At 58.6% G+C, this 113,289-nt stretch carries 109 protein-coding genes, 1 other RNA gene and 2 pseudogenes (1 of these 112 cut by a window edge); 61 read left to right on the forward strand and 51 right to left on the reverse strand.

Annotation, left to right across the window (positions count from 1 at the left end):
• Positions 1-23: 23 nt before the first annotated feature.
• On the reverse strand, positions 24-680 hold the full coding sequence (locus tag AAEO81_RS05665) for an alpha/beta fold hydrolase (protein WP_341962190.1): 657 nt from the start codon (positions 678-680) through the stop codon (positions 24-26).
• A 485-nt stretch (positions 681-1,165) separates the two neighbouring features.
• Here AAEO81_RS05665 and AAEO81_RS05670 point away from each other — a divergent pair, with 485 nt between their 5' ends.
• From AAEO81_RS05670 to AAEO81_RS05685, 4 genes are all read left to right on the forward strand, one after another.
• Positions 1,166-2,197 carry an amino acid ABC transporter substrate-binding protein gene (locus AAEO81_RS05670; protein WP_341962191.1) on the forward strand — a complete coding sequence of 344 codons (1,032 nt, stop codon included), beginning with the start codon at positions 1,166-1,168 and terminating at the stop codon, positions 2,195-2,197.
• Between the two features lie 66 nt (positions 2,198-2,263).
• On the forward strand, positions 2,264-3,445 hold the full coding sequence (locus tag AAEO81_RS05675) for an amino acid ABC transporter permease (protein WP_341962192.1): 1,182 nt from the start codon (positions 2,264-2,266) through the stop codon (positions 3,443-3,445).
• A 10-nt stretch (positions 3,446-3,455) separates the two neighbouring features.
• Positions 3,456-4,553, forward strand: a complete 1,098-nt coding sequence (locus tag AAEO81_RS05680) for an amino acid ABC transporter permease (RefSeq protein ID WP_341962193.1) — start codon at positions 3,456-3,458, stop codon at positions 4,551-4,553.
• Positions 4,554-4,563: 10 nt separating this feature from the next.
• Positions 4,564-5,328 (forward strand): amino acid ABC transporter ATP-binding protein, encoded by a 765-nt coding sequence (locus tag AAEO81_RS05685; protein ID WP_296179560.1) that lies wholly within the window; start codon positions 4,564-4,566, stop codon positions 5,326-5,328.
• A gap of 103 nt (positions 5,329-5,431) precedes the next feature.
• On the opposite strand, the gene dinB is transcribed toward AAEO81_RS05685, so the two are convergent.
• From dinB to speD, 5 genes are read right to left on the reverse strand one after another with little or no spacing between them, the layout of a single operon-like run.
• Positions 5,432-6,514: a DNA polymerase IV gene (dinB, locus tag AAEO81_RS05690; RefSeq protein WP_341962194.1), complete on the reverse strand. Its 1,083-nt coding sequence runs from the start codon at positions 6,512-6,514 to the stop codon at positions 5,432-5,434.
• A gap of 19 nt (positions 6,515-6,533) precedes the next feature.
• The gene (locus tag AAEO81_RS05695) at positions 6,534-8,678 is read right to left on the reverse strand and encodes an ornithine decarboxylase (RefSeq protein ID WP_341962195.1); all 2,145 of its coding nucleotides are present in this window, start codon (positions 8,676-8,678) and stop codon (positions 6,534-6,536) included.
• Positions 8,656-9,864: an MFS transporter gene (locus AAEO81_RS05700; RefSeq protein ID WP_341962196.1), complete on the reverse strand. Its 1,209-nt coding sequence runs from the start codon at positions 9,862-9,864 to the stop codon at positions 8,656-8,658. The genes AAEO81_RS05695 and AAEO81_RS05700 overlap by 23 nt, the downstream gene beginning before the upstream one ends.
• Before the next feature lie 18 nt (positions 9,865-9,882).
• Entirely contained in the window at positions 9,883-11,289 is a 1,407-nt protein-coding gene (locus AAEO81_RS05705; protein WP_341962198.1) for a radical SAM protein, read from the reverse strand.
• Positions 11,276-11,659, reverse strand: a complete 384-nt coding sequence (gene speD, locus AAEO81_RS05710) for an adenosylmethionine decarboxylase (protein ID WP_341962199.1) — start codon at positions 11,657-11,659, stop codon at positions 11,276-11,278. The genes AAEO81_RS05705 and speD overlap by 14 nt, the downstream gene beginning before the upstream one ends.
• A gap of 404 nt (positions 11,660-12,063) precedes the next feature.
• On the opposite strand from speD, the pseudogene glnQ reads away from it, so the two are divergent.
• The 8 genes and pseudogenes from glnQ to AAEO81_RS05750 all read left to right on the forward strand — a co-directional run.
• Positions 12,064-12,198: pseudogene (gene glnQ / locus AAEO81_RS05715) on the forward strand (glutamine ABC transporter ATP-binding protein GlnQ); the annotation flags it as partial.
• 185 nt (positions 12,199-12,383) lie between these two features.
• A complete protein-coding gene (locus tag AAEO81_RS05720) occupies positions 12,384-13,691 on the forward strand; it encodes a CynX/NimT family MFS transporter (RefSeq protein WP_341962200.1) in 1,308 nt (435 codons plus the stop codon).
• 89 nt (positions 13,692-13,780) lie between these two features.
• A complete protein-coding gene (locus AAEO81_RS05725; protein WP_166596396.1) occupies positions 13,781-14,278 on the forward strand; it encodes a nuclear transport factor 2 family protein in 498 nt (165 codons plus the stop codon).
• A gap of 46 nt (positions 14,279-14,324) precedes the next feature.
• Positions 14,325-14,639: a GIY-YIG nuclease family protein gene (locus AAEO81_RS05730; protein ID WP_341962201.1), complete on the forward strand. Its 315-nt coding sequence runs from the start codon at positions 14,325-14,327 to the stop codon at positions 14,637-14,639.
• A 148-nt stretch (positions 14,640-14,787) separates the two neighbouring features.
• Positions 14,788-15,195 carry an MbcA/ParS/Xre antitoxin family protein gene (locus AAEO81_RS05735; protein ID WP_341962202.1) on the forward strand — a complete coding sequence of 136 codons (408 nt, stop codon included), beginning with the start codon at positions 14,788-14,790 and terminating at the stop codon, positions 15,193-15,195.
• Complete coding sequence (locus AAEO81_RS05740; protein ID WP_341962204.1) at positions 15,195-15,875, forward strand: RES family NAD+ phosphorylase; 681 nt, start codon at positions 15,195-15,197, stop codon at positions 15,873-15,875. Before AAEO81_RS05735 ends, AAEO81_RS05740 begins: the two co-directional genes overlap by 1 nt.
• 145 nt (positions 15,876-16,020) lie before the next feature.
• Positions 16,021-16,953, forward strand: coding sequence for a glutathione S-transferase family protein (locus AAEO81_RS05745; RefSeq protein ID WP_341962205.1), 933 nt, complete (start codon positions 16,021-16,023; stop codon positions 16,951-16,953).
• Between the two features lie 290 nt (positions 16,954-17,243).
• On the forward strand, positions 17,244-18,491 hold the full coding sequence (locus AAEO81_RS05750) for a DUF2599 domain-containing protein (RefSeq protein ID WP_341962206.1): 1,248 nt from the start codon (positions 17,244-17,246) through the stop codon (positions 18,489-18,491).
• A 59-nt stretch (positions 18,492-18,550) separates the two neighbouring features.
• On the opposite strand, the gene AAEO81_RS05755 is transcribed toward AAEO81_RS05750, so the two are convergent.
• Complete coding sequence (locus AAEO81_RS05755; protein ID WP_341962208.1) at positions 18,551-18,901, reverse strand: glutaredoxin family protein; 351 nt, start codon at positions 18,899-18,901, stop codon at positions 18,551-18,553.
• A 5-nt stretch (positions 18,902-18,906) separates the two neighbouring features.
• The gene (gene yejK / locus AAEO81_RS05760; protein ID WP_341962209.1) at positions 18,907-19,908 is read right to left on the reverse strand and encodes a nucleoid-associated protein YejK; all 1,002 of its coding nucleotides are present in this window, start codon (positions 19,906-19,908) and stop codon (positions 18,907-18,909) included.
• 352 nt (positions 19,909-20,260) lie between these two features.
• Here yejK and AAEO81_RS05765 point away from each other — a divergent pair, with 352 nt between their 5' ends.
• On the forward strand, positions 20,261-20,542 hold the full coding sequence (locus AAEO81_RS05765) for an HU family DNA-binding protein (RefSeq protein ID WP_003221909.1): 282 nt from the start codon (positions 20,261-20,263) through the stop codon (positions 20,540-20,542).
• 64 nt (positions 20,543-20,606) lie between these two features.
• On the opposite strand, the gene AAEO81_RS05770 is transcribed toward AAEO81_RS05765, so the two are convergent.
• From AAEO81_RS05770 to AAEO81_RS05795, 6 genes are all read right to left on the reverse strand, one after another.
• Positions 20,607-21,947, reverse strand: coding sequence for a DUF2599 domain-containing protein (locus AAEO81_RS05770; RefSeq protein ID WP_341962226.1), 1,341 nt, complete (start codon positions 21,945-21,947; stop codon positions 20,607-20,609).
• Positions 21,948-22,044: 97 nt separating this feature from the next.
• On the reverse strand, positions 22,045-23,073 hold the full coding sequence (rlmF, locus tag AAEO81_RS05775; RefSeq protein ID WP_341962227.1) for a 23S rRNA (adenine(1618)-N(6))-methyltransferase RlmF: 1,029 nt from the start codon (positions 23,071-23,073) through the stop codon (positions 22,045-22,047).
• 171 nt (positions 23,074-23,244) lie between these two features.
• Positions 23,245-26,091 (reverse strand): valine--tRNA ligase, encoded by a 2,847-nt coding sequence (locus AAEO81_RS05780; protein WP_341962228.1) that lies wholly within the window; start codon positions 26,089-26,091, stop codon positions 23,245-23,247.
• 192 nt (positions 26,092-26,283) lie between these two features.
• The gene (locus AAEO81_RS05785; RefSeq protein WP_341962229.1) at positions 26,284-26,742 is read right to left on the reverse strand and encodes a DNA polymerase III subunit chi; all 459 of its coding nucleotides are present in this window, start codon (positions 26,740-26,742) and stop codon (positions 26,284-26,286) included.
• 7 nt (positions 26,743-26,749) lie between these two features.
• Positions 26,750-27,178 (reverse strand): DNA polymerase III subunit chi, encoded by a 429-nt coding sequence (locus tag AAEO81_RS05790; RefSeq protein ID WP_296179595.1) that lies wholly within the window; start codon positions 27,176-27,178, stop codon positions 26,750-26,752.
• A gap of 66 nt (positions 27,179-27,244) precedes the next feature.
• Complete coding sequence (locus tag AAEO81_RS05795) at positions 27,245-28,735, reverse strand: leucyl aminopeptidase (protein ID WP_341962231.1); 1,491 nt, start codon at positions 28,733-28,735, stop codon at positions 27,245-27,247.
• Between the two features lie 305 nt (positions 28,736-29,040).
• Here AAEO81_RS05795 and lptF point away from each other — a divergent pair, with 305 nt between their 5' ends.
• On the forward strand, positions 29,041-30,159 hold the full coding sequence (gene lptF / locus AAEO81_RS05800) for an LPS export ABC transporter permease LptF (RefSeq protein WP_166596589.1): 1,119 nt from the start codon (positions 29,041-29,043) through the stop codon (positions 30,157-30,159).
• Positions 30,152-31,213: an LPS export ABC transporter permease LptG gene (gene lptG, locus AAEO81_RS05805; protein WP_166596408.1), complete on the forward strand. Its 1,062-nt coding sequence runs from the start codon at positions 30,152-30,154 to the stop codon at positions 31,211-31,213. Before lptF ends, lptG begins: the two co-directional genes overlap by 8 nt.
• 52 nt (positions 31,214-31,265) lie before the next feature.
• Here lptG and AAEO81_RS05810 read toward each other — a convergent pair whose 3' ends face one another.
• The 14 genes and pseudogenes from AAEO81_RS05810 to gap form a co-directional block, all read right to left on the reverse strand.
• Complete coding sequence (locus AAEO81_RS05810) at positions 31,266-31,754, reverse strand: RDD family protein (RefSeq protein ID WP_341962234.1); 489 nt, start codon at positions 31,752-31,754, stop codon at positions 31,266-31,268.
• A 95-nt stretch (positions 31,755-31,849) separates the two neighbouring features.
• A complete protein-coding gene (locus AAEO81_RS05815) occupies positions 31,850-32,062 on the reverse strand; it encodes a cold shock domain-containing protein (RefSeq protein ID WP_003175786.1) in 213 nt (70 codons plus the stop codon).
• 392 nt (positions 32,063-32,454) lie between these two features.
• The gene (gene gcvT, locus AAEO81_RS05820) at positions 32,455-33,579 is read right to left on the reverse strand and encodes a glycine cleavage system aminomethyltransferase GcvT (protein ID WP_341962247.1); all 1,125 of its coding nucleotides are present in this window, start codon (positions 33,577-33,579) and stop codon (positions 32,455-32,457) included.
• A gap of 72 nt (positions 33,580-33,651) precedes the next feature.
• Positions 33,652-35,028: an L-serine ammonia-lyase gene (locus tag AAEO81_RS05825; RefSeq protein WP_341962248.1), complete on the reverse strand. Its 1,377-nt coding sequence runs from the start codon at positions 35,026-35,028 to the stop codon at positions 33,652-33,654.
• A gap of 114 nt (positions 35,029-35,142) precedes the next feature.
• Complete coding sequence (gene gcvP / locus AAEO81_RS05830) at positions 35,143-38,001, reverse strand: aminomethyl-transferring glycine dehydrogenase (protein WP_341962249.1); 2,859 nt, start codon at positions 37,999-38,001, stop codon at positions 35,143-35,145.
• Positions 38,002-38,011: 10 nt separating this feature from the next.
• Complete coding sequence (gene gcvH / locus AAEO81_RS05835) at positions 38,012-38,395, reverse strand: glycine cleavage system protein GcvH (RefSeq protein ID WP_166596413.1); 384 nt, start codon at positions 38,393-38,395, stop codon at positions 38,012-38,014.
• Positions 38,396-38,863: 468 nt separating this feature from the next.
• Complete coding sequence (locus tag AAEO81_RS05840) at positions 38,864-40,372, reverse strand: sigma-54-dependent transcriptional regulator (protein ID WP_341962250.1); 1,509 nt, start codon at positions 40,370-40,372, stop codon at positions 38,864-38,866.
• Positions 40,373-40,614: 242 nt separating this feature from the next.
• On the reverse strand, positions 40,615-40,965 hold the full coding sequence (locus AAEO81_RS05845) for a DUF5064 family protein (protein WP_341962251.1): 351 nt from the start codon (positions 40,963-40,965) through the stop codon (positions 40,615-40,617).
• Between the two features lie 267 nt (positions 40,966-41,232).
• A pseudogene (locus AAEO81_RS05850) lies at positions 41,233-41,631 on the reverse strand (YbaN family protein); the annotation flags it as partial.
• A gap of 95 nt (positions 41,632-41,726) precedes the next feature.
• Entirely contained in the window at positions 41,727-42,326 is a 600-nt protein-coding gene (locus AAEO81_RS05855) for a biliverdin-producing heme oxygenase (RefSeq protein ID WP_341962252.1), read from the reverse strand.
• A 123-nt stretch (positions 42,327-42,449) separates the two neighbouring features.
• Complete coding sequence (locus AAEO81_RS05860; protein ID WP_341962253.1) at positions 42,450-45,041, reverse strand: TonB-dependent receptor; 2,592 nt, start codon at positions 45,039-45,041, stop codon at positions 42,450-42,452.
• A 121-nt stretch (positions 45,042-45,162) separates the two neighbouring features.
• Positions 45,163-46,068: a FecR domain-containing protein gene (locus AAEO81_RS05865; protein WP_341964472.1), complete on the reverse strand. Its 906-nt coding sequence runs from the start codon at positions 46,066-46,068 to the stop codon at positions 45,163-45,165.
• 150 nt (positions 46,069-46,218) lie between these two features.
• Positions 46,219-46,734 carry a sigma-70 family RNA polymerase sigma factor gene (locus AAEO81_RS05870; protein WP_341962254.1) on the reverse strand — a complete coding sequence of 172 codons (516 nt, stop codon included), beginning with the start codon at positions 46,732-46,734 and terminating at the stop codon, positions 46,219-46,221.
• Positions 46,735-46,969: 235 nt separating this feature from the next.
• Positions 46,970-47,971 carry a type I glyceraldehyde-3-phosphate dehydrogenase gene (gap, locus tag AAEO81_RS05875; RefSeq protein WP_166596420.1) on the reverse strand — a complete coding sequence of 334 codons (1,002 nt, stop codon included), beginning with the start codon at positions 47,969-47,971 and terminating at the stop codon, positions 46,970-46,972.
• Positions 47,972-48,208: 237 nt separating this feature from the next.
• Between gap and edd the strand changes: the two genes are divergently transcribed.
• The 10 genes from edd to AAEO81_RS05925 all read left to right on the forward strand — a co-directional run bounded on the left by edd (position 48,209) and on the right by AAEO81_RS05925 (position 60,543).
• Positions 48,209-50,035, forward strand: coding sequence for a phosphogluconate dehydratase (gene edd, locus AAEO81_RS05880; RefSeq protein WP_341962255.1), 1,827 nt, complete (start codon positions 48,209-48,211; stop codon positions 50,033-50,035).
• Complete coding sequence (locus tag AAEO81_RS05885) at positions 50,032-50,994, forward strand: glucokinase (RefSeq protein WP_341962256.1); 963 nt, start codon at positions 50,032-50,034, stop codon at positions 50,992-50,994. The genes edd and AAEO81_RS05885 overlap by 4 nt, the downstream gene beginning before the upstream one ends.
• Before the next feature lie 122 nt (positions 50,995-51,116).
• Positions 51,117-51,854, forward strand: coding sequence for a response regulator transcription factor (locus AAEO81_RS05890; RefSeq protein ID WP_341962257.1), 738 nt, complete (start codon positions 51,117-51,119; stop codon positions 51,852-51,854).
• A gap of 6 nt (positions 51,855-51,860) precedes the next feature.
• Positions 51,861-53,321 carry an ATP-binding protein gene (locus AAEO81_RS05895; RefSeq protein ID WP_341962258.1) on the forward strand — a complete coding sequence of 487 codons (1,461 nt, stop codon included), beginning with the start codon at positions 51,861-51,863 and terminating at the stop codon, positions 53,319-53,321.
• A gap of 279 nt (positions 53,322-53,600) precedes the next feature.
• Complete coding sequence (locus AAEO81_RS05900; protein ID WP_341962259.1) at positions 53,601-54,887, forward strand: ABC transporter substrate-binding protein; 1,287 nt, start codon at positions 53,601-53,603, stop codon at positions 54,885-54,887.
• A 149-nt stretch (positions 54,888-55,036) separates the two neighbouring features.
• Complete coding sequence (locus AAEO81_RS05905; protein ID WP_110946572.1) at positions 55,037-55,945, forward strand: sugar ABC transporter permease; 909 nt, start codon at positions 55,037-55,039, stop codon at positions 55,943-55,945.
• On the forward strand, positions 55,938-56,783 hold the full coding sequence (locus tag AAEO81_RS05910; protein WP_166596426.1) for a carbohydrate ABC transporter permease: 846 nt from the start codon (positions 55,938-55,940) through the stop codon (positions 56,781-56,783). The genes AAEO81_RS05905 and AAEO81_RS05910 overlap by 8 nt, the downstream gene beginning before the upstream one ends.
• Before the next feature lie 2 nt (positions 56,784-56,785).
• A complete protein-coding gene (gene ugpC / locus AAEO81_RS05915; RefSeq protein ID WP_341962261.1) occupies positions 56,786-57,946 on the forward strand; it encodes a sn-glycerol-3-phosphate ABC transporter ATP-binding protein UgpC in 1,161 nt (386 codons plus the stop codon).
• A gap of 136 nt (positions 57,947-58,082) precedes the next feature.
• A complete protein-coding gene (locus tag AAEO81_RS05920; RefSeq protein ID WP_341962262.1) occupies positions 58,083-59,438 on the forward strand; it encodes a carbohydrate porin in 1,356 nt (451 codons plus the stop codon).
• Between the two features lie 229 nt (positions 59,439-59,667).
• Positions 59,668-60,543: a D-hexose-6-phosphate mutarotase gene (locus AAEO81_RS05925; RefSeq protein WP_341962263.1), complete on the forward strand. Its 876-nt coding sequence runs from the start codon at positions 59,668-59,670 to the stop codon at positions 60,541-60,543.
• Between the two features lie 58 nt (positions 60,544-60,601).
• Here the strand turns inward: AAEO81_RS05925 and AAEO81_RS05930 are convergent, their stop codons facing one another.
• A complete protein-coding gene (locus AAEO81_RS05930; RefSeq protein ID WP_166596430.1) occupies positions 60,602-61,471 on the reverse strand; it encodes a MurR/RpiR family transcriptional regulator in 870 nt (289 codons plus the stop codon).
• 231 nt (positions 61,472-61,702) lie between these two features.
• On the opposite strand from AAEO81_RS05930, the gene zwf reads away from it, so the two are divergent.
• From zwf to AAEO81_RS05945, 3 genes are read left to right on the forward strand one after another with little or no spacing between them, the layout of a single operon-like run.
• On the forward strand, positions 61,703-63,172 hold the full coding sequence (gene zwf, locus AAEO81_RS05935; RefSeq protein WP_341962265.1) for a glucose-6-phosphate dehydrogenase: 1,470 nt from the start codon (positions 61,703-61,705) through the stop codon (positions 63,170-63,172).
• Positions 63,159-63,878: a 6-phosphogluconolactonase gene (gene pgl / locus AAEO81_RS05940; protein WP_341962266.1), complete on the forward strand. Its 720-nt coding sequence runs from the start codon at positions 63,159-63,161 to the stop codon at positions 63,876-63,878. Before zwf ends, pgl begins: the two co-directional genes overlap by 14 nt.
• A gap of 17 nt (positions 63,879-63,895) precedes the next feature.
• A complete protein-coding gene (locus AAEO81_RS05945) occupies positions 63,896-64,570 on the forward strand; it encodes a bifunctional 4-hydroxy-2-oxoglutarate aldolase/2-dehydro-3-deoxy-phosphogluconate aldolase (RefSeq protein ID WP_166596433.1) in 675 nt (224 codons plus the stop codon).
• Positions 64,571-64,982: 412 nt separating this feature from the next.
• Here the strand turns inward: AAEO81_RS05945 and AAEO81_RS05950 are convergent, their stop codons facing one another.
• The gene (locus AAEO81_RS05950; RefSeq protein ID WP_341962267.1) at positions 64,983-66,176 is read right to left on the reverse strand and encodes an aminotransferase class V-fold PLP-dependent enzyme; all 1,194 of its coding nucleotides are present in this window, start codon (positions 66,174-66,176) and stop codon (positions 64,983-64,985) included.
• Between the two features lie 24 nt (positions 66,177-66,200).
• Complete coding sequence (locus AAEO81_RS05955) at positions 66,201-66,464, reverse strand: DUF3820 family protein (protein WP_341962268.1); 264 nt, start codon at positions 66,462-66,464, stop codon at positions 66,201-66,203.
• 231 nt (positions 66,465-66,695) lie between these two features.
• Between AAEO81_RS05955 and AAEO81_RS05960 the strand changes: the two genes are divergently transcribed.
• Positions 66,696-67,166, forward strand: a complete 471-nt coding sequence (locus AAEO81_RS05960; RefSeq protein WP_166596436.1) for a PA2169 family four-helix-bundle protein — start codon at positions 66,696-66,698, stop codon at positions 67,164-67,166.
• Positions 67,167-67,235: 69 nt separating this feature from the next.
• On the opposite strand, the gene AAEO81_RS05965 is transcribed toward AAEO81_RS05960, so the two are convergent.
• From AAEO81_RS05965 to AAEO81_RS06015, 11 genes are all read right to left on the reverse strand, one after another.
• The gene (locus AAEO81_RS05965) at positions 67,236-68,744 is read right to left on the reverse strand and encodes a sensor domain-containing diguanylate cyclase (RefSeq protein ID WP_341962271.1); all 1,509 of its coding nucleotides are present in this window, start codon (positions 68,742-68,744) and stop codon (positions 67,236-67,238) included.
• 292 nt (positions 68,745-69,036) lie between these two features.
• The gene (locus tag AAEO81_RS05970) at positions 69,037-69,309 is read right to left on the reverse strand and encodes an HPr family phosphocarrier protein (RefSeq protein WP_166596437.1); all 273 of its coding nucleotides are present in this window, start codon (positions 69,307-69,309) and stop codon (positions 69,037-69,039) included.
• 14 nt (positions 69,310-69,323) lie between these two features.
• Positions 69,324-70,181, reverse strand: a complete 858-nt coding sequence (gene rapZ / locus AAEO81_RS05975; protein WP_166596438.1) for an RNase adapter RapZ — start codon at positions 70,179-70,181, stop codon at positions 69,324-69,326.
• Positions 70,182-70,183: 2 nt separating this feature from the next.
• Complete coding sequence (gene ptsN, locus AAEO81_RS05980; protein WP_341962273.1) at positions 70,184-70,648, reverse strand: PTS IIA-like nitrogen regulatory protein PtsN; 465 nt, start codon at positions 70,646-70,648, stop codon at positions 70,184-70,186.
• Positions 70,649-70,660: 12 nt separating this feature from the next.
• Positions 70,661-70,969: a ribosome-associated translation inhibitor RaiA gene (gene raiA, locus AAEO81_RS05985; protein WP_062384329.1), complete on the reverse strand. Its 309-nt coding sequence runs from the start codon at positions 70,967-70,969 to the stop codon at positions 70,661-70,663.
• A gap of 77 nt (positions 70,970-71,046) precedes the next feature.
• Entirely contained in the window at positions 71,047-72,546 is a 1,500-nt protein-coding gene (locus AAEO81_RS05990) for an RNA polymerase factor sigma-54 (RefSeq protein WP_341962275.1), read from the reverse strand.
• Between the two features lie 190 nt (positions 72,547-72,736).
• Positions 72,737-73,462 (reverse strand): LPS export ABC transporter ATP-binding protein, encoded by a 726-nt coding sequence (gene lptB / locus AAEO81_RS05995; protein ID WP_166596441.1) that lies wholly within the window; start codon positions 73,460-73,462, stop codon positions 72,737-72,739.
• Positions 73,462-74,010 (reverse strand): lipopolysaccharide transport periplasmic protein LptA, encoded by a 549-nt coding sequence (gene lptA / locus AAEO81_RS06000; RefSeq protein ID WP_166596442.1) that lies wholly within the window; start codon positions 74,008-74,010, stop codon positions 73,462-73,464. Before lptA ends, lptB begins: the two co-directional genes overlap by 1 nt.
• Complete coding sequence (gene lptC / locus AAEO81_RS06005; RefSeq protein ID WP_166596443.1) at positions 73,997-74,569, reverse strand: LPS export ABC transporter periplasmic protein LptC; 573 nt, start codon at positions 74,567-74,569, stop codon at positions 73,997-73,999. The genes lptA and lptC overlap by 14 nt, the downstream gene beginning before the upstream one ends.
• 10 nt (positions 74,570-74,579) lie before the next feature.
• A complete protein-coding gene (locus AAEO81_RS06010) occupies positions 74,580-75,089 on the reverse strand; it encodes an HAD family hydrolase (RefSeq protein ID WP_341964473.1) in 510 nt (169 codons plus the stop codon).
• A 33-nt stretch (positions 75,090-75,122) separates the two neighbouring features.
• Complete coding sequence (locus AAEO81_RS06015; protein WP_341962277.1) at positions 75,123-76,097, reverse strand: KpsF/GutQ family sugar-phosphate isomerase; 975 nt, start codon at positions 76,095-76,097, stop codon at positions 75,123-75,125.
• A 315-nt stretch (positions 76,098-76,412) separates the two neighbouring features.
• Here AAEO81_RS06015 and AAEO81_RS06020 point away from each other — a divergent pair, with 315 nt between their 5' ends.
• The 10 genes from AAEO81_RS06020 to hisC all read left to right on the forward strand — a co-directional run bounded on the left by AAEO81_RS06020 (position 76,413) and on the right by hisC (position 84,422).
• Positions 76,413-77,222, forward strand: coding sequence for an ATP-binding cassette domain-containing protein (locus AAEO81_RS06020; protein ID WP_166596445.1), 810 nt, complete (start codon positions 76,413-76,415; stop codon positions 77,220-77,222).
• Positions 77,222-78,019, forward strand: coding sequence for a lipid asymmetry maintenance ABC transporter permease subunit MlaE (mlaE, locus tag AAEO81_RS06025; protein WP_166596446.1), 798 nt, complete (start codon positions 77,222-77,224; stop codon positions 78,017-78,019). The genes AAEO81_RS06020 and mlaE overlap by 1 nt, the downstream gene beginning before the upstream one ends.
• A complete protein-coding gene (mlaD, locus tag AAEO81_RS06030) occupies positions 78,019-78,486 on the forward strand; it encodes an outer membrane lipid asymmetry maintenance protein MlaD (RefSeq protein ID WP_166596447.1) in 468 nt (155 codons plus the stop codon). The genes mlaE and mlaD overlap by 1 nt, the downstream gene beginning before the upstream one ends.
• Before the next feature lie 11 nt (positions 78,487-78,497).
• Positions 78,498-79,145, forward strand: coding sequence for an ABC transporter substrate-binding protein (locus AAEO81_RS06035; protein ID WP_166596448.1), 648 nt, complete (start codon positions 78,498-78,500; stop codon positions 79,143-79,145).
• Positions 79,142-79,447, forward strand: coding sequence for an STAS domain-containing protein (locus AAEO81_RS06040; protein ID WP_341962280.1), 306 nt, complete (start codon positions 79,142-79,144; stop codon positions 79,445-79,447). Before AAEO81_RS06035 ends, AAEO81_RS06040 begins: the two co-directional genes overlap by 4 nt.
• 114 nt (positions 79,448-79,561) lie before the next feature.
• Entirely contained in the window at positions 79,562-79,801 is a 240-nt protein-coding gene (locus AAEO81_RS06045; protein ID WP_062384295.1) for a BolA family protein, read from the forward strand.
• Positions 79,802-79,824: 23 nt separating this feature from the next.
• On the forward strand, positions 79,825-81,090 hold the full coding sequence (gene murA / locus AAEO81_RS06050; protein WP_166596450.1) for a UDP-N-acetylglucosamine 1-carboxyvinyltransferase: 1,266 nt from the start codon (positions 79,825-79,827) through the stop codon (positions 81,088-81,090).
• Between the two features lie 165 nt (positions 81,091-81,255).
• Positions 81,256-81,891, forward strand: coding sequence for an ATP phosphoribosyltransferase (gene hisG / locus AAEO81_RS06055; protein ID WP_341962285.1), 636 nt, complete (start codon positions 81,256-81,258; stop codon positions 81,889-81,891).
• Between the two features lie 147 nt (positions 81,892-82,038).
• Complete coding sequence (gene hisD / locus AAEO81_RS06060; protein WP_341962287.1) at positions 82,039-83,367, forward strand: histidinol dehydrogenase; 1,329 nt, start codon at positions 82,039-82,041, stop codon at positions 83,365-83,367.
• Positions 83,368-83,369: 2 nt separating this feature from the next.
• Positions 83,370-84,422 carry a histidinol-phosphate transaminase gene (gene hisC / locus AAEO81_RS06065; RefSeq protein WP_341962289.1) on the forward strand — a complete coding sequence of 351 codons (1,053 nt, stop codon included), beginning with the start codon at positions 83,370-83,372 and terminating at the stop codon, positions 84,420-84,422.
• A gap of 186 nt (positions 84,423-84,608) precedes the next feature.
• Here the strand turns inward: hisC and algW are convergent, their stop codons facing one another.
• A complete protein-coding gene (gene algW, locus AAEO81_RS06070; RefSeq protein ID WP_166596454.1) occupies positions 84,609-85,769 on the reverse strand; it encodes a Do family serine endopeptidase AlgW in 1,161 nt (386 codons plus the stop codon).
• 101 nt (positions 85,770-85,870) lie between these two features.
• Here algW and AAEO81_RS06075 point away from each other — a divergent pair, with 101 nt between their 5' ends.
• From AAEO81_RS06075 to cysN, 4 genes are all read left to right on the forward strand, one after another.
• Positions 85,871-86,629 carry a Nif3-like dinuclear metal center hexameric protein gene (locus tag AAEO81_RS06075; protein ID WP_341962292.1) on the forward strand — a complete coding sequence of 253 codons (759 nt, stop codon included), beginning with the start codon at positions 85,871-85,873 and terminating at the stop codon, positions 86,627-86,629.
• Between the two features lie 142 nt (positions 86,630-86,771).
• A complete protein-coding gene (cysD, locus tag AAEO81_RS06080; RefSeq protein ID WP_062384278.1) occupies positions 86,772-87,689 on the forward strand; it encodes a sulfate adenylyltransferase subunit CysD in 918 nt (305 codons plus the stop codon).
• 103 nt (positions 87,690-87,792) lie between these two features.
• Positions 87,793-88,134: a four helix bundle protein gene (locus AAEO81_RS06085; protein WP_341964474.1), complete on the forward strand. Its 342-nt coding sequence runs from the start codon at positions 87,793-87,795 to the stop codon at positions 88,132-88,134.
• 53 nt (positions 88,135-88,187) lie between these two features.
• Entirely contained in the window at positions 88,188-90,086 is a 1,899-nt protein-coding gene (cysN, locus tag AAEO81_RS06090) for a sulfate adenylyltransferase subunit CysN (RefSeq protein WP_341962295.1), read from the forward strand.
• Between the two features lie 211 nt (positions 90,087-90,297).
• On the opposite strand, the gene AAEO81_RS06095 is transcribed toward cysN, so the two are convergent.
• Together AAEO81_RS06095 and AAEO81_RS06100 are read right to left on the reverse strand one after the other, a co-directional pair.
• Positions 90,298-90,480, reverse strand: coding sequence for a hypothetical protein (locus tag AAEO81_RS06095; RefSeq protein WP_341962297.1), 183 nt, complete (start codon positions 90,478-90,480; stop codon positions 90,298-90,300).
• A gap of 150 nt (positions 90,481-90,630) precedes the next feature.
• The gene (locus tag AAEO81_RS06100) at positions 90,631-91,068 is read right to left on the reverse strand and encodes a DUF1043 family protein (RefSeq protein WP_166596457.1); all 438 of its coding nucleotides are present in this window, start codon (positions 91,066-91,068) and stop codon (positions 90,631-90,633) included.
• 145 nt (positions 91,069-91,213) lie between these two features.
• Here AAEO81_RS06100 and AAEO81_RS06105 point away from each other — a divergent pair, with 145 nt between their 5' ends.
• From AAEO81_RS06105 to zapE, 3 genes are all read left to right on the forward strand, one after another.
• Positions 91,214-91,843, forward strand: a complete 630-nt coding sequence (locus AAEO81_RS06105) for an alpha/beta fold hydrolase (RefSeq protein WP_341962299.1) — start codon at positions 91,214-91,216, stop codon at positions 91,841-91,843.
• A gap of 28 nt (positions 91,844-91,871) precedes the next feature.
• The gene (locus tag AAEO81_RS06110) at positions 91,872-93,224 is read left to right on the forward strand and encodes a tryptophan--tRNA ligase (RefSeq protein ID WP_341962301.1); all 1,353 of its coding nucleotides are present in this window, start codon (positions 91,872-91,874) and stop codon (positions 93,222-93,224) included.
• A gap of 85 nt (positions 93,225-93,309) precedes the next feature.
• The gene (gene zapE, locus AAEO81_RS06115; RefSeq protein ID WP_341962303.1) at positions 93,310-94,404 is read left to right on the forward strand and encodes a cell division protein ZapE; all 1,095 of its coding nucleotides are present in this window, start codon (positions 93,310-93,312) and stop codon (positions 94,402-94,404) included.
• A gap of 174 nt (positions 94,405-94,578) precedes the next feature.
• Here zapE and AAEO81_RS06120 read toward each other — a convergent pair whose 3' ends face one another.
• Positions 94,579-95,475: a GlxA family transcriptional regulator gene (locus AAEO81_RS06120; RefSeq protein ID WP_341964475.1), complete on the reverse strand. Its 897-nt coding sequence runs from the start codon at positions 95,473-95,475 to the stop codon at positions 94,579-94,581.
• Between the two features lie 245 nt (positions 95,476-95,720).
• On the opposite strand from AAEO81_RS06120, the gene AAEO81_RS06125 reads away from it, so the two are divergent.
• A complete protein-coding gene (locus AAEO81_RS06125) occupies positions 95,721-96,857 on the forward strand; it encodes an acyl-CoA dehydrogenase family protein (RefSeq protein ID WP_341962305.1) in 1,137 nt (378 codons plus the stop codon).
• A 166-nt stretch (positions 96,858-97,023) separates the two neighbouring features.
• Here the strand turns inward: AAEO81_RS06125 and AAEO81_RS06130 are convergent, their stop codons facing one another.
• Positions 97,024-98,061: an NADP(H)-dependent aldo-keto reductase gene (locus tag AAEO81_RS06130; protein WP_341962306.1), complete on the reverse strand. Its 1,038-nt coding sequence runs from the start codon at positions 98,059-98,061 to the stop codon at positions 97,024-97,026.
• A gap of 239 nt (positions 98,062-98,300) precedes the next feature.
• Here AAEO81_RS06130 and rplM point away from each other — a divergent pair, with 239 nt between their 5' ends.
• From rplM to AAEO81_RS06165, 7 genes are all read left to right on the forward strand, one after another.
• Positions 98,301-98,729, forward strand: coding sequence for a 50S ribosomal protein L13 (gene rplM / locus AAEO81_RS06135; protein WP_019693576.1), 429 nt, complete (start codon positions 98,301-98,303; stop codon positions 98,727-98,729).
• A 14-nt stretch (positions 98,730-98,743) separates the two neighbouring features.
• The gene (gene rpsI / locus AAEO81_RS06140) at positions 98,744-99,136 is read left to right on the forward strand and encodes a 30S ribosomal protein S9 (RefSeq protein ID WP_166596464.1); all 393 of its coding nucleotides are present in this window, start codon (positions 98,744-98,746) and stop codon (positions 99,134-99,136) included.
• A gap of 259 nt (positions 99,137-99,395) precedes the next feature.
• Complete coding sequence (gene petA, locus AAEO81_RS06145; RefSeq protein WP_341962308.1) at positions 99,396-99,989, forward strand: ubiquinol-cytochrome c reductase iron-sulfur subunit; 594 nt, start codon at positions 99,396-99,398, stop codon at positions 99,987-99,989.
• On the forward strand, positions 99,989-101,200 hold the full coding sequence (locus tag AAEO81_RS06150) for a cytochrome bc complex cytochrome b subunit (protein WP_341962309.1): 1,212 nt from the start codon (positions 99,989-99,991) through the stop codon (positions 101,198-101,200). The genes petA and AAEO81_RS06150 overlap by 1 nt, the downstream gene beginning before the upstream one ends.
• On the forward strand, positions 101,200-101,979 hold the full coding sequence (locus tag AAEO81_RS06155; protein WP_341962310.1) for a cytochrome c1: 780 nt from the start codon (positions 101,200-101,202) through the stop codon (positions 101,977-101,979). Before AAEO81_RS06150 ends, AAEO81_RS06155 begins: the two co-directional genes overlap by 1 nt.
• A gap of 229 nt (positions 101,980-102,208) precedes the next feature.
• Positions 102,209-102,826 carry a glutathione S-transferase N-terminal domain-containing protein gene (locus AAEO81_RS06160; protein WP_166596468.1) on the forward strand — a complete coding sequence of 206 codons (618 nt, stop codon included), beginning with the start codon at positions 102,209-102,211 and terminating at the stop codon, positions 102,824-102,826.
• 18 nt (positions 102,827-102,844) lie between these two features.
• Positions 102,845-103,258, forward strand: a complete 414-nt coding sequence (locus AAEO81_RS06165) for a ClpXP protease specificity-enhancing factor (protein WP_093461845.1) — start codon at positions 102,845-102,847, stop codon at positions 103,256-103,258.
• Between the two features lie 216 nt (positions 103,259-103,474).
• Here AAEO81_RS06165 and AAEO81_RS06170 read toward each other — a convergent pair whose 3' ends face one another.
• From AAEO81_RS06170 to AAEO81_RS06185, 4 genes are all read right to left on the reverse strand, one after another.
• Positions 103,475-104,053: a BON domain-containing protein gene (locus tag AAEO81_RS06170; RefSeq protein WP_166596469.1), complete on the reverse strand. Its 579-nt coding sequence runs from the start codon at positions 104,051-104,053 to the stop codon at positions 103,475-103,477.
• Complete coding sequence (locus AAEO81_RS06175) at positions 104,050-104,643, reverse strand: phosphoheptose isomerase (RefSeq protein WP_341962312.1); 594 nt, start codon at positions 104,641-104,643, stop codon at positions 104,050-104,052. The genes AAEO81_RS06170 and AAEO81_RS06175 overlap by 4 nt, the downstream gene beginning before the upstream one ends.
• A gap of 158 nt (positions 104,644-104,801) precedes the next feature.
• The gene (locus tag AAEO81_RS06180; protein ID WP_341962313.1) at positions 104,802-105,176 is read right to left on the reverse strand and encodes a YraN family protein; all 375 of its coding nucleotides are present in this window, start codon (positions 105,174-105,176) and stop codon (positions 104,802-104,804) included.
• Complete coding sequence (locus AAEO81_RS06185) at positions 105,173-106,987, reverse strand: penicillin-binding protein activator (protein WP_341962314.1); 1,815 nt, start codon at positions 106,985-106,987, stop codon at positions 105,173-105,175. Before AAEO81_RS06185 ends, AAEO81_RS06180 begins: the two co-directional genes overlap by 4 nt.
• Positions 106,988-107,209: 222 nt before the next feature.
• Here AAEO81_RS06185 and rsmI point away from each other — a divergent pair, with 222 nt between their 5' ends.
• The 7 genes from rsmI to AAEO81_RS06220 all read left to right on the forward strand — a co-directional run.
• Positions 107,210-108,115, forward strand: a complete 906-nt coding sequence (gene rsmI, locus AAEO81_RS06190; protein WP_341962315.1) for a 16S rRNA (cytidine(1402)-2'-O)-methyltransferase — start codon at positions 107,210-107,212, stop codon at positions 108,113-108,115.
• 87 nt (positions 108,116-108,202) lie between these two features.
• Positions 108,203-108,560, forward strand: an RNA gene (rnpB, locus tag AAEO81_RS06195) — RNase P RNA component class A.
• 310 nt (positions 108,561-108,870) lie between these two features.
• Positions 108,871-109,326 carry a division/cell wall cluster transcriptional repressor MraZ gene (mraZ, locus tag AAEO81_RS06200; RefSeq protein ID WP_037017349.1) on the forward strand — a complete coding sequence of 152 codons (456 nt, stop codon included), beginning with the start codon at positions 108,871-108,873 and terminating at the stop codon, positions 109,324-109,326.
• Positions 109,327-109,328: 2 nt separating this feature from the next.
• Positions 109,329-110,270, forward strand: a complete 942-nt coding sequence (gene rsmH, locus AAEO81_RS06205) for a 16S rRNA (cytosine(1402)-N(4))-methyltransferase RsmH (RefSeq protein WP_341964476.1) — start codon at positions 109,329-109,331, stop codon at positions 110,268-110,270.
• On the forward strand, positions 110,267-110,560 hold the full coding sequence (ftsL, locus tag AAEO81_RS06210; RefSeq protein ID WP_166596475.1) for a cell division protein FtsL: 294 nt from the start codon (positions 110,267-110,269) through the stop codon (positions 110,558-110,560). The genes rsmH and ftsL overlap by 4 nt, the downstream gene beginning before the upstream one ends.
• Positions 110,557-112,305 carry a penicillin-binding protein 2 gene (locus AAEO81_RS06215; protein ID WP_166596476.1) on the forward strand — a complete coding sequence of 583 codons (1,749 nt, stop codon included), beginning with the start codon at positions 110,557-110,559 and terminating at the stop codon, positions 112,303-112,305. Before ftsL ends, AAEO81_RS06215 begins: the two co-directional genes overlap by 4 nt.
• A protein-coding gene (locus tag AAEO81_RS06220; protein WP_341962316.1) for a UDP-N-acetylmuramoyl-L-alanyl-D-glutamate--2,6-diaminopimelate ligase crosses the window boundary here: on the forward strand, positions 112,305-113,289 show its 5' portion. It continues 479 nt past the right edge of the window; 985 of the gene's 1,464 nt are visible here — the first part of the coding sequence; its start codon is at positions 112,305-112,307; the stop codon falls past the right edge of the window. Before AAEO81_RS06215 ends, AAEO81_RS06220 begins: the two co-directional genes overlap by 1 nt.

Raw genomic sequence — 113,289 nt, forward strand, 5'->3', positions numbered from 1 at the left:
AGGAAAGGATCAAAATGCGCTGTTTAACGCAGCCGATCCCCGAGCCAGACGCCTATATCGGCGATTTCCTGCGGTAACACTTCATGGCCCATTGGGTATTCCTGCCATGTCACGGTGACGCCTTGGGCTTTCAGATGCTCGTACGCGGTTCGGCCCATGGCGTTCTGCACCACCTCATCGTGTTGTCCGTGGAGGCAGTACGCCGGAATGCGCTGCTGACTGGCTGAAAGGGTCATGTCATCGCTGAAAGTCGGCGCATAGGTGGACAGCGCAAGCACCCCGCCCAGTGGGCCTTCCCAGCGCAGGAATGCCGCGTGCAGCACCACCGCGCCCCCTTGTGAAAAACCCGCCAGAAAGATTCTCGCCGGGTCGATGCCGCTGTCGCGCTGCCCTTCGATCAGTGCCAGCACGCGTTGGGCCGACCCTTCCAGTTGGTCACGATCAATGGCTCGCGCCGGGCTCATGGCCTTGATGTCGTACCAACTGGGCATCTCATAGCCGCCATTCACCGTCACTGCGCGAGTTGGCGCCTGCGGAAGAATGAAGCGTGTGGAGAGCAATGATTGCTGGAGTGTCTCGGCGACTGGCATGAAGTCGTAACGGTCTGCACCGAGGCCGTGCAGCCAGATAACGCAAGCATCGGCCGCTTTTTCGGGCTCAAGGATCAAAGGCTCGCTCATGTGTGCTCCATTTGTGTGCGGGCGAAATTCGGACCTGCATCAACGCAGTGCGCAGGGGATGTCATAAATGAAAGAAGATGTCGCAAGGTTACAAGTTTTGATCTTGACCTGTCGCTAATTCGAGTTTGCCACCATGGTGGTACGCGCTTTGCTACAAAACCACCGGAGTGAAGGCGCTCACCTTGCGCGGTAACACTAGTAGGCTAGGCGTCACGCCGCCTATTGTTATGCCGAGGCAGCATGGAGTCCATCGAGAGGATCTCCGGCACGATTCGCCCCGTACCTTTGGGTGCAGGGACATCATGGGGCTTCAGTCCATTTGACCCGCCAATCCGATGACGCCGATTGCGAAATGTTTCGCGCGGGTCCCGGGTCACGGTTCAAACGTCGCATGACCCAAAAACAAGCCAGCACGGTCATGTATGCCTCACAAGGGTGCGACGGGCTAAAGCTCCCACACAACAAAGAGCAAACTGGAGGTTTGAATGAAGATGTTGAAATCCACCCTGGCTGTAGTGGCCGCCGCAGCAGCGCTCGGTCTGACCGGTTTCGCTCAAGCGGGCGCCAAACTGGACGCCATTCAGAAGAAAGGCTTCATCCAGTGCGGCGTGAGTGACGGTCTGCCAGGTTTCTCGGTACCGGACAAAAGCGGCAAGATCCAGGGTATCGACGCTGACTTCTGCCGCGCTGTTGCCGCTGCTGTCTTCGGTGATGCGACCAAGGTCAAATTCAGCCAGCTGAACGCCAAAGAGCGCTTCACCGCGCTGCAATCGGGCGAGATCGACATCCTCTCGCGTAACACCACCTGGACCAGCTCCCGCGACGCGAGCATGGGTCTGGAATTCCCTGGCTTCGTCACCTACTACGACGGCGTTGGCTTTCTGGCCAACAACAAGCTGGGCGTGAAAAGTGCCAAGGAACTGGACGGTGCGACCATCTGTATTCAGGCCGGTACCACCACCGAGCTGAACGTCTCTGACTACTTCCGCGCCAACAACCTGAAATACACCCCGATCACCTTCGACACCTCCGACGAAAGCGCCAAGTCGCTGGAGTCCGGCCGTTGCGACGTGCTGACTTCCGACAAATCCCAGCTGTACGCACAGCGCTCCAAGCTGGCTTCGCCGAGAGACTACGTCGTTCTGCCTGAGACCATCTCCAAGGAGCCTCTGGCACCGGTTGTGGCCCGTGGTGACGACGAGTGGACCTCCATCGTTCGCTGGGTTGGTTACGCACTGCTGAACACCGAAGAAGCGGGCATCACTTCGAAGAACGTTGAAGCCGAAGCCAAAGCCACCAAGAACCCGGACGTAGCCCGTCTGTTGGGTGCTGATGGCGAATACGGCCCTCAGCTGAAACTGCCGAAGGACTGGGTCGTGAAGATCGTTGCCCAAGTCGGTAACTACGGTGAAATCTTCGAGAAGAACCTGGGCAAATCCACTGCTCTGGAAATCGAGCGTGGTCAGAACGCCCTGTGGAACGCTGGCGGCATCCAATACGCCCCACCAGTACGTTGATTGACTTGTGCCCGGCTGCGTACCCCGCAGCCGGGCGCTTCGTTGCATTTTCTCTGGGGCACTCCCATGCAAAATCAGATCAGCGCACCTAAGCAGAGGCTATCCCTCAGCGATCCCAAAGTGCGTGCGTGGCTATTTCAGATAATCACGGTTATCGCCGTAGTCGCGATGGGTTGGTATCTGTTCGATAACACCCAAACCAACCTGCAACACCGGGGTATTACCTCAGGTTTCGGTTTCCTGCAAAACAGCGCCGGTTTCGGCATCGCGCAACACCTGATTCCTTTTACGGAGTCGGATTCGTACGCGCGCGTGTTCCTCATCGGTTTGCTCAACACCCTGCTGGTGACTTTCATCGGCGTGATTCTCGCGACCCTGCTCGGCTTCATCGTCGGCGTGGCGCGGCTGTCTAACAACTGGATCATCAACAAGCTGGCGACGGTTTACGTTGAAGTCTTCCGTAACATTCCGCCTCTGCTGCAGATCCTGTTCTGGTACTTCGCCGTGTTCCTGACCTTGCCAGGCCCACGTGCCGCTCACGGCTTCCTGGGTTCGTTCTTCGTCAGCAGCCGGGGTCTGAACATGCCGGCGGCGATCACCAACGATGCTACCTGGCCGTTCGTGATCAGCATCGTGGTGGCCATCGTCGCCATCGTGATCATGGCCAAATGGGCGAACAAACGCTTCGAAGCGACGGGCGTCCCTTTCCACAAGTTCTGGGCGGGCCTGGCCCTGTTCATCGTGATCCCGGCGCTGTGTGCCACGATCTTCGGTGCGCCGGTGCATTGGGAAGTGCCGGTGCTCAAGGGCTTCAACTTCGTCGGCGGCTGGGTATTGATCCCTGAACTGCTCGCGCTGACCCTTGCCCTGACCGTCTACACCGCCGCGTTCATCGCGGAAATCGTGCGTTCGGGCATCAAATCCGTCAGCCACGGCCAGACCGAAGCCGCACGTTCCCTGGGCCTGCGCCCCGGACCGACGTTGCGCAAGGTCATCATCCCGCAAGCCCTGCGGGTGATCATTCCGCCGCTGACCAGCCAATACCTCAACCTGGCGAAAAACTCCTCGCTGGCGGCCGGTATCGGTTATCCGGAGATGGTTTCGCTGTTCGCCGGTACCGTGTTGAACCAGACCGGTCAGGCCATCGAAGTCATTGCCATCACCATGAGCGTGTACCTGGCGATCAGTATCAGCATTTCCCTGCTGATGAACTGGTACAACAAGCGCATTGCGCTGATCGAGCGGTGAGGAAACGCGCATGACATCCCATATTTTCAAACCCGACATGCCGCCGCCGAGCAAAGTCTTCGGCCCGGTGGCATGGATGCGCCAGAACCTGTTCTCGAACTGGATCAACACGCTGTTGACCCTGTTCGCGATCTACCTGATCTGGCTGGTCATTCCTCCGCTGCTGAGCTGGTCGATCTTCGACGCCAATTGGGTCGGCACCACGCGCGCCGACTGCACCAAGGCCGGTGCGTGCTGGGTCTTCATCGAACAGCGCTTCGGCCAGTTCATGTATGGCTACTACCCGCAGGAACTGCGCTGGAGGGTTGACCTGACCGTCTGGCTGGCGATCATCGGCGCGGCGCCGCTGTTCATCAAAGCCATGCCACGCAAAGCCGTTTACGGTCTGAGCTTCCTGGTCATTTACCCGATCGTGGCGTTCTTCCTGCTGCATGGCGGCATCTTCGGCATGACCGAAGTGGCGACCAGTCAGTGGGGCGGCCTGATGCTGACACTGGTCATCGCTACCGTCGGTATCGCCGGTGCCTTGCCGTTGGGTGTAATCCTGGCGCTGGGGCGTCGCTCCGACCTGCCGGCGATTCGCGTGCTCTGCGTGACGTTCATCGAGTTCTGGCGCGGCGTGCCGTTGATCACCGTGCTGTTCATGTCGTCGGTAATGCTGCCGCTGTTCCTGCCAGAAGGCATGAACTTCGACAAACTGTTGCGCGCCCTGATCGGCGTGATCATGTTCCAGTCGGCCTATGTCGCCGAGGTGGTGCGTGGTGGCATGCAGGCCATTCCGAAAGGCCAGTATGAAGCCGCTGCGGCCATGGGCCTGGGCTACTGGCGCCGGATGGGCCTGGTGATTCTGCCGCAAGCCCTGAAGCTGGTGATTCCGGGTCTGGTGAACACCGTGATCGCGCTGTTCAAGGACACCAGTCTGGTGATCATCATCGGCGTGTTTGACCTGCTCAACAGCGTCAAGCAAGCCGCCGCCGACCCGAATTGGCTCGGCATGGCGACCGAGGGCTATGTGTTCGCGGCCCTGGTGTTCTGGATCTTCTGTTTCGGTATGTCCCGCTACTCCATGCATTTGGAGCGCAAGTTGGACACAGGCCACAAGCGTTAGGAGTTATGAGATGAGTGAAGCTATCAAAAAGCCCCTGGGCGCCGAAGGCATGATCCGGATGGAAGGCGTACACAAGTGGTACGGCCAGTTCCACGTGCTGAAAGACATCAACCTGAACGTGCGTCAGGGCGAGCGTATCGTGCTGTGCGGCCCGTCGGGCTCGGGCAAGTCGACCACCATTCGCTGCCTGAACCGTCTGGAAGAGCACCAGCAAGGTCGCATCGTTGTCGATGGCACCGAGCTGACTTCAGACCTGAAGCAGATCGAAACCATTCGCCGCGAAGTCGGCATGGTGTTCCAGCACTTCAACCTGTTCCCGCACCTGACCATCCTGCAGAACTGCACGTTGGCACCGATGTGGGTCCGCAAGATGCCGAAGAAAAAGGCCGAAGAAATCGCTATGCACTACCTGGAGCGCGTACGCATTCCAGAGCAGGCGCACAAATACCCGGGCCAACTCTCCGGCGGTCAGCAACAGCGTGTAGCCATCGCCCGTGCCCTGTGCATGAAGCCAAAAATCATGCTGTTCGATGAGCCGACCTCGGCCCTCGACCCGGAAATGGTGAAAGAGGTATTGGACACCATGGTCGGCCTGGCGGAAGAAGGCATGACCATGCTCTGCGTGACCCACGAAATGGGCTTCGCCCGCACCGTGGCCAACCGCGTGATCTTCATGGACAAAGGCGAAATCGTCGAACAAGCCGCCCCGAACGACTTCTTCGACAACCCGCAAAGCGACCGCACCAAGCTGTTCCTCAGTCAGATCCTGCACTGAGTTAATAGCTGCGTTCACCAGAAACCCGGGCCCTGTGCCCGGGGTTTTGCAAATAAGGGCATAGGTTTGCTGATTTAAAGACCCGCAACGGATGCCTTATCAGTCACCAAGGGAACGAAAGCTGAATATCTTCTTGTATGTTTTTCTTGATTTTCACTGAAAGTCCTATCAATCGAACCGCTCTCCCTTCCCTGCGAGTCTCCCACAACTTCCTACAAAGCGTGTTGAAGGTGTCACCGCAAAGCCGGTTGGACGATACCTCTGTGGATGAGGTGGAAAAATCAGAAAATTTGAGCTTCACCAAGTTTTTGATTATTTGATAGCCATCCCCAATTTCGGTAATACGCTCAGCCAAGCCATTAAGCAAATTCTCCAGATGCAACAGGCATTCAGGGAGTGTATAACAGTCTTGATGAAAAGTTGTCTCAATACCTACCGACCTGATATTACTGCGCTCTTGATGGTCTATCTCGATACCTTGGCATCGCTCCCAAACATAGTATCCGTGGACACCGAGGTACTGAACCAATGCAGGAATTTTATCTTCTGTGATATCTTTGCAGTACCGGCACCCCAGATTTTCAAGTACTGCATCTGTCTTAGGACCAACTCCTGGGATTTTCCGAACATCAAGGTCGCGTAAAAAGTCACGAACTGAATTAGGCGATATGACGAACATACCATTGGGTTTATGAACTTCTGAGGCGATTTTCGCCAGATATTTCAGCGGCGCCACTCCCGCTGAAGCGGTCAAGTTAAGTTCCCGATGAATTGTGGCCCGGATATCTGCGGCCATATGAGTAGCAGACCCGTTGAAATGTTGCTGGCCGGTCACATCTAGAAATGCCTCATCTAAAGACAAAAACTCGACATGATCGGTATAGCGTCTGAAAATGCTATCCAGTTTTTTCGTGACCTCTTCGTATATTTTAAACCTCACCGGCAACAGCACTAGATCCGGGCATAAGCGATAAGCTTTAGCCGTCGCCAAACCGCTCCGTACGCCAAAAGCTCTAGCAATGTAATTCGCCGTGCTAATGACTCCCCTCTCAGAAGCTCTGCCGCCTACTGCGACAGGTCGATCGGCCAGATCGGGTGAATCAAGAAGCTCAACGGAAACAAAAAACGAGTCCATATCTATATGAATGAACTTGCGATGCTTCGCATTTTTTGAAGGTGCTATCATTTATGTAGTCATCTATATTTCAGGCTTTTACATCATCTAAAACATTGACGAAGATGGACAGTTCACCATTGATACCTTGAGCGTAATGTATCCCTTGAACATGAGGAGCAAATTCAGGGTATAAGTCGATGAGTTTCTGAATTACGATGAGGTAGTCAACCACTACTGCAGTCCAAGTTTCGCCAGGTGCGATGCACATGATCCCCGGAGGATAAGGAATCACACCTTCGGCAGCCACGCATCCTAGGGCTTCAGAGAGCGGAACGACTCTTATCTGCCCACGGATTAATGCTTGATTGGCTTCGTATGGAGTTAAATTGGGAGCTACCGAGGTGTCTAAGCTAAAAAGATCGGATTGAAGCCTCTGGATGTTTGAATCATGGAATAAATTATTAATGTTGTTGCACAATTGCCGCAGTGACAGGTCGGAGTAGCGGCCGTCGGAGATCGCAAGGGAAGGAAATATATCTATTATCTGAGTGTCATTGATAAGGTGTAGTTCCAGTGAGGACAGTGCATGTGCTAATTGATCGAGTACCGTTTCTTTTGAAGCAGGGGAGATTAACAGCGTGAAATTGTAGAAGTCACACTTCTCTGGCGTAAAATTCATTTCTCTAAGGTACTGAATCACTACGCTTGCGGGAATCGACATAAAGCCTGCTTGTTCCAACTTCGTGCTAGCGTTTGTGGTGAGGATAATTTTACAAGGGTCGATGAAATGAAGATCAGCTTCGATAGGTGAAGAACGATTATTGAACGGGGTAAATTCAGTTGGGCGCGACTGAAGCTTGGAGTGGCTTTGCAAGGGATGCGAGCGCCGAGATTGGCCGCCAGAATAGGTCTTGATTAGCTTGCAACTGTGATCAATTTTTTGTCTGAATTTATTAGCTATACAGACCGCAGAACCCCATATCTCTCGACCGTGGCCATTGGCATGAATAGCCGCGTTTACTTCTAATGACATAAACAAAGGATAAAATGGGCTTGTGGACGAGTGGAGCATAAAGGCGCTATCGAACAAATGTCGAGAGCAGTAGCGAGACTGGTCCCGGATGTGATGATCTTTTTTATGTATTTGAGAGGTCTGGGAGAGCCCCGCCATTTGCTTATGTACTGACTGGGTAACAATCACACCTGGTGCATTAGCTGGGAGGTCTCCAATTAGAGGGGATAAATGGGCAAGTTGATCGACAAAGGGCTCGTAACCAAGCCAAGCAGAGTCAAACAGTACGTAATCACATAGGTGGCCGATCCGTTGTAGTAGAGCAGCTGCGTTCACTACAACACCGTCACACGTAGCGTGCTGCACAATTGCCAAGCGAAAAGGCCTTTCTTGTTTTGCTATTGTACTGTCGATTCTAGATACCCTGGCTCTGAGCATGTCTTCACTAAGAGCGCCCTTGCGGTAGCCGCCAAGCACACCTAACTCGTCGCGATGACTGTCTAAGAACACCGCTCTGGCTCCGCATTGAATCAATGCACCTAGGTATACAGATTTGTGATTGTTTCGGTCCATCAGCACGATGTCCCCAGCGCTGAGTAGTGCGCTTGCTACGATTTTGTTCGCCGTGGAAGTACCGTTTAAGACAAAATAGGTCTCGTCAGAGTTGAATACTTCTGCGGCAAGGTTTTCAGCTTTTCGTATTGGTCCTTGGTGGCTAAGCACATCCCCCAGTTCAGGGGCTGCATGTGGAACATCTACGTTGAAAACGTTTTCTCCCAACAATTCCTTGAAGCGCAATCCCGCAGGGTGGAGGTCTAGATAATGGCCGCCCTGGTGTCCTGGGCACGCGAAGGTGGGCCTTTGCATAGAAATGAATTTGGAAACTGCCGCGGTAAACGGAGGAAGCGCTTTTGATTCAAACTGACTGCCTGCATTTAGTATTTTCGCCAATATTGCATCTGACAACGGCGTATTCAAGATAAATAGTTCATACTTTGCTAGAGGCGTTTGATGGAGTTCTTGCACGCATATGTCTGTTAAAAAAAGGGGTGTTCCCCACTGGTCGATGCAGTTGATCACATTGTCGTTGAGTGCATCCTTTTTGTTTAGAACCAATACTGAGGCGACCTCCAAGTGTAAAGATTTTTCAAACTTTATTACCTTCACTTGAGTGTGCGGATGAAAAATCATTTCTATGCTAGATACAATTTTTATTTGCATTTTTTTTCTTCCAGGCTAAAGGCGAAATGCATAGCAGTGAAGCCATACCGATGAATGTCGCAGGTCCTGCTATCAGGAACATTAGACTTGCTATGATCCCGGACAGTCCGTCGCCGATGACGGCGGTGAAATAGTAGAGAGAGTAGTTTCTGCCCACATTTTTCGGGTGCGACAGGCGCTGGATGTTTGTGACGATTGCAATGTCAACAAATGCACCAACGAACCCTACGAACGCTAACAGTGCTAAAAAAATATAGTTGCTAAACGTAAGCGAAATTGCTGTGGCTAAAAATAGCGAGCCATAGATAGACCAGTACCTGACTACCGCATCTGCGGTAGTGGTAGGGTTGAATCGAACATATGATAAACTTCCTAACACAGTTCCGGCTGCTAATATCGAAGCAGTGTATCCAACTGCGGCTTCTGATTCAAATGCATCCATGACGGCGGCCGGTAAAATAAATCGTATCAAGGATGTGGCAAATAAGGCGCACAATGTTGTGCAAAAAATGACTTTAAATAAAGGTTTGTTCATGTGTTTAATGCTTTGGAGTCCATTAATCGCATCTTTTAAGATGTATTTAAAGCTAAAGCTACCCATTTCCTTTCTGGTAGAAGATTCCAGTGTAAGTATGTATAGCGTAGACATAAGCGAGCTAATTGAAAAAAATGCAAAGGCGTGAAGGGGGGTGAACATGATTGTGATTATTGAAAATATCAGTGGTCCGGCGATTGACGCGCCATCTTCGATAACTTGTAACCGGCTATTGACTAAAGTTAAGCTCTCAGAATCTATAGTTTCTGGAAAAAATGCTCGAAAAGAAGGTGTGTGAAGACAGTCCAGAGCGGTCAAGCACATAGCAGCAATTGCAATCGCTTGAATACTTAGGCTGGAGTATATTCCAACTGAACACAATGATATGGCTACTGTGAGTTTTAGTAGGTCTACGGTGATTAATGTGTATTTCTTGTCAGCGTAGTCTGCTAACCATCCTCCCACGGGTGAGAAGAGTGCGCTGGGCATGAAGCGAAGAAAATAAATCAGGCCTACGTCGAGTAAATTTCCCGTAACGAGTGACACCACCGTCACAGCAAAAGCTATCTCAAATGTAAACTCTCCGACTTTCGTAAAAAAAAAAGAATATGAAAGTTTTTGAATTTGATGGTGTGATCGCGCGGTTTTCATATTTTAGTTAATCCAGAGCTATACAGTCGAATAGATAATTTCATCTTTTGTAATATCTCTTCCTTTGGCGCTGAGCTTCTCAAATACTAATTTTTTTAGAATGTTTTGCTCGCTTTGAGGGCATAAGTAGAACATGATATTGCTATACCATAGCCAGCCCAGCTTGGTTAACTCATATGTCTTTTCCGTTTCGCATATTAGACCTGCTCTGATCATCTCTTCCAGCTTAGTAAACAAGCCGCTGGGAATATCACTAAACGCGATTTTGTCTTTTTCTATTTCTCCATGGTAAGGAAGCCTTAGTACAATAGGTTTTACTAGATCAAGAACAGATGCATGTTGGCTAACATTGCATTCGTATATGCCAGAAGTCATTTTAATAGTGTATTGCTCTCTGAGAGATGTATTAGTGATGACATTCTCAGCAAGGGACGAAATTCCGCCGACACCAAAACCTAATACATCATGATCAGCGTAGCCGTAAACGTGCTCGTGATAGATAAATGAGTAGTTACTAGCGAACAGTTTTTCCCTTGACAGTCTCTGGCGGATATAACCGTGGCCATTATAAGGCAAATAGCCTTTCTGACGCATGTGTTCATCGATCATAAGCCTCATGTTCAACTTTCGCATTGCTGGGAAAATTTCACTTGTATGCTGTTTGATTTGTCTGTGAAGTTTAAGCGATGTTACGACATTGTTGATGGGGTAGATATCGATGTTCGTGACGCCTAGGTCAACGGCTTTGTCAATGTCAGTTAAGGTTTGCGATTCATTGCTTCCATTCATTCCATAGAGAATATCGCAGAGGACATGCTGGAAAGAGGATACCAGTGTTTCTGCTGCACGTTCTATTTGAGTAATATCTTGAGAGAGATTGAATAGTTTTCTCCAGGTAGGGTCTATCGTTTGCAGTCCAAATCGGGCATGGGTAACTCCGATGTCGGCTAGAGCTCTAGTGCGCTCCTCCGAGACACTCGTGATGTGAAATTCGAACGAAAATTCTTCAACATTAGACATGTCGAAATAACGGTGTAGTGCCTCTCCAATATCATTGATGTTTCGGGGGGAAAGCAAGGAGGGCGTTCCACCACCAAAAAAGATTGCACGAACTGGAACCTTTTTTAGGTCCATAACTCGCGATTTGTATTCGATCTCTTTGATCAACGCTTGCGTATATCTATCTATTTCCTCACTATTTTTGTAGAATCCTCGAGTAAACGGGCAGAATGAGCATATCGCTTCGCAAAATGGGATGTGAAAATACAAAGCTCGAGACGTTGCACTGTTATTTGCAGTTTCGAAGACTTGCGATAGTTGTGTACGGTTGGGACGAAATACTTCGTGACTTTGAGAGGGGAAAAAGAAATTATAGAGTGGAAATTGATAATCGAATTTTACTAGTCCGTTATTAAGTATTTTCACGATCTAAGCTCGCTAGTGATATTTCGCTTCCGCGTACAAGTGTGCGCATTGCTATGCGTATTTCGTTACCGAAGAATATTTTTAGCTCTTCCTTCAGTCTCAATTTCTTTGTGCCGCAGGTGTATACGTCTACGCTGATATAGCAATTTTCTGGGTAGGTGTGGTAAGACAGGTGCGACTCAGATAGTAAATAAAGACCTGTAACTCCCTCGCCATTCGAGATGAATTTGTGCGTCAAGTGATTGATGACGTTGAAGCTAGAGCGCTCCAGGGTGTTTAAAAAGAAATCGTGTAGTGCGTGTGCGTTCTTTAGCAAAGCTGCGTCTGCGCCGACTATGTCTAAAATTGTATGATTTCCCAAGTCATCCATGGTGATTGCTGCTCCTTCCTCCAGTGAAGCTATACTTTTTAGAAGGGGAAGGCGTCGACCTTCCCCTTCTGCTTTCAAATCACCACAGGCATACACCTTTGGTTGTTACCCCGATTACATCAGTTTCGAACAAATCAATAGCAGATTTCATATGTATTTCCTTTTCTCGTTTTAGATATCCCTGCCTTAGCAGGTGAGATAAGTATTAGCATTTCGAAATTGCTTTTGAACATCAGCAAATGTAAACCGATTTTTCCGCGCTGCGAATCATTGCTTATTATGCGTACAGTTTTTTAGTAAAACTCATTTGAAAGCAGATGATTGCAGTCCTTAGCGCGTAAGCGATCTTAAACTCACTTTCTGAATCCATTACCGCGTGCCTAACGTTCGCTTTGTGTTCTTTGAGTAAGCTATCTTTGCCCAACCGCGTGATCTTCATGGACAAAGGCGAAATCGTCGAACAAGCCGCCCCGAACGACTTCTTCGACAACCCGCAAAGCGACCGCACCAAGCTGTTCCTCAGTCAGATCCTGCACTGAGTTGATAGCTGCGTTAACCAGAAACCCGGGCCCTGTGCCCGGGTTTTTGTTTGCGGATTCGTGAATGGTCCAAACGGTTAAAACTGTACCCAATCCTCGTAAAACTTGTGTTCTCTGCTGATCTCCAACAGGATTACGTCTTTGCGCAATGCGCTGTTACACATCCTGCCCCCCACGAGAATCCCATGACGACCAAGGCGCCTACGGCGAGCGACACGCTATCCCCTTCCCGAAAACATCATGAAATCGACGAGCTGCTGATTGACGCGGAGGCTGATGACGATGAAGTCCAGCAGCACCGGCCTGTCCTGAAGCGCCCGTGGTTTCTGCTGTTGGGGCTGGTGCTGGTGGCGTTGAACCTGCGTCCGGCGCTGTCGAGCATGGCGCCGGTGCTCAGTGAGGTGTCGAAGGGTCTGGGTCTGTCAGCGGCCAAGGCGGGTTTGCTGACGACGCTGCCGGTGCTGTGTCTCGGTTTGTTCGCGCCATTGGCGCCGATCCTGGCGCGGCGTTTCGGCAGCGAGCGCGTGGTGCTGGGGATTCTGATGACCCTGACGTGCGGCATCCTGTTGCGCAGTTCGTACGGTGAAGTCGGCTTGTTCGCGGGAAGCATCATGGCGGGCGCGAGCATTGGCATCATCGGCGTGCTGCTTCCGGGTATCGTCAAACGCGATTTCGCCAAACAGGCTGGCACCATGACCGGCGTATACACCATGGCTCTGTGTCTAGGGGCTGCGGTGGCGGCGGGTTCGACGGTGCCGTTGAGCCAGGTGTTTGGAAACGAAAGCGGCAGCGACTGGACACTCGGCCTTGGGTTCTGGATCGTCCCGGCGGTGATTGCCGCGATCTTCTGGTGGCCACAAACCCGTCAACGCCAGGGTCAGCATCAGGTGGCCTATCGGGTGCGTGGGCTGTTCCGCGATCGTCTGGCGCGGCAAGTTACCTTATATATGGGGCTGCAATCGTCGCTGGCCTACATCGTTTTCGGCTGGTTGCCGTCGATCCTCATTGGCCGTGGCCTGACACCTACAGAAGCGGGTCTGCTGCTGTCGGGGTCGATCATGGTGCAACTGGTCAGCTCGCTCACTGCACCCTGGCTGGCTACACGGGGTAAGGATCAACGACTGGCGATCCTGTTGGTCATGCTGCTGACACTGGGCGGTTTGTACGGTTGTCTGTACGCGCCCCTTAATCAACTGTGGCTCTGGGCCGTGGTGCTCGGGTTGGGGCAGGGCGGTACGTTCAGCCTGGCGCTGACCCTGATCGTGCTGCGCTCCCGGGATTCTCATGTCGCCGCCAACCTGTCGAGCATGGCTCAGGGCGTGGGCTACACGTTGGCCTCGCTGGGTCCGTTCGCGGTTGGCGTTGTGCATGACTGGACGGGCAACTGGAGCGCGGTCGGCTGGATCTTCGGCATCATTGGCGTGGGTGCGATTCTGGCAGGGATGGGCGCCGGGCGTGCGCTGTACGTCGACGTGACCAGCGAGAAAGTTTGAGTCGAGGTATTTGCCCGGCGAATGTCCGTGGCAAAACGCTCCGCCGCCGCTTATCGTGCAAGCATCTTTTTCCATGGACGACACTGCGTATGAGCGATCTGCACACCACCGAACAGCCTGGCGAACACAACAGCGCCTTGATCCGTCGTTTCTACGAGGCCTTCAATCGGCTCGACGCCGAGGCCATGGCGGCCTGTTACACCGACGACGTGCTGTTCAGCGACCCGGTGTTCGGTGAGTTACGGGGAAGCGAGGCCGGTGACATGTGGCGCATGTTGACGTCGCGGGCCAAGGAATTCTCCATCCGCTTCGATAATGTGCGCGCCGACGAACGCTCCGGCGGCGCACATTGGCTGGCGACCTACCTGTTCAGCCAGACCGGCCGCACCGTGGTCAACGATATTCAGGCGCGCTTCGTGTTTCGCGACGGCAAGATTTGCGAACACCACGACAACTTCGACCTGTGGCGTTGGTCGCGGCAGGCGTTGGGTGCGAAAGGCGCGTTACTGGGCTGGACGCCGTTCGTTCAAAACGCCATTCGTGCCCAGGCGCAAAAGGGTTTGAAAGCCTTCCGGGCAGGCCGCTAAGGCTCTGCTAGAATCGCGTCTTTCGCGTTTCAGCTCTCAACCTGCCATGACCGATACCGCTGTTGCCCTTGAGTCTGCGCCTCAAACCCTCACGCCAAAGCCGTGGTTCGTGTACCTCGTACGCGCTGCCAACGGCTCGCTGTATTGCGGCATCAGCGACGACCCCCATAAACGCTTCACCAAGCACCAAAACGGAAAGGGCGCGCGATTTTTCTTTTCCAGCCCTGCCGTGGCGCTGGTGTACATCGAGGCGTGCCGCGACAAGGGTGAGGCGCTGCGTCAGGAGCGGCTGATCAAGAAACTGCGCAAGCGGGCAAAGGAAGCGCTTGTGGCCAGTTTTGTCCTGACCCCTTCCGAGTAACGACTTGCTGCTGTGTAGGCCGACGCGCGGAAGCGGGTAAGAACGTGTGCACAGAGATGTCAGTAATTTCGCATGTGAATTACCTGTTTTATTTTGTGCGTATGTGTACTAGCCTGATTGTCAGATTCGATGAGCAGGAGCGGTATTCATGACAGCCTTGGCGATCACCCGCAACGATGGCGTTGGTGTCGATACCCCGGAAGCAGGACGCGTAGCCCTGACCTTCTTTTTCAATCTCATGGCGCATTGGGGATGCTCGGTCGAGGACCAGCGAACACTGCTGGGCGCTGTGAGCAACACGACCTTTTACAAATACAAACGGACCCCCGACATCCGTTTGCCGCGCGATACGCTGGAGCGAATTTCCTATTTGATGGGCATCCACAAAGCGCTCAGCATCATCTTCAGCAATCAGTTGGAGCGCGCTTACGAATGGGTCGCAAAACCCAACACGGCGGCACCTTTCAACGGCCAATCCGCATTGCAATACATGTTGGCCGGTCGGGTGGTGGACATCGCGGACGTGCGTCGGTATCTGGACGGAGTCCGGGGCTGATGAAGCATGCACAGACTGTGATCCCGGCCTGGGATGCCGCGTTCAGGATGATCAACAGTGCTTTTCCTCCGATCACGCTGTTTGAGGATGTGCTCAACCCGGCCGACCTTGAGATGGCGTATGCGCTAGAGTCGATGACCAACGATCGTCTGCTGGATCAATGCGGTGTATTGCGCAGAGTCGCCGTCGAGGACCGTGTTTCCGGCCCCGGCTCTACCCCCGTCATGGCTGCGTTTACCCACATCGGCAAGGCCAGCCGGTTCACGGACGGGACGTACGGTATCTATTACGCCGCGAATAGCCAGGCTGCGGCTATTGCAGAAACACGCTTTCATCAGGAGCGCTTTCTCGCGGCGACGAACGAGCCCGACATCGAGCTGACGTTGCGCACCTACGTGAATCAGGTCGTGAAGCCGGTGCATGATGTACGTGAGGATTTTCCTGAACTGCATGACCCGGACCCTTCTCGTTACGGGACCTCGCAAGCCTTCGCAAGCGCATTGCGGGGAGAAGGGGCGTGGGGACTGCTCTACAAGAGCGTGCGCCTTGACGGGCATGAGTGCGTGGCGGCGTTTCGTCCGCCGACGGTCTCGCTCCCGGTGCAAGGCAAGCATGTTCGGTATGTCTGGGATGCCAAGAGCCAGACGATCTCCCACGTATTCGAAATCAGCCCGCTCTAAGTAACGTCTCCGAACTTGGCCTGTTCGTCACTTGTGATCATCACTGGCAACGCTCAACTTAAGCCACTGTCTGAATACCGTGGCCGGGGGTGCGACATGAGGTCGTCACGCCCGGATTCAATGCCTTCGTTCCAGAGGTCGAAACATGAGTGAGTTGATCCTGCACCATTACCCAACGTCCCTGTTTTCCGAGAAAGCCCGATTGATGTTGGGCTTCAAGGGGCTGTCGTGGCGCTCGGTGATCATCCCGCCGATCCTGCCGAAACCGGACCTCACGGCGCTGACCGGCGGCTATCGCAAGACACCGGTGTTACAGGTCGGCGCCGACATCTATTGCGATACGGCGTTGATTGCCCGGCGTCTTGAGGCTGAGAAGTCTTCGCCAAGCTTTTACCCGGAAGGGCAGGAGTTTACGTCGGCGAGTCTGGCGAACTGGGCGGATTCGGTGCTGTTCCTGCATTCGGTCAGCCTGGTGTTTCAGCCAGCGTCACTGGCCGTGCGTTTTGCCAAAGTGCCCCCTGAGGGCGTGAAAGCATTTGTCGCCGACCGCGCGGCGTTCTTTGACGGAGGCAGTGCGACGCGTGTTCCGCTGGAACTGGCGCAGCACCAGTGGCCGACGTTGATGGGGCGTCTGGAAACTCAACTCGAGCGCAACGGCGACTTCCTGCTCGGTGGGCCTTCAATTGCTGACTTCTCGGTTGCCCACACCTTGTGGTTCTTGAAGCAGACCCCGGTCACTGCCTCATTGGTAGATGATTACCCTGCGGTCCTGGCGTGGTATCAGCGCGTCATTGGGTTCGGGCATGGGGCGGCGAGTGAGCTCAGTCCGGCGGATGCCATCGAGATTGCACGCAACGCAGAACCAGCTCCGCTGCCTGACGAGGCGTTCAAGGACCCGAACGGGTTCGAGCCCGGTCAACAGGTCAGTGTGTCGGCAGTCGATTACGGTGTGAATCCCGTTCACGGTAAGTTGGTGTTCAGCGGGCGCGAAGAAATCATCGTTCGCCGTGAAGATGAACGTGCGGGCGTCGTTCATGTTCACTTCCCGCGTTTCGGATTTCGTATCAGCAAAGATTGAAGTCTGACTTCGGTTCGAGAGAAGAAAACGCTGCGACCCTTGCAGCGTTTTTTTTCGCCTCTCGGATAATGCCATTCTCGATTAGCAAGCTGACGGTAATCGCCAATCGATCTCGGCATCCTTCAATAACTGTCATTTCTGCCAGTTGCCAGCAATGTGCACGGCGCTACTATCTGGATTCACTGTTTAAACGCAATCGCCTGATGTGTTCCGTTGCCTTCTTTGTCGAGAGGTTGGCGTCGCCGTGGCTGAGAAAAAGGGAACAGGCTCCATGGAAAGGAGTGTTGAAAATGAAGAAACCTCAGTTATGGGCGGTGTCTCTGCTGGCGCTGGCCATGCAGGCACCTTATGTCTTGGCAGCAAGTTGTGCGGATACTGCCAAAGCACTGACCGCTCAATACAACGACACGCGGGACAATTGTGGAAAAAACACCTCCCCGGCGTTTCTCTGCAATGGCGTTATATTCAGGGCGACTGTGCCTTCCGATGATTACAGCTCCTGGGACCCCAGCCCCAACTCGGTAAAAAGCGGCGGTACTTCATTCTCATACCTGCGTAAAGATGCGAAGTTTTCCAGGCTTGTGCGCTACGAGAATAACGGCTACATCCTGTTTCCTGTTCAGAACGTCCCACCCGGCAAAAGTACCTACAACGTGCTGTGCGCATTCCCGATGGATGGCGGCACTGATGCGCGTGAGGACAAGGGGTGTGGGGCATGGACGGGTTCGAAACCCAGCGGGCAAGGCGCTCCTTGTTATTCCCGGCAACCGAACAGAATTACCACGGGGCAGGAGTGGGCCGATCATTACAAGGCATTCGTCAACGGTGATAACCGCCGGGAGTGCGGATTTGATGTCAGGGACAATCTCAACAGCTATGCGGTGGATAACTTCAATGCCAGTTTGAGCGCACAGCGGCGAACACCCGAAGCGTTCAGAAAGCAGAATGAATTACGGCTCGATACATGGAAAAGTACAACGCCTGCGGGTGAGTTACCTATCCAGGCATTCTTTTATCTGCCGGAGCCCACAGGCGGACGGGATGATGCTCAGTTCGATCAACAGCGTTATTACGAAAAGACCGGTGTGTGGGTGCCTGTTATCGCGATGACCTTGCCGAGCCGTTTATCGGATGATGCCACTTTCAAATGCAACGCTGACGATCAGGCAGTGGCAGAGTCGGGCAAGACGATTGATCGGTACGTCAAATCCGCCACCTGGGTTTCGCGCTTTGACCCTGGCACAGGGCAAAATGAGTGGTCGTTGTCAGTGGTATTGACTGATCTAGGCCGTAAACAAAGCGGTTCTGCAGGATCGGATGCGGTGTATGCGGAGTTAGTCCGCAAGTATAAGAACGACTATCAGTGGAAACAGAACGGAGGAGTGGGCATGCGCCGACAATTGGTGTGCCACTTCGTCATTGCTCGTGGGAAGGCCGAGTTCAATCTTGAACCCTTCCGACCCGATGCGACGGAGGCCGAGGCAGAGAAGGTAGGCTGCAACGTACTGCCCTCTGATCTCAGTGTGGCGACGCAGTAACAGCTCTGCTGAACGGGAAGACCACCATTCTGGGGAGATCAGTGCCTCCCCAGTTGGCTTTATTTCAACGCTGCAAGAATCTCATCCGGCGAGAACCCTCTGATCAGCGTGCCGTTCACGTCGATCAGAGGGATGCCACGGCCGCCCAGCGCCTCATACGCCTTGCGGCCTTCTTTGGACTTCTCGATGTCGTACTCGGTGTAAGGGATACCCTTGCTGTCGAGGAAGCGGCGCGTCTGTTTGCAGTAGCCGCACCAGTCGGTGGCGTACAGCACGACCTTGGCCTGCGACTGTACTTGCGTCGAGACCGCCTGGGAGGGATTGACGAGGTGCTCGATCTTGCCCCAGTTCTGGTAGACCACGACCACCAACATGATCAGCGCGAATTTCTTGAGGGTACGCCCGAGCATGACGATCAGCGCCTCTTCAGTTGATCGGTCAGTTGAGTCGGCAAACCCTTGATGATCAGCGTGCCTTTCTCTTCGTCGTACTCGATCTTGTCGCCCAGCAGGTGCGCTTCGAAGCTGATCGACAGGCCTTCGGCACGGCCGGTGAAGCGGCGGAACTGGTTGAGCGTGCGTTTATCCGCCGGAATTTCCGGCGACAGGCCGTAATCCTTGTTGCGAATGTGTTCGTAGAACGCGCGCGGACGGTCTTCGTCGATCAGACCGGACAGTTCTTCCAGCGCAATCGGCTCGCCCATTTTGCTCTGGCTACTGGCGTAGTCCACCAGTGCCTTGGTCTTCTCTCGGGTCGACTCTTCTGGCAGGTCTTCGCTCTCGACGAAGTCGCTGAAGGCCTTGAGCAAGGTGCGGGTTTCGCCGGGGCCGTCCACGCCTTCCTGGCAGCCGATGAAGTCGCGGAAGTATTCGGAGACCTTTTTGCCGTTCTTGCCTTTGATGAAGGAAATGTACTGCTTGGAAGCCTTGTTGTTCTGCCACTCGGAAATGTTGATTCGCGCCGCGAGGTGCAGTTGGCCGAGGTCGAGGTGCCGCGAGGGCGTGACATCCAGCGCTTCATTCACCGCCACGCCTTCGCTGTGGTGCAGCAACGCGATGGCGAGGTATTCGGTCATGCCCTGCTGATAATGGGCGAACAACACATGGCCGCCCACTGAAAGGTTAGATTCTTCCATCAGCTTTTGCAGGTGCTCGACAGCGGTGAGGCTGAACGCCGTGAAATCCTTGCCCTCATCAACGTACTCCTTCAACCAGCCGCTGAACGGGTGCGCGCCGGACTCGGCATGGAAAAACCCCCAGGCCTTACCTTGTTTGGCGTTATAGCTCTCATTGAGGTCGGCCAGCATGTTCTCGATGGCCTGGGACTCCGCGAGTTCGGAGTCGCGAGCATGGAGGACTGCGGGCGTACCGTCGGGTTTTTTGTCGATCAGGTGAACAATGGCATGACGGATCGGCATGGATTTCTCGGCTGCTGAGGTGGAACTGAACGGGTGCCTGCGTGACCCGTGCGAAAGTCGGCAAGTGTACCGCAGACTGGGCCAGAACGTGCTGGAGAGGCCATAAACACTGCTCCGCCCCCATTAATCTGACTTTTTTGGCTTTTAACCACGATAAAGCTGACCAAATGGCTAGGTAGGGGCGGATATTTGCGTGGCTCTGTGCTAGTTTTGCCCGGTCTTGCGCACTGAAGCGCGCCAAGCATGCAGTTTGTGGGCGTTCGGCCGAACCAAAGGCCGATTTCGGTATCTACATTTCGCGTCTGTACACACTCTGCAAACCATCTGAATTTGATAGGGAAGGAACACCACCATGGCTCTGACTAAAGACCAATTGATCGCCGATATCGCAGAAGCTATCGACGCGCCAAAAACCACCGCGCGCAATGCTCTCGACCAATTGGGCCAAATCGTCGCTGATCAACTGGAAAATGGCGGCGAAATCACCCTGCCAGGCATCGGCAAGCTGAAAGTAACCGAGCGTCCAGCTCGCACTGGCCGTAACCCTTCGACCGGCGCTGCCATCGAAATCCCAGCCAAGAAAGTGATCAAACTGGTTGTGGCCAAGGGCCTGACTGACGCAGTCAACAAGTAAGCAAAACGCTGCTTGTAGGAGAACCGTGTAACGGAGCGATCCGGACACGGTTTTTTTGTGCCTGCTATTTGGCGACCGGATTACACCCGGCAGCTTTCGCCTCACTGGCTGAAACCAATGGCCGGAAGGGCTCAAGGTTCCAGTCAGCACGGTCGGGATAGTTGTTGATGATGCAATTGAGCTGGCTTTCCATGCTGCCTGGCATTTTCTCCTCGTCACGCCATTGCTTGTCCGCCCCTTTGAACTGCTGCAGCTCAAGGTAGATGGCTTTGCGGTCATTGACCTGATACGTCTTGCCGCGCGCAGTGGGGATCACTTTCAGTGACGACACTTTTTGCCCAGTCACGTTGTCGGTGAACTGCGACCACGTCGCCGAGTCGATGTACTGACGTGGAACACCGCTGCCTTCGCCCAACCAGACGAACTGATCGACCGGGTTATAGCTGAAGCGTTGCTGCGCGGGCTTGCTGAAGTCGATCCTGAGCACTGGCACGGCATAGCCCTCCTGATACAGCTTGAGCTGGAAGCGGCGGGCGTTGTCGATCCCGCTTTGCTGCGCGGCGGCTTTTCCGTTATCGCCTCTGACGCCGAAGTTCTGCGCACCCGTCGGCAGGTAGATAATGGCCGCGATGTAGCGTTTCATCTCGCTGCCGTCACTGCCAGGAAGGTTCTTGAGCATGAATTCGTTGAAATATTTGCGTTCGGCAAAATAGTCCGACGCGGTTGTTGTTGCCCTGGCTTCGTGTGCTGCAATCATGGCGTCCCACTGCGCGGGCACCTCGGCGTTCCAGGAGCATTGGGTGGTTTGAATCGGCTGTTGTGGGCCGCCGGGGTATTTCTGTTTCCATTGTTCGGCGTTGGTGACGTTTTGCAGGGCGCAGGTGCCGAAGGCCCATTCCTCGTTCTTGTTTTGCGTGGACGGCTGGGTGGGCGGCGCAAAGGATTTGTCGTTGAACGGACCGCAGCCATACCAGTTGCGGTCGGGGCCGGTGAAACCGTCAAAGGTGTAAATGCAGGTCCAGCCCTTGTCCAATGCCGGTAGGCCAAGGGCCTGAGCGTCTGCGGGTGTATTCAGGACGAAGCCTGCCGGATGCGCCAGCACGCTAATGCTCAGGTCCTTGCGGATCCATGTCCAGGATGTCGCGCCGGTCTGCAGGGCGTAGGGGCTGTACGTCCACGGCAGAAAAGGGCCGTCGTTGACCATGCGCAAGGTGACGCCGCTGCAGTAGTAATGGCCTCGTGTGGCGCCTGTGTCGGGTTCTTTGCAGTCGTTGACCGTCCTGTTGTAGCTGTCATTCAGACGCTGGGCGGTTGCCTGAGGATTGGGGTCGACTGCCAGCTCAAGGGCGCAAGCCGTGTTGATGAACGTGACGAATAGCGCGATGACGCAGACGATGCGGCGCATGGCTGGCCTCCCTGGCAGACGATGCAAGAAGGTTCCAGATTATGGGCCTGAAAAAATGCCCGTCTACTGTCAAAAATGACAGTGGACGGGGTAGGCGTTATGCCTTGGTCTGCCCCCAACGCTCTGCGCGCCAGGCTTGTTGTTGCGCCTTGTCGTGGAAAGTCCAGGCCACGAAGCGGCTTTGTTTCTGCCCTTGTGACATCTCGACCACGCGGCTTTCAACAGCGCCGGCTTTTTTCAGCGTGCTTTGAATCAGCGGGAGGTTGGACGCCTTGGACACCAGCGTGCTGAACCACAGCACCTGTGTTGGCACTTGGGCGCTTTCGGTAATCAGCTGCGCGACGAAACGCGCTTCGCCGCCTTCACACCACAGTTCTGCGGGTTGACCACCGAAGTTCAGCACCGGCAGTTTGCGCTTGGGATCGGCCTTGCCCAGTGCTCGCCATTTACGCTGGCTGCCGCGCAACGCTTCCTCGGCGGAGGCGTGAAAGGGCGGGTTGCAGAGACTGATGTCGAAGCGTTCGTCTGCTTGCAGTAGCCCGAGCAGGATGTATTTGCGATTGCCCTGCTGACGCAAGCTGATAGCCTTGCCCAGCGCGTTGGCCTTGACGATGGTGGTGGCTGAAGCGAGAGCGACCGTGTCGATGTCCGAACCCACGAAGTGCCAGCCATATTCGCTGTGGCCGATGAGGGGGTAGACGCCGTTGGCGCCTGTGCCGATGTCCAGCGCCTTGATCGCGGCGCCACGGGGAATGACGCCAGCGTTGTCCTCGGCGAGCAGGTCGGCCAGGAAGTGCAGGTAATCGGCGCGACCGGGAATCGGTGGGCAGAGGTAATCCGCCGGAATGTCCCAATGGGAGACGCCGTAGAACGCTTTGAGCAATGCGCGGTTGAACACGCGTACCGCCGCCGGGTTGGCGAAGTCGATGCTTTCCTTGCCATAGGGGTTGGTGATCACGAATTGACCCAGCTCGGGGCTGCTCTTGATCAGGCGCGGAAAGTCGTAATGGCCCTGATGGCGGTTGCGCGGGTGCAGGCTGGCCTTCTCGCGCGGCTCGGCAGGTTTGGCTGACTGAGCGGGTTTCGGTTTCTTGCGAGGCGGCTTGGGCTGCTCGGGTTTAGTCATTGCGGGTCTTTTCCGGTTAAAACACAAAACCCTGTGGGAGCGGGCTTGCTGGCGATAACGGTCTGTCCGTGACGAATGCTTCGCCTGACACACTGCTATCGCGAGCAAGCTCACTCCTACAGGGTTCGTGTGAATCAGCCAGCCCGGGATTCAGGCGGGCTGAGTCGGTCGTTACAAACTCGCGATCCGTGCGTGCTGTTCGGCCAGCTTGCCCAGTGCCTGCTCGGCCTCGGTCAGCTTGGCGCGCTCCTTGGCGATGACGTCAGGCGGTGCCTTGTCGACGAAAGCGGCGTTGGACAGCTTGCCACCCACGCGCTGGACTTCGCCCTGCAGGCGCTGGATTTCCTTGTCCAGACGCGCGAGCTCGGCGCCCTTGTCGATCAGGCCAGCCATCGGCACCAGCACTTCCATCTCGCCCACCAGAGCCGTGGCGGACAGCGGTGCTTCGGCGCCTGCGGCCAGTACGGTGAACGATTCGAGCTTGGCCAGCTTCTTCAGCAGGTGCTCGTTTTCGTTCAGGCGGCGCTGGTCTTCGGCGCTGACGTTTTTGAGGAACAGTTGCAGCGGCTTGCCCGGGCCGATGTTCATTTCGCCACGGATGTTCCGCACGCCCAGCATCAGGCCCTTGAGCCATTCGATGTCGCCTTCGGCAGCGGCGTCGATCCGCGCTTCGTTCGCCACCGGCCATGGTTGCAGCATGATGGTCTTGCCCTGCGCACCGGCCAGCGGCGCGAGGCGCTGCCAGATTTCTTCGGTGATGAACGGCATGAACGGATGCGCCAGGCGCAGGGCCACTTCCAGCACGCGAACCAGCGTACGGCGAGTGCCGCGCTGACGTTCGATCGGCGCGTTCTCGTCCCACAGCACCGGCTTGGACAGCTCCAGGTACCAGTCGCAGTATTGATTCCAGATGAACTCGTACAGCGCCTGCGCGGCGAGGTCGAAACGGAATTGATCCAGCTGGCGGGTCACTTCGGCTTCGGTGCGTTGCAGCTGCGAGATGATCCAGCGATCCGGCAGCGACAGCTCGACCTCTTCGCCGTTCTGGCCGCAGTCTTCGCCCTTGTCCAGCACGTAGCGAGCGGCGTTCCAGATCTTGTTGCAGAAGTTGCGATAGCCTTCGACGCGGCCCATGTCGAACTTGATGTCACGACCGGTCGAGGCCAGCGAGCAGAAAGTGAAGCGCAGGGCGTCGGTGCCGTAGCTGGCGATGCCGTCGGCGAATTCGGCGCGGGTCTGCTTCTCGATTTTCTTGGCCAGTTGCGGCTGCATCATGCCGCTGGTGCGTTTCTGCACCAGGGCTTCGAGTTCGATACCGTCGACAATGTCCAGCGGGTCCAGGACGTTGCCCTTGGACTTCGACATTTTCTGGCCCTGACCATCGCGGACCAGACCGTGCACATAGACAGTCTTGAAAGGAATCTGCGGGGTGCCGTCTTCGTTCTTCACCAGGTGCATGGTGAGCATGATCATCCGGGCGACCCAGAAGAAAATGATGTCGAAACCGGTGACCAGCACGTCGGTCGGGTGGAAGGTCTTCAGGAATTCGGTCTGCTCAGGCCAGCCGAGGGTGGAGAAGGTCCACAAGCCGGAACTGAACCAGGTGTCGAGAACGTCGTTGTCCTGTTGCAACGCAACGTCCGGGCCGAGGTTGTGCTTGGCACGCACTTCGGCTTCGTCGCGACCGACGTAGACCTTGCCCGACTCATCGTACCAGGCCGGGATGCGATGGCCCCACCACAACTGACGGCTGATGCACCAATCCTGAATGTCGCGCATCCAGGAGAAGTACATGTTCTCGTACTGCTTCGGTACGAAGGCGATGCGGCCGTCTTCCACGGCGGCGATGGCAGGCTCGGCCAGTGGCTTGGTGGACACGTACCACTGGTCCGTCAGCCACGGCTCGATGATGGTGCCGGAGCGGTCGCCTTTCGGCACTTTCAGGGCGTGGTCATCGACGCTGACCAGCAGGCCAGCGGCGTCGAAGGCTGCGACGATCTGCTTGCGCGCTTCGAAACGGTCCAGGCCTGCGTATTCAGCCGGCAGGGTGCCGTCGACGGTTTCGTTCAGGGTGCCGTCGAGGTTGAACACCTGAGCAGCGGCCAGCACGTTGGCGTTCTTGTCGAAGATGTTCAGCAGCGGCAGGTTGTGGCGCTTGCCGACTTCGTAGTCGTTGAAATCGTGAGCCGGGGTGATCTTCACGCAGCCGGTGCCGAATTCAGGGTCGCAGTAATCGTCGGCGATGATCGGGATGCGACGGCCTACGAGCGGCAGCTCGACGAACTTGCCGATCAGGGCCTTGTAGCGCTCGTCGTTCGGGTTCACGGCGACAGCGGCATCACCGAGCATGGTTTCCGGACGGGTCGTGGCGACGATCAGGTAATCCAGACCTTCGGCGGTCTCGGCGCCGTCGGCCAGCGGGTAGCGCAGGTTCCACAGGTTACCTTTCTCGTCGTGGTTTTCCACTTCAAGGTCGGAAATCGCGGTGTGCAGCTTGGTGTCCCAGTTGACCAGACGCTTGCCACGGTAGATCAGGCCGTCTTCATGCAGGCGCACGAAGGCTTCTTTGACGGCTTCGGACAGGCCGTCGTCCATGGTGAAGCGCTCACGGCTCCAGTCCACGGAGGAGCCCAGGCGGCGGATCTGACGGCTGATGTTGCCGCCGGACTGATCCTTCCACTCCCAGACTTTTTCGAGGAATCTTTCGCGACCCAGGCCATGACGGTTCTGGCCCTGAGCTTCGAGCTGACGCTCGACCAGCATCTGGGTGGCGATACCGGCGTGGTCGGTGCCTGGCTGCCACAGGGTGTTGCGACCCTGCATGCGGCGGAAACGGATCAGGGCGTCCATGATCGCGTTGTTGAATCCGTGGCCCATGTGCAGGCTGCCGGTGACGTTCGGCGGCGGAATCATGATGGTGTACGAGTCGCCCGCGCCTTGCGGAGCGAAATAGTTTTCGGACTCCCAGGTCTGGTACCAGGAAGTTTCGATGGCGTGCGGCTGGTAGGTCTTGTCCATGCGCGGCGGGAACCTGATCTGCTTTCAGTCGGAAAAGCCGGTCAGTATAGCCACAGGGGCAGCGGCAAGCCACCAGTGACGAGCCGCAAGCGGTGGACGGTTTTGTCTGCCCTGTAGCAGTCCGGCTTGCCGGAGGGGGCGATTTTAACGGCCCAACCGTTGGCAAGCCGAAGTGCTACAGAAGCTTGCAGCTTAAAGCTTGCCGCTTGTAGCTCCTGCGAGCAACCGCTCCAGTCGCGCTTCAAGCCGACGCTTGATTTCGTTTTCGATGTGCGGGGCGAAGTCGTCGATGACGTCTTGCATGATCAGTTGCGCGGCGGCGCGCAGTTCGCTGTCGAGATGGAGCAGGTCGTCAGGGTTCGGTGCGCGAACGGTTTCCGGCTCGGGCTGCGCGGCGGCAGGCGCCGGGGGGGCCAGAGCGGCGACAGGCTCGGCCGTCAGCACCGGGATGTCGTCGGCGCGGACCTCGTGCTCGTCGGTAGCAATCACTTGACCGCTGACCACGTCGAACAACAAGGGGATCTGGCCTTCGCTCTGGACCGTGTCGGTCAGCAGAGGCGGTTGCAGGGAATCATCGCCGAGCAACTGGCGGATGGACTCAAGGTCATCCAGCAAATGCGCGGAGTCTTTCAGGTGTTTTGTATTGTCCATCGTGTGCTCAAAGACGCTGCAGTCGGTGATCCTGGAGAGGATAGCCCTGTTCACGGTAGAAGCGGAAACTCTCTCGCGCCGCCAGCCGGATGGACGGTTCCTCCACCACGATCTCCGCGATGCGGGCGAAACGTTTGAAGAATTCGGGGATGCGCAGGTCCAGATTGACCAGCAAATCCTGATGAGGGCCGGGATCGTCACCGATGCCCAATGCCACCGGAGCGTCGTGATCGTCCTCGACCGCACCGTGGGGCACGAAGGTTTCGCCTTTGAAACGCCACAGGCGGGCGTCCAGTTCGGCACGTTGCTCGGCGTCGCTGCAATGCAGGTAAACGCGATGCCCGAGGCGCCAGGCTTTGTCCGTGAGTTTGCAGGCGAAGTCCAGACGCGCGAGCGGGTCGGCGCTGGGCAGGATGTAAAAATCGACTTGAGTCATGAACGTTCCAGAGCGTGACCCCCGCCGGGACCTTTCGAGAAGGGCAGCGGCGGGGTCCAGGGCGTTTTACACGCCAGCGCGGTCGAGCAGGTATTGGGTCAGCAACGGCACCGGACGGCCTGTGGCGCCCTTGTCCTTGCCGCCGCTCAGCCATGCCGTACCGGCGATGTCCAGGTGCGCCCACTCGTAGGATTTGGTGAAGCGCGAGAGGAAGCAAGCCGCCGTGATGGTCCCGCCTTTCGGGCCGCCGATGTTGGCGATATCTGCGAACGGGCTGTCCAGTTGCTCCTGGTATTCGTCGAACAGCGGCAGTTGCCACGCACGGTCGTCGGCGCGTTTGCCGGCTTCCAGCACTTGGTTGATCAGCGCATCGCTGTTGCCCAGCAAACCGGAAGTGTGGCCGCCCAACGCCACGACGCACGCGCCGGTCAGGGTGGCGATGTCGATCACCGCTTGCGGCTTGAAGCGTTCGGCGTAGGTCAGGGCGTCGCACAGCACCAGACGGCCTTCGGCGTCGGTGTTGAGGATTTCAACGGTCTGGCCGCTCATGGTCTTGACGATGTCGCCAGGGCGGGTGGCATTGCCGCTCGGCATGTTCTCGGCCGCCGCAATGATGCACACCAGGTTGATCGGCAATTGCAGTGCCAGCACGGCATTCAGGGTGCCGAACACGCTGGCGGCGCCGCACATGTCGAACTTCATTTCGTCCATGCCCAGTCCCGGTTTCAGGCTGATGCCGCCGGTGTCGAAGGTGATGCCTTTACCGACCAGCACGAACGGCTTTTCGCTTTTCTTGCCGTTGTTGTACTGCATGACGATCAGGCGTGGCGGTTGGGCGCTGCCCTGGCCAACGGCGAGGAACGAACCCATGCCCAGCTCGGCGATTTTCTTCTCGTCGAAGACTTCGACCTTCAGGCCCTTGTGCGCCTTGCCCAACGCCTTGGCCTGTTCGCCCAGGTAGGTCGGGTGGCAGATGTTCGGCGGCATGTTGCCCAGATCACGGGTCACGGCCACACCGGCCGCGATCGCTTGTGCATGCTTGGCGGCGCGCTCGACATCGGCCACGGTCGCCTTGGCGGTCAGCAGGGTGACTTTCTTCAAGGCACGCGGATCGACTTTCTGGCTCTTGAATTTATCGAACACGTATTCGCCATCGACCAGTGTCTCCACCAGCAGGCGGTTCTTGCCGTAGATGTCGCGGCCTTTGACGTTCAGGTGATCCAGCGCAAAGGCTGCATCGGTGCCGCCCAGGCTTTTCAGGGTGTTCAGCACGCCGCTGATGAGTTTGCGGAAAGGGCGGTCGCCCAGCTCAGGCTCTTTGCCGGTGCCCACCAGCAGGACGCGTTCGGCCTTGAGGTTCGGCAGGCTGTGCAGCAACAGGCTCTGGCCCACTTTGCCGGCCAGGTCGCCGCGTTTGAGCACGGCACTGATGGCGCCGCCGCTCAGGGTATCGATACTTTGTGCGATGTCGCTCAGGGTACGGCCTTCACCGACAGCGACCACCAGTGTGGCGGTCTTCAAGGTTTCTGCACTGACGCTCTTAACAACCAATTCCATGTCGGGGTCCCCGAATAAACTGTGGGTTATCGCAAATGAATGCGCGACGCGACGGCTGCCAATGCCTTGCAGCACGGCGCTCGCGGCAAGGCCCGCAGTTTGACCCCGCTGACGGACGGATGACAACCCCGATAACTGCCCCCGTGTCAGCTTGGGTTAAGCAAGTATCCGGCGCGCTCAGTGACAGACACACCCAATCACAGGATAATGCCGCATATTTTTTCGCTGGTTCGCGGTCGCGCGTCCCATGATTGACCCATTTCCTTGTCAGGCTGTCTGAGCGTGACGACCCTGGAGTGTCTGGTTTGATTGTCTTCCGTTACCTGTCCCGAGAAGTGCTGGTTACCTTGAGCGCTGTGAGCGCCGTGTTGTTGGTAATCATCATGAGTGGCCGTTTCATCAAGTACCTCGCTCAGGCGGCCTCCGGTGCGCTCGATCCAGGCGTGCTGTTTCTGATTATGGGCTTCCGCCTGCCAGGTTTCATGCAGCTCATTTTGCCGCTGGGGCTGTTCCTCGGCATCCTGCTGGCCTACGGCCGTCTGTACCTCGAAAGCGAAATGACCGTGCTGGCCGCCACCGGCATGAGCCAGCAACGTTTGCTGTGGATGACCCTCGCGCCTGCCGCGCTGGTGTCGCTGCTGGTGGCTTGGCTGAGTTTCAGCCTCGCGCCTCAGGGCGCGACCCAGTTCCAGTTGCTGATCAACAAGCAGGACGCCATGACCGAGTTCGACACTCTGGTGCCGGGCCGTTTCCAGTTGCTGCGTGACGGCAGCCGCGTGACCTACACCGAGACCATGACCGACGACCGCATCAACCTCGGCGGCGTGTTCATCTCCGAAAAGAAGCTGGAAGAAAAGAAAGACCACGGCATCACCGTACTGGTGGCCGAGAAGGGCAAACAGGAAATCAAGCCTGACGGTAGCCGCTACCTGATCCTCACCAACGGCTATCGCTACGACGGCAATCCGGGGCAGGCCGATTATCGCGCGATCAAGTACGACACTTACGGCGCCCTGTTGCCGAAGCCAGATATCAGCGACGAAATCACCGACCGCGACGCGATTCCGACCACCGAGTTGCTCACGGGTGAGAGCAGCCTGCGAAACAAGGCCGAGCTGCAATGGCGCATCTCGTTGCCGATTCTGGTCTTCATCGTGACCTTGATGGCCGTACCGCTGGCGCGGGTGAACCCGCGTCAGGGCCGCTTCCTCAAGTTGTTGCCCGCCATTCTGCTGTACATGGCCTACCTGACCATCCTGATCGCCGCGCGCGGGGCGCTGGAGAAGGGCAAGATTCCGGGGCCGCTGGGGTTGTGGTGGGTCCACGTGATCTTCCTCGCCATCGGACTGGGGCTGCTGTACTGGGAGCCGATGCGCCTGAAAATGAAGAGTCGCCGCGACGCGTCGGAGGTGGCTCATGGTTAAGCTCGATTGGTATATCGGCAAAAGCGTGTTCATGGCCATTCTGGCCGTGCTGGGCATCATTCTCGGCCTGGCCTCGTTGTTCGCGTTCATCGATGAGATGGCCGACATCAGCGACACCTATACCTTCTGGGACGCGGGCAGTTTCGTGGTCATGACTGCGCCGCGTCGTCTCTATGACATGCTGCCGATGGCGGCGCTGATTGGCTGTCTGATCGGCCTCGGCGCCCTGGCCAGCAGCAGTGAGCTGACCATCATGCGAGCGGCGGGTGTCTCCATTGGCCGGATCGTCTGGGCGGTCATGAAGCCGATGCTGATCCTGATGGTTGCGGGCCTGTTGATCGGCGAATACGTCGCGCCTGTCACCGAAGCGTCCGCCCAGGCGGCCCGTTCGCTGGCCCAGGGCACCGGTGACGCACAGAGTGCCCGGCACGGTCTGTGGCACCGTCAGGGGGATGAGTTCATCCATATCAACACCGTACAGCCCAATGGCCTGCTGTACGGGGTGACGCGCTACCGTTTCGACGATCAGCGCCACATGCTCAGCGCCAGTTTCGCCAAGCAGGCGAATTACAAGACTGATTACTGGGAGCTCAAGGACGTCTCGACCACGGTATTCCATGAAGGCCGCACCGAGGTAGTCAACACGCCGGACGAGCGCTGGAACATCGCCCTGAGCCCGCAGCTCCTGAGCACCGTGGTGCTGCCGCCAGAGTCGCTGTCCATGACAGGGTTGTACGGGTATGCGCATTACCTGGCGGATCAGGGCCTGGCGAACGGGCGTTATTGGCTGGCGTTCTACACCAAGATTTTCCAGCCGCTGGTGACAGTGGCGCTGGTGTTGATGGCGATTTCCTTCATCTTCGGTCCGCTGCGTTCGGTGACGCTGGGTCAACGGGTGTTCACCGGCGTGCTGGTGGGCTTCACCTTCCGCATCGCCCAAGACCTGCTGGGCCCGTCGAGTCTGGTGTTCGGCTTCTCGCCGCTGTTCGCAGTGCTGGTGCCTGCTGGTGTGTGTGCGCTGGCGGGTGTCTGGCTGTTGCGCCGGGCGGGTTGATCGCAGGACTGCAATGAAAAGCCGACCTCTGGGTCGGCTTTTTTGTGCCTGCCTAGGTCTTCCGTTTCGGAATCCGCACCAGTTGCGTCTCGGAATACAGGTCGTGCCAGCTGCGGTTCTGCTTGTCGATCAGGCACCAGAAAAAACCCATTCCGACGCACAACCACGACGCGATGGCCACCACGAAGCGCAGCAGCGCCTGCCAGAGGCTGATTCCGGTGCCGTCGGGGTTTTGCACGCGGATACCCCAGACCTGCATGCCCAGCGTCTGCCCGGCGTGGGTCCAGAATTTGGCGAAGAACGCGAAGAGGGTGAACAGCAGAATCGTCGAGAGCAGCGGGTCGCCATCCAGCGCGCCGGACTCGGACAACTGACGCAATTTCGCCTCGCCGACGAAACCCATCCAGATCAGCTTATAAAGGAAGGTCGTCACCATCAGCAGTGCAACGCATAACAGTCCGTCATAGCAGATGGCAGCGAAGCGGCGGCCCAATCCGGCAGGGGGGAAATCGCCTTGGGGATGCAATGGATGTCTGGGCACGGGCAGCGCTCATTCGGCGAGGTGCAGCCAGTTTACTGAATCGCAGGCATAAAAAAGCCCCTGATGGTGACATCAGGGGCTTTTCGTTTTGCGACTTAGGCTTCGGCTTGGACTTCGTCGGCCTGCATGCCCTTCTGGCCTTGCACAGCGACGAAAGTCACTTTCTGGCCTTCTTTCAGGCTCTTGAAGCCGTTGCCCTGAATAGCGCGGAAGTGGACGAACAGATCCGGACCGCTCTCTGGAGTGATAAAACCAAAACCTTTTTCGTCGTTAAACCACTTAACGGTACCGCTCTGACGTTGAGACATTTTCTTATTCCTTGGAGCATAAATTAATGACAGTCTCTTTCACACGAAAGAGTACTGGGCTGGTTGCAGGAAGAAGAAACGTAGAGCGGGATGTAGCATTGCTTTTGGCGCTACTGCCCAGGTCACGATCCCAGCGACCTATGCAAACACAGTCGAGAAACTCTACGCTAACTCCCGCAAGAAAAACAAGCCCCGGATAAGCCCGGTTTCAGGGGCTTTCGGCCATTTTTTGAAAACTTTTACCAGGGGCGGCGAATCGATAGTTTTTACTGTTGAGACGTATCTGGAAGTGCAGTTTTCTGACAGTTTGATTGCTGTTTGGGGAGCGCCAGACTGCGGCATTCGAACAGTGACTTGCACTGTTGCGGTGCCGCAGTTTTTTGACGGGTGTATCAGCCGCGGAAGTAACGTGGCGCAACGAAAGGCATTTTGCTCACTAGCATAGGCACTTTCTTCCCACGGACGATGGCCCAGACCGGCGTTTCGAGTGCGGTGAATGCAGCGTCCACATAACCCATAGCCAGCGGCGCCCCCAGCGTCGGGCCGAAACCGCCGCTGCACACTGCGCCGATCACTTTGCCATCGGCATCGACGATTTCCGCGCCTTCGCGCACCGGCGTGCGTTCTTGCGGAAGAAGGCCAACACGCTTGCGAGCTGCACCGCTTTGGTGCTGGGCGAAGACCTGTTCTGCACCCGGGAAGCCGCCCGCACGGGCGCCATCAGCGCGACGAGTCTTGGAAATGGCCCACAACAGACTGGCCTGAATTGGCGTGGTCTCAGTGTTCATGTCGTGGCCGTAGAGACAAAGGCCTGCTTCCAGGCGCAGCGAATCCCGAGCGCCAAGGCCAATCGGGGCGACTTCCGGTTCCGCCAGCAGACGACGCGCCAGCGATTCAGCCTGATCGACGGGTACGGAAATTTCGTAGCCGTCTTCGCCGGTGTAACCCGAGCGGCTGACGAAACAGTCGATGCCATCAATCTGGACAGGGGCGTATTGCATGAACGTCATTTTTGCGACGGCGGGCGCAAGCCGTGCCAGTGCGGTCACGGCCTGCGGGCCTTGCAGGGCCAACAAAGCACGTGCTTCGAACAGCGGCGTGATTTCACACTCGCTGCCGATGTGCTGACGCAAGTGCGCCAAGTCTTCGTTCTTGCACGCGGCGTTGACCACGAGCATCAGCGTGTCGTCGCCCAGATTGGCGACCATCAGGTCATCCAGAATCCCGCCGGTTTCATTGGTAAACATTGCGTAACGCTGCATGCCCACCGGCAAGTCTATGATGTCCACCGGCACCAGGGTTTCCAGCGCCTTGGCGGCATTGGCGCCTTTCAGCAGAATCTGACCCATGTGCGACACGTCGAACAGCCCGGCTTGATCGCGGGTGTGCAGGTGTTCCTTCATCACGCCTGCCGGGTATTGCACGGGCATGTCGTAGCCTGCGAACTCGACCATCTTGGCGCCCAGTTCCCGGTGCAGGGCGTTGAGCGGGGTTTTCAACAGTTCGGTTGTGGACATCGTTGACTCCTTCAATGCGATTCCGGACGCGTGGCGTTGACCGCACGGCGCCCGATGAAATTCAGGCTGAGATCAGCACTCGATAATGTTCACGGCCAGCCCGCCACGGGCGGTTTCCTTGTATTTGCTCTTCATGTCGGCGCCGGTCTGGCGCATGGTGCGGATCACTTTGTCCAGCGAGACGAAGTGCTGCCCATCGCCGCGCAGGGCCATGCGCACGGCATTGATCGCCTTCACCGAGCCCATCGCGTTGCGCTCGATACACGGCACCTGAACCAACCCGCCAATGGGATCGCAGGTGAGGCCGAGGTTGTGCTCCATGCCAATCTCGGCAGCGTTCTCGACCTGGTGCACGTTGCCGCCCAGCACTTCACACAGCGCGCCCGCCGCCATGGAACAGGCCACGCCGACTTCGCCCTGACAGCCCACTTCAGCGCCGGAAATCGAGGCGTTTTCTTTATAAAGGATGCCGATGGCAGCCGCCGTCAGCAGAAAGCGCACCACACCGTCTTCGCTCGCACCGGTGATGAAGCGCATGTAGTAATGCAGAACGGCTGGAATGATCCCTGCCGCGCCGTTGGTAGGGGCCGTGACCACGCGCCCGCCGTTGGCGTTTTCTTCGTTGACCGCCAGTGCGTAGAGGTTGACCCAGTCCAGCACGGACAGCGCGTCACGCAGGGCCGCCTCCGGGTTTTTGCACAGCTGCCGATGCAGCGCTGCAGCCCGACGTTTGACCTTCAGACCGCCCGGCAGAATGCCCTCGTTGCGGCAACCGGCTTCGACGCAATCCTGCATGACCTGCCAGATTTTCAGCAGCCCGGCGCGGGTTTCCGCTTCGCTGCGCCAGGCAGATTCGTTGGCCAGCATGACCTCACTGATCGACAGCCCGGTGCTTGCGCAGTGGGCCATCAATTCCTTGCCGGTCTTGAACGGGTAGGGCAGCGGAGTGCTGTCCTCGACGATGCGATCAGCGCCCGCTGCGTCTTCGTCCACCACGAATCCGCCGCCGACGGAGTAGTACTCACGGCTGCGAATCTGTAGGCCAGCGCCGTCGAAGGCACGGAAAATCATGCCGTTTGGGTGGTAAGGCAGTGGCTTGCGGATCATCGCCAGGTGTTGTTTTTCGATGAACTCGATGTCGTGTTCACTCAACAGGTTGATGCGCCCGCTGCCGCGGATGCGCTGCAAGCGGTCGGCCACGTGTTCGGTGTCGACGGTGTCGGGGTGTTCACCTTCCAGGCCCAGCAGCACGGCCTTGTCGCTGCCGTGGCCTTTGCCCGTCGCCCCGAGCGAGCCATACAGCTCGACCTTGACGCTGGCGGTGGAGGAAAGCAGGTCATCACGGCGCAAGCCCTCGACGAACCGCGCAGCGGCACGCATCGGGCCCACCGTGTGGGAACTGGAGGGGCCGATGCCAATCTTGAACAGGTCAAACACGCTCAGGGACATGATCAGGCTCCGGTGAAAAGCAGTAGCGAGGGACGAGCTGCAAGCGGCGAGCTACAAGCCAAAGCAGATCCGCTTTCACTTGTAGCTTGCAGCTGACAGCTCGGGGCTGTTTTTTTACGCGTAATCTTCGATCGACGGACACGCGCAGACGAGGTTGCGGTCGCCAAACACGTTGTCCACACGACCGACCGGCGGCCAGTATTTGCCTTCGATCAACGAGGCAACCGGGTACACGGCCTGCTCGCGACTGTACGGATGGCTCCACTCGCCGACCAGCTCCGCTGCGGTGTGCGGGGCGTTTTTCAGCGGGTTGTCTTCCTTGTCCAGCGCGCCACTTTCGACCGCGCGGATTTCTTCGCGGATCTTGATCATGGCGTCGCAGAAGCGGTCCAGCTCTTCTTTCGACTCACTTTCGGTCGGCTCGATCATCAGCGTGCCAGCGACCGGGAACGACATGGTCGGCGCATGGAAGCCGAAGTCGATCAGGCGCTTGGCCACGTCATCGACGCTGATGCCGCTGGTTTCTTTCAGCGGACGCAGATCGAGGATGCATTCGTGGGCCACCAGACCGCTGGTGCCGGTGTACAGCACCGGGTAGTGCTCTTCCAGACGACGGGAAATGTAGTTGGCGTTGAGGATCGCCAGCTGCGAAGCGCGCTTCAGGCCTTCGCCGCCCATCATGCGGATGTACATCCAGGTGATCGGCAGGATGCTGGCGCTGCCGAAAGGCGCCGCGCAGACCGCGCCTTCCTTGCGCTCCATCTTGCCGTGACCCGGCAGGAATGGCGCCAGATGCGACTTCACGCCAATCGGGCCAACGCCCGGGCCGCCACCGCCGTGAGGAATGCAGAAGGTTTTGTGCAGGTTCAAGTGGGACACGTCGCCGCCGAACTTGCCCGGCGCGCACAGGCCGACCATCGCGTTCATGTTGGCGCCGTCGATGTACACCTGGCCGCCGTTGTCATGAATGATGCCGCAGATTTCGCGGATGCCTTCTTCGAACACGCCGTGGGTCGACGGGTAGGTGATCATCAGCGCCGCGAGGTGTTCGCGGTGCTCGATGGCCTTGGCACGCAGGTCTTCGATGTCAACGTTGCCGCGCGCATCGCACGCCGTCACCACCACGCGCATACCGGCCATGTTGGCGGTCGCCGGGTTGGTGCCGTGGGCGGACGACGGGATCAGGCAGATGTCGCGACGCTCATCGCCACGGCTCTGGTGATAGGCGCGGATCGCCAGCAGGCCCGCGTACTCGCCTTGCGAACCGGCGTTCGGTTGCAGGGAGATCGAGTCGTAACCGGTGGCGGCGCAGAGCATCGCTTCCAGTTCGTCGGTCAGTTGCTGGTAGCCAGCGCTTTGCTCGGCCGGCGCGAACGGGTGCAGATTGCCGAATTCGGCCCAGGTCACCGGGATCATTTCGCTGGCGGCGTTGAGCTTCATGGTGCACGAGCCCAGCGGGATCATGGTGCGGTCGAGCGCCAGGTCCTTGTCGGCCAGACGACGCAGGTAACGCATCAGCTCGGTTTCGGAGTGGTAACGGTTAAACACCGGGTGGCTGAGGATTGGCGATTGACGCTTCAGCTCAGCAGGCAGGCGCGCTTCAATGCTGTTGGCCAGTGCGGCGAAATCAGGCAGGGCCTGACCGTTGGCCGCGAACAGTGTCCACAGCACTTCGACGTCGGCTTGCTGAGTGGTTTCGTCCAGCGAAACGCCCAGACGCTCGGCGTCCACTTCGCGCAGGTTGATTTGCAGGGTGCGTGCCTTGTCGTGCAGTTCGGCGGTTTTTGCGCCAGTGTTCAAGGTGACGCTGTCGAAGAAGAACGCTTGCTCGACGTTCAGGCCCAACTGGCTCAGGCCTTTGGCGAAGATTGCGGTCAGGTGGTGAACGCGGTTGGCGATGCGGGTCAGGCCGACCGGGCCGTGGTACACGGCGTACATGCTGGCGATGTTAGCGAGCAGGACCTGCGCGGTGCAGATGTTGCTGGTGGCCTTCTCGCGACGGATGTGTTGCTCGCGGGTCTGCATGGCCAGACGCAGCGCGGTCTTGCCGAAACGGTCGATGGACACGCCCACCAGACGGCCCGGCATGTCGCGCTTGTAGGCGTCTTTGGTGGAGAAGTAAGCGGCGTGCGGGCCACCGAAACCCAGCGGCACACCGAAGCGTTGTGCGCTGCCGATGGCCACGTCGGCGCCGAACTCGCCCGGCGGCGTCAGCAGGGTCAGGGCAAGCAGGTCAGCCGCAACAGCCACCAGCGCGTTGGCGGCGTGGAAGCGCTCGACCAGCTCGCGGTAGTCGAACACGTCGCCATTGCTCGCCGGGTATTGCAGCAGGGCGCCGAAGAACTCGCTGACATCACTCAGCTGGCTTTCGTCCGCCACGACCACGTCGATGCCCAGCGGCTCGGCACGGGTGCGCAGCACGTCGAGGGTCTGCGGATGGCAGTGAGCGGAGGCGAAGAATTTCTGGCTGCCTTTGTTCTTGCTCAGGCGTTTGCAGAACGTCATGGCTTCGGCGGCGGCGGTGGCTTCGTCCAGCAGCGAGGCGTTGGCGATCGGCAGGCCGGTCAGGTCGCTGATCAGGGTCTGGAAGTTCAGCAGCGATTCCAGACGGCCTTGGGAAATCTCCGGCTGGTACGGGGTGTACGCGGTGTACCAGGCCGGGTTTTCCAGCAGGTTGCGCAGGATCGGCGCCGGGGTGTGGGTGTTGTAGTAACCCTGACCGATGTAGGTCTTGAACAGCTGGTTCTTGGCGGCGATGGCTTTGATGTCAGCCAGCGCATCGGCTTCACTTTGACCTGCGGACAGGCCCAGCACGCTGGTGCCTTTGATCGATTCAGGGATGACGCTGGCGCTCAAGGCCTCCAGTGAGTCGAAACCCAGGGTGGCGAGCATCGCTTGCTCGTCATCGGCGCGCGGGCCGATGTGACGGGCGATGAACTCGTTGGCGGTACTCAATTCGATGCGATCAGTCATTGCGCGTTCCTCAGGCTTCGGCGTTGGCTTTGATCAGACGGTCGTAGGCGTCCTGATCCAGCAGTTGGCCGACAGCAGCGGCGTCGGAAGGGATGAAACGGAAGAACCAGCCTTGGCCCATCGGGTCTTCGTTGACCCGTTCCGGGTTGGCGTCCAGCGCAGGGTTGATCTCGACGATCTCGCCAGTCAGTGGCATGTACACGCCGCTGGCGGCTTTGACGGATTCAACGGTAGCGGCCTCTGCGCCTTGGTCGTAAGACTGTAGCTCAGGCAGTTGAACGAAGACCACGTCACCCAGTGCGTCCTGCGCGAAAGCCGTGATGCCGACCGTGACGCTGCCATCTGCTTCAGCCCGCAGCCACTCGTGATCTTCGGTAAAACGCAACTCGCTCATGGAAACTCCCCTGAATGAAAGATTGCTCGTCGTTGGCGCGAGCATGATGGGTAGGTCATAGCAAGTTTGCGGCCAACCTTGTGCGAAGGCCGTAGATCAAGGGTTTTGGCGTGATTCCAGGTTTGGCTCTGGTGCGAGGTGTAGCGAAATCGCTACGGCTAAGCGGGGTTTGAAAACCGTAGGGGGATCAAGGCCTTGTCAGACGCGGGGAAAAGGGATTTGGAACGAAAACGTTACGACGTTGCGAATTCGTTCCAATCTTCTCAGTAGAGTGATTGCCCACGGGCTTCACCGTGAATTCTCTAAAGAACCGGAATTTCTCTGTGGGAGCGAATTCATTCGCGAAGGGCCGGTACAACCGATACACATCCTTCGTCTGTTCAGCCGCATCGCGAATGAATTCGCTCCCACAGGTTTCGGCGTCCTCAGGCGCCAGCGGTTATTCATCAACGCGGGATGTGCGACGAATCAGTGCTTCCCCGGAATCCCGTATTTGCGCAGCCGATGGGCGATGGCGGTGTGAGAGGTTTGCAGGCGCGCGGCCAGTTGTCGGGTCGAGGGGTAATGGCTGTAGAGTTTTTCCAGTAATGATTTTTCGAAATCTTCGACAGCCGCTTCCAGGCTCTCGATCTCGCCGTCATTTTCTCGGGCCACCGACGTGCCCGCAATATCCAGATCACCAATGTCTACCAGCGCACTCTCGCAAATCGCGGCCGCACGGAAGATCACGTTCTGCAATTGCCGCACGTTTCCGGGCCAGCGGTTGCCGAGCAGCGCGGGGTAAGTACCGGGCGCGAGGCGGCAGACGGGGCGCTGAATCTGCGTGCAGGCCTGTTCCATGAAGTACCGGGCGAGCAGCAGGATGTCCTGACCCCGTTCGCGCAGGGGCGGGACTTCAAGGTTCAGCACGTTCAGGCGATAGAACAGGTCTTCGCGGAAGGTGCCTTCGGTGACCATTTTTTCCAGGTTGCGGTGGGTCGCGCTGAGGATGCGTACGTTGACCTGCACTTCCTTGTCCCCACCCACTCGCCGGAAGCTGCCGTCGTTTAAAAAGCGCAGCAGCTTAGCCTGCAGGTAGGGTGACATTTCGCCGATTTCATCGAGAAAAACCGTCCCTTGGTTCGCCAGTTCCATCAGCCCCGGTTTGCCGCCCCGTTGTGCGCCGGTGAACGCGCCGGGGGCGTAGCCGAACAGCTCGCTTTCGGCGAGGCTTTCCGGCAACGCCGCGCAGTTCAACGCCAGAAACGGCGCGCTGTGACGGGCGCTGACGGCGTGGCAGGCACGGGCCACCAATTCCTTACCGGTGCCGGTTTCGCCCTGGATCAACAGCGGCGCATCCAGCGCAGCGACTCGCTGGGCGCGGGCCTTGAGGGTGCGGATTGGGGTGGAGTCGCCAAGCAGCGCGTCGAAACCTTCGGCATGATCGTGGTGCAGCGCTGAGAGACGTTCCCCGATGCGGCTCGGCAGGTACAAGGTCAGCAGCGCGCCCGCATCGGTGATCGGCGTGGCGTCCAGCAACAGCGCCTCGCCATTCAGGGTGACCTCACGCAATGGCAAGCGGAAGCCGTTTTCCAGCAACGCCGCGTGCAGGGCCGGATCGGAAAACAGGTCGCCCACGGATTCGCCCGCCGGCTCTCGACCACACAGTGCGATCAGCGCAGGGTTGGCCAGCAGCACATGACCCGCGCTGTCCAGGGCCAACACGGGGTCGGTCATGGCGGCGAGCAGAGCATCGAGTTGCAGGTGACGGCGCTGGCCGGGAAGGATGTCGACAACGGTGATCGCTTCCACGCCGCGCACGCGAAACAGCCGATCCTTGAGTTCTTCGAGCACTTCGTGGCTGAGGGTCGGGGCGTCGATGTAGACGTTCGGTGGCACCATTTCCACCGCGTCGAGGTTCAGGTTTCGCCCACCCAGAATCGCCAGCACTTCCTGAGTGATGCCGACGCGGTCGATGAACGTAACGTGGATGCGCATGGGGTAGGCAGAAGTTCGGGCGGAAGACGGGGGCGATTATGCCAGTAAATGGCGTGACATCGTGCGACCGGGACGGCCCTCGTGGTGTGCCTGCCATGCACCGACCTGTGTGAGCGAATTCATTCGCGAGACGTGGGTCCAGACGACCCGTCTACAGCGCCTGAGCCATTCTTCGCGAATGAATTCGCTCCCACAGATCAAGGCGTGCCCGCCTGTATGAGGGCGGCAGGCGATTGGCAGCGCTATTCCAGATGTTCCGGTTTCACCGCATCACCCGATTTCATGTCGAGCTTGTCGCGGATGTCTTCGAACATGGCGTCGTAATCGCCGTGCATGTCGTGCAGGTCGACGTCTTTGGGCAGACCATATTTCTCGGCGATGCGTGAGGCTTCGCTGGCGAAGTTGTAGGCCTTGTCTTTGGGAAGGTCGAAGACTTCGTTCACCGGCTTGCCGTTGATCTCACCTTCTAGGGTGAAATGCATCCCGGCACCGGCGTCGGTCTGGGCGATTTCGTAGCGAATGTGGATGTCGTAGCCGATGTCGTCTGGCTGCAGGGCGGGTTGGGCAATGTGCAGATGGCCTGGTTCGAACATGTGACTGCTCCCTCAAGAGACGATGATCGTAAGGAGGAGACCGTGTGCCATGTCAGGGGTTCACCTTTGGCCCAGACCGTGTAAAAACTACTGCAGGCTGAACGCCTTCGGCGTCACGCGCATGATGCTGCGTTAAAAACAGGCGAAAAATGCTCATTTAGAAAACCTAGAGTCGATCGCGACCCCGGCCGTTTTTCACCGGTTTTTGCCTTGCCTCATCATCGCTCGTGACGTTTTTACACACTCTGGGCCGGAGGACTCCGAGCATTCGGCGTTTCGCGCCACTGGTTCAGGCCGCGACCAGATCCAGACGTTCACCAGCACCATCCCCGTGACCGCGAAGTAGATCCACCAGTTGTGTTTCAGTACCACCAGCATGACCACCGCACATATCAGCATCGTGACCGTTGCGCTGATTTTGGCGCTGCGGGCGATGAGTTTGCCGTTGCGCCAGTTGCTCAGCATCGGGCCGAACAGGCGATGGTTTTCCAGCCAGGCGCTCAGGCGTGGCGAGCTTTTGGTCGCGGCCCAGGCGGCCAGCAGGATGAACTCGGTAGTCGGCAGGCCCGGAATGAAAATCGCGATGATGCCGATGGCCAGGCTGACGTAGGCCAGGATGCCAAAGAGGATGCGGGACAGTTTGCTGCCTGGGGGTGTGTTGGTCATGGGTCTCGGGTGCGGCAGTGTGACGATGTTTTTCAAGGGAGGTGGTCCTCGAAAAGGCGCCCAGCTTAACAGCGCTGGGCGGCAAACGCTTCGTTTCAGGCGGGTTCGGCTTCGGCAGCCGACGTATAGGCATGGTTCAGCAGCACGTTGAAGCGCTCGAACGCTGCGATAGCGCCCTGGTCGATCTGGCGTTCCTGCTCTTCGCTGAACGGCAGATCATCGAGGATGCGGATGAAGCGTTTCCAGCCTTCGGCGCGGCCCCCGACCGGTTCGCTCAAATGACGAGCGCCGAAGGTTTCGCTGAGGTTCAGAGCGGTGGCGCGCTTGATCAGGAACGCCGCGCCCAGCTTTGAGCCTTCAGACACAAACAGCCAGCCCAAGGCTTCGGCTTGCGATGGGCCATCGACCGCACCTGCCACGGGGCCAGGGAGGGGCGTGTCAAGATCATCAAGATCCGCCTTGGCCTGTTCGGCGCGGCAACGTTCAGGCAGGTCGGCGATCAGCTCGATCAGTTGCGGGGCGGTGTACAGCGCTTTGAGTTCCTGTTGAAACAGGTACTGAGCACTCAAGAAACGGGTGTAGCTGGCCAGGGTGTCGAACGGCGCGTTGGCTTTGACGGCCTTGTCCAGTTGCTCGTGAGGGGCGTGAGTGATCTGGTTCAGACGCTGTGAGCGACGAATCGGGTCTTGAGACATGGTGTCTTCCTTGGAAAAAGTGGCGCATGTAGACGAGACGGTTGAAACAGTCCAAAGCGTAAAAAAGACGAGTTGTGGGAGCCGGCCAGCAGCAAGGCGGCTCCCACAGAGCGTGCGTATCTGTCAGATATCCCACACCACATTGATCGCGAAGTTGCGACCCGGTTGGGTCAGGCGATCCAGATTCGCAGGTTGCGTGACAGCGGCTTCACCCACGCCGTCGTAACCGCGCACGTCATCCCAGAGCCAGTATTTCTTGTCGGCCAGGTTGTACAGGCCGCCGCTGACGGTCACGTCGTCGGTGACTTTGTAGAAGCCGGTCAGGTCCACCAAACCGAAACCTGGCGTTTTGAACTGGCTCGACGAGCCGTCCGGTGCATGGAAGTTGCTGTCGTCCACCCGGGTCTTGCGCTTGACCAGCGTCCAGCTCAGCAGACCACCGTAGTTCTCGCGGTCGTAACCCAGACCGAACACGCCGGTCAGCGGGTTGATGCTGTTGATCGGCTGACCGGTGTCGTCGTTGCGGCCATGCAGATACGCCAGCGAGCCTTGGGTGTAGAGGCCTTGCGGCGCGCCGAACGCATCCAGGTTCAGACGGCCTTTCACCTCCACGCCCTTGATGGTGGCATGTTTGATGTTGTTGGACTGGAACACCGCGTTGTTCGACGACGCAGGCTGGATGGCGTCTTCATTAATGAAGTCGCGGTATTTGTTGTAGAACATCGCCACGTCGAAGGTGCCCTGATCGAAGCGACCGCGCAGGCCGGTTTCATAGCTGCGGCTCTTCTCCGGCTCAAGGTTGGGGTTCGGCTCGACGATGTAGCCCGTCGTGCGGTTTTCGAAGCGGCCGTACAACGCCTTGGCGCTCGGTGTGCGGAAACCTTCGGCGTACTGGCCGTACCAGGTGTAGGCGTCGTTGAACGCATAGGTCACGCCCAGTTTTGGGGATAGGCGATGCCATTTCTTTTCTTTATCGTTGAACTGATCAGCGCTGGTCAGGCTGACGGCACGCAGGAACTCCTCGGTCGCATGGGGGTTGAGCGTGGTGTAGTCGTAACGCGCGCCCGGCGTGAAGGTCCAGTCGCCCCATTTGATCTGGTCCTGGGCGAACAGGGCGTAGGTATTTACGGTCGGGTCCGGGAAGTCGCTGTTAGGCGCCAGGCTGTCAGACGCAGTCGGGCTAGGGGCACCGATGGTGCGGCAGGTGCCCAGCGCGGCAGCGCAGGTCGCGGTGCCGCTGCGGCTGCCGGTGACTTTTTGCTGCTTGATCGTGGTGCCGTACGTCAGCAGGTGATCGGTGTCAGCGAGGGTGAACGCCTTATCGAGCTGTGCGTCGAAAATCCACTGGCGTTCTTTATACGTGGTGTCGCGGGTACGCCAGACGTCGCGGCTGCCCGGCACATAGCGCTCGATCGTGTCCTGATCGGTCTTGGCGATCTGGTAGTTCAGGGTCCACTTCACGTTGTCGACCAGCACGCTATCCAGCGCAAAGGTGTTTTCCAGACCGAAGCGCTCGCGCGTGATCACGTCGTTGCCTTCGCGGCTTCTGTACATGCCGGATGCGCCCCGGCCAGGAATGAACGGCCCGCCCACCGCACTCTTCTGATTGGTATGGGTGTCGTCCTTATATTTTTCGTAGGTGAACGCCAGTCGGTCGTTATCCCCATAGTCCCAGCCCAGCTTGGCCAGCACGTTGGTGGCGCGAACGTCTTCCGGGTTGGCGGCGGTGCGATTCAGGCCTGTGCCGCCATGCTCGCCGTAGGATTCGGTTTCGCGGCCGTTGCGCTGGCTGACGTGCAGCATGGCGTCGAAATCACCTTCGCGGCCCGCGACGGTCGCCGAGTTCAGCCAACTGTTGTCCGCCGAGCTGTAACCGGTCTTCAAGCGTGCGCCGACGTCCTTGCCCGGTTTGATGATGTCTTCCGGGTCGAGGGTGTAATAGCTGACAGCGCCGCCGATGGCGCTGCTGCCGTACAGGGCCGAAGCCGGGCCGCGCAGGATTTCAACGCTTTTGACGATTTCTGGATCGACGTAGTTGCGATGCGTGTTGGCGTACGGGCCGGAGAAATAATTGTCCGGGACTTCGACGCCGTCGACCTGGGTCAGAATCCGGTCGCCATCGATGCCGCGAATGTTGAAGCCGCTGGTGCCCGCGCGCTGACCAGCGCCGCCTACGGAAACGCCCGGCTCATGCCGCACCAGATCGCGAATGCTGTTGACGTTCTGCCGATCCAGTTCAGCGCGATCGTGCACGGTGACGGTGCTGGGGACGGAATCCACCGATTGGGCCTGACGGGTCGCGCTGACGGTGACCTGTTCCAGCGCCAATGCGCCTGCCGTGTTGCGCTTCTCCAGCACAACATTGTTGTTGCCCAGGTTGCGATAGCTGAGGTTGCTTCCCGCGAGCAAACGCTCCAGCGCTTTTTCTGCCGACATTGTGCCGCTGACGCCGGGCGAGGTGACGTTCTTCGCCAGGTCCGACGACATGCCGACTTGCCAGCCCGTGGTCTTGCTGAATTCGTTGAGCGCCGACACCAGCGGTTGCTGTTTGATCGAGAACGCGTAGTTGCCCGCGACCCGTGCAGGCTGCTCGGCAGCGGCGACCGGCGCGGTGTGCAGGCTGGCGCTGAACATCGCCACGGTCAGCAGCGAAAAGGTGAAGTGGCGGGTGGTCCTGGGCGAGTCGGATGTGGCGGGGGTGAACGTGGACGGCATCGATAGCGCTCCCTGTCATGCGGGTCGTTGTAGTGTTGGCAAGTGCTTTATGAATAGGAATCACTTGCATTGGCTATAACGAGACGTACGACAGACAGCTATCGCGTAAAAATAATTGTTCTCAATTGAGAATCACCACTGCAGGCAGCTCGTGTAATCGCGCCGAGGTGATTTGCGCCAGTGAGCGCACGACGTCGAGAGGGTTATCCAGCCGGTAATTGCCGGTCACGGCGACTTGATCCAGTTTCGTATTAGTGTTGACGATCCAGCCAGGGTAATAGCGCCGCAGCTCGGCCAACACTTCCTTGAGCGGGCAGTTATCGAATATCAGCCGACCCTTCACCCACGCCAGGTCTTTGTTCTGATCGAGCTTTTCGCGATGACCGAAGCCTTCAGGCCCAATGCGCAAACTGTCACCCGCGTTCAAGCTAACTTGTGACGTGCCTCGGGTGGCCTGCACGTTCACCGCGCCGCGCTCAACCTGAATCTGTGCCACGCCATCCAGATACCGCACGGCAAATGACGTGCTGCTGGCGCTCATGCGCACTGGACCGGCCTCGACTTCCAACGGCAGGCCTTTGGCTGTGGGCACTTCAAAGAACGCCTCGCCCTCGTAAAGCCGTGCAACACGTTGCCGATCATCCAGCTCGCTTGAGAACGCAGATCTGGTATTGAGTAGCACCTTCGAACCGTCGCCAAGCTCCAGCCGCTGGCGTTCTCCGGCCACTGTCAGGTGGTCCGCCTTGAGCCGCATCGGCAAGTCGCTGAAGTTGAAAAGTCCGAGCAGCACGATGGCCGCAGCCGCCAATGGCACCCAGTGCGGACGCAGACGGCGCAGCGCCGATGGTTTTTTCGGCGTGGCCAGTGTGACAGCCGCCTCAAGCACCGGCTGGGAATTCCAGACAGCCTCGGCCTTGGCAAAGGCTTCGCCATGGGCAGGGTCGGCCGCCAGCCAGTCCTGGAAGCGTGCCCGTTGCTGGGCGTCAGCGGTTTCCAGTTCGATCAGCCAGTTCAAGGCCTGATCCATGGCGCTGTCGGTCACAGGACCAGGTGAGTGAGAGTCCGTCAAGGAGCGTCCTCGGCTACAGGGTGTGAAGCACGGTCAAGGGCGGGAGTGTAGCGAGATGTGAGTTCGCTGCCGCCGGTTTCTTATCGATTATGGATCAAGCCGCTCTCATCAACGTTCAAGCCGGGCTGCCACCCCGACGCAAATCGCCATGATCAGCTTGAGTTCCTTTTGTACGGTACTGGCCGACACGCCCAGTTGCTCGGCGATCTCCAGATAACTGCAACCGTTGAGTCGGCTCAGGGTGAAGATTTTCTGCTGGCGTGGGGTGAGCTTTTCAAGGCTTGCGTTGAGGCTCTGCAGCAGCTGATTGGCGTGGGCGGCGTCCTCCAGCGTGGGATTGGGGGCGACAACGTTGTGGAGTTCGGACAGCGGTGCATCGTCGACCATGGTGCGTGCGTGAATGCGTCGTGCACGCAGATGGTCCAGCGCCAGGTTGCGGGCAGTCTGGAACACGAAGGGTTCGAGGTGATCGATGGCGCGCTCGCCGAGTGCACGGGTCACCCGCAAATAGGTTTCCTGTAGCAGGTCTTCGGCGGTGCTGGGGTTGCGTACCATGCGTTGCAGGGTGCGCAGGAGGATCGTTCGCCTCGCGAGGAAAACGTCATTGAAGTGCGACTGACTCACGGGGATACCCGACCAAAAATTCAGCGAATGATAATGATTGTCATCTGCTGTTCAGGTCAAGGCTGTAAGTTGCAAAGATGGTGTAAATCAGAAGTGTGCATAAACCGTTGTAGGAGTGAGCTTGCTCGTGATGGCGTCAGGTCGGACATTGGGACATCACTGACACATCGCCATCGCGAGCAAGCTCACTCCTACACGGTCAAACGCGCCAGCAGCCATGAAGCTGGCGCAACTGTCACTCCGCGTTCATCAACGCCAGGCAGTTATCCAACATGCGGTTGGAGAAGCCCCATTCGTTGTCGTACCAGGCCAGCACTTTCAGCAAGCGGCCGCTCACTTTGGTGTGATTGGCGTCGAAAATCGACGACAGCGGGTTGTGGTTGAAGTCGTGGGACACCAGCGGCAGCGTGTTGTAGCCGAGGATTTTCGAATGCTTGGCCGCTTCTTTCATGATCGCGTTGACTTCATCAGCCGTGGTATCACGCTTCAGTTGAATGGTCAGGTCCACCAGCGACACGTTGATCACCGGTACACGCACCGCCATGCCGGTCAGTTTGCCCGCCAGTTCCGGCAGCACCAGGCCGACGGCCTCGGCAGCGCCGGTTTTGCTCGGGATCATCGACTGCGTGGCCGAACGCGCGCGGTACGGGTCGGTGTGATAGACGTCGATCAGGTTCTGGTCGTTGGTGTAGGCGTGGATAGTGGTCATCAGACCGCTCTCGATGCCCAGCTCACGGTTCAGCACCTGTGCAACCGGCGCGAGGCAGTTGGTGGTGCACGATGCGTTGGAGATGACTTCGTGAGACTGGCGCAGCACGTCGTGGTTGACGCCGTACACGACGGTCGCGTCAGCGCCTTTGGCCGGTGCCGAAATGATGACCTTTTTTGCGCCTGCGGTGATGTGAGCCGCCGCCTTGTTGCGGTCGGTGAACAGGCCGGTGCATTCGAACACCACATCGATCTTTTCCGATTTCCACGGCAGCTCGGCCGGGTTGCGAATGGCGCTGACCGAAATACGGTCACCATTCACGGTGATGCTTTCCTTGTCATGCTCGACGGTCGCGTCGAACGGACCGTGCACGGTGTCGAACTTCAGAAGGTGGGCGTTGATCTCGCTGTCGCCCAAGTCATTGATGGCGACGACCTGCAAATCCTGACGATAGCCTTGGGTATAGAGTGCACGTAGGACGTTGCGGCCGATGCGGCCAAAACCGTTGATTGCGATGCGGAGAGTCATACACCCGTCCTCAGTGAATTTGTTGTTGGAATTACAAGATTATTCTCATAAAAATAGAAAACAAGCCTTTTTAGTGGCAGTATTTTGTTTTATCTACAAATAGAAACCCGTCGAGCCCACACAACTGTCTGAAAAGTCTAGCCTTTGCTGAAGCGTTTCTCTTGGGCCATGATTCGATAGCCGGTTTTTGAAAGCGCCTGAACGGGTGACCCATCCGCTAGCCTGGAGTTCATCACAATGCATCCCCGCGTCCTTGAGGTAACCGAACGGCTGATCGCCCGCAGCCGTGAAACACGTCAGCGCTATCTGCAAATGATTCGGGGCGCGGCGAGCGACGGCCCGATGCGCGGCAAATTGCAATGTGCCAACTTCGCCCACGGCGTGGCCGCGTGCGGCACCGAAGACAAACACAGCTTGCGGATGATGAACGCGGCCAACGTGGCCATCGTGTCGGCCTACAACGACATGTTGTCGGCGCATCAGCCTTACGAACATTTCCCTGAACAGATCAAAAAAGCCTTGCGGGAAATCGGCTCTGTCGGTCAGTTCGCGGGCGGCGTGCCGGCTATGTGCGACGGCGTCACCCAGGGCGAGCCGGGTATGGAACTGAGTATCGCCAGCCGAGAAGTCATTGCGATGGCAACGGCGGTCGCGCTGTCGCACAACATGTTCGACGCGGCGCTGATGCTGGGCATCTGCGACAAGATCGTGCCGGGCCTGCTGATGGGGTCCCTGCGTTTTGGCCACTTGCCGACGATCTTCGTGCCGGGCGGGCCGATGGTCTCGGGCATTTCCAACAAGGAAAAAGCCGACGTGCGGCAGCGTTACGCCGAGGGCAAGGCAACGCGCGAAGAACTGCTGGACTCGGAAATGAAGTCCTATCACGGGCCGGGCACCTGCACCTTTTACGGCACCGCCAACACCAACCAGTTGCTGATGGAAGTCATGGGGCTGCACTTGCCGGGTGCCTCCTTCGTCAATCCCTACACGCCGCTGCGCGATGCCCTGACACGCGAAGCGGCGTTTCAGGTGACGCGTCTGACTAAACAGAGCGGCGAATTCATCCCTCTAGGGGAAATTGTGGACGAGCGTTCGCTGGTCAACTCGATTGTTGCCTTGAACGCGACCGGCGGTTCCACCAACCACACACTGCACATGCCGGCGATTGCCCAATGCGCGGGTATTCAATTGACCTGGCAGGACATGGCCGACCTCTCGGAAGTCGTGCCGACCCTGAGCCATGTCTACCCGAACGGCAAAGCCGACATTAATCACTTCCAGGCGGCGGGCGGCATGTCGTTCCTGATTCGCGAACTGCTTGACGCCGGTCTGCTGCACGAAGACGTCAACACCGTGATGGGCCGTGGTCTGCGTCGCTATACCCAAGAGCCGTTCCTTGAGGATGGCAAGCTGGTCTGGCGCGAGGGGCCTGTCGAAAGCCTGGACGAAAACATTTTGCGACCGATTGCCCGTCCGTTCTCCCCGGAGGGCGGCCTGCGCGTGATGGAGGGTAACCTCGGGCGGGGCGTGATGAAGGTGTCGGCTGTGGCGCTGGAGCATCAAATCGTCGAGGCCCCGGCCAAGGTTTTCGAAGATCAGCAGGACCTGGCGGACGCATTCAAGGCGGGCGAGCTGGAATGCGATTTCGTCGCGGTCATGCGTTTTCAGGGCCCGCGCTCCAACGGCATGCCTGAGCTGCACAAGATGACGCCGTTCCTCGGCGTGCTGCAGGACCGGGGTTTCAAGGTTGCGCTGATCACCGATGGGCGTATGTCCGGCGCGTCCGGAAAAATCCCTGCCGCGATCCATGTGTGCCCCGAAGCCGCAGATGGTGGCCCTTTGGCACTTGTCCGAGAGGGGGACCTCGTTCGGGTAGATGGCGTAAAAGGGACGTTGCAAGTTCTCGTCGAACCGGCAGAATTGGCGGCCAGAGAACCGGCAATCGGACGTTTGTCCCATAACGTGGGCACCGGCCGTGAACTGTTCGGTTTCATGCGCATGGCCTTCAGCTCGGCAGAGAAGGGCGCCAGCGCCTTTACTTCGAATCTGGAGACGCTCAAGTGACATTGGCGATGGTGGGTGATATCGGCGGCACGAATGCTCGTTTTGCCATATGGGAAGACGATCAATTGCACTCGATCCGGGTGTTCCCGACGGTCGATTACGCCAGTCCCGAAAAGGCCTTGCAGGTTTACCTCGAAGACCTCGAATTGCAGTTGGGCGATGTCGGCTCGATCTGTCTGGCCGTGGCAGGCCCGGTGACCGGTGACGATTTCCACTTCACCAACAGCCACTGGAAGATCAATCGGCAGGCGTTTTGCGCTGCGCTGAAGATCGACAGCCTGATCATGGTCAACGATTTCACCGCCATGGCGCTGGGCATGACCCGTCTGCGCGACGACGAATACCTCACCGTGCGCCACGGCAAGGGCGATCCGAAAGGCGCTCGCGTGGTGATCGGTCCCGGCACTGGCCTGGGGGTCGGGACGTTGATTCGCTCCGGCGAAAATCACTGGACCGCGGTGCCAGGGGAGGGCGGCCATGTCGACCTGCCCATCGGCACCGCGCGCGAAGCGCTGCTGTGGACGCGGCTGATGGCCGAACACGAACACGTCAGTGCTGAAACGATTTTGAGCGGCGCTGGTCTGTTGCTGCTGTATCGGGTCAGCTGCGCGCTGGACGGGATCGATGCCGAGCTGAAATCCCCGGCGGCCATTACGTCTGCGGCGCTCAAAGGCGATCCGGTGGCCTGCGCGGTGCTGGAGCAGTTCTGCGTGTTCCTGGGCCGTGTCGCGGGCAACAACGTGTTGACCGTGGGAGGCCGTGGCGGCGTGTACATCGCCGGTGGCGTGATCCCGCGTTTCGTCGACTTCTTCATGCAGAGCGGCTTCAACACGGCGCTGGCGGAAAAAGGGCTGATGAAGGATTACTTCAACGACGTGCCGGTCTGGCTGGTGACGGCGGAATACCCTGGCCTGATGGGCGCGGGTGTGGCACTGGATCAGGCGGCAAGCCAGCTTTGAGCCTCAAGCTTCAAGCCGCAAGTGGGACTGCGCACGCCTCTGCTTTTTCTTGAGGCTTGAAGCTCGAAGCTTGCAGCTGCTCTCCTATAACAATAATTTCAGTGCCAACAAGGACGACCAAAGTGAACACTGTCAGTAAATCGATTCTGGTGGTCGACGATGACCAGGAGATTCGGGAACTGCTGCAAGCCTACCTGAGCCGTTCGGGGTTTCAGGTGCGCACGGTGGGGGATGGCGCGGAGTTTCGCCAGGCGTTCAACGACGAGCCCAGCGACCTGTTGATTCTCGATGTCATGCTGCCCGACGAAGACGGCTTCAGCCTGTGCCGCTGGGTCCGGCAGCACCCGCGACAGCCCCATGTGCCGATCATCATGCTCACCGCCAGTTCCGACGAGGCCGACCGTGTCATCGGTCTGGAGCTCGGCGCTGACGACTACATGGCCAAACCGTTCAGCCCTCGCGAGCTTCAGGCCCGCATCAAGGCATTGCTGCGTCGCGCCCAGTTCGGGCAAGAGCGCGCTGGCGGCGAAGTGCTGGTGTTCGACGAGTGGCGACTGGATATGGTCAGCCATCGCCTTTTCCACAGCGATGGCGAAGAGGTGATTCTCTCGGGCGCCGATTTTGCGCTGCTCAAGCTGTTTCTCGACAACCCGCAACAGATCCTCGACCGCGACACCATCGGCAATGCCACGCGAGGCCGTGAATTGATGCCGCTGGAGCGCATCGTGGACATGGCGGTGAGCCGCTTGCGCCAGCGTCTGCGGGACACCGGCAAGGCACCGCGATTGATCCGTACCGTGCGAGGCAGTGGTTATCTGTTGGCAGCCAATGTGTTGCCGCAAGCCAGCAACGGTTACTGACCGGCGATGGTGACCGAGAAGAAGCGCCGTCTTCCCGTCCCGCGCTCGCTGCTGGGACGCATGCTGCTGCTGACCCTGTTGGCGGTGTTACTGGCCCAGACCCTGTCGAGTTTGATCTGGCTCTCGCAACTGCGCGCCACCCAGATGGAGGGCCTGATCACCAGCGCGCGCAGCCTTGGGTTTTCCATGTCTGCGAGCGTCAGTTACTTCCGCTCTCTGCCTGTCGCCTTTCGCCCGTTGGTTCTCGATCAACTGCGCAGCATGGGCGGCACGCGCTTCTTCGTCTCGCTCAACGACCGCCCGCTCGACATGCAAGTGCTGGAGCCGACCGTGCGCAAAACGGCGGTGATCGACGTCGTCGGCCAAGTGCTGCGGCAGAACCTGGGCGCAGACCCCGACATCCTCGTTCGTTTCGTGCGGCCCGAAGACCTGCGGATTTTCAATAGCGGCCTCAAGCTCGATGAACTGCCGCGCTCCTGGGCGCACTACGCGTTGACCCTCGAACCGGTGAATCCGCCGGTTCTGGTCACGCAGATCGAGCTGTCCCCCGGCGAATGGCTGTACATCGCCTCGCTGCTGCCCGAGCCGTACACCATGCTGGAGGAAGAGGGCCTTCCGTCGCAGCAGGTCTGGTTCATCGGGCTGACGAGTATTTTCCTGCTGGTGTTCATCGGCCTGCTGGTGCACTGGCAAAGCGGCCCGCTGAAACGCCTGGCCCGCGCAGCGCGGGACCTGTCTTTGGGTGCAGATGTAGAGCCAGTCGTGGAGGGTGGGGGCAGCGAGGTCATTGAGGTGACCCGCGCGTTCAACACCATGCGTGATCGCATCAGCCGTTACCTCACCGAACGTGGTCAGTTGTTCAGCGCCATTTCCCACGATTTGCGTACGCCGATCACGCGACTCAGGTTGCGGGTCGAGTTGCTGGAAGATGAAGCGATGCAGGTCAAATTCACCCGGGATCTGGACGAGCTGGAGCTGCTGGTCAAGGGCGCGTTGCAGTGCGTGAAGGACACCGACATTCACGAGAACATTGAGCCGGTGGACCTCAATCACGCGCTGGATTGCCTGATCGAGCCGTATCTGGCGGCCAATGGCGGCGGGCGTGTCACGGTCGAAGGCAAGGCCATGTCGATGTTCTACGGCAAGCCGTTGGCCTTGCGACGTTGCATGGGCAACCTGATCGACAACGCCATCAAGTACGGTGACAAGGCCCATCTGCGCATCGAAGACGACGCGGATGCGTTCGTGCTGCACGTCGAAGACGAAGGCCCCGGCGTACCCGAACAGCGCCTTGAGCAGGTGTTCGAGCCGCATTTCCGGCTGGCGGGCAAACAACAGCAGGGCTATGGCCTGGGGCTGGGCATCGCTCGCAACATCGCCCACAGCCATGGCGGTGAAGTCAGTTTGCAGAACCTGCGCGAAGGCGGTTTACGCGTGACCCTGCGCCTGCCGCGTGGGGTGGAATAATCCCGTTAATCCCGTTAATCCCGGTTAAGGCGGATTTCTGTGGGAGCGAATTCATTCGCGAAAGGGCTGTACAGTCGCCGTATGCGTGCTGGCTGAAACACCGATTCGCGAATAAATTCGCTACCACAGGATTCAGCGTCCGCTCACCTTATTTCGAATGTCACCAACCTGTGACACTTGCGCATCCCTTCGTTACCGTCCGCTCTAACCCGTTGTTTAGAATCCATGCAGCGCAAGCACCAAGACTTGCTCATGCATAACAACAATAAGGTCAAATAGATGAATTCGATCTCCCGTCTCGCAGCACTCATTTCTCTCGCCTCGTTGTTCCCTCTGAGCGCCATGGCCGCCGATTCCAAAGGCACTGTCGAAGTTGTCCACTGGTGGACGTCCGGCGGTGAAAAAGCGGCTGTCGATGTGCTGAAAGCCCAAGTTGAAAAAGACGGCTTCACCTGGAAAGACGGCGCCGTTGCAGGCGGTGGCGGTTCGACTGCCATGACCGTGCTGAAAAGCCGCGCCGTCGCCGGTAACCCGCCTGGCGTTGCCCAGATCAAAGGCCCTGACATTCAGGAATGGGCGTCCACTGGCCTGCTCGACACGGACGTGTTGAAAGACACCGCCAAAGAAGAGAAGTGGGACAGCCTGCTGGACAAGAAAGTCTCCGACACCGTGAAGTACGACGGTGATTACGTGGCCGTTCCGGTGAACATTCACCGCGTGAACTGGCTGTGGATCAACCCGGAAGTCTTCAAGAAAGCCGGTATCGAAAAAGCCCCGACCACCCTCGAAGAATTCTACGCCGCTGGCGACAAGCTGAAGAAAGCCGGCTTCATCCCGCTGGCCCACGGTGGTCAGCCTTGGCAGGACAGCACCGTGTTCGAAGCGGTTGTCCTCTCGGTCATGGGTGCTGACGGCTACAAGAAAGCCTTGGTCGACCTCGACAACGGCGCGCTGACCGGTCCTGAAATGGTCAAGTCGCTCACCGAACTGAAGAAAGTCGCCACCTACATGGACCCGGATGGTAAAGGCCAGGACTGGAACCTGGAAGCTGCCAAGGTCATCAACGGCAAGGCCGGCATGCAGATCATGGGTGACTGGGCCAAGTCCGAATGGACCGCTGCCAAGAAAGTTGCAGGCAAGGATTACCAGTGCGTGGCCTTCCCGGGCACCGACAAGGCGTTCACCTACAACATCGACTCGCTGGCGGTGTTCAAAGTTAAGGACAAGGGCACTCAGGCCGGTCAGCAAGACATCGCAAAAGTCGTGCTGGGTGAAAACTTCCAGAAAGTCTTCAGCATCAACAAAGGCTCGATCCCGGTTCGGACCGACATGTTGGCTGACATGAACAAGTACGGCTTCGACTCCTGCGCGCAGACCGCTGCCAAGGACTTCCTCGCGGATGCCAAATCCGGCGGCCTGCAACCGAGCATGGCGCACAACATGGCAACCACGCTGGCCGTTCAGGGCGCGTTCTTTGACGTCGTGACCAACTACATCAACGACCCGAAAGCCGACCCGGCTGACGCGGCGAAGAAGCTGGGCGCTGCGATCAAGTCGGCTAAATAGTCCGTATCACCGCTCCCCTGTAGGAGTGAGCTTGCTCGCGATGCGTTTGACCAGACACCAGATTCGTGTCTGACACAGCTGATCGCGAGCAAGCTCACTCCTACAGAGAGCACGCTCGTACTCTTTACTTTTCTGTACTGGATTTCCCCATGAGTTCTGTTGCTGTGTTCAGCAAAGCCTCGCCGTTCGATGCACTGCAGCGCTGGCTACCCAAACTGGTGCTGGCGCCCAGCATGTTCATCGTTCTGGTGGGCTTTTACGGCTATATCCTGTGGACGTTCGTTCTGTCGTTCACCAACTCGACTTTCCTCCCGTCCTACAAATTCGTAGGGCTGGCGCAATACGCCCGACTGTTCGATAACGATCGCTGGTGGGTCGCGAGCAAGAATCTCGCGGTCTTCGGCGGCATGTTCATCGGCATAAGCCTGGTGGTCGGCGTGTTGCTGGCGGTGTTCCTCGATCAGCGCATTCGTCGCGAAGGTTTCATCCGCACCATTTACCTGTACCCAATGGCGCTCTCGATGATCGTCACCGGTACGGCCTGGAAATGGCTGCTCAACCCTGGCATGGGCCTGGACAAACTGCTGCGCGACTGGGGCTGGGAAGGCTTCCGCCTGGACTGGCTGATCGACCCGGATCGCGTGGTCTACTGCCTCGTCATCGCGGCGGTCTGGCAAGCGTCGGGTTTCATCATGGCGATGTTCCTGGCCGGTCTGCGGGGCGTTGATCAATCCATCATTCGTGCCGCGCAGATCGATGGCGCTAGCATGCCGAAAATCTACTGGAAAGTGGTGCTGCCAAGCCTGCGTCCGGTGTTCTTCAGTGCGGTGATGATTTTGGCGCACATCGCGATCAAAAGCTTCGACCTGGTCGCTGCAATGACCGCCGGTGGCCCGGGCTATTCGTCCGACCTGCCTGCGATGTTCATGTACTCGTTCACCTTCAGCCGCGGCCAGATGGGGATGGGCTCGGCCAGTGCGATTCTGATGCTCGGTGCGATTCTCGCGATCCTCGTGCCTTACCTGTATTCCGAGCTGAGGACCAAGCGCAATGACTAGTCTCGCCGCCAAACCTTCCATCAGTTTGAGCCGCATCGCGATCTACGCGGTGCTGATCGGCGCGGTGCTGATCTACCTGATCCCGCTGGTGGTCATGCTGCTCACCAGCTTCAAGTCTCCGGAAGACATCGGCACCGGCAACCTTTTGAGTTGGCCCGCCGAAGTCACGGCCATTGGCTGGATCAAGGCCTGGGCGACGGTGAAGGGCTACTTCCTGAACTCGATCCTGATCACCGTTCCCGCGGTGCTGATCTCCACGGCCATCGGCGCGTTGAACGGCTACGTGCTGTCGATGTGGCGCTTCCGGGGTTCGCAGATGTTCTTCGGCTTGCTGCTGTTCGGCTGCTTCCTGCCGTTCCAGACCGTGCTGCTGCCGGCCTCGTTCACCCTCGGGAAAATGGGCTTGGCCAGCACCACCACCGGCCTCGTTCTGGTTCACGTGGTCTACGGCCTGGCGTTCACCACGCTGTTCTTCCGCAACTACTACGTCAGCGTGCCGGATGCGCTGGTCAAGGCGGCGCGTCTGGACGGTGCCGGGTTCTTCACCATTTTCCGGCGGATCATTCTGCCGATGTCGACCCCGATCATCATGGTCTGCCTGATCTGGCAGTTCACGCAGATCTGGAACGACTTCCTGTTCGGTGTGGTGTTCTCCAGCGGTGATTCGCAGCCCATCACCGTGGCGCTGAACAACCTGGTCAACACGAGCACCGGGGTCAAGGAATACAACGTTGATATGGCGGCGGCGATGATCGCTGGTCTGCCGACCCTGCTGGTCTATGTGGTCGCAGGCAAGTATTTCGTGCGCGGGCTGACGGCCGGCGCAGTCAAGGGGTAATCATGGCAACGCTCGAACTTCGCAATGTAAACAAGACTTACGGGGCCGGCCTGCCGGACACCCTGAAGAACATCGAACTGTCGATCAAGGATGGCGAATTCCTGATCCTGGTCGGTCCTTCGGGCTGTGGTAAGTCGACCCTGATGAACTGCATCGCGGGCCTGGAAAACATCACGGGCGGCGCGATCATGATCGGTGATCAGGACGTCAGCGGCATGAGCCCGAAGGATCGCGACATCGCGATGGTGTTCCAGTCCTATGCGCTGTACCCGACCATGAGCGTGCGCGAGAACATCGAGTTCGGCCTGAAGATTCGCAAGATGAGCCAGGCCGACATCGACGCCGAAGTTGGCCGTGTCGCCAAGCTGCTGCAGATCGAACACCTGCTCAACCGCAAGCCGGGTCAACTCTCAGGTGGTCAGCAACAACGCGTGGCCATGGGCCGAGCGCTGGCCCGTCGTCCGAAGATCTATCTGTTCGACGAACCGCTGTCCAACCTCGACGCCAAGCTGCGGGTCGAGATGCGCACCGAAATGAAACTGATGCACCAGCGCCTGAAAACCACCACGGTCTACGTGACCCACGACCAGATCGAAGCAATGACCCTGGGCGACAAAGTGGCGGTCATGAAGGACGGCATCATCCAGCAGTTCGGCACGCCAAAACAGATTTACAACGATCCGGCCAACCTGTTCGTTGCCAGCTTCATCGGTTCGCCGCCGATGAACTTCATCCCGCTGCGTCTGCAACGCAAGGAGGGCCGTCTGGTGGCGCTGCTCGACAGCGGTCAGGCCCGCTGCGAGTTGCCGATGAGCATCAACGATCCAGGCCTCGAAGACCGTGAGGTGATTCTGGGCCTTCGCCCTGAACAGATCGTGCTAGCGTCCGGTGAAACCTCAGGGATGCCGACCATTCGCGCCGAAGTTCAAGTCACGGAACCGACCGGTCCTGACACGCTGGTGTTCGTCACGCTCAACGACAGCAAGGTCTGCTGCCGTCTGGCGCCCGATGTGGCGCCAGCGGTGGGCGAAACCCTGACCCTGCAGTTCGATCCGTCCAAGGTGTTGCTGTTCGACGCCAAGACCGGCGAGCGATTGGGCGCGCTGTCGACGCCACAGGTGAGCGAAGGCATGGGCAACGTCACGCGGCTCAACCGCAACTGAATTCCATGCGCAGGAGCACTGCGCCAACGAGCACCTCTGTCGGGGCTATTTCTGCCGTAAAAAAGCCCCGGCAGGCACACGAAGCAAGTGGTTACAACGCTGTTTAGCTAATAACAATAAAACGAGGATTTAAGGGATGAAGAAGGTAAAAGGCAAATCGCTCAACCAACTGCAGCTCATCGGCGGGCTGTCAGTCTTGAGCGCATTGACGATGTCTGGAACGGCCTCCGCCATGGAGCCATTCAAGGCAAGCGAGCACTTGACGGGCGACTGGGGCGGTCTGCGCCAGGAACTGTACGACAAAGGTTATGACTTCCCGATCGAGTACGTGGGTGAGGCGGCTTCCAACCTCAATGGCGGTTACAACGACGACAGAACCGGCCGCTACAGCGACCAGTTCGCGTTCGGCGTTCAGATGGACCTGCAAAAAATCCTCGGTTGGCACGATGCGGAATTCAAGCTGGCGATCACCGAGCGTAGCGGTAACAACATCTCCAACGACCGTATCGGCGACCCGCGCGCTGGCACGCTCAGTTCCTCGCAAGAAGTCTGGGGCCGTGGTCAGACCTGGCGTCTGACGCAAATGTGGTACAAGCAGAAATTCTTCGACGGCGCGCTGGACATCAAAGTTGGCCGTTTCGGCGAAGGCGAAGACTTCAACAGCTTCCCATGCGACTTCCAGAACTTGACGCTCTGCGGCTCGCAGGTTGGTAACTACGTGAACACCTGGTACAACTGGCCTGTCAGCCAATGGGCCGCTCGCGTGAAATACAACATCACGCCAGAGTTGTTCGCACAGATCGGCGTGTACGAGCAGAACCCTTCGAACCTCGAAACCGGCAACGGCTTCAAGCTGAGCGGCAGCGGTTCCCAAGGTACTGTGGTGCCGGTAGAAGTGGTGTGGTCGCCGACCGTCAATTCGCTGCCAGGCGAATACCGTCTGGGCTACTACGTCAGTAACCCGAGCGCGCCTGACCTGTACGAAAACACCAACGGCCAGCCACAAGCCATCGCAGGCGGTGACTTCAAGTCCCACAAGGACAAGCACGGTTGGTGGGTCGTGGCTCAGCAACAACTGACCAGCCACAACGGCGACGCATCCCGTGGTCTGAGCATCTTCGGTAACCTGACCGTTCATGACAAAGCCACCAACTTCGTCGACAACTATCAGCAGATCGGTTTCGTCTACAAAGGCCCGTTCGATGCCCGTCCGAAGGATGACATCGGTATCGGTGTCGCTCGCATCCACGTCAACGATGATGCCCAGGACAACCGTCGTCTGGTCAACGCCGTCAACGGTATCGACGACTACGACAACCCGAACTACCTGCCAATCCAGAAGACCGAATACAACTCGGAAATCTACTACGGCGTACACGTCACCGACTGGCTGACCGTGCGTCCCAACCTGCAATACGTGAAGAGCCCGGGCGGTGTGGACGAAGTCCAGAACGCGCTGGTCGCAGGTATCAAGATCCAATCGAAGTTCTAAACGCTTCATCGTTGTGCGGACCGCTCCTCCGCACATCGCTCTCTGATGTGCTTCACAAACGATCAAGGGTCGTGTGTGCTTTACGGGCAGCCTGGCTGCCCGTTTTTTTTGTGCGGTACTCGCTCCGGAATCGGGGCTTTTTTATCGTTTGCAAGGCTCGCCGCTGAATACGGCCGTGCGCGATCTCCCACCACCCATAGATGGACACACTTATCCCATCGAGAATGTCATGGCGATCAGGGACACAGGATCATTCGAACATCCCCTTCAGCGCTTCTTCACCGCCACGCGGCCGCAGCCGACCTTCCAGTGGGAGCGGCATCAGCAGCGTGACGTGCTGGTGATCAACCACCCGCGCTGTCATGCCGTGTTCAGTCGCCAAGGCGCGCAGTTGTTGCATTTTCAGCCAGTCGGCCAGAGGCCGTGGCTGTGGTGCGCGTCGCAATGGCCGCAGGTGGGCGCGATTCGGGGCGGCGTGCCGGTGTGTTGGCCTTGGGTCGGGCGTCATCCGGGAGAGGGCGGCTGGCCCGTCAATGGATGGGGGCGTTTGCTCGACTGGAAGCTGATCGACAGCCAGGAACACGATGAAGGCGTTTCGCTGCACTGGCGCTTGAGTCTGTGGGACTGGCAGGCCGATCTGCATGCTGAATTGGGGCAATGCATGGACCTGCGTCTGGAAACCCGACATGACGACAGTGAGCCGTGCCAGTTCGGTCATGCCTTGCACGCTTACTGGCGCATCAGCGACATCGCCGACGTGGCACTGGAAGGTCTCGACGGCGCACAGGGTTACGACGAGCTCAGTCGCAGTGCCTGTGAACAAAAAGGGGAGTTGCGCGTCTCGGGCAGTTGCCAGCGCGTTTTCGAGCACACCGGTCCAGTTGAGTTGCACGACGACACGTGGCGGCGCCGTTTGAACATCAACACCCACGACAGCGCCAATACTGTCGTCTGGCATCCCGGCAGCCGGCCGTTGCTGGGGGTGGCAGGTCATGAGGCAACGGGGTTTGTGCGGGTCGAGGCGGTGTCCGGGGTGGATGATTGTCTGAGCCTGGCCCCAGGACAGCAGGCGCGATTGAGTTTGCAGGCCACTTTGGTGGGATGAACGACGCTCCCGCAGGGTGTCTTTATCAATCCCGGCCTTCGGGGCCGTATCGCGCTCGTTAGTTCAACTCATCATCCACCGGATACCGGCTGGCATTGAGGCTTTCCTTGATCTTGCGCAGGTGCGGCTGGAAATCCACGCCACGGCGCAGCGTCATGCCGGTGGCCAGCACATCGAGCACGGTCAATTGGATGATCCGTGACGTCATCGGCATATAAATGTCGGTGTCTTCAGGCAGAGGGATATTCAGGCTCAGCGTACTGGCTTTGGCCAGCGGCGACCCAGCAGCGGTCAGGCCCAGCACCGAAGCGCCGTTCTCGCGGGCGATCCGGGCCACTTCCACCAGTTCGCGAGTGCGGCCGGTGTAGGAAATGATCACGAACAGCTCCCCCGTGTGCGCCACCGATGCAAGCATGCGTTGCACCAGCACATCGGCATGAGCCGTCACAGCGAGGTTGAAGCGGAAGAATTTGTGCTGCGCATCCAGCGCCACCGGGGCCGAGGCGCCCAGGCCGAAGAAGTGAATCTGCCGCGCCTGAATCAGCAGGTCCACGGCCTTGCTGATCAGGTTCGGGTCCAGCACCTGGCATACGCTGTCGAGGGAGGCGATGGCGCTGGCGAAAATCTTGCGGGTGTAGGCTTCCGGATTATCGTCGGCTTCCACCGCGCGGCTCACGTAGGCGGCGCCGCTGGCCAGGCTCTGGGCCAGTTGCAGTTTGAGTTCAGGGTAGCCGCTGACGTCGAACGAGCGGCAGAAGCGATTGACGGTCGGCTCGCTGACCTTGGCCGCCTGGGCCAGCGCCGCAATGCTGAAACGCGTGGCTTGCTGAGGGTTGCTCAGAATCACCTCGGCAACCTTGCGCTCGGCCTTGTTCAATTCTTCGAGTCGACTCTGGATCTGCTCCAGAAGATTGCGTACGCGGTCCATTCAAAGTCCTTCTCGTGAAGCGGTAACAGGCTGTTCTGTGGGCCTTTCTGCAAAAGGTGCGCAACTGGGCCTTTAGCCTGTAGCAAAGGTGGCCTATCGTACTGAGGGCCTGTAGTGATCACCACTGTAATGTGTTTTTTGGGTAAATGTTGTGGTTATTACTACATTTGGCCTTGAGTAACGCCTTTAAAAAAGGTATTTGTAGCCTAACTTGATAAAAGAACCAACATTATGCTCTCGATTACGGTTGAACCGTGCACTTTTGCCTTGTTCGGCGCCTTGGGCGACCTGGCTGTGCGCAAACTGTTCCCAGCGCTGTATCAGCTGGACCGTGCTGGCCTTCTGCATGCCGAGACCCGAATTCTTGCGTTGGCTCGCGAGGCGGGAACGCCTCAGGAACACTTGGCTTATATCGACAAGAGCCTGCGTCGTTTCGTCCCCGAATCCCAGCTGGAAAGTGAACATGTGGAGCGTTTTCAGGCACGCCTGAGCTACCTGCACGTGGATTTCCTCAAGGGTGAAGATTACGTTGCGCTGGCCGAAGCAGTGGGCGACGCACAAACCATGATTGCCTACTTCGCCACACCGGCGTCGGTGTACGGAGCCATCTGCGAGAACCTGGCGCTGGTCGGCCTGACTGACCGCACCCGCGCCGTCCTGGAAAAACCGATCGGCCACGACCTCGCGTCGTCGCGTCGGGTCAACGACGCCGTGGCCCGCTTCCTGCCGGAAAACCGCGTCTACCGGATCGACCACTATCTGGGCAAAGACACCGTTCAAAACCTCATCGCGCTGCGTTTCGCCAACAGCCTGTTCGAAACCCAATGGAACCAGAACTATATTTCTCACGTCGAGATTACTGTGGCGGAGAAAGTAGGGATCGAGGGCCGTTGGGGCTACTTCGATCAGGCGGGTCAGCTGCGCGACATGATCCAGAACCACCTGTTGCAGCTGCTGTGTCTGATTGCGATGGACCCTCCGAGCGACCTGTCCGCCGACAGCATCCGTGATGAAAAGGTAAAGGTGCTCAATGCGCTGGCGCCGTTCACGCCGGAGCGCCTGGCCACCCAAGTGGTGCGCGGGCAATACATCGCCGGTTACAGCGAAGGCAAACCGGTTCCCGGTTACCTGGAAGAGGAAAATTCCAATACCGCGAGCGACACCGAAACGTTCGTTGCCATTCGTGCCGACATCCGTAACTGGCGTTGGGCAGGGGTTCCGTTCTATCTGCGCACCGGCAAACGCATGCCGCAAAAGCTGTCGCAGATCGTCATTCACTTCAAGGAACCGCCGCACTACATCTTCGCCCCGGAACAGCGGATGCAGATCAGCAACCGCCTGATCATCCGCCTGCAGCCCGATGAAGGTATCTCGCTGCAAGTGATGACCAAGGATCAGGGGCTGGATAAAGGCATGCAATTGCGCAGCAACCCCTTGCAACTGAGCTTCTCTGACGCCTACCGCAGCGCCCGTATCCCGGACGCGTACGAGCGGTTGTTGTTGGAGGTCATGCGTGGCAACCAAAACCTGTTTGTCCGCAAAGATGAGATCGAGTATGCGTGGCAATGGTGTGACCAGTTGATCGCTGGCTGGAAGAAGGCCGGCGATGCGCCCAAGCCTTATGCAGCAGGCTCCTGGGGGCCAATGAGCTCCATTGCGCTCATTACTCGTGACGGGAGGTCCTGGTATGGCGATATGTGAACTTGAATTTCCGGCTGGCCTTAAAGCCAACGAATTCGATAACCCCGAGCTGTTGGCCAATGCATTGGCCGATCATGTGGCGGAACGCCTCACGGCGGCCATCGCGAATAACCCTCACGGCATCGCGACGCTGGTCGTCTCGGGGGGAAAAAGTCCCGTGGCGTTCTTTCAGGCATTGGCGCAAAAGCCCATCGAATGGTCGAAAGTCGTGATCAGCCTGGCCGACGAGCGCTGGGTGCCGACCGAGCATGCCGACAGCAACGCGGGGCTGCTCAAGCGTTTCCTGTTTCAGGGACCGGCCGAGAAAGCGGGCTTCTTCAGCCTCTACCGTCCGACCCAGACGTTGGAAGAAGCAGCGGCAGCGACCGACGAAGCGCTCAAGGAACTGCCGAAGATCGATGTGTTGATTCTGGGCATGGGGGATGACGGCCACACCGCGTCGCTGTTCCCTGACAGCCCGAATCTGCCTGAAGCGTTGGACTTGAACGGCGAACGTCGCTGCCTGCCGATGCTGGCGCCGAGCACGCCTCATCAGCGTCTGACCATGACGCGCTCACTGTTGGCGTCCGCCGCGACGCCGATCCTGTCCGTTTCCGGGCAGGCAAAACTGGAAACCCTGCGCACGGCGCTGGCCGGCGATGACCTCGCCGAAATGCCGATCCGCGCGTTCCTTAACCCGTCTTTAGAGATCTACTGGTGCCCATAAGCAAAGGATCAGCCGCCATGGAAAATACCCAAGTGAAACAGCCGTTGAATAGCATGGCGAGCAAGATTGCCCAGATCGACGAACTCTGCGCGAAAGCGAAGATTCTGCCGGTCATCACCATTGCACGCGAACAGGACGTGCTGCCGCTGGCCGATGCGCTGGCGGCAGGCGGCCTGAACGCGCTGGAAATCACCCTGCGTTCGGAGTTCGGCCTCAAGGCCATTCGTATTTTGCGCGACGCACGACCTGAACTGTGCGTTGGCGCGGGCACGATCCTCGACCGTCACATGCTCAAGGCAGCGGAGGAGGCGGGCTCGCAGTTCATCGTGACCCCAGGCAGCACTCAGGATCTGCTGGAAGCAGGCGCGCAAAGCGAATTGCCGTTGCTGCCTGGCATCAGCAGCGCGTCGGAAATCATGATCGGTTATGCCTTGGGCTACCGCCGCTTCAAGCTGTTTCCGGCCGAGATCAGCGGCGGCGTCGGCGCGATCAAGGCGCTGGGCGGTCCATTCCCGGAAGTGCGTTTCTGCCCGACTGGCGGCGTCAGCGCTGCCAACCTGAAGAACTACATGGCGCTGCCTAACGTGATGTGCGTTGGCGGCACCTGGATGATCGATAACGCGTGGGTCAAGAACGGCGACTGGGGCCGCATCACTGAGGCGACCGCCGAAGCGATTGCGTTGTTCGACTGAAACCTGCGTTAAGCGCCCATGCTTGATCCTCGACAGCTCCCGTTCATGAGGTGGCTGTTTTAATCGTTTCAGATGATTGGATTCGGGCGCTGAGGCGCTGCTACAGAAGTCGTTGTTGCATGGCTGTTTAACGGTGTTCCCTTGGTCCGGAACGCCGTTTTTTTTTGCGCGATGCGAATGTAGAAAGCCGGGCCGCGTGCACCGCGACTCCAGCCGTAGCGTTGAGTTGAGAAGGAGCGAGGAGAGAGATCAGCGATTTTTCTTCATGTGCACTACATATGTATCGCACCCGACTCGGTTTCAGCGCGTATCTTTACCGCTCGTGATTTACAGATGTTCCATTAAAGTCTTTGCGGCGCCGCCTTATCCACGGTCGCCGCTTTTTTTTGCCTGTCTGCAAGCGTTTATGGGCTCAGGCCAAAGCGCGCAATGCAACGATCAACCTTGCTACATCGTCGGCGGAGGTCACAAAGCCGGGGGTGACCCGAATGCATGGGCCGCAGGCGGAACCGGTTCTGGCCACCACGAAAACGCCATGTTCGTCGAGCAGGCGCTGCGTCATGAGCGACTGATCTTGATGGCGCGTAAAGCGCAGTGACGTGATCCCGCAGTACAGCCGTGGATCATCCGGTGTCAGCACTTCGATTCCCGGCACATCTCGCACTTCACGAACCCACAGGTCCCGTAGATAGGCCAAGCGTGCGCCTTTGACGGCAGACCCGCCTATGGCTCGGTGTTCTTCGAAGACCTTGGTCAGCGTCAGCAGCGCGGGAATGTTCGGCGTGCCATACGGCACCCGCCCCAAAATGTCATCGACGGCGTATCGCTCGTCGCCCATGTCGGGGTCGATGGCAGACAATCGTTCCTGTTTCACATAAATGAAACCCAGGCTCAACGGCGCCCCCATCCACTTCTGCAGGTTGAACCCGGCAAATGCCACGCCGAGTTCGTCCAGCTTGAAGTCCAGCTGTCCCAGGGCGTGAGCACCGTCCAGAATCACATCGATGTTTTGCGCCTTGGCCAGCGCAGCAATGGGCTCAACAGGCATGACCAGTCCCGTGCGGTGCGTTACGTGGGTCAATGCCATCAGCTTGAGTCGTGGATGGTTCGCGAAGGCGTCACGATAGGCATTGACGAGGGATTCATAGCTGGCCGGGTGAGCATGCCGAATCTCGATCACTTCGACCCCGCGGTGCTTCGCCAGCCAACGCATGGCCGTTTGCACGCTGTTGTAGTCCAGATCGCTGATCAGCACCTGATCCCCCGGCTGTAAGCCGTTGTAGTTGCGGATCAGGGTTTGCAATGACTCCGAAGCGCAGCGAGTCAGGGCGATTTCGCCGCTCGGCACGTCCAGCAGTTGAGCCAGGTCGGCGCGGAGGGTCTCGCTGTCCTCAGTGTCGAAGCGCTGCCGGACATAGACCGAATTGCTGCGGTTTACGTACGCCAGATGCTGTTCGTACGTGCGCAGCACTTCGCGGGTCATGCGCCCGAAGTAGCCATGTTCGAAGTTGATCGGCCCCGGCTCCACGTCGTACTGGCGGGCGATTTCACGCCAGAACGCTTCGTCATGGGCGCGGTGCTGTGCAACGGATTGGGCAGGGGTCATCACGTCGTTCATCTCGTCAAGGGGTCAGGAAAACCGGATCGGTGTTTTTAGAGGGCTTTCTCGCAAAGGCTCACGGGGTTTGGTTCGCAAGGGATCGAGGAGGGCCGACAGCCCGTTGTGGTCGATCTCATGCATCAGCGCCAGCAGACTGCCCAGCTCGCCCGTGGGGAAGCCTTTGCGCGCGAACCAGTTAAGGTAGTCACCCGGCAGGTCCGCCAGCAATCGCCCCTTGTATTTGCCGTAAGGCATTTCACGGGTTACCAGAAGTTTGAGTTTCTCGGGATTCATAACACCGCCGTTGGTCTTTCCGTGTGAACTAGCAAGGTACGTGCATTTTGCATACGTGCAAACGAACAGATCATGCAAAAAGAGAGAATGGGCTGTGTCTTGATAAATATAACCTGTTGATAAATATCGGTTTATTCTGTTTTAAAAAACTGGCACGAGCTCTGCAATATTCAGGTTATCGAGTGTAGAAATATCAACTCTTCGATTAACCTGCCAGAAAGGAACTGCAAAATGACGGATATCAACAAAGAAGCGATCTCGGTACTCAATGATCTGATCGAGACCAGCATTGACGGCGAGAAAGGTTTTCACACCGCTGCTGAAGACGTCAAGAACCCAGAAATCAAGGCGTATTTCCTTTCCCGCTCTACCGAGTGCGCGACGTCTGTACGTGAACTTCAAGCTGAAGTCCGTGCACTGGGTGGCGATCCAGACAAATCGTCCAGCGCCGCGGGTGCCGCGCATCGTCTCTGGGTTGAGCTGAAAGCGGCCGTGACCGGCAAAAGCGATGAGGCTGTATTGAACGAAGTAGAGCGCGGTGAAGACCACGCCCTGAAAGCGTACAAAGAAGCTTCGCAAAAAGCGGTCGAGAAAAACCTGCCTGCTAACGTAGTGACCCTGATTCAGCGCCAGCTGCCAGGCGTCCAGGCGAACCACGACAAAGTCAAAGCGCTGCGTGACACCGTTCGCAGAGCAAGCTGATCAGCGTAGCTGAGCCCGTTTACGGCTCGGTCCTCTGATTTGAAAACGCCAGACGTGTCTGGCGTTTTTTTATGCCGTTTTCGAAGGAGGGTTGAACTCAGTGCGATTACGGCCATTGTGCTTCGCCCGGTAGAGCGCTTCGTCAGCATCACTGAACAGTTGTGCCTGCTTGTCGCCCGCATTGGGCTGGCGCGAGGCGATACCAATGCTGACGGTGACGGAATGCCTGTCTCCGGCATAGGGCGGGAGCGATTCAATCGCAACCCTGATCTTTTCGGCGATGATTCTGGCGCCCTGCAAATCTGTTTCCGGTAAAACCACCAAAAACTCCTCGCCGCCATAGCGCGCCGCCAGATCACCGGGTCTACGAATTGTATTGGCCAGGGTTTGGGCCACGTTGCGCAACGCCACGTCCCCACCGTGATGGCCGTGCCGGTCGTTGAATGCCTTGAAGTGGTCGACATCAATCATCAGCAATGACAACGGTTTACCGGAGCGCATGCCTCTGGACCACTCCTGTCGAAATACCTGATCCAGTCGCCGCCGGTTTGCCAGCCCTGTCAGGCCGTCCGTCGAGGCCAGCTCAGCCAACTCCCGTTCTGCGAGGTGTCGCAGCTTCAACTGTTTACCCAACAGGTACGACAGCCACAGGATGCCCAGGCACAAAAGGCTCGTCGCGCCCGCCACCAGCGCCGCGTTGCGTTTCCAGACGGCGTACACCACGTCTTTCGATTGGGCCACGATGACGATCAGCGGCAAGTCGCCCACGCGTGAGAACGTGTACAGCCGAGTTGTTCCGTCCAGGTCTGATACGGCCGTGAAGCTTCCGCTGTTTGTCTTGAGGATTCGCTGAAAGTTGGGAAGCCCGCTGAAGTCCCGGCCAATTGCGTATTTGTCGGGTTGCTCGGCTTGTCGGGCCAGCAATATGCCGTCTGCGCTGATCAAATTGACGGTGCTTCCTTTGCCGATGTCCAGCCCACGAAACAGTTGGTTGAAGTACGTCAACCGCATCGATGCACTGGCGATGCCGATGAATCGGCCATCGGGCGAGGGGAGGCGGCGGCTGAAACTGATGCACCAGTCCTTGAAGCCCCAGCGTGCCTTGAACGGGCCGCCCACGCGCATGGTCGTCGAAGCGCTCTCGCGGTGCTGTTGAAAAACGGGGCGGTCAGAAAAATTGTCTTCTCGGGGGATGACGGACAGCGAGTCCGCCACGATGTCACCGGTTTCGTCCAGAATCACCAGATCGCCTTTATACGGCGCTGCGGTCGAGCGATCAAAGATGACCAGCTGACGAAGTTGAGGCGCTAGCGCAATGACTTCAGGGTCTTGCCAGGTTGCAATCATGCCTTGCAGCGACGTGTCGTACAGCTCGGCATTACGCTGCACGTCCGCGTCGATCAGCTGCACCACGTTATTGGCCGACTGCACGGCGCTCTCGGTGGCGCTTCCGTGCTCGCGAATCAACAACGAGGCCACGATCATCAAAATCGCCACCACCGCCAGTACACTGCCGGACATCAGCATTTTTTCCGGGCGAGACCAGGCTCTGTGCACCGAGGCGGGGGTGAATGTCATCGATCAGCTCTGTCAGCAATTCAGCTATTGATGCCCGTTGACGCAGGCGTTAGCAGTCTGTCCAAGCCGGTCCATGCTTGAAGGTGAATGGGTCGGTACGTGGTGCTTCAAAGCGTTGGATTAAAGATGCTTCGGGGGGATTGATCAAGTCCGGCGAGGATTGAAAAGTCCGGAAGTGATTGCCAGCAGTGTTCAGGCGCGAAACGAAGGGGTAATGCTCGATCCTGAGAAGCCCGGCTTACCGTCGGGCTGTGTTTCAGGAATAACGGATCTGGCGAAGGTCGGCCAACCTTCATTCCCCTTCATCAAACTTGTTGTTGATCAGTTCGATCAAACCTTCCAGTGCGGCGTGTTCGTCGTCGCCTTCTGTCAGCAGGTGTATTTCGGTGCCTTTCCCTGCAGCCAGCATCATGACGGCCATGATGCTTTTACCATCGACCATGCTGTCCGGAGTGCGGCCCACGCGGATCTGGCAGGGGTACTTGCCGGCAACGCCGACGAATTTGGCGGCAGCGCGGGCATGCAGGCCCAGCTTGTTGATGATGGTGATTTGGTGAGCGGGCATCGCGTTGGGGGTCCTTAGCTTAGGTCGCGGTGGCGAACCTGAACATTCTTGAGCGATTGTTGCAGGACCTGACCCAAGCGTTCGGTCAGGTAGACGGAGCGGTGGTGTCCGCCGGTGCAGCCAATGGCAATGGTAACGTAGGCGCGGTTGCTGGCAGCGAAGCGCGGCAGCCACTTGGTCAGGTATGACGAGATGTCCTGGAACATCTCTTCGACATCGGGTTGCGCGGCCAGATAGTCCGCCACCGGCTGGTCGAGTCCCGATTGCTCACGCAGTTCGGGTTTCCAGTAGGGGTTGGGCAGGCAGCGCACGTCGAACACCAGATCCGCGTCCACGGGCATGCCGCGTTTGAAGCCAAAGGATTCAATGAGGAAAGCGGTGCCGGGTTCGGGTTTGTTCAGCAGACGCAGCTTCAACGTGTCGCGCAGCTGATAAAGGTTCAGGTGGGTCGTATCGATGGTCAGATCGGCCAGGTCGATGATCGGCCCCAGTAAGGTTTTTTCATCTCGAATCGCTTCGGCCAGCGAGCGCGTGGCATTGCTCAGCGGATGGCGGCGGCGCGTTTCAGAGAAGCGCTTGAGCAGTGTGGACTCTTCAGCGTCGAGGAACAGCACGTCGCACTGAATGTGGCGAGCGCGGACCTCTTCGAGCATTCGCGGAAAACGGGTCAGGTGGCTGGGCACGTTCCGGGCGTCGATAGAGACCGCTAACAACGGCTCAGCGAGTTCGGTATTGATCAGTGCGCGCTCGGCAAGCTCGGGGAGCAGGCCTGCCGGCAGGTTATCGACGCAGTAGAAACCGCTGTCTTCGAGAACATCGAGGGCCGTGCTCTTGCCGGAGCCGGAGCGACCGCTGACGATGATCATGCGCATGATCAGTGACCGTTCTGGACGTTGAGCACGACGTTGTAAAGCTCTTCGCTGCTCTTGGCACCACGCAGGCTGGCGCGCACGTCAGCGCGGTCAAGCATGCTGGCGATCTGACGCAGCAGTTCGAGGTGGGCGTCGGTGGCCGCTTCCGGGACGAGCAGCACGAACAGCAGATCCACAGGCGCGCCGTCGATGGCGTCGAAGTCCACCGGGCGTTCCAGGTGCAGCACCGCGCTCACAGGCGCCGTGCAGCCTTTCAGGCGGCAATGGGGGATCGCGATGCCGTTACCAAACCCGGTGGAGCCGAGTTTTTCACGGGCGATAAGGCTTTCGTAGACGGTTTGCCAGTCGAATTCGGGCACTTGTTGCCCGATCAGTTTGGCAATCTCTTCGAGAACGGCTTTTTTACTGCCGCCTGGCACGTTCACGAGGGAACGGCCAGGGGTCAGGATATTTTCAAGTCGGATCATGGATGGGGAGTGTCAGCGAGCTGCCGCACCTTTGAGGATGCTTTGCTGCTTTTCCTTATGCTTGAGCAATTGTCTGTCGAGCTTGTCAGTGAGCAGGTCGATCGCCGCGTACATGTCATCATGTTCGGCATTGGCAACGACCTCTCCACCGTGGATATGCAGGGTGGCCTCGATCTTCTGTTTGAGCTTCTCGACGGCCATCGTCACCTGCACGTTCGTAATCTTGTCAAAATGCCCTTCGAGCTTTTTCAGCTTCAGCTCGATGTATTCGCGCAGGGGCTTGGTCACTTCCAGTTGGTGTCCACTGATGTTGACTTGCATACAGCTTCTCCTTCGTTGCCAGTGCATTAAGAGGCAGGCTTGGTTGCCTGCCACTGGAACGCTGTGGCTTGTGACCTCTACATCAGTCGCTTGCGTTCGCTGGACGGCGCGATTCCTAAGGACTCGCGGTACTTGGCGACTGTGCGACGGGCCACTTGAATGCCTTGTGCCTCCAGTAAACCAGCGATCTTGCTGTCACTCAACGGCTTTTTCTGATTTTCCGCAGCAACCAGTTTTTTGATGATTGCGCGAATGGCAGTGGACGAGCATTCGCCGCCTTCGGAGGTGCTGACGTGGCTGGAAAAGAAATACTTCAGTTCGTAAATACCACGGGGTGTATGCATGAATTTCTGCGTGGTGACGCGTGAAATCGTCGATTCGTGCATGCCCACCGCCTCGGCGATGTCGTGCAGCACCAACGGCTTCATCGCCTCATCGCCATACTCCAGAAAGCCCCGCTGATGCTCGACGATTTGGGTCGCCACTTTCATCAGGGTTTCGTTACGGCTTTGCAGGCTTTTGATGAACCAGCGGGCTTCTTGCAACTGGTTGCGCATGAAGGTGTTGTCGGCGCTTGTGTCGGCGCGGCGCACGAAACCGGCGTATTGCGGATTCACCCGAAGGCGGGGAACGGCTTCCTGATTGAGTTCGACCAGCCAGCGCTCATTGTGCTTGCGCACGATGACATCTGGCACTACGTATTCGGCTTCGGTGGATTCGATCTGCGAGCCAGGGCGTGGGTTGAGGCTCTGGACCAGTTCGATGACCTGGCGCAGATCATCTTCCTTGATCTTCATGCGCCGCATCAGCTGCGCGTAGTCACGGCTGCCAAGCAGGTCGATGTAGTCGCTGACCAGTCGCTGGGCTTCGGCGAGCCATTTGGTCTTGGCCGGAAGCTGGCGCAGTTGCAGCAACAAGCACTCGCTAAGCGTGCGGGCGCCGACGCCAGCCGGCTCGAATTGCTGGATGCGGTGCAGCACGGCTTCGATTTCGTCCAGCTCGATGTCGAGTTCCGGGTCGAAGGCGTCCAGCAGCTCTTCCAGGGATTCGTCGAGGTAACCCTGATTGTTGATGCAGTCAATCAGCGTGACGGCGATCAAACGATCGGTATCCGACATCGGTGCCAGGTTCAGTTGCCAAAGCAGATGGCTTTGCAAGCTCTCGCCCGCCGACGTGCGCGTGGTGAAATCCCACTCGTCATCGTCATTGCTGGGCAGGCTGCTGGCGCTCGTCTGGTAGACATCCTCCCAGGCCGTATCGACGGGCAGTTCGTTGGGAATACGCTCGCTTTCGCTCCATTCGCCGTCTTCGAGATTGTCGACGGTGGGCGCGGATTCCTGGTAGGTCGGTTCCTGTACGTCAGGGTTGGGCTTTTGCTCGATATTGTCGGCCATGGGGTCGGCATTATCGAAATCGTCGCCTTCTTCCTGGCGCTCCAGCATCGGATTGGACTCCAGTGCCTCCTGAATTTCCTGTTGGAGATCCAGCGTCGACAGTTGGAGTAAGCGGATGGCCTGTTGCAGCTGCGGTGTCATCGTCAGCTGCTGGCCCATTCTCAAGACTAGCGAAGGTTTCATGGCAGGGGCTTAACACCTTATTCGCCGGCGCACATGGGCGCCATCCACTACTAGGGGCGCCGAGGCGCCAACTTAAGCAAATTATATGCCTGAACCCGGAGTGTTTGCCTAGGGTGTAATGACAATTTATGCGAGGTTGGCGATGAGGCGCATGCTGCGTTCGCCGACCAACCCCTTGCCATTGCGTGGTTTACAGGCGGAACTCGTGACCGAGATACACTTCCTTGACCAACTGGTTGGCCAGGATGGTTTCGGAATCGCCTTCTGCAATCAGTTGCCCATCGTTGACGATGTAAGCCGTTTCGCAGATGTCGAGTGTCTCACGGACGTTGTGGTCGGTGATCAGAACGCCGATACCCTTCGCCTTGAGATGGTAGATGATCTGCTTGATATCGCCCACGGAGATGGGGTCGACGCCCGCGAAGGGTTCGTCCAGCAGAATGAATTTCGGCGACGTCGCCAGTGCGCGTGCGATTTCCACTCGGCGGCGTTCGCCACCGGACAGGCTCATCCCGAGGTTGTCGCGGATGTGTGTGATATGGAATTCCTGCAGCAAGCTTTCCAGCTCTTTGCGGCGTCCTGCGCGATCGAGCTCCTTGCGGGTCTCGAGGATCGCCATGATGTTGTCCGACACCGACAGCTTGCGGAAGATCGACGCTTCCTGCGGCAGATAGCCGATACCGGCGCGAGCACGGCCATGCATCGGCTGGTGGCTCACGTCCTGGTCGTCGATCAGCACGCGGCCCTGATCGGCCTGAACCAGGCCGACGATCATGTAGAAGCACGTTGTCTTGCCTGCGCCGTTAGGGCCCAGGAGACCGACGATCTGGCCGCTGTCGATGGACAGGCTGACGTCACGTACGACTTGGCGGCTTTTGTAAGCCTTGGCCAAGTGTTGGGCTTTCAGCGTTGCCATTAAGGGGCCTTCTGCTGGTCGGTTTTCTTTTTCGGCTGGATCACCATGTCGACGCGAGGACGCGCTTCGGTCACCTTACTGCCGGTGGCGCGGCCAGCGCTGGCAAGTTTTCTCACCGTGTCATAGACGATCTTCTCGCCCTGAGTCACGTTGTTGTCCTTGTCGACTACCTTGGCCTTGTCGATCAATACGATGCGGTTTTGCGGCGCATGGTACTGGATCGTCACGCCCCAGCCCTGCACGGGTTTCGGGTCGCCGGCGGTCTGCAGTTGCTCGAAATACGCAAGGTTGCCGACAGAGGTCACGACATCGATATCACCAGCAGGGGTGCGAGTCATGGTCACCTTGTTGCCGGTAACCTTCATCGAACCCTGGGTGATGATCACGTTACCGGTGTAGGTGGCGATGCCTTGCTTGTCGTCCAGTTGGGCGTCATCGGCTTGAACACGGATGGGCTGATCCTGATCGTTCGGCAGAGCCCAGGCGCTCACGCTTCCCAGTGCTGCGCCCAGGCCAAGCAAAATAGGGAGGGTTTTAAGGAGCCTCATACTGTCCTCTTGCGTTCGATAGCAGGTGTATCCTGCTTTCTTTTAGATAGGCTTTCATACCCGTACCGGTGCTCACACCGTTGAAACCGTCGATTCTAACGGGTTGCGCGGTTTCCGCATATTGCTTCTGAGGGAAGACAGTCATGCGGGTGCTGGTGATGATCGTGGTGCGGTTCTTTTCGTCCGTGCGGTTGATGCGAACCTTGTCGATCAGCTCGACATGATCGCCTCCTGGCGACACTTCGGCGCGCACGCTCTGCACGTGCCAGGGAAACTCCGATCCGCGAAACATCTGCAAAACCGGGGTCGTCATCAGGGTTACGTCGGTGGCCTTGAGGTGCTCGACCTTGTCGGCGGTCATGTCATATTGCATTGACCCATCCGGCAGGTACTGGATGCTGTGCGCGTTCATCGCGTAATAATCGATGGCGTTCTCATCCACGGCCGCTTTGGGTTGATCCATGAAGCTTTCCGGGCTGATGTTCCAATAGCCGGCCGCTGCAAGCAGTACCGCCAGCACACCGAAGATCAGGAACGTACGAATTCTTTTGCTCAGCATAAATGCACTTCTATAAGTAGGCGGCGTGGGCCGCTTCGAGGTTGTCCTGAGCTGTCAGGATCAACTCGCAGAATTCCCGGGCGGCGCCTTCGCCGCCTCGTGCCTGGGTCGTGCCATGCGCATGCTGGCGGACAAATCCGGCGGCATTGGCCACAGCCATGCCCAGACCGACACGGCGGATCACCGGCAGGTCAGGCAGGTCATCACCCAGATAGGCGACCTGTTCGTAGCTTAGGTTCAGTTGCTGCAAAAGCTCGTCGAGCACCACCAGTTTGTCTTCGCGTCCCTGATAAAGATGCGCGATGCCCAGGTTTTTGGCGCGGCGTTCGACCACCGGCGTCTTGCGGCCGCTGATGATAGCGGTGATCACCCCCGAGTTGATCAGCATCTTGATGCCCTGGCCATCGAGGGTATTGAAGGTCTTGAACTCGCTGCCGTCTTCCAGAAAATACAGTCGGCCATCGGTCAGCACGCCATCGACATCGAAGACGGCCAGCTTGATGCCTTTGCCGCGCTGCATCAATTCGCTGTTGTTGAGGTTGTCGGCGCTCATTTACATCACTCCCGCACGCAGCAGATCCTGAAGGTTGAACGCACCCACCGGGCAGTCGTTCCCGTCGACAACGATCAGCGCACTGATCTTGTTGTCTTCCATGATTTTCAGCGCTTCGGCTGCCAGCATGTCGGCACGGACGGTTTTACCGTGAACGGTCATGACGTCATCGATGGTCGCTTGGCGGATGTCGATGTCGCGGTCCAGGGTCCGGCGCAAATCGCCGTCGGTGAAGATCCCTGCCAGTCGGCCATCGGCTTCGACAATGGCGGTCATGCCCAGGCCCTTGCGGGTCATTTCCATCAGCGAATCACGCAATGGCGTGCCGCGGGCGACTTTCGGCAGTTCGGCCTCAGTGTGCATGACGTGCTCGACCTTGAGCAGCAGGCGGCGACCCAGCGCGCCACCGGGGTGCGAGAATGCGAAATCTTCAGCCGTGAAACCGCGCGCATCCAACAGGGCCACGGCCAGCGCATCGCCCATGACCAATGCAGCAGTGGTCGAGGAGGTGGGCGCCAGGTTAAGTGGGCAGGCTTCTTTTTCGACTCGGGCATTGAGGTTGACGTCCGCCGCCTTCGCCAGCGTCGACTCGGGGTTGCCGGTCAGGCTGATGAGCTTGATGCCCAGGCGTTTGATCAAGGGCAACAGCGTCACGATCTCTGCGGTGGTGCCCGAGTTGGACAGCGCGAGAATGATGTCGGCGCTGGTGATCATGCCCATGTCGCCGTGGCTGGCTTCGGCAGGATGGACGAAAAACGACGGGGTGCCGGTGCTGGCCAGTGTGGCCGCGATCTTTTTGCCAATGTGGCCGGACTTGCCCATGCCGACCACGACCACGCGGCCTTGGCTCGCAAGAATCATCTCGCAAGCGTTCACGAAATCCGCATCGATATGTGCCAGCAGACCTTCGACGGCCTCGATTTCGAGGCGGATGGTGCACTGGGCAGATTGAATCAGGTCGCGGGCGTTGGTCATGTCGAGAATAGGGTCGGTCGGGTGAAAAGGCGGGGATTATAGCGACAATGTTGAAAACCCTCACGCTTCATCGTCGCTGTTTGTTTAATAGAAGCTTGCGGTCCGTCAGTTCTCGTTCAGCAAAGGTGTGTTGGCGGTGCAGGAAAATTCCTCGGCGTCTGAAATATCTGTCCCTATTAACGACTTGCCGTGTTGGAGCTTTGGCGGCGTTCGACAGCGGTGTTATAGTTCGCCGCTTGTTCGGCCCCTCCAGACAGTGTGTCGTTCGTCAAGGACGCGGCATCTGAGAGACAGGCTGTATCGCAAGGAGTTTAGATGAGCGCCGATAACGCCTACGCGGTCGAATTGAAGGGAGTGTCCTTCAAGCGCGGCTCGCGCAGCATCTTCAATAATGTCGATATCCGCATCCCCCGGGGCAAAGTCACCGGCATCATGGGGCCGTCGGGCAGTGGCAAGACCACGTTGCTGCGCCTGATGGGCGCACAACTGCGTCCGAGCAGCGGCGAAGTCTGGGTCAATGGCCAGAACCTGCCGAAGCTTTCACGCAGCGATCTCTTCGATGCACGTAAGCAAATGGGCGTGCTGTTCCAGAGTGGCGCGCTGTTTACCGACCTCGATGTCTTCGAGAACGTTGCGTTCCCGCTCCGAGTGCACACCAAGCTGCCAGAAGACATGATCCGCGACATCGTGCTGCTGAAACTACAGGCGGTCGGGCTGCGCGGCGCTGTCGAGTTGATGCCCGATGAGCTGTCTGGCGGCATGAAGCGTCGGGTCGCGCTGGCCCGGGCAATTGCGCTCGATCCTCAGATTCTCATGTACGACGAGCCCTTCGTCGGGCAGGACCCGATTGCCATGGGCGTCCTGGTGCGCCTGATCCGCCTGCTCAACGATGCATTGGGCATCACCAGTGTCGTGGTCTCTCACGACCTGGCCGAGACGGCGAGTATCGCTGACTATCTCTATGTCGTCGGTGACGGGCAGGTGCTGGGGCAAGGTACGCCCCAGGAACTGATGCAGTCGGATAACCCGCGCATTCGACAATTCATGACAGGGGATCCAGACGGCCCCGTGCCTTTCCACTATCCGGCACCGGATTATCGCGAAGATCTTTTGGGGAAGCGCTGATGCGCAGAAAGTCATTGATGGATCGTGTTCGCCTGATGGGGCGCTCCGCGATCGATATTGTTGCAGTGTTGGGGCGTTCGGGGATTTTTCTGGTTCATGCCTTGTTGGGGCGAGGCGGAATCGGCGGCGGTTTTCAATTGTTGGTTCGCCAGTTGTATTCGGTCGGTGTCATGTCGCTGGCGATCATCGTCGTGTCGGGCATTTTCATCGGCATGGTGCTCGCTCTGCAGGGGTTCAGCATTCTCGCCAAGTACGGTTCCGAACAGGCCGTGGGGCAGATGGTTGCCTTGACGTTGCTGCGTGAGCTGGGCCCGGTCGTCACAGCGTTGCTGTTTGCTGGCCGTGCGGGTTCAGCGTTGACCGCCGAAATCGGCAACATGAAGTCCACAGAACAGTTGTCCAGCCTGGAAATGATCGGCGTCGATCCGCTGAAATACATTGCCGCGCCTCGCTTGTGGGCCGGTTTCATTTCGTTGCCGGTGTTGGCCATCATCTTCAGCGTGGTCGGCATCTGGGGCGGTTCATGGGTCGCCGTTGACTGGCTGGGCGTCTATGAAGGCTCCTTCTGGGCGAACATGCAGAACAGTGTTTCCTTCCCGAACGATGTAATCAACGGTGTCATCAAAAGCGTCGTCTTCGCCTTTGTGGTCACCTGGATCGCCGTGTTCCAAGGTTATGACTGCGAGCCCACTTCAGAGGGCATCAGTCGCGCCACGACCAAGACCGTGGTCTACGCCTCATTGGCCGTACTGGGCCTGGACTTTATTTTGACCGCCTTGATGTTTGGAGACTTCTGATGCAAAACCGCACCCTCGAAACCGGTGTCGGCCTGTTCCTGCTGGCCGGGATTCTGGCTTTGCTCTTGCTCGCCCTGCGCGTCAGCGGTCTGAGCGCCAGCACGACCAACGACAGTTATAAACTTTATGCAAATTTCGACAATATCGCCGGTTTGACTGTCAGAGCGAAGGTGACCATGGCCGGTGTGACCATCGGCAAGGTCACTGCAATCGATCTGGACCACGATACTTTCGCGGCGCGCGTGACCATGGACGTGGATAAGCGGGTGAACAACCTGCCTTCGGACTCCACTGCGTCCATCCTGACCGCTGGCTTGCTGGGCGAGAAATACGTCGGCATCAGCGTGGGTGGTGATGACCAGTTGTTGAAGGATGGCGGCACGATTCATGACACCCAGTCGTCGCTGGTACTCGAAGACCTGATCGGTAAATTCCTGCTTAATACGGTCAATAAAGACGCCAAATGAGGAAGCTGTTCATGATCTCTAACTTGCGACGTGGCCTGTTGGTACTGCTTGCAGCGCTGCCCTTGATCGCCAACGCGGCGGGCTCCGCGCACGATCTGGTGCAGGACACGACCAACAAGATGCTGGCCGACCTGAGTGCCAACAAAGAAAAGTACAAGCAGGACCCCAGCGCGTTTTATAGCGCGCTGAACACCATCGTGGGCCCGGTGGTCGATGCCGAAGGTATTTCCAGGAGCATCATGACCGTCAAGTATTCGCGCAACGCTACGCCAGCGCAGATGCAAACCTTCGCGGACAATTTCAAAAGGGGGTTGTTTCAGTTCTACGGCAATGCCCTGCTGGAATACAACAACCAAGGTATCGCGGTTGACCCGCCGAAAGATGAGTCAGGTGATCGGACCAGCGTCGGCATGACCGTCAAGGGCACCAACGGCGCGGTTTATCCCGTGCAGTACACACTGGAGAAGGTCGGCGGCGAATGGAAGTTGCGTAACGTGATCATCAACGGCATCAACATTGGCAAGCTGTTCCGGGATCAGTTCGCTGACGCCATGCAGCGCAACGGCAACAATCTGGACAAGACCATCAATGGTTGGGCTGGTGAAGTCGCCAAGGCCAAGCAGGAGACCGAGAACTCGCCTGACAAGGTCGTCAAATGAGTGATGCATGTGTCACCGCCGTCGGTGGCGGCGAACTGAAGCTGTTCGGTGTGCTGGACTACCGCACCGGCCCGGCCCTGCGCGAGCAAGGTGCCGAGCTGATCAAAGCCAGCGATGCGCCGACACTGGTGCTGGATTGCTCGGCGGTGGAAAAATCCAGCAGCGTGGGCCTGGCCCTGCTGCTGGCGTTCATGCGCGATGGGCAGGCGGCCGGCAAAACGGTGAGCGTGCGTGCATTGCCTGCAGATATGAGAGAGATTGCACAGGTATCGGGTCTGACCGAACTGTTCGAACAACACTGAAGGCTGTCGTCGATCAAGCCCCTCGTCCGGCACCTGCACAGCAGGGTTCGCAACGAGAGGGCTTTTTTGTATGATGGCCGACCCGCGCGCGTAGAGCGCCGATTGAGGTTAAGCATGCAGGCCGTAGAAGTTAAAAGCTTCCTTGAAGGTAAGCTGCCAGAGATCCAGGTCGAAGTTGAGGGCGAAGGCTGCAACTTCCAGTTGAACGTGATCAGCGATGAACTGGCTACACTGAGTCCAGTCAAGCGCCAGCAGCAGATCTACACGCATTTGAACCCGTGGATCGCCGATGGCAGCATCCACGCGGTCACCATGAAATTCTTCAGCCGCGCTGCATGGGCCGAGCGCACCTGAGCCAAACTGGCGTCGAGATCCTAATGGACAAACTGATTATTACTGGCGGCGTTCGTCTTGATGGCGAAATCCGCATTTCCGGGGCGAAGAACTCTGCCCTGCCGATTCTTGCTGCAACGCTGCTGGCCGATGGGCCAGTCACCGTTCAGAACCTGCCGCACCTGCACGACATCACCACCATGATCGAGTTGTTCGGTCGCATGGGCATCGAGCCGATCATTGACGAGAAGCTCAGCGTCGAGATCGATCCTCGCACCATCAAGACCCTGATCGCGCCCTACGAACTGGTGAAAACCATGCGTGCGTCGATTCTGGTGCTGGGCCCGATGGTTGCCCGTTTTGGCGAGGCCGAGGTGGCGCTGCCAGGCGGTTGCGCCATCGGTTCGCGTCCGGTTGACCTGCACATCCGTGGCCTCGAAGCCATGGGCGCGGTCATTGAAGTCGAAGGCGGCTACATCAAGGCCAAGGCGCCTGAAGGCGGCTTGCGTGGTGCCCACTTCTTCTTCGATACCGTCAGCGTGACCGGTACCGAGAACATCATGATGGCCGCTGCCCTGGCCCGTGGCCGCAGCGTGCTGCAGAACGCCGCCCGCGAGCCTGAAGTCGTCGATCTGGCGAACTTCATCAACGCCATGGGCGGCAAGGTCTCCGGTGCTGGCACCGATACCATCACCATCGACGGCGTCGAGCGTTTGGGCAAGGCGACCTATCGCGTCATGCCTGACCGTATCGAAACCGGCACCTACCTGGTCGCCGCTGCCGTGACCGGTGGCCGCGTCAAGGTCAAGGACACCGATCCGACCATTCTCGAAGCTGTTCTTGAAAAGCTGCGTGAGTCCGGTGCCGAAATCACGACCGGCGCCGACTGGATCGAGCTGAACATGCATGGCAAGCGTCCGAAGGCCGTGAACCTGCGCACCGCGCCGTATCCGGCATTCCCGACCGACATGCAAGCGCAGTTCATTTCGTTGAACGCCATTGCCGAAGGCACGGGCGCGATCATCGAGACCATCTTCGAAAACCGCTTCATGCACGTTTATGAAATGCACCGCATGGGCGCGCAGATCCAGGTCGAAGGCAACACCGCCATTGTCACAGGCTGCGAGAAACTCAAAGGCGCGCCTGTGATGGCGACCGACCTGCGTGCTTCGGCCAGCCTGGTGCTGTCGGCGCTGGTGGCCGAGGGCGATACGCTGATCGACCGCATTTACCACATAGACCGTGGTTACGAGTGCATCGAAGAGAAGCTGCAAATGCTGGGCGCGAAAATCCGTCGCGTACCGGGCTAGCAGCCCTCGGGGTTCCGTTGCCCGGACTCATCGGGCAACGGGGCCGCCGTTTGAAAGTTTGACCTTTTGAATCGTTTCACTTCGAGTCCAGCTGTCGCGACTCGAAGGTTGCCGGGCGCCCATTGCGACCCGACATGCGCATGCTGATAAGGACTGACGTTTCCCATGTTGACCATCGCACTGTCCAAGGGCCGAATCCTTGACGACACCCTGCCGCTTCTCGCTGCTGCGGGCATCGTGCCGACCGAGAATCCGGACAAGAGCCGCAAGCTGATCATTCCGACGACGCAGGACGATGTGCGCCTGTTGATCGTACGCGCGACGGACGTGCCGACCTACGTTGAGCATGGTGCGGCAGACCTGGGGGTGGCGGGCAAGGACGTTCTGATGGAATACGGCGGCCAGGGGCTTTATGAGCCGCTGGACCTGCAAATCGCCCAGTGCAAGCTGATGACGGCAGGTGCTGTCGGCGCGGGCGAGCCCAAAGGCCGTCTGCGTGTGGCCACCAAGTTCGTCAACGTCGCCAAGCGTTACTACGCCGAGCAGGGCCGTCAGGTCGACATCATCAAGCTGTACGGCTCGATGGAGCTGGCGCCGCTGGTGGGGCTGGCCGACAAGATCATCGATGTCGTCGACACCGGCAACACGCTGCGTGCCAACGGCCTTGAGCCTCAGGAACTGATTGCCCATATCAGTTCACGTCTGGTGGTCAACAAGGCATCGATGAAGATGCAACACGCCCGCATCCAGTCGCTGATCGACACACTGCGTACTGCCGTGGAGTCGCGACACCGCGGCTGACTGTTTCGCGTGACGTTACACAACGTCGCGCCCAGCTATCCGTGTCATAGCCAAATTTCTCAGGTGCCTGCGCGGATGGCTTGGTAGCTTAGGCTCTTGCCTTCGCATCAGGCTCCTGAGAAAACGCCATTTATAGAGGCTCACGCTATGACCACTTCCAACACCATTCGCCGACTCGACGCTGCTGCCCCGGATTTCGCTCGACATCTGGATCATCTGCTGAGCTGGGAAAGCGTGTCTGACGATTCGGTCAATCAGCGTGTGCTGGACATCATCAAGAACGTGCGCGAGCGCGGCGATGCGGCATTGGTGGAATACACCCAGCGTTTCGACGGGCTGGAAGTGGCGTCGATGGCTGACCTGATCCTGCCTCGCGAGCGACTGGAACTGGCGCTGACACGCATTACTCCGGCTCAGCGCCAGGCGTTGGAGAAAGCCGCTGACCGAGTGCGCAATTACCATGAGCGTCAGAAGCAGGACTCCTGGAGCTACACCGAGGCCGACGGCACCGTGCTGGGCCAGAAAGTGACGCCACTGGACCGTGCCGGTCTTTACGTGCCAGGCGGCAAGGCGTCCTACCCATCCTCAGTGCTGATGAACGCGATCCCGGCGAAAGTGGCGGGCGTTGGTGAAGTGGTGATGGTCGTGCCCACCCCACGTGGAGAGATCAACGAACTGGTGTTGGCGGCGGCCTGCATCGCCGGTGTGGACCGCGTGTTCACCATCGGCGGCGCTCAGGCGGTCGCGGCACTGGCTTACGGCACCGAAAGCGTTCCGCAGGTGGACAAAGTCGTCGGTCCGGGCAACATCTATGTCGCCACGGCCAAGCGTCATGTATTTGGTCAGGTCGGCATCGACATGATTGCCGGCCCTTCGGAAATCCTCGTGGTGTGCGATGGTCAGACCGACCCGGACTGGATCGCCATGGACCTGTTCTCCCAAGCCGAACACGACGAGGACGCTCAGGCGATTCTGGTCAGTCCGGACGCAGCTTTCCTCGACCAAGTGGCTGCCAGCATCACCAAGCTGATGCCGACTATGGAGCGCGCGGAAATTATCAACACCTCGATCAACGGCCGTGGCGCGCTGATCAAAGTGGCTGACATGGCTCAGGCCATCGAAGTTGCCAACCGCATCGCGCCGGAGCACTTGGAGCTGTCGGTGGCAGACCCTGAAGCCTGGCTGCCGCAGATCCGTCACGCAGGCGCTATCTTCATGGGCCGCCACACCTCCGAAGCGTTAGGCGATTACTGCGCCGGGCCAAACCACGTCTTGCCGACCTCCGGCACTGCGCGCTTCTCGTCGCCACTGGGCGTCTACGACTTCCAGAAGCGCTCCTCGATCATCTTCTGTTCGGAGCAGGGCGCATCGGAATTGGGCAAGACCGCTTCGGTGCTGGCGCGGGGTGAGTCGCTGACCGCCCACGCCCGCAGCGCCGAATACCGGATCGTCGACAACCAACAAGAAGGCAAGTAAGCATGAGCAAGTTCTGGAGTCCTTTCGTTCGCGACCTCGTGCCTTACGTGCCGGGCGAACAACCCAAACTGACCAAGCTGGTGAAGCTGAACACCAACGAAAACCCCTACGGCCCGTCGCCCAAAGCGATTGAAGCGATGCGTGCCGAAGTCAACGACGACCTGCGTCTGTATCCCGATCCGAACGGCGACCTGCTGAAGCAATCGGTTGCCCGTTATTACGGCGTCGAGACGAACCGCGTCTTCCTCGGCAATGGCTCCGATGAGGTGCTGGCCCACGCGTATCACGCGTTCTTTCTGCAAGAAAAGCCGCTGCTGTTCCCGGACATCAGCTACAGCTTCTACCCGGTGTACTGCGGCCTGTATGGCGTCGAATACGAGGCCGTGCCACTGGACGAGCAGTTCCAGATTCGCGTCGAAGACTACGCCCGTCCGAATGGCGGGATCATCTTCCCGAACCCCAACGCCCCGACGGGCTGCTTGATGCCTCTGGACGCTGTCGAAGGCATCCTCAAAGCCAGCCCGGATTCGGTGGTGATCGTCGATGAGGCGTATATCGACTTCGGCGGCGAAACGGCCATCGCTCTGGTGGACCGTTATCCGAACCTGCTGGTAACCCAGACCTTGTCCAAATCCCGCTCGCTGGCGGGCCTGCGGGTCGGTCTGGCAGTGGGGCACCCCGACTTGATCGAAGCGCTGGAGCGGGTGAAGAACAGCTTCAACTCCTACCCGCTGGATCGCATGGCTATCGTTGGCGCGGCAGCTGCGTTCGATGATCGCGAGTACTTCAAGAAGACCTGCAATCGGGTCATTGCCAGTCGCGAGAAGCTGATTGGGCAACTGGAAGGCAAAGGGTTTGAAGTATTGCCATCGGCGGCGAACTTCATCTTCGCCCGTCACCCGAAACACGACGCGGCGGGTCTTGCGGCCAAGGTGCGTGAGCAGGGCGTAATCGTTCGTCACTTCAAGCAAGAACGTATCGCGCAGTTCCTGCGTATTTCAATCGGCACGCCTGAGCAGAATCAGGCGCTGATTGATGCGTTGGGCGATCTCTAGCAGCCCAGTCCTTCGGAGTCCCGCAATTGGAGGCCGAGCACCAGGCCGCTGTGGGAGCGAATTTATTTGCGAAAGATGGTTCAGGCGAAGTAGATGTGTCGCCTGCGCCGGCCTCTCGCGAATGAATTCGCTCCCGCAGGTTTGTTCACCGCCCGCCCATTCAACCAGGCGGGCGATCCTCCGGGATCACTCGTCAGCCGCAGGCGGCGGTGTCTGTGGCGGACGCAACCCTACCTCAGCCATCAGCTTCAATTCCTTGCCGTTGCGCATCACCTGAATCGCAATCTTCTCGGAAGGCTTGGTCCGCGCCACCTGATTCATCGACTTGCGACCATCGCCCGCGGGCTCGCCGTTGATGCTCAAGATCACGTCGCCCAACTGCAGACCTGCTTTCTGCGCAGGCCCGTCGCGGAAAATCCCGGCGACTACGATGCCCGGACGGTCTTTCAAACCGAAGGACTCCGCCAGTTCCTGAGTCAGCGGCTGCACTTCGATGCCCAGCCAGCCACGAATCACCTGACCGTGCTCGATGATCGACTTCATCACCTCCAACGCCAGCTTGGTCGGAATCGCGAAACCGATGCCCTGCGAGCCGCCCGATTTGGAGAAGATCGCGGTGTTGATCCCGGTCAGGTTGCCGTTGGCGTCCACCAGCGCGCCGCCGGAGTTGCCGGGGTTGATGGCGGCGTCGGTCTGAATGAAATCTTCGTAGGTGTTAAGCCCCAACTGATTACGGCCCGTGGCGCTGATGATGCCCATGGTCACGGTCTGGCCGACGCCGAACGGGTTGCCAATGGCCAGCGCGACGTCACCGATACGAATGCTGTCGGAACTGCCGAGGGTAATGGAGGGCAGGTTTTTCAGGTCGATCTTCAGCACCGCGAGGTCCGTTTCCGGGTCGCTGCCAATCACGCGAGCGATGGTTTCCCGGCCGTCCTTCAGCGCCACGACAATCTGGTCAGCGCCGGAAGTCACGTGGTTGTTGGTGAGCAGATAGCCCTCGGGGCTCATGATCACCGCCGACCCCAGACTCGACTCCATTCGGCGCTGCTTGGGCAGGTTATCGCCGAAGAAGCGGCGGAACTGAGGGTCTTCGAACAGCGGATGATTCGGTTTGTTGTTGACCATCTTGGTCGTGTACAGGTTGGCCACGGCCGGGGCCGCGCTGCTCACGGCGTCAGCGTAGGACACCGGGCCCTGTTGAATGAACGCGGTCTGTGGCGCCTGTTGAAGGTTGACGTCCTGACTGGGCAGGCCGACCCACTGGGGGTAGCGCTGGATAATCAATAAAGCGATAAGCACACCAGCGAGCAATGGCCAGCCGAGAAAACGCAGCGCTTTGAACATTGAGCAAGGTCCTGAGGGTAGATACGCAGCTTACCTGCGCCATAATGGCGGGCATTATACGAGGACCGGGACGGTCTGAACTGCAAATTTAGGAGACTTTTATGGCTGTTTCTCTGAGCACTCTGGTCGAGGAGGCCGACCGCTATCTGGGCAGCGCCCGGGTTCAGGATTATTGCCCCAACGGTCTGCAGGTCGAGGGACGCCCACAGGTCACCCGAATCGTCTCCGGTGTGACGGCCAGCCAGGCACTGCTTGATGCTGCGGTTGAGGCGAATGCCGACCTGGTACTGGTGCATCACGGCTATTTCTGGAAAGGCGAAAACCCGTGCATCACTGGCATGAAGCAACGGCGCCTCAGGACCCTGCTCAAGCACGACATCAGCTTGCTGGCCTATCACCTGCCGCTGGATTTGCATGCCGAGGTGGGCAATAACGTGCAACTGGCGCGGCAGCTGGACATTACGGTTGAGGGGCCGCTGGACCCGGACAATCCCCGCATCGTCGGGTTGGTGGGTTCGCTGTCCGAGCCGATGACCCCACGGGATTTTGCCCACCGCGTGCAAAGCGCGCTGGGGCGTGAACCCCTCCTTATAGAAGGCAGCGAAATGATCCGCCGCGTTGGCTGGTGCACGGGAGGCGGGCAGGGCTATATCGATCAGGCCGTTCTGGCGGGTGTCGATCTGTACTTGAGTGGTGAGGCCTCAGAGCAGACTTTCCACAGCGCGCGGGAGAACGACATCAGCTTCATCGCTGCAGGGCACCACGCCACCGAGCGTTATGGCGTGCAGGCCTTGGGTGATTACCTGGCGCGGCGTTTCGCGTTGGAGCATTTGTTCATCGATTGCCCGAATCCAATTTGATGAATCAACCGAATCCCGAGCTATATGGTTAGACCGTTTCGATCTATAGGGGTCGCTGATTAGAATCGGGCCTCATGATAAAGTGCCTCGCTCGACAGAGCCCGCAGGCTCTCCACACAAGTACGTTATCCCGTGAGTAACCATGGTCGACAAACTGACGCATCTGAAACAGCTGGAGGCGGAAAGCATCCACATCATCCGCGAGGTCGCCGCCGAGTTCGATAACCCGGTGATGCTGTACTCGATCGGCAAGGACTCCGCCGTGATGCTGCACCTGGCGCGCAAGGCGTTCTTTCCGGGCAAGCTGCCGTTCCCGGTGATGCACGTCGACACGCGTTGGAAATTCCAGGAAATGTACCGCTTCCGCGACAAGATGGTCGAGGAGATGGGCCTTGAGCTCATCACCCACATCAACCCGGAAGGCGTGGCGCAGGACATCAACCCGTTCACCCACGGCAGCTCCAAGCACACCGACATCATGAAAACCCAGGGCCTGAAGCAGGCGCTGGACAAGCACGGCTTCGATGCCGCCTTCGGTGGCGCCCGCCGTGACGAAGAAAAATCCCGCGCCAAGGAGCGCGTGTATTCCTTCCGCGACAGCAAGCACCGCTGGGACCCGAAAAACCAGCGCCCCGAGCTGTGGAACGTCTACAACGGCAACGTCAACAAAGGCGAGTCAATCCGCGTGTTCCCGCTCTCCAACTGGACCGAGCTGGACATCTGGCAGTACATCTATCTGGAAGGCATCCCGATCGTCCCGCTGTACTTTGCGGCCGAGCGCGAAGTCATCGAGAAGAACGGCACCCTGATCATGATCGACGACGACCGCATCCTCGAACACCTCACCGACGAGGAAAAGGCGCGCATCGTCAAAAAGAAAGTGCGTTTCCGCACCCTGGGCTGCTACCCGTTGACGGGCGCTGTCGAGTCGGAAGCCGAGACCCTGACGGACATCATTCAGGAAATGCTCCTGACGCGAACTTCCGAGCGCCAAGGCCGAGTCATCGACCACGATGGTGCGGGCTCGATGGAAGATAAAAAACGTCAGGGCTATTTCTAAGCTTCGAGTTACAAGCGGCAAGCTGCAAGCCAGAAGCGGAATGCGTAGCTTCTGAGTCTTGTGGATGGCTGCCTGCACTGCGGGCGCGTTTGGAGGGCTCGCAGTGGATTTTGAGAAGTTGCTGGTTTGGCAGAGAAGCAAGCAGTTGGCCGTCGAGTTATTCAGGGCTTTTGCCGGATGCCGCGACTACGGGTTCAAGGACCAGATCACCCGCTCGGCCGTCTCGATACCTTCCAATATTGCGGAGGGCATGGAGCGTCGAGGGCATCGGGAAAAGGTCTGGTTTCTCTCTGTAGCGAAAGGCTCCTGTGCCGAGTTGCGCACACAGCTGATGATCGCGGGCGAGATTGGTTATCTCCCAACTGAGCTGGCTAACGACTGGATTCATGAATCCCGTGAGATCTCCAAGATGCTCGGCGGGCTGATCAACAAAATTTCTAACTAGCTGTACGCCGACAAGCTTGCCGCTTGAAGCTTACAGCTTGGAGCTTGAATGCAATGAGCCACCAATCTGATTTGATCAGCGAGGACATCCTCGCCTACCTGGGCCAGCACGAACGTAAAGAGATGCTGCGCTTTCTGACCTGCGGCAACGTCGACGACGGCAAGAGCACGCTGATCGGCCGCCTGCTGCACGACTCCAAGATGATCTACGAAGATCACCTGGAAGCCATTACCCGTGATTCCAAGAAGTCCGGCACCACCGGCGATGACGTCGACCTGGCGCTGCTGGTGGACGGTCTGCAAGCCGAGCGTGAGCAGGGCATCACCATCGACGTTGCGTATCGCTACTTCTCGACGTCGAAGCGCAAGTTCATCATTGCCGACACTCCCGGCCATGAGCAGTACACCCGCAACATGGCCACCGGTGCGTCCACCTGTGACCTGGCGATCATCCTGGTCGACGCCCGTTATGGCGTGCAGACCCAGACTCGCCGTCACAGCTACATTGCATCGCTGCTGGGCATCAAGCACATCGTGGTTGCCATCAACAAGATGGACCTCAATGGCTTCGACGAAACGATCTTCGAGCAGATCAAGGCCGATTACCTGAAGTTTGCCGACCGTATCGCGCTCAAGCCGACCACCATGGAATTCGTTCCGATGTCGGCGCTCAAGGGCGACAACGTCGTGAACAAGAGCGAGCGCTCGCCGTGGTACACCGGCAAGTCGCTGATGGAAATCCTCGAAACCGTCGAGATCGCGGGCGATCGCAACCTCGACGACCTGCGCTTCCCGGTGCAGTACGTCAACCGCCCGAACCTGAACTTCCGTGGTTTCGCCGGTACGCTGGCCAGCGGCATCGTGCGCAAGGGTGACGACATTGTCGTGCTGCCGTCGGGCAAGACCAGCCGCGTGAAATCCATCGTCACCTTCGAAGGTGAACTGGAGCACGCAGGCCCGGGTCAGGCCGTGACCCTGACCATGGAAGACGAAATCGACATCTCCCGTGGCGACCTGTTGGTGCACGCCGACAACGTCCCGCAAGTGGCGGATGCTTTCGACGCCATGCTGGTGTGGATGGCCGAAGAGCCGATGCTGCCGGGCAAGAAATACGACATCAAGCGCGCCACGTCCTACGTGCCGGGTTCGATTGCCAGCATCACCCACCGGGTCGATGTGAACACGTTGGAAGAGGGCCCTGCCAGCGCGCTGCAGCTGAACGAAATCGGCCGCGTGAAGATCAGCCTCGACGCGCCCATCGCGCTGGACGGCTACGACAGCAACCGCACCACCGGCGCGTTCATTGTCATCGACCGTTTGACCAATGGCACCGTCGCGGCAGGCATGATCATCGCCAAGCCGGGCACTGCCGGTCATGGCAGCCATCACGGCGCGCTGGCTCACGTCTCGGTCGAAGAACGCGCCCAGCGTTTCGGCCAGAAACCTGCCACCGTGCTGTTCAGCGGCCTGTCGGGCGCTGGCAAGAGCACGCTGGCCTACGCCGTGGAGCGCAAGCTGTTCGACATGGGGCGTGCGGTGTATGTCCTTGATGGCCAGAACCTGCGTCACGACCTGAATAAAGGTCTGCCGCAGGACCGCGCCGGTCGCACCGAAAACTGGCGTCGTGCCGCCCACGTGGCACGTCAGTTCAACGAAGCGGGCTTGCTGACGCTGGCAGCGTTCGTGGCGCCGGATGCAGCAGGTCGTTCGAACGCCAAGGGGCTGATCGGTGATGACCGCCTGATCACCGTCTACGTTCAGGCGTCGCCTCAAGTGTGCCGCGAACGCGACCCACAAGGCCTGTACGCGGCGGACAAGGACAACATCCCGGGTGAGTCCTTCCCCTACGACGTGCCGCTGGACGCCGATCTGGTGATCGACACCCAAACGCTGAACGTCGAAGACAGCGTCAAGCAAGTGCTGGACCTGCTGCGGGCACGCGGCGCGATCTAAGCGTTGTTCGATTCACAAAAGACCCGCCAGTGATGGCGGGTTTTTTGTTCGAGTCATTCCAGGTGCAACGCATTCCACCTGTAGGAGCGAATTCATTCGCGAGCGGTGGCGCATCCGACAGAAATTCATCGGATGTACTGGCCTCTCGCGAATGAATTCGCTCCCACAGGAGACCGGGCAAACCCGCTTCCACTGTCCGCATCAACGACGATCACAACGCCAACCGCGAAGGCGAGCGCCCCTCACACCGCTGATCGAACGTGTGCTTCTCGCACAGCTGTTCCCACTTCATCTCATACTCCTGTTGCTCCGTGATGTAGCAATCCCTGACGCAATCCGCTGAAACGCAACCTGTCAGCGCGACGCATGCCGCGACTGTTTTGATGATGTCCATGATCCCTCCCGAAAACCGGGGGCGAGCTTAGGGGTTATTGCGAAACGTCGGAACCGGCTGGGTCCGGTAAATGCGTAAGGCATTTCCGAAAGCCCACAAAAAAGCCCGCCCCTGATCACCTCAGGGGCGGGCTCGTGATTGCAGACCCGCTTACTTTTTCAGACCGTAATGCTCGTCCAGCATGCCCGGTGTGTTCGGCGCTTTTGGCGCGTAGTCACGTGGAGGCTCTGCGGCAGTGCGCGGCGGTGTCAGGCGGTCGCGAGGCGCTTGCAGTGCATCCGGGTGCAGCGCAGCGAGCAGACGTTGACGAGTGATGTCGTCGGTGGCCAGACGGTTCGCGCCTTCGGCCAAATGTTCCTGAACATCCTGATAGCTCTGGGACAGCTTCTGCACCAGGTTAGCCGTGCTGTTGAAGTGAGTGACCACCTCGTTCTGATACGTGTCGAAACGCTCCTGAACGTCATCCAGCTGGCGCTGAGTGCTGTTAGGCGCGGCATTGGGCAGCGCACGCGCCACGAAGAAACCGATGGCCACACCAACGATCAGGGCGATAGTCGGCAGCAACCAAACTAAGAGCGAGTAATCCACGAGTCCTTCCTCTATAAACGGCTTTGCTTTACGTTAACGGCTCGAACCTGCGCTGTATAGCGGCGACGCGTCGCCGACATGCCAGCCACAGACAATCAGCTAGACGAGTCGACCCAATTGAAGGTCACGGAGTTCATTCTTGCTCATGCGTGAAACCCCTGTATTCATCGACGGCCCGGTGGGCCAACTCGAAGCCCTGTACCTTGATCTGGAAGGGGCCAAGGGCCTGGCGCTGATCTGCCATCCTAACCCGGTTCAGGGCGGCACGATGCTCAACAAAGTCATCTCGACCCTGCAACGGACCGCTCGCGACGCCGGATACATTACCTTGCGTTTCAATTATCGGGGCGTTGGCGCCAGCGCTGGCAGTTCGGACATGGGGCAGGGCGAAGTCGATGATGCTGAAGCCGCTGCCACCTGGTTTCGCGAAAAACATCCGGACCTGCCCATGACGCTGTTCGGGTTTTCCTTCGGCGGTTTCGTCGCGGCCACCCTCGGCGGGCGCCTTGAAGCCAAGGGCGAAACCCTGAGCCATCTGTTCATGGTTGCGCCTGCTGTCATGCGCATTGCCGACCCGAGCGCCCTCCCGCAAAAAGGGCCACTGACCCTGATTCAGCCGGAAACCGACGAAGTGGTTGACCCACAACTCGTATATGCCTGGTCTGACGCACTCTCGCGCCCCCATGAGCTGCTGAAAGTGGCAGAATGCGGACACTTTTTCCACGGCAAGCTGACCGACCTCAAGGATCTGGTCCTGCCGCGCCTTTCGAACTGATTGCTGCACCCAGAATAAGCGACCCGCCATGACCACTCGTATCCTGACCGGTATCACCACCACCGGTACGCCCCACTTGGGCAACTACGCCGGAGCCATTCGCCCGGCCATTGTCGCCAGCCGCCAGAGCGACGCTGATTCGTTCTATTTTCTGGCCGACTACCACGCCCTGATCAAATGTGATGACCCGCTGCGCATCCAGCGCTCGCGCCTGGAAATCGCCGCGACCTGGCTGGCGGCCGGTCTGGATGTCGATCGCGTGACCTTCTACCGCCAGTCCGACATCCCGGAAATCCCGGAACTGACCTGGCTGCTGACCTGCGTGGCGGGTAAAGGCCTGCTCAACCGCGCCCATGCTTACAAGGCGTCGGTGGACAAGAACGTCGAAGCCGGTGAAGACCCGGATGCGGGCATCACCATGGGCCTGTTCAGCTACCCGGTGCTGATGGCGGCTGACATCCTGATGTTCAACGCCCATCAAGTGCCAGTGGGGCGTGACCAGATTCAGCACGTTGAAATGGCCCGTGACATCGGCCAGCGTTTCAACCACCTGTTCGGTCAGGGCAAGGAGTTCTTCGTCATGCCGGAAGCGCTGATCGAGGAAAGCGTGGCGACTTTGCCGGGCCTCGACGGTCGCAAGATGTCGAAGAGCTACGACAACACCATTCCGCTGTTCAGCAACGCGAAGGAGATGAAGGACGCGATCTCGCGCATTGTCACCGACTCGCGCCTGCCAGGCGAAGCCAAAGACCCGGACAATTCGCACCTGTTCACCTTGTACCAGGCGTTCGCCAGCAAGGCCCAGAGCGACGAATTCCGTGCCGACCTGCTGCAAGGGTTGGGCTGGGGCGATGCCAAGCAGCGTCTGTTCCAGTTGCTCGACAGCGAGCTGGGCGAGGCCCGTGAGAACTACCATCGTCTGATTGAACGCCCGGCGGATCTGGAAGACATTCTGTTGGCCGGTGCTCAGAAGGCTCGTCGTATTGCTACGCCGTTCCTGGGCGAACTGCGTGAAGCGGTGGGCTTGCGTTCCTTCCGCGAGACCACGCAAACCGTTGCCGCGACCAAGAAGAAAGCCAGCAAGGGCGCACGCTTCGTCAGTTTCCGTGAAGACGACGGCAGCTTCCGTTTCCGCCTGTTGGCCGCCGATGGCGAGCAATTGTTACTTTCCGAGCCCTTTACCGATGGTAAAGCGGCTGGGGCCGTCATGAAAACGCTGCAGCAGTTGGACAAGCTCGACGCAAGGCCTGCTTCTAACCAACGGCAATTTGATGTTTGGCTAGACAATAGAATCGTTGCTAAGAGCCCCATCTACGACACTAATGGCGTAATGATTTCCGCATTGTTGACGTTACCTCAGATGAAAAATCCACAAGACTGAGCAGCTACGGCAGCTGAAGTCTAATTGCCATTCCAACGGGCCATCGCTACAGTGGCGGCCCGTTTTTGCTCCCTAGCTAAAGACCATGACGCCCCTAGAAAGCTACCAGAACGACCTTAAAAAGCCCGAATTCTTCCACGATGCCGCTCAGGAAAACGCTGTGCGCCATCTGCAGCGTCTGTACGACGATCTGGTCGCAGCACATGAAAACAAGCCTGGCCTGTTCGGCAAGCTGTTCGGCAAGAAAGAAGTCACGGTGATCAAGGGCCTGTATTTCTGGGGCGGCGTAGGCCGTGGCAAGACGTACTTGGTCGACACCTTTTTCGAAGCGCTGCCGTTTCAAGACAAGATGCGCACGCACTTTCACCGCTTCATGAAGCGTGTGCACGAAGAAATGAAGAACCTCAAGGGCGAGAAGAACCCGCTGACGCTGATCGCCAAGCAGTTCGCGGGCGAGGCTCGGGTCATCTGCTTCGACGAATTCTTCGTCTCCGACATCACCGACGCCATGATCCTCGGCACGCTGATGGAAGAGCTGTTCAAGAACGGCGTAACGCTCGTGGCCACCTCGAACATCGTGCCGGACGGTCTTTATAAGGACGGTCTGCAACGTGCGCGTTTCCTGCCTGCCATCGCGCTGATCAAGCAGAACACCGACATCGTCAACGTCGACAGCGGCGTGGACTATCGTCTGCGCCACCTGGAGCAGGCCGAGCTGTTTCACTTCCCGTTGAACGAAGCGGCCCAGGACAGCATGCGCAAAAGCTTCCGCGCGCTGACCCCGGAATGCACCAAGGCTGTCGAAAACGATGTGTTAATCATCGAAAACCGTCAGATCAAGGCGCTGCGCACCTGCGACGACGTGGCCTGGTTCGACTTCCGTGAGCTGTGCGACGGCCCGCGTAGCCAGAACGACTACATCGAACTCGGCAAGATCTTCCACGCCGTGCTGCTCAGTGGTGTGGAGCAGATGAGCGTCACCACCGACGACATCGCTCGCCGCTTCATCAACATGGTCGACGAGTTCTACGACCGCAACGTCAAGTTGATCATCTCGGCCGAAGTCGAGCTGAAAGACCTGTACACCGGCGGACGCCTGAATTTCGAATTCCAGCGCACGCTGAGCCGCTTGCTGGAAATGCAGTCCCACGAGTTTTTGTCTCGGGCGCACAAGCCTTAGGAGCAGCGGCGAGTTTTGAGCTGCAAGCTGCAAGAGGGCGCGGTGATTCTTCTGTAATCGTCTGTCATGCCGACGGTAGCGATTTTCGGACGCTACCGTCGATTGGCCGGACAGATTCGGCGAACCCACTGCTGATCCCTCTTGCAGCTTGAAGCTCGCAGCTTGAAGCTGCTCTTAGGCCGCCTGCTGGAACTGCTGCCGATACTGATTCGGCGACAGCTCGGTATGTTGCCGGAACAGCCGTGCGAAGAAGCTCGCGTCGTCGTAGCCGACTTCATAGCTGATGGTTTTGATGCTTTTGCGCGAGCCCGACAGCAGGCCTTTCGCTGTTTCGATGCGCAGGCGTTGCAGGTAGTGCAGCGGCTTGTCGCCGGTAGCGGTCTGGAAGCGGCGCATGAAGTTGCGAATGCTCATGCCGTGTTCCCGCGCCACGTCTTCGAAACGGAATTTGTCGGCGAAATGCTCTTCGAGCCAGTGCTGAATTTGCAGGATGATCACGTCCTGGTGCAGCTTCTGCCCGCCAAACCCCATCCGACCCGGTGAGTAGCTGCGCTGCACTTCGTACAGAATGTCGCGGGCCACCGTCTGTGCCACGTTGGCGCCGCAGAAGCGCTCGATCAGATAGATGTACAGATCGCACGCCGAAATCGTGCCGCCTGCGCAATACAGGTTGTCGGCGTCGGTCAGGTGCTTTTCCTGATTGAGCAAGACGTTCGGGAAACGCTCGGCGAACTCATTGAAGAAACGCCAATAGGTGGTGGCCTCCTTGCCATCCAGCAGGCCGGATTCAGCCAGCCAGAACACACCGCTGGCTTCACCGCACAGCACGGCGCCCCGGGCATGTTGCTCCCGCAGCCACGGCAAGATCTGCGGGTAGCGAGCGCGCAAGGTGTCGAAATTGTCGACGAAGGCGGGGAGGATGATGATGTCGGCGTTTTCGAGCGCGCCGTCCACCGGCAACACGACTTCACTGAAGCTGCGCACCTGTTGTCCATCGGGGCTGACGAGCCGGGTTTCAAACGCGGCTTTGAGGCCCTGGCCCAGTTGTTTGCCGTAACGCAGGCTGGCCAGATGGAAGAAGTCCTTGGCCTGGGTCAGTGTAGAGGCGAAGATCCCGTCGATCGCGAGGATGCTGACGCGCCGCAACGGCACGTTTTGTTGAATAGACATAATCTGTTGTTCTTATATGGGAAAGTGGTCAAGCAACGGCGTGATCGTCTTATTTTTTGTCGGATGTGTCCAGTGTCGTCGTCAATCGACACGGCATACGCTCTCGCAGCAACCCTGTCCGACAATCCCTCACGCCAAGGTGTCCCATGCTTCCAAGAACACTCTTCAGCTCCGAGCATGAGCTTTTCCGCGACAGCGTCCGCAAGTTTCTGGAACAGGAAGCCGCGCCGTTTCACGCGCAATGGGAGAAGCAAGGACACATTGACCGCACGCTCTGGAACCGCGCGGGAGAGCAGGGCATGTTGTGCTCGCACCTGCCTGAGGAATACGGCGGCATGGCCGCTGACTTTCTCTACACCACGGTCGTGATCGAAGAAATCTACCGACTCGGCCTGACCGGCATCGGATTTTCCCTGCATTCGGACATCGTCGCGCCCTATCTCCTGCATTACGGCAGCGAGGCGTTGAAGCAGAAATATTTACCGAAGATGGTCTCGGGGGAGATCGTGACGGCCATCGCGATGACCGAACCGGGCGCGGGCTCTGACCTGCAAGGGGTGAAGACCACAGCGGTGCTGGACGGCGACGAGTACGTCATCAACGGCTCCAAGACCTTCATCACCAATGGTTTTCTCGCGGACCTGGTGATCGTCGTCGCCAAAACCGATCCCAAAGCGGGTGCGAAGGGCATCAGTTTGTTTCTGGTAGAGGCGGGCACGCCAGGCTTCGAGAAGGGCAAGCGCCTGGAAAAAGTCGGCATGAAGGCTCAGGACACATCGGAGCTGTTCTTTCAGGACGTCCGCGTGCCCAAGGAAAATCTACTGGGCCAGCCGGGAATGGGCTTCGCGTATCTGATGCAAGAGTTGCCACAGGAGCGTCTGACCGTGGCCATTGGCGCGATTGCCTCGGCCGAGGCGGCCTTGCAGTGGACGCTGGATTACACCCGCGAGCGCAAAGCGTTCGGACAGGCGATTGCCGATTTTCAGAACACCCGATTCAAGCTGGCGGAAATCGCCACCGAAGTGCAGATCGGCCGGGTCTTCGTTGATCGCTGTCTGGAATTGCACCTGGAAGGCAAGCTGGACGTTCCCACGGCGGCGATGGCCAAGTACTGGGCCACAGACCTGCAGTGCAAGGTGCTCGACGAATGCGTGCAGCTGCACGGCGGTTACGGCTTCATGTGGGAATACCCGATTGCCCGGGCGTGGGCGGATGCGCGGGTGCAGCGGATTTACGCGGGGACCAACGAAATCATGAAGGAAATCATTGCGCGGGCTTTGTAGGCCAGAAGGTTAGCCTGTGTAGGAGCGTGGCTTGTCCCGCGATCGGCGGGGAACCCGTCGTAAATGCGATAAATGCGGTGTGCATGAAAAACCGCATTTGTCGGGTTTACTGCCGGTTCCCGGCAGATCGCGGGACAAGCCGCGCTCCTACAGATGACGTTTCTGGTTACGGCGCAGGGTTTGGCTGATCCTTGTGAATCGCCTCGATCCCCGCCAGCACTTCTTCCGACAACACCAGTTCCGCGCTCGCCAGGTTGCTGTCCAACTGCTCCAGCGTAGTGGCGCCGATGATGTTGCTGGTCACGAACGCACGGCTGGTCACAAACGCCAGCGCCATTTGCGCCGGGTCCAGACCATGTTCACGGGCCAGTGCGACGTAACGGGCGCAGGCCGCTTCCGATTGCGGATTAAAGTAGCGGGTAAAACGACTGTAAAGGCTCAGGCGGCCTTTCGCTGGGCGGGCGCCGTTGGCGTATTTGCCCGACAGCAAACCAAACGCCAGCGGCGAATAGGCCAACAGACCGCACTCTTCGCGAATCGCGACCTCGGCCATGCCCACTTCAAAGCTGCGGTTGAGCAAGTTGTACGGGTTCTGGATGGACACCGGGCGCGCCAGACCATGAGCGTCGGATTCCGCCAGGTACTTCATCGTGCCCCACGGCGTTTCATTGGACAGGCCGACGTGGCGGATCTTGCCCGCTTTCACTTGCTCGTCAAGCACCTGAAGGGTTTCCAGCAGCGGGGTGAAGGTTTCATCGCTGTGGGTGTAGCCCAATTTGCCGAAGAAGTTGGTGCTGCGCTCCGGCCAGTGCAGCTGGTACAGGTCCAGATAGTCGGTTTGCAGGCGTTTCAGGCTGGCATCCACGGCGGCCACGATGTGGTCACGGTTGAATTTCAGATGGCCGTCACGGATGTAATCGATGCCGTTGCCGGGGCCGGCGATCTTGCTGGCCAGAATCCAGTTGGCGCGATCACCGCTTTTCTTGAACCAGTTGCCGATGATGGTCTCGGTGCTGGCGTAGGTTTCTTTCTTGGGCGGGACCGGGTACATCTCGGCGGTATCCATGAAATTGATACCGGCATCTTTGGCCCGTTGGATCTGGGCGAAGGCCTCGGACTCGCTGTTTTGCTCGCCCCAGGTCATCGTGCCGAGGCAGATAGCGCTGACATTCAGGTCGGTTCTGCCCAGTTTGCGATAGTCCATCTGGCTCTCCTTTAGAAAACAGCCATAAAAGCAGGTTGAAATTTTTTTCGCAATCTGGATAATTCCGCGTCTCTTTGTCGTGGGAGTGATGCCCCGCGCCACAGACACCGCTGCGATCGAACGCGCTGACCCGAGCCCCCTATAGCGTTCGTGCCCGGCGGCCTTTGACTTGTCAAAGACCGTACTAATGAGTATGCTCCGCCGTCTATTTTTCAGGGCGGCCTTTGAGGCTATAAAGAATGAAAACTTTTACCGCTAAACCGGAAACAGTAAAGCGCGACTGGTTCGTCGTCGATGCTGCTGGTCAGACCCTGGGTCGTCTGGCCACTGAGATCGCGAGCCGTCTGCGTGGCAAACACAAGCCGGAATACACTCCGCACGTCGACACTGGCGACTACATCGTCGTGATCAACGCTGAGCAAATCCGCGTCACTGGTGCCAAGACCACCGACAAGATCTACTACTCTCACTCCGGTTTCCCGGGCGGGATCAAGTCGATCAACTTTGAAAAGCTGATCGCCAAAGCTCCTGAGCGCGTGATCGAGACCGCGGTCAAAGGCATGCTGCCCAAGAACCCGCTGGGTCGCGACATGTATCGTAAGCTGAAAGTCTATGCGGGCGCTGCACACCCTCATACTGCTCAGCAGCCCCAAGAACTGAAGTTTTAACGGAATAGTTCATTATGTCGGCGACTCAAAATTACGGCACTGGCCGTCGCAAGACCGCAACCGCACGCGTTTTCCTGCGTCCAGGTACCGGTAACATCTCCATCAACAACCGCTCGCTGGATTCGTTCTTCGGCCGCGAAACTGCCCGCATGGTAGTTCGTCAGCCGCTGGAACTGACCGAGACTGTTGAGAAATTCGACATCTACGTCACCGTCATCGGCGGCGGTGTGAGTGGTCAAGCTGGCGCAATCCGCCACGGTATCACCCGCGCTCTGATGTCCTACGACGAAACCCTGCGTAGCGCACTGCGCAAAGCAGGCTTCGTGACTCGCGATGCTCGTGAAGTTGAACGTAAGAAAGTCGGTCTGCGTAAAGCGCGTAAGCGTCCGCAGTACTCGAAGCGTTAATTCGCTTTCGTTCAAAAAGAACGCTCAGTTTCCTCAAGGAACTGGGCGTTTTTTTATGGACGTCTATTATTCAGTGTGACGAGACGAATCAACCGTGGGCGCCGCGTTATACAAGGCCTCCCGGTTTAAACCGAAAGGTAATCCCCTTTTGACCTGGAGGGGCGTTGGTTACCCATCGGCAGGACGTTTGGCAGCTAGATAATAATGCACAGGGAAGCCTGACCAAGCGGGCTTCTACAAGCTGATGGGAGAGGACGGAATGAGCAATGACGGCGTGAATGCAGGCCGGCGTCGCTTCCTCGTCGCAGCCACCTCTGTGGTGGGCGCCGCAGGAGCGGTTGGAGCTGCGGTCCCGTTCGTGGGGTCATGGTTCCCCAGCGCGAAGGCCAAGGCGGCAGGCGCGCCCGTCAAGGTCAACGTCAGCAAGATTGAGCTGGGTCAGCAAATGATCGCGGAGTGGCGTGGGCAGCCCGTGTTCATCGTCCACCGTACCCCTGAAATTCTCAGCAATCTGGGCAAGCTCACCGATCAGCTCTCCGACCCGGAATCCAAAAATTCAACCCAGCCCGCTTATGTTGACCCGGTCGTTCGCTCGATCAAGCCGGAAATGCTGTTACTGATCGGGATTTGCACCCACCTCGGTTGTTCTCCGACCTTTCGCCCGGAAATCGCCCCGGCTGACCTGGGCAAGGACTGGGTGGGCGGTTATTTCTGCCCTTGTCACGGCTCCCATTACGACCTGGCCGGACGCGTCTACAAGGCGCAACCTGCACCGCTGAATTTGCCAGTGCCGCCGCATTCCTACGAGTCGGACTCAATCATCGTCATTGGTGTCGATCAGGAGAAAGCGTAATGAGCAAATTCATGGACTGGATCGATGCACGGTTTCCTGCGACGTCAATGTGGGAAGACCACCTCAGCAAGTATTACGCCCCCAAGAACTTCAACTTCTTCTATTTTTTCGGCTCGCTGGCCCTGCTGGTGCTGGTCAATCAGATCGTGACCGGCGTCTGGTTGACGATGAGCTACACGCCCTCGGCCGAAGAAGCGTTCGCGTCCGTCGAATACATCATGCGCGACGTTGAATACGGCTCCATCCTGCGTCTGCTGCACTCCACGGGCGCCTCGGCGTTCTTCATCGTCGTCTACCTGCACATGTTTCGCGGATTGCTCTATGGCTCGTATCAGAAGCCCCGAGAGCTGGTATGGATCTTCGGGATGTTGATTTACCTGGCGCTGATGGCCGAAGCGTTCATGGGCTATCTGCTGCCCTGGGGGCAGATGTCGTACTGGGGCGCGCAGGTGATCATCTCGCTGTTCGGTGCGATTCCGGTGATTGGCAATGACTTGACCCAGTGGATTCGCGGTGACTACCTGATTTCCGGCATCACCCTCAACCGGTTCTTTGCCTTGCATGTGGTGGCGCTGCCCATCGTGATTCTCGGGCTGGTGGTGCTGCACATTCTGGCGCTGCACGAGGTCGGCTCGAACAACCCGGACGGCGTCGACATCAAGAAATACAAGGACGAAAACGGCAAGCCGCTCGACGGCATCGCGTTTCACCCGTACTACACCGTCAAGGACATCGTTGGGGTCGTGGTCTTCCTGTTTATTTTTTGTTCGATTGTGTTCTTCTTTCCCGAGATGGGCGGGTACTTCCTCGAAAAACCCAACTTCGAGCAGGCCAATGCGTTCAAGACACCGGAGCACATCGCACCGGTCTGGTACTTCACCCCGTTCTACGCCATTTTGCGGGCGATCCCTGACAAGCTGATGGGGGTCATGGCCATGGGCGCGGCGATTGCGGTGCTGTTCGTTTTGCCGTGGCTGGACCGAAGTCCAGTGAAGTCCATGCGTTACAAGGGCTGGCTGAGCCGGGTCTGGCTGGTGTTGTTCTGCGTCGCGTTCGTCATCCTTGGCATTCTGGGAGTGCTCCCGCCCAGTCCGGGTCGCGCCTTGCTGTCTCAGGTGTGTACGTTCGTGTACTTCGCCTACTTCATTCTGATGCCGTTCTACACGCGGATGGAGAGGACCAAGCCGGTTCCGGAAAGGGTGACAGGCTGATGAAAAAGCTACTGGCTGTTTTTCTCCTGGCGGCCTTGCCCCTCGTGTCGTTCGCGGGTGAGCACGGGCCAGACCTGGAAAGCGTCGATATCGATGTCTCCGACAAGGTCGCGATGCAGGACGGGGCGCGGACGTTCGTCAATTACTGCATGGGCTGCCACAGCGCCAAGTTCCAGCGCTACGAGCGGGTGGCCGACGACTTGGGCATTCCTCACGAGCTGATGCTCGACAAGCTGGTGTTCACCGGGGCCAAGATTGGCGATCACATGGTCGCCGGGATGCAGCCTGCTGACGCCAAGGTCTGGTTCGGCGCCGCTCCGCCCGATCTGACCCTTGTGGCGCGGGTGAGGGGCACTGACTGGCTCTACGGCTACCTGCGTTCCTTCTATGAGGACCCTGCAAGGCCTTGGGGCGTGAACAACAAGGTCTTCCCGAACGTGGGCATGCCTAACGTGCTCGTCGGGTTGCAGGGGCGTCAGGTGATCGGTTGCAAGCAGGTGCAGGCGGTCGAAGACGGCAAGAAACAATACGACCCGCTCACCGGCTCGCCGCTGACTCACGAAGCCTGCGATCAACTGACCATCGTGCCCAAGACCGGTACGTTGACCGAGGAGCAATTCGACGAAAAAGTGAAAAACCTGGTGACCTTCCTCGCGTACTCGGCCAACCCGGTCAAGCTTCAGCATCAGCGCATCGGGACTTATGTGCTGCTCTATCTTGCGGTCCTGTTCGTCTTTGCGTACCTGCTCAAACGCGAATACTGGAAGGACGTGCACTGACGGCAGGCGAATCCGGCGACGACTGTCACGCGCCCTGAGGCGCCTCATTCGGGTAATGGCCCCAGAGCGGGTATAGTGGCGGGCGAAAGATTGCAGAATTTACTTTGAGTAAATGAGCTATCTTGTCGCCCGCGACGAACACCTGCTGTTTGTGGATGTTGCCGGAGGCGCCTTCAGGGCGCGTTCGTTTTTTGTGCTTTCGAAAATTCAACAAGCGAGGAGGACCGCCATGGGCGTGACCAATCGGTTGGCCTGTTACTCCGACCCCGCCGACCACTATTCCCATCGCGTGCGCATCGTGCTCGCCGAGAAAGGTGTCAGCGCCGAGATCATCGATGTCGCGGGAGGTACCCAGCCTGCCAAGTTGATCGAAGTCAATCCGTACGGCAGCGTACCCACGCTGGTCGACCGGGACCTGGCGCTGTACGAGTCGACTGTCGTGATGGAATACCTGGATGAGCGTTACCCGCATCCGCCTTTACTGCCGGTGTACCCCGTCGCCCGTGCCAACAGCCGTTTGCTGATTCACCGCATTCAGCGTGACTGGTGTGGGCTGGTGGATATCATTCTGGACCCTCGCAGCAAAGAAGCTGCCCGTGTTCAGGCGCGCAAGGAGCTGCGCGAAAGTCTGACCGGCGTGTCGCCACTGTTTGCGGAAAAGCCTTTTTTCCTCAGTGACGAGCAAAGTCTGGTCGACTGCTGTCTATTGCCCATACTCTGGCGCCTGCCGATTCTGGGTATCGAATTGCCGCGGCCCGCCAAGCCGCTGCTTGATTATATGGAGCGCCAATTCGCGCGCGAGGCATTCCAGGCAAGTCTGTCTGGTGCCGAACGCGACATGCGCTAAGGCCTAAGGAACCGTTCGATGAACTCCAGTCGCCCCTATCTGATCCGCGCGCTCTACGAGTGGATCGTGGATAACGATTGTACGCCGCACATTCTGGTCAACGCCGAATACCCGGCGGTGCAAGTCCCGCAAGGCTTCGCCAACGACGGTCAGATCGTCCTCAACATTTCGCCAAGTGCCGTGCGTCATTTGCACATGGACAACGACGCGGTGAGCTTTGAAGGCCGCTTCGGCGGCGTTCCCCATAGCTTGTACGTTCCGGTTTCTGCGGTGATGGGCATTTACGCTCGCGAAAACGGGCAGGGCATGGTCTTCGACCTGGAGCCTGCCGTGGATGATGACGAAGACCTGGACGTGGATGACGACATGCCGCCACCGGACGACGAGCCGCCACGCCCGACCGGCCGGCCGAGTCTGAAAGTGGTCAAGTGAGTTGACTGCGTGTAATGAAAAAGGCGATCCCGAGGGATCGCCTTTTTTGTATCCGGTGTCTCGTCACCGACCCCTGTAGGAGCGAATTCATTCGCGAGAGGGCGTCACTGCCAATGCATCTTTATCGTCCGTGCTGCCGCCTCGCGAATAAATTCGCTCCTACAGATATCCGACATCACCCCTAGGCCACCTACAGGTTGATAGTTCGTAGACGCCTTAATCAATGTACTCAAACAACTTCACGATCTTCTGCACGCCGCTCACGCCCTGCACCAGGTTGGTGGCGCGGGTGGCTTCGGCCTGGGTCAGCAGGCCGAGCAGGTAGACGATGCCGTTCTCGGTCACGACCTTGATGCGCGAGCCGGGGATGGCGCTGTCGGTCAGCATCTGCGTCTTGATCTTGCTGGTCAGCCACGCGTCGTTGCTGCGGGCCAGCACCGAGGAAGGCTCGATGACTTGCAGCTCGTTGTTGACCTTCTTGACCTTCTGCACCTGGCTGGCGGTTTGTTCGGCCAACTGCTTGAGGTCGGCACGCGGGGTCTGGCCGGCCAGCAGCACGACGCCGTTGAAGCTGGTCACGACGATATGCGAGGCGTTGTCCAGGTCCGGGTTGGCCTTGGCGATGTTCACCGCGACCTTGGTTTCGATCAGCGAGTCGTCGATCTTGCTGCCGAAGGTGCGGGTGCCGCGGTCGTCGTCGATCGGGGCTTCGCGGCTGGCGTTGATCACCGAGCTGCATCCGCTGATGCCCAGGCAGAGCGTCAGGGCCAGCAAGCTGAGGCGTTTGGATATCATTCTTCACTCCCGAAAATTTGGCTGTCGATCAAATAGCACAGGCAGTGGATCACCAATAGGTGGACTTCCTGAATGCGTGCGGTGACTTTGGCCGGGACGCGGATTTCCACGTCCTCAGGCAGCAGCAGCGAGGCCACGTCGCCGCCGTCGCGACCGGTCAGGGCCACGACAATCATTTCCCGATCATGTGCGGCCTGAATGGCCTGAATGATGTTGGCGGAGTTGCCGCTGGTGGAGATGGCCAGCAAGACGTCATTGGACTGGCCCAGGGCGCGGATCTGTTTCGAGAAAATTTCGTTGTAGCTGTAATCGTTGGCGATCGAGGTGATGGTCGAGGTGTCCGTGGTCAGCGCGATGGCTGGCAGGCTCGGTCGCTCACGCTCGAAGCGGTTGAGCAGTTCGGACGAAAAGTGCTGTGCGTCGCCGGCCGAGCCGCCGTTGCCACACGCCAGGATCTTGCTGTCGCTGAGCAGGGCGCCGACCATCACCTGGCTGGCTTGTTCGATGTAGGGTGCAAGAACGTCCATCGCCTGTTGCTTGGTATCGATGCTGGCCTGAAAAAGCTGGCGAATTCGGGATTGCATGTCCATCAATGAAAACCTTAATAGGGGCGGCTGGTCGGGCGGCGTTTGACTCAGGTCATCGGCATCCCGGCACAAAACTGTGCGGCCCGCAAAGCAAAAAGCAAAAAAAACGGTGTGGGTTATGTGTGTCGGTGAGCGTGCTGATGCTGGGCCTGGGGGTCCCGTCAACTGTCGAACGCGTTCTGTAGCCAGTTCAGCGCAGGTGCCGTGCCTGGGTCGCCATTGATTGCCACGACGTCGAAGCGGCACGGGTAATCGGACCATTTCGACTCGCTTTGCAGAAACCACTGTGCGGCCAGGGTGAGCTTTCCCTGCTTGCGAACATCGACGCTCTCCAGTGCGCCACCCCATCCGGCGTGGCGCCGATAGCGAACTTCGACGAATACTACTGTATCGCCGTCGAGCATGACCAGATCAAGCTCGCCGCGTTTGCATGACCAGTTCTGCGTGATCAGCTGTAAACCGTGTTGCTGCAGGTGCCGCAGGGCGTAGGCTTCGGCCTCGCGCCCGGCGGTTTGTCGCGGGTTGCCTGAGGTCAAGGCGCGGTGTCCGGCAGGCGCTGCACCTTGCCATCGACGAACTGAGCCCACGGCAATTGACGCTCGATACGCTGGCCCTGACCGATGGTCAGGCTGCCCGACAGGCCGTCGATGCGGCTTTCCGGCAGGGTTTTCAGCTGGGTGAGACGAGGCGCCAGGCGATAGGCGTCGATGCCCATGGCGTACAAGCGACCAAGGCTACCCGCTGCCTGTGGCCATTGCGCGGTGACTTGTTGACGCAGTGGGTCATTCGCGTTCAGCAGCCAAGGGGTTTCACAGAAGCGTACACCGGCCAGGTCGTTGTACATCGCCTGATCATTGCTGTTGGTGAACAGGTGCGACGTGGCGTAGACAGGGACGTCACCTGCGTACTGGAAAACCATGGTCGGTTTGATCTGTTGCGCCTGCTGCGGCGTAGCGGCCAGGAACATGAAGTCGACGTCCTGACGGCGGGTCGGTTGAGCGGCGGCCTGGGCTCCGGTGGTGCTTTGCAGGCGCTGGGCACGACCTTCGCTGTTACGCAGTTGGAACAGGTCGGCGACTTGCTGAGCCAGTTGTACCGGTTGATCGATGCGTTCGACGCCCAGCAGGGTGCCGCCCTTGGCTTGCCAGCTCTGACGGAAAGCATCGAGTACGCGATCGCCCCATTCGCCTTTCGGCACCATGGCCACCGCGCTGCGCTTGCCATCGGCCCAGGCGCGACGGGAAACCTCGCGGGCTTCGTCTTCGGCGGCAAGGCCGAACTGGAACAGCTCGGCCGGGCCTTGAGCGCCGGAATCGCTGTAGTTCAGGGCGAGGGTGGTGATCGGCAGTTGTGGGTGAGCGCTCAGTTGTTTGACCAGCGGCTTTTCCAGCGGACCTACTACCAGTTGAACCCCAGCAGCTTTGGCCTGGGCGTAGAACGCATCCATGGAGGTCACGCGGGAGCTGTCGAAGACTTCAATCGCAGGCGGCTTCTGACCGGCCTGTTGCGCTTGATAGTGAGCCGCCATGAAGCCGTCACGCAGGGCGCGGGACACCGAAGCCAGCGGACCGTCCTGCGGCAGCAGCAGGGCAATCTTGGTCAATGGCTCGCTTTTCAGATCGCGCAGTTGGGCGAGGGTGGTTGGCAATTGGCGGGCGGCAGGGTGCTGCGGGTTCTGCGCCTTCCAGTTGTCGATGGCCGCCTGTTGCTGTTCCAGCGTGCCCGCACCTTTGACCGCGCGTGCCAGGCTCAGCCAGCCGCCCATGTCATCATTGGCGGTGCTTTGCAGTTGCTCAGGTGGCAAGGCTGCAACCAGCGCCCAGATGGCGTCGTTGTTGGCGCTCAAGGCATCGCCTTGCAATAGCGGGCCCATGAACACACGTTCGCTGGCGGCTGCGAGGGTCTGGCCGTCGGCTTCGAGGGCGCGGGCGCGAACGGTATGGGTGCGGGTTTGCAGATCGACCGGCATTTCGCCGAGATGCTGCAGGCTCGGGTGGTTCAGGGCGGTCAGCGCAGCCTTTGGCTGACTGCGGCCCAGCGCCAGTTCGGCAGACAGGGTGTTGGCGTAGATTTGCTTGTCGGTCTTGAGCTGGTCCAGCTGGACCTGTTCGAGAATGCTGGCAGCGCGGCCGGGGTTATTCTGGCGTGCGGCCAGGTCGGCGGCGGTCAGTCGCAAGAGCGCGGCCTGATCGGGTGTTTTCGCCGCAGCGGCTTGTTCGAGCAGCTGCTCGATGCTGGCGTCGGGTGTGCGTGGCAGTTCGCCAAGACTGGAGGAGGGCGAACCGGCACAAGCGGCCAATAAGGCAGCCAGGCAGAGGGCAGAGAACAGCCGCAGGCAAGCGATCATGTGTGTGTTCCTGATACTCAAGCAAATAAGCGTGGAATTGTACCCAAGCACTGGCCGGGGCGCGATGTTGTCGGCGTTAATGCCGCGATATGGGTCGCCTTCAAGCGCAACCGGGCGTTTCAGTCGGTGTGTTTCCCTGATTCACAGCGACGACAGGAATCGCCTCGCGAATACCTCGGTCCATTTTTCAATCTCCCTGTTTGGGTCGCCTTAACCTGTACAATGCAGGCTTTGACTGAACATGAGGTGTGCGCTTTGACTGCTCCGGGTGCTTTGAATTCCACTACAGGCTCGCTTTATGTGGTGGCCACGCCGATCGGCAACCTGGATGACATGAGCGTGCGAGCCTTGAAGGTGCTGCGCGAGGTGTCGCTGATTGCCGCTGAAGATACCCGGCATTCATTACGACTGATGCAGCATTTTGGCATTTCGACCCCCTTGGCCGCGTGCCACGAACACAACGAGCGGGACGAAGGCAGCCGTTTCATTGCGCGTTTGCAAGCGGGCGATGATGTGGCGCTGATTTCCGATGCGGGTACCCCGCTGATCTCAGACCCGGGTTATCACCTGGTGCGCCAGGCCCGTGCGGCGGGGATTCAAGTTGTCCCGGTGCCAGGGGCGTGCGCGTTGATCGCGGCACTGTCGGCGGCGGGGCTGCCGTCCGACCGTTTTATCTTCGAAGGCTTTCTTCCGGCCAAGTCGGTGGGGCGCAAGGCTCGGCTCGAATTGCTGAAAGAAGAACCGCGTACCGTCATTTTCTATGAAGCGCCGCACCGAATTCTTGAATGTCTGCAAGACCTTGAAGGAATCTTCGGCGCAGACCGTCCGGCAGTGTTGGGGCGTGAATTGACCAAAACCTTTGAGACACTGAAAGGTCTGCCATTGGGTGAGCTTCGCGCGTTCGTGGAAGGCGACAGCAATCAGCAGCGCGGTGAGTGCGTGGTCTTGGTGGCAGGCTGGAGCGAGCCGGAAGGCGAAGATGCGATTGGTGCCGAAGCTCGCCGCGTGCTGGATCTGCTGCTGGAGGAAATGCCCCTCAAGCGTGCAGCGGCGCTGGCTGCGGAAATCACCGGCGTGCGCAAAAACCTTCTGTATCAGGTGGCACTGGAGAAGCAAAAAGGGGCGTAAGGGATACCCGTCAGCCTGTCACATAAATTGGCGAGAGGCTTATTAAAGCTTGTTCTTGTGCCGCCCTGCCATTAACCTTGGCGGCGGAGAGTCGATTGGACAGTCGCTGCCTTTCATTGTTCCGCAATGAAGGGGGGAGGAAAGTCCGGGCTCCATAGGGCGGAGTGCCAGGTAACGCCTGGGGGGCGCGAGCCTACGGAAAGTGCCACAGAAAATAACCGCCTAAGCGCTTCGGTGCCGGTAAGGGTGAAAAGGTGCGGTAAGAGCGCACCGCACGTCTGGCAACAGTTCGTGGCTAGGTAAACCCCACTCGGAGCAAGACCAAATAGGGTTCCAAGGCGTGGCCCGCGCTGGAACCGGGTAGGTTGCTAAAGATGTCCAGTGATGGCCATCGTAGAGGAATGACTGTCCTCGACAGAACCCGGCTTACAGATCGACTCTCCACCTTTCCCCACTTCCTGCTTTTTTCTCTCGTAGAACCCCTCCTCGTAATACCGAAAAAATCTTAAACCTCATAAATCACATTAACTTCAAACCTCATCTTTTTGAGTTCGCTCGGATTTATCTGTCAGACCATTCCGAATTTCCCCAAAACTCATCTGTTACCCGTCGTAAATCTCCGTCCTGTAAGGGTTTTCCTTAAGAAGTCGCCTTGACGGTGTGGTGGGCGCATTCCTATAGTGTGCGCAAGTGGCGGAAAGTGGCGTGAAGTGGGTTTTTTGACCGCAAAACGATAATATTCGGAGAAAGCGCCTGTGTTCCGTGGTGCAAACGCAATCAATCTCGACGCAAAGGGCCGTCTCGCTATGCCGAGCCGGTACCGTGACGAGTTGGATTCGCGTAGTGCCGGCCAATTGATCGTGACCATTGATACCGTCGACCCATGCTTGTGCATCTATCCACTCCCTGAATGGGAATTGATCGAAGCCAAATTGCGTGAGTTGGCGACATTTCGTGAAGAGAACCGTCGTCTGCAGCGACTGTTGATCGGGAATGCAGTGGATCTGGAACTCGATGGCAGTGGGCGTTTTCTGGTACCGCCGCGTTTGCGCGAGTACGCCAAGCTCGACAAGCGCGTGATGCTGGTCGGCCAACTGAACAAGTTTCAACTGTGGGATGAGGACGCGTGGAACGCACTTGCTGATGCGGACCTCGCGGCCATTCAAAAACCGGGCGCGATGCCTGATGAACTGCGTGATTTGATCCTGTGACTATGAATAGCGGCTTTACCCACATCACCGTACTGCTCGAAGAAGCCGTCGAGGCTCTCGCGGTGCGCGCTGATGGCTGCTATCTGGACGGGACATTCGGACGGGGCGGGCACAGCCGTCTCATCCTCCAGAACCTCGGGCCGGATGGACGGCTCCTCGGATTCGATAAAGATCCTCAAGCGATTGCCACCGGGCAAGCGCTGGCGGCCGAAGACGGCCGCTTTGTCATTGTGCAGCGCAGCTTTGCCGAGCTGGGTTCGGAAGCTCTGGAACGGGGCATTGCCGGAAAAGTCAGCGGCATCCTGCTGGACCTTGGCGTTTCCTCGCCTCAACTTGACGACCCTGAGCGCGGCTTCAGTTTCATGAATGACGGCCCGCTCGACATGCGCATGGACCCGTCCCGTGGGGTCAGCGCCGCCGAATTCGTCAACACCGCACCGGCCGAAGAAATCGCCCGCGTGTTCAAGGAATACGGCGAAGAGCGTTTTGCCAAACGTATGGCGGGCGCTGTCGTCGCACGTCGCGAAACCCAACCCTTTGAACGCACCGGCGACCTGGCCGAAGTGCTGAAAGTCGCCAACCCGGCGTGGGAAAAGGGTAAGAACCCGGCCACCCGTGCGTTCCAAGGGCTGCGCATTCACGTCAACAACGAACTGGGCGATCTGGAAGCCGGCCTCGATGCCGCGCTGGAAACGCTGGAAGTGGGCGGCCGTCTGGCAGTGATCAGCTTTCATTCGCTGGAAGACCGCATCGTCAAACTGTTCATGCGCAAACTGGTCAAGGGCGAGGCAGACAACATGCCGCGCAACTTGCCGATCCGTCATCAGGCCTTCGAGCCGCGCATCAAACTGATCGGCAAGGCGCAGTTCGCCTCCGATGAAGAGACCCGCGCCAACCCACGTTCGCGCAGTGCTGTCATGCGCGTTGCGGAGAAACTCCGGTGAGCCGCGGTTTCTTCAAGCCATTGCCAGGCGGCAGCTTCTTCATGCTGCTGCTGTTCATTGCCGTCCTTGTGTCGGCAATCGGCGTTGCCTACAGCGCTCACTGGAACCGTCAGTTGCTGAACTCGCTGTATTCCGAACTCAGCGTGCGTGACAAGGCCCAGGCTGAGTGGGGCCGTCTGATTCTGGAACAAAGCACCTGGACCGCTCATAGCCGCATCGAAGCGCTGGCGACCGATCAACTGAAAATGCGTATCCCGAACGCCGCCGATATCCGGATGGTGTCGCCATGATGAAACTCGAAGGGGCACTCTACCCTTGGCGGTTCCGCGTCGTGGTCGGCCTGTTGTCGGTGCTGGTGGCGGCAATTGCCTATCGCATCGTCGACCTGCAGGTCATCGATCACCGTTTCCTGATCGAACAGGGCGATGCACGCAGCCTGCGTAACGTTTCGATTCCTGCGCACCGTGGCCTGATCACTGACCGTAACGGCGAGCCGTTGGCCGTCAGTACGCCGGTGACCACCATTTGGGCCAACCCGTCCGAAATGCAGGCTGACAAGAGCAAGTGGCCGCAACTGGCGCAGGCACTGGGTCAAGACCCGAAGGCCATGGCTGACCGGCTGAACGAGCAGGCCACTAAAGAATTCATCTATCTGGTTCGCGGGCTGACCCCGGAGCAGGGCCAGTCAGTGCTCGACCTGAAAGTACCGGGTGTGTACGGCAAGGAAGAGTTCCGCCGTTTCTACCCGGCGGGCGATGTCACTGCACACATGGTCGGCTTCACCGACCTCGACGACCACGGTCGCGAAGGTGTCGAGCTGGCCTATGACGACTGGCTGGCCGGTGTGCCAGGTCGGCGGCAAGTGATCAAGGATCGACGCGGCAGGCTCATCAAGGACCTGCAAGTGAAGAAAAACGCCAAGGCCGGGAAGACCTTGGCTTTGTCTATTGATCTGCGTCTGCAATATCTGGCGACTCGCGAGCTGCGCAACGCGATTCAGGAAAACGACGCCAAGGCGGGCAGCCTGGTGATCATGGACGTGAAGACCGGCGAAGTGCTGGCGATGGTCAATCAGCCGACCTACAACCCGAACAACCGTCGCACCATGGTCCCGGCCGCCATGCGTAACCGCGCGATCATCGACGTGTTCGAACCCGGTTCGACCATGAAACCGATCTCCATGACCGCCGCCCTCGACAGTGGCCGCTGGAAACCCAGCGACAAGGTGGAGGTGTACCCGGGCACCCTGCAGATCGGCAAATACACCATCCGTGACGTGACCAAGACCGAAGGCCCGATCCTCGACCTGACCGGCATCCTGATCAACTCCAGTAACGTCGGCATGAGTAAGGTCGCGTTCGACGTCGGCGGCGAAGCGATCTTCCGCGCCATGCAACGTGTAGGTCTGGGCCAGTACACCGGCCTGGGCTTTCCGGGCGAACGCGTCGGCAACCTGCCGAATTATCGGGAGTGGCGCAAGGCTGAAACCGCAACGCTGTCCTACGGCTACGGCCTGTCGGTGACCGCGCTGCAACTGGTGCACGCGTATTCAGCGCTGGCCAACAACGGCAAGATCGTCCCGCTGACCATCCTGAAAACCGACAAGCCATCGGACTCGGTTCAAGCGATTCCAGAGGCGACCGCCAAGACCCTGCAAGGCATGCTGCAACAGGTGATCGAGGACCCGCGTGGCGTTTACCGTGCTCGCGTTCCGTCGTATCACGTCGCGGGCAAGTCCGGTACTGCACGTAAGACCTCGGTCGGCACCAAGGGCTACGCCGAAAACTCCTACCGCTCGCTGTTCGCTGGCTTCGGCCCGATGAGCAATCCGCGTTACGCCATCGTGGTGGTGATCGACGAGCCGAGCAAAGGCGGCTACTTCGGTGGTCTGGTTTCCGCGCCCGTGTTCAGCAAAGTCATGTCGGGCACGTTGCGTCTGATGAACGTGCGTCCGGACAACCTCGCGCCGGTCCCGCCTGAGCAGCAAGCCAACGCGGCACCGCTGGTCGTTCCGGTCAAGGGAGGGCGCGGCTGATGCCTTTTAACCTGAGCAAAATCTTCGCCCAGAGCGACCGCGACCTGCTGATTCGTGAACTGACACTGGATAGCCGCAAGGTGCGTCCGGGCGATCTGTTTCTGGCGATTCCGGGCTTGAAGGTCGATGGGCGCGATCACATCACCGACGCCATCGCTCACGGTGCTGCGGCTGTGGCCTATGAAGTGGAAGGCGCCAAGGTGCTGCCGATCACTGACATCCCGATGATTCCGGTCAAAGGGCTGGCGGCGCAGCTGTCGGACATTGCCGGTCGTTTCTACGGCGACCCGAGCCGCAGCATGAACGTAGTCGGTGTGACCGGCACCAACGGCAAAACCAGCGTTACCCAGTTGATCGCTCAAGCGCTCGACAAGCTGGGCGAGCATTGCGGTCTGATCGGCACGCTGGGCACCGGCTTCTATAGCGAATTGAAAAGCGGGATTCACACCACACCTGATCCGATTTCCGTGCAGTCGACCATTTACGACCTGAAAAAAGCCGGTGCCAAGGCGCTGGCCATGGAAGTGTCGTCCCACGGTCTGGATCAGGGCCGCGTGACCGCGCTGGCGTTCGACGTGGCAGTGATGACCAACTTGTCCCGCGATCACCTGGATTACCACGGCACCATGGAAGCGTATGGTGCCGCCAAGGCCAAGTTGTTCGCCTGGAATGACCTGCGTTGCCGCGTGGTCAACCTCGACGACGCGTTTGGTCGCGAACTGGCTGCCAAACCGCACGATTCGCGGCTGATCACCTACAGCCAGGAAGACAACAGCGCTTACCTGTTCTGCCGCGATGCGCATTTCGATGACGACGGTGTTCGCGCCACGCTGGTGACGCCGCAGGGCGACCACGTATTGCGCAGCAGCCTGCTGGGCCGTTTCAACCTGAGCAACGTGCTGGCTGCGGTCGGCGCGCTGATGGGGCTGGATTACCCGCTGGACGAGATTCTCAAAGTGCTGCCGAGCCTCGAAGGGCCGGTCG

Origin of the sequence: Pseudomonas sp. RC10, from assembly GCF_038397775.1 — a bacterium.
In the GTDB taxonomy this organism is placed as follows: domain Bacteria; phylum Pseudomonadota; class Gammaproteobacteria; order Pseudomonadales; family Pseudomonadaceae; genus Aquipseudomonas; species Aquipseudomonas bambusae.

Bases quoted from the DNA above. Each gene is read 5' to 3' on its own strand.
- AAEO81_RS06015 (WP_341962277.1), bottom strand. From the start codon at position 76,097: ATGACCAACGCCCGCGACCTGATTCAATCTGCCCAGTGCACCATCCGC.
- gcvH (WP_166596413.1), bottom strand. From the start codon at position 38,395: ATGAGCGAGTTGCGTTTTACCGAAGATCACGAGTGGCTGCGGGCTGAA.
- mlaE (WP_166596446.1), top strand. From the start codon at position 77,222: ATGCGCAGAAAGTCATTGATGGATCGTGTTCGCCTGATGGGGCGCTCC.
- gap (WP_166596420.1), bottom strand. From the start codon at position 47,971: ATGACTCTCCGCATCGCAATCAACGGTTTTGGCCGCATCGGCCGCAAC.
- AAEO81_RS05720 (WP_341962200.1), top strand. From the start codon at position 12,384: ATGACGACCAAGGCGCCTACGGCGAGCGACACGCTATCCCCTTCCCGA.
- AAEO81_RS05680 (WP_341962193.1), top strand. From the start codon at position 3,456: ATGACATCCCATATTTTCAAACCCGACATGCCGCCGCCGAGCAAAGTC.
- AAEO81_RS05970 (WP_166596437.1), bottom strand. From the start codon at position 69,309: ATGCCCGCTCACCAAATCACCATCATCAACAAGCTGGGCCTGCATGCC.
- AAEO81_RS06130 (WP_341962306.1), bottom strand. From the start codon at position 98,061: ATGGACTATCGCAAACTGGGCAGAACCGACCTGAATGTCAGCGCTATC.
- AAEO81_RS06035 (WP_166596448.1), top strand. From the start codon at position 78,498: ATGATCTCTAACTTGCGACGTGGCCTGTTGGTACTGCTTGCAGCGCTG.
- AAEO81_RS05860 (WP_341962253.1), bottom strand. From the start codon at position 45,041: ATGCCGTCCACGTTCACCCCCGCCACATCCGACTCGCCCAGGACCACC.
- AAEO81_RS06045 (WP_062384295.1), top strand. From the start codon at position 79,562: ATGCAGGCCGTAGAAGTTAAAAGCTTCCTTGAAGGTAAGCTGCCAGAG.
- AAEO81_RS05945 (WP_166596433.1), top strand. From the start codon at position 63,896: ATGGAAAATACCCAAGTGAAACAGCCGTTGAATAGCATGGCGAGCAAG.
- AAEO81_RS05815 (WP_003175786.1), bottom strand. From the start codon at position 32,062: ATGTCTCAACGTCAGAGCGGTACCGTTAAGTGGTTTAACGACGAAAAA.
- AAEO81_RS05725 (WP_166596396.1), top strand. From the start codon at position 13,781: ATGAGCGATCTGCACACCACCGAACAGCCTGGCGAACACAACAGCGCC.
- AAEO81_RS05930 (WP_166596430.1), bottom strand. From the start codon at position 61,471: ATGGACCGCGTACGCAATCTTCTGGAGCAGATCCAGAGTCGACTCGAA.
- AAEO81_RS05740 (WP_341962204.1), top strand. From the start codon at position 15,195: ATGAAGCATGCACAGACTGTGATCCCGGCCTGGGATGCCGCGTTCAGG.
- rsmH (WP_341964476.1), top strand. From the start codon at position 109,329: ATGAATAGCGGCTTTACCCACATCACCGTACTGCTCGAAGAAGCCGTC.
- AAEO81_RS05745 (WP_341962205.1), top strand. From the start codon at position 16,021: ATGAGTGAGTTGATCCTGCACCATTACCCAACGTCCCTGTTTTCCGAG.
- pgl (WP_341962266.1), top strand. From the start codon at position 63,159: ATGGCGATATGTGAACTTGAATTTCCGGCTGGCCTTAAAGCCAACGAA.
- mlaD (WP_166596447.1), top strand. From the start codon at position 78,019: ATGCAAAACCGCACCCTCGAAACCGGTGTCGGCCTGTTCCTGCTGGCC.
- AAEO81_RS06160 (WP_166596468.1), top strand. From the start codon at position 102,209: ATGGGCGTGACCAATCGGTTGGCCTGTTACTCCGACCCCGCCGACCAC.
- AAEO81_RS05825 (WP_341962248.1), bottom strand. From the start codon at position 35,028: ATGTCCCTGAGCGTGTTTGACCTGTTCAAGATTGGCATCGGCCCCTCC.
- AAEO81_RS05770 (WP_341962226.1), bottom strand. From the start codon at position 21,947: ATGCGCCGCATCGTCTGCGTCATCGCGCTATTCGTCACGTTCATCAAC.
- dinB (WP_341962194.1), bottom strand. From the start codon at position 6,514: ATGATAGCACCTTCAAAAAATGCGAAGCATCGCAAGTTCATTCATATA.
- petA (WP_341962308.1), top strand. From the start codon at position 99,396: ATGAGCAATGACGGCGTGAATGCAGGCCGGCGTCGCTTCCTCGTCGCA.
- AAEO81_RS06075 (WP_341962292.1), top strand. From the start codon at position 85,871: ATGGCTGTTTCTCTGAGCACTCTGGTCGAGGAGGCCGACCGCTATCTG.
- AAEO81_RS05895 (WP_341962258.1), top strand. From the start codon at position 51,861: ATGGTGACCGAGAAGAAGCGCCGTCTTCCCGTCCCGCGCTCGCTGCTG.
- AAEO81_RS05900 (WP_341962259.1), top strand. From the start codon at position 53,601: ATGAATTCGATCTCCCGTCTCGCAGCACTCATTTCTCTCGCCTCGTTG.
- rpsI (WP_166596464.1), top strand. From the start codon at position 98,744: ATGTCGGCGACTCAAAATTACGGCACTGGCCGTCGCAAGACCGCAACC.
- gcvP (WP_341962249.1), bottom strand. From the start codon at position 38,001: ATGACTGATCGCATCGAATTGAGTACCGCCAACGAGTTCATCGCCCGT.
- AAEO81_RS05665 (WP_341962190.1), bottom strand. From the start codon at position 680: ATGAGCGAGCCTTTGATCCTTGAGCCCGAAAAAGCGGCCGATGCTTGC.
- ptsN (WP_341962273.1), bottom strand. From the start codon at position 70,648: ATGATCCGACTTGAAAATATCCTGACCCCTGGCCGTTCCCTCGTGAAC.
- AAEO81_RS05685 (WP_296179560.1), top strand. From the start codon at position 4,564: ATGAGTGAAGCTATCAAAAAGCCCCTGGGCGCCGAAGGCATGATCCGG.
- cysN (WP_341962295.1), top strand. From the start codon at position 88,188: ATGAGCCACCAATCTGATTTGATCAGCGAGGACATCCTCGCCTACCTG.
- AAEO81_RS05920 (WP_341962262.1), top strand. From the start codon at position 58,083: ATGAAGAAGGTAAAAGGCAAATCGCTCAACCAACTGCAGCTCATCGGC.
- AAEO81_RS05965 (WP_341962271.1), bottom strand. From the start codon at position 68,744: ATGACATTCACCCCCGCCTCGGTGCACAGAGCCTGGTCTCGCCCGGAA.
- edd (WP_341962255.1), top strand. From the start codon at position 48,209: ATGCATCCCCGCGTCCTTGAGGTAACCGAACGGCTGATCGCCCGCAGC.
- rsmI (WP_341962315.1), top strand. From the start codon at position 107,210: ATGCAGGCTTTGACTGAACATGAGGTGTGCGCTTTGACTGCTCCGGGT.
- AAEO81_RS05670 (WP_341962191.1), top strand. From the start codon at position 1,166: ATGAAGATGTTGAAATCCACCCTGGCTGTAGTGGCCGCCGCAGCAGCG.
- AAEO81_RS05865 (WP_341964472.1), bottom strand. From the start codon at position 46,068: ATGGATCAGGCCTTGAACTGGCTGATCGAACTGGAAACCGCTGACGCC.
- AAEO81_RS05840 (WP_341962250.1), bottom strand. From the start codon at position 40,372: ATGCGCATCCACGTTACGTTCATCGACCGCGTCGGCATCACTCAGGAA.
- raiA (WP_062384329.1), bottom strand. From the start codon at position 70,969: ATGCAAGTCAACATCAGTGGACACCAACTGGAAGTGACCAAGCCCCTG.
- AAEO81_RS06110 (WP_341962301.1), top strand. From the start codon at position 91,872: ATGACCACTCGTATCCTGACCGGTATCACCACCACCGGTACGCCCCAC.
- AAEO81_RS06185 (WP_341962314.1), bottom strand. From the start codon at position 106,987: ATGATCGCTTGCCTGCGGCTGTTCTCTGCCCTCTGCCTGGCTGCCTTA.
- AAEO81_RS05925 (WP_341962263.1), top strand. From the start codon at position 59,668: ATGGCGATCAGGGACACAGGATCATTCGAACATCCCCTTCAGCGCTTC.
- AAEO81_RS05845 (WP_341962251.1), bottom strand. From the start codon at position 40,965: ATGTTCGAACCAGGCCATCTGCACATTGCCCAACCCGCCCTGCAGCCA.
- AAEO81_RS05910 (WP_166596426.1), top strand. From the start codon at position 55,938: ATGACTAGTCTCGCCGCCAAACCTTCCATCAGTTTGAGCCGCATCGCG.
- AAEO81_RS05765 (WP_003221909.1), top strand. From the start codon at position 20,261: ATGGCTCTGACTAAAGACCAATTGATCGCCGATATCGCAGAAGCTATC.
- AAEO81_RS05735 (WP_341962202.1), top strand. From the start codon at position 14,788: ATGACAGCCTTGGCGATCACCCGCAACGATGGCGTTGGTGTCGATACC.
- lptA (WP_166596442.1), bottom strand. From the start codon at position 74,010: ATGAGGCTCCTTAAAACCCTCCCTATTTTGCTTGGCCTGGGCGCAGCA.
- lptG (WP_166596408.1), top strand. From the start codon at position 30,152: ATGGTTAAGCTCGATTGGTATATCGGCAAAAGCGTGTTCATGGCCATT.
- AAEO81_RS05905 (WP_110946572.1), top strand. From the start codon at position 55,037: ATGAGTTCTGTTGCTGTGTTCAGCAAAGCCTCGCCGTTCGATGCACTG.
- AAEO81_RS05950 (WP_341962267.1), bottom strand. From the start codon at position 66,176: ATGACCCCTGCCCAATCCGTTGCACAGCACCGCGCCCATGACGAAGCG.
- AAEO81_RS05990 (WP_341962275.1), bottom strand. From the start codon at position 72,546: ATGAAACCTTCGCTAGTCTTGAGAATGGGCCAGCAGCTGACGATGACA.
- AAEO81_RS05695 (WP_341962195.1), bottom strand. From the start codon at position 8,678: ATGCAAATAAAAATTGTATCTAGCATAGAAATGATTTTTCATCCGCAC.
- hisD (WP_341962287.1), top strand. From the start codon at position 82,039: ATGACCACTTCCAACACCATTCGCCGACTCGACGCTGCTGCCCCGGAT.
- AAEO81_RS06095 (WP_341962297.1), bottom strand. From the start codon at position 90,480: ATGGACATCATCAAAACAGTCGCGGCATGCGTCGCGCTGACAGGTTGC.
- gcvT (WP_341962247.1), bottom strand. From the start codon at position 33,579: ATGTCCACAACCGAACTGTTGAAAACCCCGCTCAACGCCCTGCACCGG.
- AAEO81_RS05700 (WP_341962196.1), bottom strand. From the start codon at position 9,864: ATGAAAACCGCGCGATCACACCATCAAATTCAAAAACTTTCATATTCT.
- AAEO81_RS05960 (WP_166596436.1), top strand. From the start codon at position 66,696: ATGACGGATATCAACAAAGAAGCGATCTCGGTACTCAATGATCTGATC.
- hisG (WP_341962285.1), top strand. From the start codon at position 81,256: ATGTTGACCATCGCACTGTCCAAGGGCCGAATCCTTGACGACACCCTG.
- AAEO81_RS05750 (WP_341962206.1), top strand. From the start codon at position 17,244: ATGAAGAAACCTCAGTTATGGGCGGTGTCTCTGCTGGCGCTGGCCATG.
- lptB (WP_166596441.1), bottom strand. From the start codon at position 73,462: ATGGCAACGCTGAAAGCCCAACACTTGGCCAAGGCTTACAAAAGCCGC.
- algW (WP_166596454.1), bottom strand. From the start codon at position 85,769: ATGTTCAAAGCGCTGCGTTTTCTCGGCTGGCCATTGCTCGCTGGTGTG.
- AAEO81_RS06170 (WP_166596469.1), bottom strand. From the start codon at position 104,053: ATGATATCCAAACGCCTCAGCTTGCTGGCCCTGACGCTCTGCCTGGGC.
- AAEO81_RS05730 (WP_341962201.1), top strand. From the start codon at position 14,325: ATGACCGATACCGCTGTTGCCCTTGAGTCTGCGCCTCAAACCCTCACG.
- AAEO81_RS06165 (WP_093461845.1), top strand. From the start codon at position 102,845: ATGAACTCCAGTCGCCCCTATCTGATCCGCGCGCTCTACGAGTGGATC.
- AAEO81_RS05755 (WP_341962208.1), bottom strand. From the start codon at position 18,901: ATGCTCGGGCGTACCCTCAAGAAATTCGCGCTGATCATGTTGGTGGTC.
- AAEO81_RS05855 (WP_341962252.1), bottom strand. From the start codon at position 42,326: ATGTCTCAAGACCCGATTCGTCGCTCACAGCGTCTGAACCAGATCACT.
- AAEO81_RS06215 (WP_166596476.1), top strand. From the start codon at position 110,557: ATGATGAAACTCGAAGGGGCACTCTACCCTTGGCGGTTCCGCGTCGTG.
- AAEO81_RS05795 (WP_341962231.1), bottom strand. From the start codon at position 28,735: ATGGAATTGGTTGTTAAGAGCGTCAGTGCAGAAACCTTGAAGACCGCC.
- murA (WP_166596450.1), top strand. From the start codon at position 79,825: ATGGACAAACTGATTATTACTGGCGGCGTTCGTCTTGATGGCGAAATC.
- rlmF (WP_341962227.1), bottom strand. From the start codon at position 23,073: ATGACTAAACCCGAGCAGCCCAAGCCGCCTCGCAAGAAACCGAAACCC.
- AAEO81_RS06020 (WP_166596445.1), top strand. From the start codon at position 76,413: ATGAGCGCCGATAACGCCTACGCGGTCGAATTGAAGGGAGTGTCCTTC.
- AAEO81_RS05785 (WP_341962229.1), bottom strand. From the start codon at position 26,742: ATGGACAATACAAAACACCTGAAAGACTCCGCGCATTTGCTGGATGAC.
- AAEO81_RS06125 (WP_341962305.1), top strand. From the start codon at position 95,721: ATGCTTCCAAGAACACTCTTCAGCTCCGAGCATGAGCTTTTCCGCGAC.
- AAEO81_RS05675 (WP_341962192.1), top strand. From the start codon at position 2,264: ATGCAAAATCAGATCAGCGCACCTAAGCAGAGGCTATCCCTCAGCGAT.
- ugpC (WP_341962261.1), top strand. From the start codon at position 56,786: ATGGCAACGCTCGAACTTCGCAATGTAAACAAGACTTACGGGGCCGGC.
- AAEO81_RS06010 (WP_341964473.1), bottom strand. From the start codon at position 75,089: ATGCAGCGCGGCAAAGGCATCAAGCTGGCCGTCTTCGATGTCGATGGC.
- AAEO81_RS05955 (WP_341962268.1), bottom strand. From the start codon at position 66,464: ATGAATCCCGAGAAACTCAAACTTCTGGTAACCCGTGAAATGCCTTAC.
- AAEO81_RS06105 (WP_341962299.1), top strand. From the start codon at position 91,214: ATGCGTGAAACCCCTGTATTCATCGACGGCCCGGTGGGCCAACTCGAA.
- yejK (WP_341962209.1), bottom strand. From the start codon at position 19,908: ATGCCGATCCGTCATGCCATTGTTCACCTGATCGACAAAAAACCCGAC.
- rplM (WP_019693576.1), top strand. From the start codon at position 98,301: ATGAAAACTTTTACCGCTAAACCGGAAACAGTAAAGCGCGACTGGTTC.
- cysD (WP_062384278.1), top strand. From the start codon at position 86,772: ATGGTCGACAAACTGACGCATCTGAAACAGCTGGAGGCGGAAAGCATC.
- zapE (WP_341962303.1), top strand. From the start codon at position 93,310: ATGACGCCCCTAGAAAGCTACCAGAACGACCTTAAAAAGCCCGAATTC.
- rapZ (WP_166596438.1), bottom strand. From the start codon at position 70,181: ATGCGCATGATCATCGTCAGCGGTCGCTCCGGCTCCGGCAAGAGCACG.
- AAEO81_RS06040 (WP_341962280.1), top strand. From the start codon at position 79,142: ATGAGTGATGCATGTGTCACCGCCGTCGGTGGCGGCGAACTGAAGCTG.
- AAEO81_RS06150 (WP_341962309.1), top strand. From the start codon at position 99,989: ATGAGCAAATTCATGGACTGGATCGATGCACGGTTTCCTGCGACGTCA.
- speD (WP_341962199.1), bottom strand. From the start codon at position 11,659: ATGGATGACTTGGGAAATCATACAATTTTAGACATAGTCGGCGCAGAC.
- hisC (WP_341962289.1), top strand. From the start codon at position 83,370: ATGAGCAAGTTCTGGAGTCCTTTCGTTCGCGACCTCGTGCCTTACGTG.
- AAEO81_RS06155 (WP_341962310.1), top strand. From the start codon at position 101,200: ATGAAAAAGCTACTGGCTGTTTTTCTCCTGGCGGCCTTGCCCCTCGTG.
- zwf (WP_341962265.1), top strand. From the start codon at position 61,703: ATGCTCTCGATTACGGTTGAACCGTGCACTTTTGCCTTGTTCGGCGCC.
- AAEO81_RS05790 (WP_296179595.1), bottom strand. From the start codon at position 27,178: ATGACTCAAGTCGATTTTTACATCCTGCCCAGCGCCGACCCGCTCGCG.
- AAEO81_RS06175 (WP_341962312.1), bottom strand. From the start codon at position 104,643: ATGGACATGCAATCCCGAATTCGCCAGCTTTTTCAGGCCAGCATCGAT.
- lptC (WP_166596443.1), bottom strand. From the start codon at position 74,569: ATGCTGAGCAAAAGAATTCGTACGTTCCTGATCTTCGGTGTGCTGGCG.
- AAEO81_RS05780 (WP_341962228.1), bottom strand. From the start codon at position 26,091: ATGGACAAGACCTACCAGCCGCACGCCATCGAAACTTCCTGGTACCAG.